Annotated in this window: 74 protein-coding genes, 1 rRNA gene, 1 pseudogene and 1 riboswitch (1 of these 77 running past the window's edge); of the genes and pseudogenes, 68 read left to right on the top strand and 8 right to left on the bottom strand. The window is 48.1% G+C overall.

Annotation, left to right across the window (positions count from 1 at the left end):
• Nucleotides 1-6: 6 nt before the first annotated feature.
• The 22 genes from rrf to AB4114_RS22575 all read left to right on the top strand — a co-directional run bounded on the left by rrf (nt 7) and on the right by AB4114_RS22575 (nt 22,850).
• Nucleotides 7-123: ribosomal RNA gene (gene rrf, locus AB4114_RS22680) — 5S ribosomal RNA — on the top strand.
• A 555-nt stretch (nt 124-678) separates the two neighbouring features.
• Entirely contained in the window at nt 679-1,272 is a 594-nt protein-coding gene (locus AB4114_RS22675; RefSeq protein WP_376769551.1) for a chromate transporter, read from the top strand.
• A complete protein-coding gene (locus AB4114_RS22670) occupies nt 1,269-1,805 on the top strand; it encodes a chromate transporter (RefSeq protein ID WP_441990491.1) in 537 nt (178 codons plus the stop codon). Before AB4114_RS22675 ends, AB4114_RS22670 begins: the two co-directional genes overlap by 4 nt.
• 265 nt (nt 1,806-2,070) lie before the next feature.
• Nucleotides 2,071-3,576 (top strand): ABC transporter ATP-binding protein, encoded by a 1,506-nt coding sequence (locus tag AB4114_RS22665; protein ID WP_441990495.1) that lies wholly within the window; start codon nt 2,071-2,073, stop codon nt 3,574-3,576.
• Nucleotides 3,573-4,694 (top strand): ABC transporter permease, encoded by a 1,122-nt coding sequence (locus AB4114_RS22660; RefSeq protein WP_441990490.1) that lies wholly within the window; start codon nt 3,573-3,575, stop codon nt 4,692-4,694. Before AB4114_RS22665 ends, AB4114_RS22660 begins: the two co-directional genes overlap by 4 nt.
• 79 nt (nt 4,695-4,773) lie before the next feature.
• On the top strand, nt 4,774-5,703 hold the full coding sequence (locus AB4114_RS22655) for an ABC transporter permease (protein WP_441990489.1): 930 nt from the start codon (nt 4,774-4,776) through the stop codon (nt 5,701-5,703).
• Between the two features lie 89 nt (nt 5,704-5,792).
• Nucleotides 5,793-6,278 (top strand): nucleoside deaminase, encoded by a 486-nt coding sequence (locus AB4114_RS22650; RefSeq protein WP_441990488.1) that lies wholly within the window; start codon nt 5,793-5,795, stop codon nt 6,276-6,278.
• A gap of 17 nt (nt 6,279-6,295) precedes the next feature.
• Entirely contained in the window at nt 6,296-6,550 is a 255-nt protein-coding gene (locus AB4114_RS22645) for a hypothetical protein (protein WP_441990487.1), read from the top strand.
• Nucleotides 6,551-6,848: 298 nt separating this feature from the next.
• Entirely contained in the window at nt 6,849-6,980 is a 132-nt protein-coding gene (locus AB4114_RS22640; protein ID WP_441990486.1) for a hypothetical protein, read from the top strand.
• A 238-nt stretch (nt 6,981-7,218) separates the two neighbouring features.
• Nucleotides 7,219-8,688 (top strand): factor-independent urate hydroxylase, encoded by a 1,470-nt coding sequence (gene pucL / locus AB4114_RS22635; protein ID WP_441990485.1) that lies wholly within the window; start codon nt 7,219-7,221, stop codon nt 8,686-8,688.
• Complete coding sequence (gene uraH, locus AB4114_RS22630; RefSeq protein ID WP_441990484.1) at nt 8,685-9,041, top strand: hydroxyisourate hydrolase; 357 nt, start codon at nt 8,685-8,687, stop codon at nt 9,039-9,041. The genes pucL and uraH overlap by 4 nt, the downstream gene beginning before the upstream one ends.
• 56 nt (nt 9,042-9,097) lie before the next feature.
• On the top strand, nt 9,098-10,489 hold the full coding sequence (locus AB4114_RS22625) for an allantoinase (protein ID WP_441990483.1): 1,392 nt from the start codon (nt 9,098-9,100) through the stop codon (nt 10,487-10,489).
• Nucleotides 10,482-11,774 (top strand): Zn-dependent hydrolase, encoded by a 1,293-nt coding sequence (locus tag AB4114_RS22620; protein WP_441990482.1) that lies wholly within the window; start codon nt 10,482-10,484, stop codon nt 11,772-11,774. The genes AB4114_RS22625 and AB4114_RS22620 overlap by 8 nt, the downstream gene beginning before the upstream one ends.
• A complete protein-coding gene (locus AB4114_RS22615; protein WP_441990481.1) occupies nt 11,761-12,996 on the top strand; it encodes a pyridoxal-phosphate-dependent aminotransferase family protein in 1,236 nt (411 codons plus the stop codon). The genes AB4114_RS22620 and AB4114_RS22615 overlap by 14 nt, the downstream gene beginning before the upstream one ends.
• A gap of 2 nt (nt 12,997-12,998) precedes the next feature.
• The gene (gene ggt / locus AB4114_RS22610) at nt 12,999-14,594 is read left to right on the top strand and encodes a gamma-glutamyltransferase (protein ID WP_441990480.1); all 1,596 of its coding nucleotides are present in this window, start codon (nt 12,999-13,001) and stop codon (nt 14,592-14,594) included.
• 327 nt (nt 14,595-14,921) lie between these two features.
• The gene (locus AB4114_RS22605) at nt 14,922-15,938 is read left to right on the top strand and encodes an XdhC family protein (protein ID WP_441990479.1); all 1,017 of its coding nucleotides are present in this window, start codon (nt 14,922-14,924) and stop codon (nt 15,936-15,938) included.
• Nucleotides 15,884-16,651, top strand: coding sequence for a nucleotidyltransferase family protein (locus tag AB4114_RS22600; protein ID WP_441990478.1), 768 nt, complete (start codon nt 15,884-15,886; stop codon nt 16,649-16,651). The genes AB4114_RS22605 and AB4114_RS22600 overlap by 55 nt, the downstream gene beginning before the upstream one ends.
• A gap of 318 nt (nt 16,652-16,969) precedes the next feature.
• The gene (locus tag AB4114_RS22595) at nt 16,970-17,959 is read left to right on the top strand and encodes an FAD binding domain-containing protein (protein WP_441990477.1); all 990 of its coding nucleotides are present in this window, start codon (nt 16,970-16,972) and stop codon (nt 17,957-17,959) included.
• The gene (pucD, locus tag AB4114_RS22590; RefSeq protein ID WP_441990476.1) at nt 17,949-20,237 is read left to right on the top strand and encodes a xanthine dehydrogenase subunit D; all 2,289 of its coding nucleotides are present in this window, start codon (nt 17,949-17,951) and stop codon (nt 20,235-20,237) included. Before AB4114_RS22595 ends, pucD begins: the two co-directional genes overlap by 11 nt.
• Nucleotides 20,230-20,715 carry a (2Fe-2S)-binding protein gene (locus tag AB4114_RS22585; RefSeq protein WP_441990475.1) on the top strand — a complete coding sequence of 162 codons (486 nt, stop codon included), beginning with the start codon at nt 20,230-20,232 and terminating at the stop codon, nt 20,713-20,715. Before pucD ends, AB4114_RS22585 begins: the two co-directional genes overlap by 8 nt.
• A gap of 7 nt (nt 20,716-20,722) precedes the next feature.
• A complete protein-coding gene (locus AB4114_RS22580) occupies nt 20,723-21,850 on the top strand; it encodes a BMP family ABC transporter substrate-binding protein (protein ID WP_441990474.1) in 1,128 nt (375 codons plus the stop codon).
• Between the two features lie 22 nt (nt 21,851-21,872).
• Nucleotides 21,873-22,850, top strand: a complete 978-nt coding sequence (locus tag AB4114_RS22575; RefSeq protein ID WP_441990473.1) for an aromatic ring-hydroxylating dioxygenase subunit alpha — start codon at nt 21,873-21,875, stop codon at nt 22,848-22,850.
• A 126-nt stretch (nt 22,851-22,976) separates the two neighbouring features.
• Here AB4114_RS22575 and AB4114_RS22570 read toward each other — a convergent pair whose 3' ends face one another.
• Entirely contained in the window at nt 22,977-23,177 is a 201-nt protein-coding gene (locus AB4114_RS22570) for a hypothetical protein (protein ID WP_056612737.1), read from the bottom strand.
• Between the two features lie 77 nt (nt 23,178-23,254).
• Between AB4114_RS22570 and AB4114_RS22565 the strand changes: the two genes are divergently transcribed.
• The 11 genes from AB4114_RS22565 (at nt 23,255) to AB4114_RS22515 (ending at nt 38,192) form a co-directional block, all read left to right on the top strand.
• Nucleotides 23,255-25,564, top strand: a complete 2,310-nt coding sequence (locus AB4114_RS22565) for an ATP-binding protein (protein ID WP_441990472.1) — start codon at nt 23,255-23,257, stop codon at nt 25,562-25,564.
• On the top strand, nt 25,561-26,193 hold the full coding sequence (locus tag AB4114_RS22560; RefSeq protein WP_441990471.1) for a response regulator: 633 nt from the start codon (nt 25,561-25,563) through the stop codon (nt 26,191-26,193). The genes AB4114_RS22565 and AB4114_RS22560 overlap by 4 nt, the downstream gene beginning before the upstream one ends.
• A 15-nt stretch (nt 26,194-26,208) precedes the next feature.
• Nucleotides 26,209-27,147: a polyprenyl synthetase family protein gene (locus tag AB4114_RS22555; protein ID WP_441990470.1), complete on the top strand. Its 939-nt coding sequence runs from the start codon at nt 26,209-26,211 to the stop codon at nt 27,145-27,147.
• A 534-nt stretch (nt 27,148-27,681) separates the two neighbouring features.
• On the top strand, nt 27,682-29,178 hold the full coding sequence (locus AB4114_RS22550; RefSeq protein ID WP_441990469.1) for a response regulator transcription factor: 1,497 nt from the start codon (nt 27,682-27,684) through the stop codon (nt 29,176-29,178).
• Between the two features lies 1 nt (nt 29,179).
• Entirely contained in the window at nt 29,180-30,931 is a 1,752-nt protein-coding gene (locus AB4114_RS22545) for a sensor histidine kinase (RefSeq protein WP_441990468.1), read from the top strand.
• 157 nt (nt 30,932-31,088) lie between these two features.
• A complete protein-coding gene (locus AB4114_RS22540) occupies nt 31,089-32,006 on the top strand; it encodes an ABC transporter permease (protein WP_441990467.1) in 918 nt (305 codons plus the stop codon).
• Nucleotides 32,007-32,031: 25 nt separating this feature from the next.
• Entirely contained in the window at nt 32,032-32,913 is an 882-nt protein-coding gene (locus AB4114_RS22535) for a carbohydrate ABC transporter permease (protein ID WP_236291709.1), read from the top strand.
• Between the two features lie 55 nt (nt 32,914-32,968).
• Nucleotides 32,969-34,597, top strand: a complete 1,629-nt coding sequence (locus AB4114_RS22530; RefSeq protein WP_441990466.1) for an extracellular solute-binding protein — start codon at nt 32,969-32,971, stop codon at nt 34,595-34,597.
• A gap of 98 nt (nt 34,598-34,695) precedes the next feature.
• Nucleotides 34,696-36,234, top strand: a complete 1,539-nt coding sequence (locus tag AB4114_RS22525) for an ABC transporter substrate-binding protein (protein WP_441990465.1) — start codon at nt 34,696-34,698, stop codon at nt 36,232-36,234.
• Entirely contained in the window at nt 36,231-37,202 is a 972-nt protein-coding gene (locus AB4114_RS22520) for a pectinesterase family protein (protein ID WP_441990464.1), read from the top strand. The genes AB4114_RS22525 and AB4114_RS22520 overlap by 4 nt, the downstream gene beginning before the upstream one ends.
• Nucleotides 37,203-37,919: 717 nt before the next feature.
• Complete coding sequence (locus AB4114_RS22515; RefSeq protein WP_441990463.1) at nt 37,920-38,192, top strand: Fur family transcriptional regulator; 273 nt, start codon at nt 37,920-37,922, stop codon at nt 38,190-38,192.
• Nucleotides 38,193-38,210: 18 nt separating this feature from the next.
• On the opposite strand, the gene AB4114_RS22510 is transcribed toward AB4114_RS22515, so the two are convergent.
• A complete protein-coding gene (locus AB4114_RS22510) occupies nt 38,211-38,771 on the bottom strand; it encodes a YdeI/OmpD-associated family protein (protein ID WP_441990462.1) in 561 nt (186 codons plus the stop codon).
• A gap of 325 nt (nt 38,772-39,096) precedes the next feature.
• Nucleotides 39,097-39,198, top strand: a riboswitch (purine riboswitch).
• A 114-nt stretch (nt 39,199-39,312) separates the two neighbouring features.
• On the opposite strand from AB4114_RS22510, the gene purE reads away from it, so the two are divergent.
• From purE to AB4114_RS22445, 13 genes are all read left to right on the top strand, one after another.
• Nucleotides 39,313-39,801, top strand: coding sequence for a 5-(carboxyamino)imidazole ribonucleotide mutase (purE, locus tag AB4114_RS22505; protein WP_441990461.1), 489 nt, complete (start codon nt 39,313-39,315; stop codon nt 39,799-39,801).
• Nucleotides 39,798-40,970, top strand: coding sequence for a 5-(carboxyamino)imidazole ribonucleotide synthase (gene purK, locus AB4114_RS22500; protein WP_441990460.1), 1,173 nt, complete (start codon nt 39,798-39,800; stop codon nt 40,968-40,970). The genes purE and purK overlap by 4 nt, the downstream gene beginning before the upstream one ends.
• 26 nt (nt 40,971-40,996) lie before the next feature.
• Entirely contained in the window at nt 40,997-42,292 is a 1,296-nt protein-coding gene (purB, locus tag AB4114_RS22495) for an adenylosuccinate lyase (RefSeq protein ID WP_441990459.1), read from the top strand.
• A gap of 65 nt (nt 42,293-42,357) precedes the next feature.
• On the top strand, nt 42,358-43,239 hold the full coding sequence (locus AB4114_RS22490) for a phosphoribosylaminoimidazolesuccinocarboxamide synthase (RefSeq protein WP_441990494.1): 882 nt from the start codon (nt 42,358-42,360) through the stop codon (nt 43,237-43,239).
• A 26-nt stretch (nt 43,240-43,265) separates the two neighbouring features.
• Complete coding sequence (purS, locus tag AB4114_RS22485; protein WP_065850552.1) at nt 43,266-43,505, top strand: phosphoribosylformylglycinamidine synthase subunit PurS; 240 nt, start codon at nt 43,266-43,268, stop codon at nt 43,503-43,505.
• An 84-nt stretch (nt 43,506-43,589) separates the two neighbouring features.
• Nucleotides 43,590-44,285: a phosphoribosylformylglycinamidine synthase subunit PurQ gene (purQ, locus tag AB4114_RS22480; protein WP_056612769.1), complete on the top strand. Its 696-nt coding sequence runs from the start codon at nt 43,590-43,592 to the stop codon at nt 44,283-44,285.
• Entirely contained in the window at nt 44,263-46,506 is a 2,244-nt protein-coding gene (purL, locus tag AB4114_RS22475) for a phosphoribosylformylglycinamidine synthase subunit PurL (protein ID WP_441990458.1), read from the top strand. The genes purQ and purL overlap by 23 nt, the downstream gene beginning before the upstream one ends.
• The gene (gene purF / locus AB4114_RS22470; protein WP_441990457.1) at nt 46,491-48,023 is read left to right on the top strand and encodes an amidophosphoribosyltransferase; all 1,533 of its coding nucleotides are present in this window, start codon (nt 46,491-46,493) and stop codon (nt 48,021-48,023) included. Before purL ends, purF begins: the two co-directional genes overlap by 16 nt.
• A gap of 102 nt (nt 48,024-48,125) precedes the next feature.
• Complete coding sequence (gene purM, locus AB4114_RS22465) at nt 48,126-49,166, top strand: phosphoribosylformylglycinamidine cyclo-ligase (RefSeq protein WP_441990456.1); 1,041 nt, start codon at nt 48,126-48,128, stop codon at nt 49,164-49,166.
• A complete protein-coding gene (purN, locus tag AB4114_RS22460; protein WP_441990455.1) occupies nt 49,166-49,777 on the top strand; it encodes a phosphoribosylglycinamide formyltransferase in 612 nt (203 codons plus the stop codon). The genes purM and purN overlap by 1 nt, the downstream gene beginning before the upstream one ends.
• A 304-nt stretch (nt 49,778-50,081) precedes the next feature.
• Complete coding sequence (purH, locus tag AB4114_RS22455) at nt 50,082-51,629, top strand: bifunctional phosphoribosylaminoimidazolecarboxamide formyltransferase/IMP cyclohydrolase (protein WP_441990454.1); 1,548 nt, start codon at nt 50,082-50,084, stop codon at nt 51,627-51,629.
• 67 nt (nt 51,630-51,696) lie between these two features.
• A complete protein-coding gene (gene purD, locus AB4114_RS22450) occupies nt 51,697-52,962 on the top strand; it encodes a phosphoribosylamine--glycine ligase (protein WP_441990453.1) in 1,266 nt (421 codons plus the stop codon).
• A gap of 531 nt (nt 52,963-53,493) precedes the next feature.
• Nucleotides 53,494-53,682, top strand: a complete 189-nt coding sequence (locus tag AB4114_RS22445) for a hypothetical protein (protein WP_441990452.1) — start codon at nt 53,494-53,496, stop codon at nt 53,680-53,682.
• Between the two features lie 129 nt (nt 53,683-53,811).
• On the opposite strand, the gene AB4114_RS22440 is transcribed toward AB4114_RS22445, so the two are convergent.
• The gene (locus AB4114_RS22440) at nt 53,812-53,940 is read right to left on the bottom strand and encodes a hypothetical protein (protein WP_441990451.1); all 129 of its coding nucleotides are present in this window, start codon (nt 53,938-53,940) and stop codon (nt 53,812-53,814) included.
• A 94-nt stretch (nt 53,941-54,034) separates the two neighbouring features.
• Here AB4114_RS22440 and AB4114_RS22435 point away from each other — a divergent pair, with 94 nt between their 5' ends.
• Both AB4114_RS22435 and AB4114_RS22430 read left to right on the top strand, forming a co-directional pair.
• Nucleotides 54,035-54,958 (top strand): N-acetylmuramoyl-L-alanine amidase, encoded by a 924-nt coding sequence (locus tag AB4114_RS22435; RefSeq protein WP_441990450.1) that lies wholly within the window; start codon nt 54,035-54,037, stop codon nt 54,956-54,958.
• Between the two features lie 92 nt (nt 54,959-55,050).
• Nucleotides 55,051-55,848 carry a DODA-type extradiol aromatic ring-opening family dioxygenase gene (locus tag AB4114_RS22430; protein ID WP_441990449.1) on the top strand — a complete coding sequence of 266 codons (798 nt, stop codon included), beginning with the start codon at nt 55,051-55,053 and terminating at the stop codon, nt 55,846-55,848.
• A gap of 72 nt (nt 55,849-55,920) precedes the next feature.
• Here AB4114_RS22430 and AB4114_RS22425 read toward each other — a convergent pair whose 3' ends face one another.
• Complete coding sequence (locus tag AB4114_RS22425) at nt 55,921-56,334, bottom strand: thiol-disulfide oxidoreductase DCC family protein (RefSeq protein WP_441990448.1); 414 nt, start codon at nt 56,332-56,334, stop codon at nt 55,921-55,923.
• 164 nt (nt 56,335-56,498) lie between these two features.
• Between AB4114_RS22425 and AB4114_RS22420 the strand changes: the two genes are divergently transcribed.
• Both AB4114_RS22420 and AB4114_RS22415 read left to right on the top strand, forming a co-directional pair.
• Entirely contained in the window at nt 56,499-56,759 is a 261-nt protein-coding gene (locus AB4114_RS22420) for a metal-sensitive transcriptional regulator (protein ID WP_056612786.1), read from the top strand.
• Nucleotides 56,760-56,783: 24 nt separating this feature from the next.
• Entirely contained in the window at nt 56,784-57,173 is a 390-nt protein-coding gene (locus AB4114_RS22415; RefSeq protein WP_441990447.1) for a rhodanese-like domain-containing protein, read from the top strand.
• A 51-nt stretch (nt 57,174-57,224) separates the two neighbouring features.
• Here the strand turns inward: AB4114_RS22415 and AB4114_RS22410 are convergent, their stop codons facing one another.
• Entirely contained in the window at nt 57,225-57,596 is a 372-nt protein-coding gene (locus AB4114_RS22410; RefSeq protein WP_441990446.1) for a DUF2512 family protein, read from the bottom strand.
• A gap of 499 nt (nt 57,597-58,095) precedes the next feature.
• Here AB4114_RS22410 and AB4114_RS22405 point away from each other — a divergent pair, with 499 nt between their 5' ends.
• The 13 genes and pseudogenes from AB4114_RS22405 to AB4114_RS22345 all read left to right on the top strand — a co-directional run bounded on the left by AB4114_RS22405 (nt 58,096) and on the right by AB4114_RS22345 (nt 72,073).
• Nucleotides 58,096-59,244, top strand: coding sequence for an MBL fold metallo-hydrolase (locus AB4114_RS22405; protein ID WP_441990445.1), 1,149 nt, complete (start codon nt 58,096-58,098; stop codon nt 59,242-59,244).
• 31 nt (nt 59,245-59,275) lie between these two features.
• Complete coding sequence (locus AB4114_RS22400; protein ID WP_441990444.1) at nt 59,276-59,584, top strand: rhodanese-like domain-containing protein; 309 nt, start codon at nt 59,276-59,278, stop codon at nt 59,582-59,584.
• Nucleotides 59,585-59,612: 28 nt separating this feature from the next.
• Nucleotides 59,613-60,185, top strand: a complete 573-nt coding sequence (locus tag AB4114_RS22395; RefSeq protein ID WP_441990443.1) for a sulfurtransferase TusA family protein — start codon at nt 59,613-59,615, stop codon at nt 60,183-60,185.
• A gap of 23 nt (nt 60,186-60,208) precedes the next feature.
• Nucleotides 60,209-60,607: a DsrE/DsrF/DrsH-like family protein gene (locus AB4114_RS22390; protein WP_056612801.1), complete on the top strand. Its 399-nt coding sequence runs from the start codon at nt 60,209-60,211 to the stop codon at nt 60,605-60,607.
• A 46-nt stretch (nt 60,608-60,653) separates the two neighbouring features.
• Complete coding sequence (locus tag AB4114_RS22385; protein ID WP_441990442.1) at nt 60,654-60,878, top strand: sulfurtransferase TusA family protein; 225 nt, start codon at nt 60,654-60,656, stop codon at nt 60,876-60,878.
• A gap of 131 nt (nt 60,879-61,009) precedes the next feature.
• Nucleotides 61,010-61,492 carry a DsrE/DsrF/DrsH-like family protein gene (locus tag AB4114_RS22380; RefSeq protein ID WP_441990441.1) on the top strand — a complete coding sequence of 161 codons (483 nt, stop codon included), beginning with the start codon at nt 61,010-61,012 and terminating at the stop codon, nt 61,490-61,492.
• Between the two features lie 37 nt (nt 61,493-61,529).
• Nucleotides 61,530-61,916 carry a rhodanese-like domain-containing protein gene (locus AB4114_RS22375; RefSeq protein ID WP_441990440.1) on the top strand — a complete coding sequence of 129 codons (387 nt, stop codon included), beginning with the start codon at nt 61,530-61,532 and terminating at the stop codon, nt 61,914-61,916.
• 15 nt (nt 61,917-61,931) lie between these two features.
• A pseudogene (locus AB4114_RS22370) lies at nt 61,932-62,171 on the top strand (thioredoxin family protein); the annotation flags it as partial.
• 12 nt (nt 62,172-62,183) lie between these two features.
• A complete protein-coding gene (locus AB4114_RS22365) occupies nt 62,184-62,966 on the top strand; it encodes a sulfite exporter TauE/SafE family protein (protein ID WP_441990439.1) in 783 nt (260 codons plus the stop codon).
• Between the two features lie 82 nt (nt 62,967-63,048).
• On the top strand, nt 63,049-63,441 hold the full coding sequence (locus AB4114_RS22360) for a DUF302 domain-containing protein (protein ID WP_436233911.1): 393 nt from the start codon (nt 63,049-63,051) through the stop codon (nt 63,439-63,441).
• 250 nt (nt 63,442-63,691) lie between these two features.
• The gene (locus AB4114_RS22355; protein WP_441990438.1) at nt 63,692-69,316 is read left to right on the top strand and encodes a fibronectin type III domain-containing protein; all 5,625 of its coding nucleotides are present in this window, start codon (nt 63,692-63,694) and stop codon (nt 69,314-69,316) included.
• A gap of 294 nt (nt 69,317-69,610) precedes the next feature.
• Nucleotides 69,611-70,564 (top strand): DUF3048 domain-containing protein, encoded by a 954-nt coding sequence (locus AB4114_RS22350; protein ID WP_441990437.1) that lies wholly within the window; start codon nt 69,611-69,613, stop codon nt 70,562-70,564.
• A 108-nt stretch (nt 70,565-70,672) separates the two neighbouring features.
• Nucleotides 70,673-72,073 (top strand): ABC transporter substrate-binding protein, encoded by a 1,401-nt coding sequence (locus tag AB4114_RS22345; protein ID WP_441990436.1) that lies wholly within the window; start codon nt 70,673-70,675, stop codon nt 72,071-72,073.
• A 1,345-nt stretch (nt 72,074-73,418) separates the two neighbouring features.
• Here AB4114_RS22345 and AB4114_RS22340 read toward each other — a convergent pair.
• A complete protein-coding gene (locus AB4114_RS22340; RefSeq protein WP_441990435.1) occupies nt 73,419-75,539 on the bottom strand; it encodes a helix-turn-helix domain-containing protein in 2,121 nt (706 codons plus the stop codon).
• A 308-nt stretch (nt 75,540-75,847) separates the two neighbouring features.
• On the opposite strand from AB4114_RS22340, the gene AB4114_RS22335 reads away from it, so the two are divergent.
• Nucleotides 75,848-77,005, top strand: a complete 1,158-nt coding sequence (locus tag AB4114_RS22335; RefSeq protein ID WP_441990434.1) for a HupE/UreJ family protein — start codon at nt 75,848-75,850, stop codon at nt 77,003-77,005.
• 46 nt (nt 77,006-77,051) lie between these two features.
• Nucleotides 77,052-82,517 carry an S-layer homology domain-containing protein gene (locus AB4114_RS22330; RefSeq protein ID WP_441990433.1) on the top strand — a complete coding sequence of 1,822 codons (5,466 nt, stop codon included), beginning with the start codon at nt 77,052-77,054 and terminating at the stop codon, nt 82,515-82,517.
• Between the two features lie 70 nt (nt 82,518-82,587).
• On the opposite strand, the gene AB4114_RS22325 is transcribed toward AB4114_RS22330, so the two are convergent.
• Nucleotides 82,588-83,217, bottom strand: coding sequence for an aminotransferase (locus AB4114_RS22325; RefSeq protein WP_441990432.1), 630 nt, complete (start codon nt 83,215-83,217; stop codon nt 82,588-82,590).
• A gap of 238 nt (nt 83,218-83,455) precedes the next feature.
• Between AB4114_RS22325 and AB4114_RS22320 the strand changes: the two genes are divergently transcribed.
• The gene (locus tag AB4114_RS22320; protein WP_056612830.1) at nt 83,456-83,746 is read left to right on the top strand and encodes a YerC/YecD family TrpR-related protein; all 291 of its coding nucleotides are present in this window, start codon (nt 83,456-83,458) and stop codon (nt 83,744-83,746) included.
• 186 nt (nt 83,747-83,932) lie between these two features.
• Here AB4114_RS22320 and AB4114_RS22315 read toward each other — a convergent pair whose 3' ends face one another.
• Nucleotides 83,933-84,019 carry a putative holin-like toxin gene (locus AB4114_RS22315; RefSeq protein WP_414813269.1) on the bottom strand — a complete coding sequence of 29 codons (87 nt, stop codon included), beginning with the start codon at nt 84,017-84,019 and terminating at the stop codon, nt 83,933-83,935.
• Between the two features lie 225 nt (nt 84,020-84,244).
• Here AB4114_RS22315 and AB4114_RS22310 point away from each other — a divergent pair, with 225 nt between their 5' ends.
• Nucleotides 84,245-85,057 carry a sirohydrochlorin chelatase gene (locus AB4114_RS22310; RefSeq protein ID WP_441990431.1) on the top strand — a complete coding sequence of 271 codons (813 nt, stop codon included), beginning with the start codon at nt 84,245-84,247 and terminating at the stop codon, nt 85,055-85,057.
• A 22-nt stretch (nt 85,058-85,079) separates the two neighbouring features.
• Nucleotides 85,080-85,309: the start of a diacylglycerol kinase gene (locus AB4114_RS22305; protein ID WP_441990493.1), read on the top strand. It continues 700 nt past the right edge of the window; only the first 230 of its 930 coding nucleotides appear in the window; its start codon is at nt 85,080-85,082; its stop codon lies off the right edge, out of view.

Raw genomic sequence — 85,309 nt, 5'->3', positions numbered from 1 at the left:
TCAACGTTTGGTGATGATGGCGGAAGGGATCCACGCGTTCCCATCTCGAACACGACCGTTAAGCCTTCCAGCGTCGATGGTACTTGAACCGCAGGGTTCTGGGAGAGTAGAACGTTGCCAAACAACTGAAAGAGTCTTACTTGGATAACTCCAGGTAAGGCTCTTTTTTGCATTTAGCCTATACTACGCCTCGTTACTTAACCATTAACTGTATTTACTACAGCTAATTTCACCGAATTACTCTGAAAAATTGATTTAGATGGAAAACCTACATCTAATAACAACGGAATTCGACACTTAAACCAGTTCAGCCGAAATTAGATGCACAAAATCCATCTATTTCGATGATTGTGGCAAATGTAGCGAAATTAACTGTACAGAATCCATTTAAGTGTGAGGAATGGAGAGAGACTTTGGGGGGACGGAGTGAGGCGGGGAGTGGAGAGTAGAGTAGAGGTCGAGTGAGTATGGGAGCTAATGGGATGCTTGTGAGTGAATAGAGTAGCTGAGAGGTAGTCAAGGGGCAGGACGATACGTCAAGCCAAGTCCCAAAATTTCAAAGAAATTTTGGTATTTTCACAAAAATATAGGGAGAATCCTAATAATGGTTTCATTTTATAATACAATAAAGCTTAGCTAACTTCTTAGGTTGGAGCAACGATGGAATGGGAGTGATACATAGTGGAAAATGCCTATGTTCAGATAGGTACGGCGATGTTCCGGACGGGGATTTTGGGATATGGCGGCGGGCCGTCGATCGTGCCATTAATTCGGTATGAAGCGGTGACGCGTTTTAAGTGGATGAAGGATGAGGAGTTCATGGAGGTACTCGCGATTGCGAATACGCTGCCGGGACCGATTGCGACGAAGCTAGCAGGTTATTTGGGGTATCGGCTCAAAGGAAGCATGGGGGCGCTGGTTGGGCTTTTGGCTCATATTTTGCCAACTTGCGTAGCGATGGTGGGTCTGTATTCGTTTATTACTTTTTTCAGTACGTCGCATGTAATTAAGGGAATGATAGCGGCGGTGGTGCCGATTGTCGCGGTCATGCTAGGCGTGATGGCATATGAGTTTGGCGAGAAGGCGATTAAAGGACTAGGCTGGCCGGCGGGGGTTACTTTTTTCATCATAGCCTTCCTGCTGCTACAACCTTTATCAGTGCACCCCGCTATCGTGATATTCATGTTCCTCCTATATGGAGCTTTCCATCACAAGCTAAAGGACAAGTGGATGAAGAGCAAGAAGACGCTTGGCAAAGGTGATGGCGTATGATGGATTGGTGGCATTTGCTCGTTAGTTTTTTTCTTGCCAATGTATTTGGCTATGGCGGCGGTCCTTCATCGATCCCGCTGATGTTCCAAGAGATCGTGACGAATCACAATTGGATGAACAGCAGTGAGTTCTCTAATATGTTGGCGCTGGGGAATGCGCTGCCAGGGCCGATTGCGACGAAAATCGCCGCGTACGTCGGCTACCAAATCGGCGGCTGGATCGGCGTACTGATTGCGGTGGCGGCAACGGTCATTCCGTCGATTATTGCATTAATTATTTTGCTGAATATGCTGCAGAAATACAAGCAATCCCCTGTGATTAAAGGCATGACACTGCTAGTACAGCCTGTTATTGCGATTATGATGGTGCTGGTCACCTGGAGCAGCTTGGTGGAATCTACGAAAGCGATCGGGTATCTACAGTTTGTCGGAATCGCTGCGGTGGCGTTTTATTTGATCCAAATGCGTAAGATACATCCTGCTTTTGTAATTCTTGCGGGGTTTGTATATGGCGGGATTTTTCTGTCCACGTAATCTAATCTCACATTTATTTGGCGCTAAGCACAAAGCTTGCGCCTCTTTTCGTTACGACACCAAACTTGGTGTCATGTTTATTGACGCTCGAGATGGGCGGACCGTATAGTGATATGAAAGGGATAGACGTAAACTGATCGATAATCTCGGAATCTTGAAACAGCAAATCCCTTGTGGGGAGATGCTGTTTTCTCATATCAGGGTTTGTCTAACGGAATAAGGAGGTCGGGAGACTGTGCGTATACAAGAGAAGGATGCTGTCGAGATGGTCCAAATCGTCAAGCAGTTCGGTTCCGTGCTGGCGAATGATGAGGTGGATTTCAGAGCGAGGTCTGGGGAGATTCATGCGCTGCTAGGTGAAAATGGTGCTGGTAAAAGCACGATGATGTGCATGCTGTCTGGCGTGTACCGCCCTACGAGCGGAGAAATTTACATACATGGCGAGAAGGTGCGCATTCGCTCACCGAAGGATGCGATGAAGCTGGGGATCGGCATGGTGTTTCAGAACTTCCGCCTCGTTCAAACCCTGACGGCTGCGGAGAATATTGTGCTTGGGGAAGCTGGCTCTTTCTGGCGCGGCCCTGGTTGGTTGTCGAAGAAATCGGAGGAGATTGAGGCGATTTCGAAGCATTTTGGGCTGCTGTTTCCCGTAGATCGGCCCATCTGGCAGCTATCTGTTGGCGAGCAGCAGCGAGTGGAAATTGTAAAGACGCTCTATCGGGGAGCGGATTTTATTATTCTAGATGAGCCAACGTCTGTGTTGACACCGGGAGAGGTTGATCAGCTTTTTGAGACGCTGGACCGCATGAAGAAGGAAGGCAAAACGGTCATTATGACGACGCATAAGCTCAAAGAGGTGATGTTCGCGGCAGATCATATCTCGGTCATGCGCAAGGGCAAGATGATTGCGACGATGGCGAAATCCGAAACGAGCGAACGTGAGCTTGCGCAGTTGATGGTGGGCGAGATGAGCTTAGTGAGCCGCGCGCAACAAAGAATGCGAGCAAAGGAGAAGCCGATGCTCACGGTCAAGGGGCTTGATGTCTATGCGGACCATGGGCGCAAGGTACTGGATGGGCTTCATTTTGAGGTAAATGAAGGTGAGATTGTCGGTATTGCAGGCGTCTCTGGAAACGGGCAGAAGGAGCTGGCAGAAGTGCTGACAGGGCTGCGTACGTGGAAGCATGGGGAAGTTCATTTTGATGGGAAAGCGCTGCGGAATGGGTCGGTTCGGGGAGCGATTGAGCTTGGGATCGGCCATGTGCCGGAGAATCGGATGCGCAGTGGTCTAGCTGGCAGCTTGGACTCGGTAGATAACCTGCTGTTCAAAACGTATCGTTCCTCGGAACGGTCAAGGTTTGGTTTGCTGCGAACAGGGAGTAATCGGCGTTGGTCTCAGCGGTTGGTCGAGATGTTCGATGTGAAAATGTCGGGAATCGATTCACCAGTTCAATTCATGTCGGGAGGGAATCAGCAGAAGCTGCTTTTTGCCAGGGAGATTGATCAAGGTCCCAAGCTTATGATTGCGGTACATCCGACGCAGGGACTCGATGTGGGTGCATCGGAAGGCGTGTATCAACTGTTGGAGGATTTGCGAAGTAAGGGGCGCTCTGTTTTGCTGATTTCGGAGGATTTGGATGAGGTGCTGCAGTTAGCTGACCGTATTCTGGTCATGTACGACGGGCGCATTGTCGGGAATATGCCGAGGGAAACGGCGAGCCGCGAGCACATCGGCATGCTGATGGCGGGATCGGAGGAGGGTGCAGGATGAGTGAACAACGAACAGCAGGCAGCATTCCGATCGAAAATAAATTGCCGAAGCGTGGAGCTGGGTTCCGAATGCCGTATCGGTTGGAAATTGATCCCGCAGGGGCGAATAGCCCTTGGTGGGTCACGATTATCGCCATCGCGTTGGCGTTGGTGGCTTGTGGGATTTTTATAGCGTTGAATGGGATGAATCCGTTCATGGTCTACGGCAAAATGGTGAAGGGAGCCTTCGGTTCCACCTTCGGATTGACGGAAACGTTAGTGAAGGCGATTCCTTTGCTGCTTTGCGGGCTGGGGGTATCGATCGCTTACCGCATCTCCGTGTGGAACATTGGGGCGGAAGGTCAGTTTGTGGCTGGGGCGATGGCGGCGACGGCGATTACGGTGTATTTTCCACATCTGCCAATGTACCTCTCGATCCCAGCTATGATGGTCGCGGGCATCGTGGCCGGCGGCTTCTGGGGATTGCTGACGGCGATACCACGGAACTATTTTCAGGTAAACGAACTCATTACCTCGTTGATGCTAAACTATGTGGCGTTGCTGGCGCTGAACTTTGTGGTTTTCGGACCGTGGAAAGATCCCAAAGGATTTAACTTCCCAGGATCTCCCATGTTCACAGTTGCGCAGTCTTTACCGACTTTTGGTACAACGCGGCTGCATTTGGGGCTGATTTTTGCCATCATCGCTGTGCTGATTTATGCCTTCGTTGTCCGGTATACGCGGTGGGGCTATGAGCTGCGGTTGATCGGTGCCAATAGTGAAGCGGCTAAAAATGCTGGCATTCGCATTTCCAGACATGTCCTGCTGGTCATGGTGATTAGCGGCGGGTTGGCGGGGCTTGCTGGCATGGGGGAAGTCTCTGGCGTAGCGCACCGTCTCATGTATGGGATTTCTCCTGGGTATGGGTACACGGCGATTATCGTGGCTTGGCTGGCGAAGCTGAATCCGATCGGGCTTGTGGTTGCTTCGGTGCTCTTCGGTGGGCTCATTGTGGGTGGTTATAGTGTGCAAATGATCGGACTTCCGTCCTCGATTTCGTCGATGATTCAAGGGGCGATCTTGTTTTTCCTCATTGCTGGGGGGATGGCTGGGAAATTCCGTATTCGTCGAAACAGCTGAGGTCGCTGACTTGGGGAGTCGGGTGAAAGTAATTTTAGTTAATGGTGTTAATGAACGGGGAGATAAAGGGGTGTAAGAGATGGATACGATCACACAAATCATTGTTTCGGCGATCTCTTCGGGTACACCGTTGCTTTTGGCCGTATTGGGTGGCATCTTGATTGAAAGATCCGGCATCATGCAGCTTGGCGCTGAAGGCTTGATGTTAATGGGTGCGGTGACTTCATGCCTCGTTTTCATACATACAGGAAGTTTAGTACTAGCCATTCTATGCGTGCTCGCGGTGAGCGGGGTACTCGGAATCCTTCATGGTTTCTTATGCGTAACGCTGCATGCGAATCAAGTTGTTTGCGGGTTGGCGATGACGATATTCGGCGCGGGTCTAAGCGCGTATTTAGGTAAGCCTGTGAGTGGTCAGCCACTTGTAGGTGCGGTGCCGAAGCTGGATATGCCGTGGCTGGAGCCAGTGCCGGTGATTGGCAAAATTTTTGCCCATATGGATTTGTTTACATGGTTAAGTTTCGTGCTCGTACTGGCTATGCACTTGTTCATCCATCGTACATCTTGGGGGCTTCATCTTCGTGCAGTTGGGGATAATCCAGCTACGGCGGATGTCATGGGGATTCCTGTGATCGCGATTCGCTACGGCTGCATTGTCGTGGGATCGATGCTGATCGGGATTGGTGGGGCAGATTTGCTGCTTGTATACACACCGACATGGAATGAGGGGATGACCTCGGGACGCGGTTGGATTGCGGTGGCGCTCATTATTTTTGCGAGGTGGAATCCGATTCGTGCCCTCGTGTGCGCGTATTTCTTCGGCGTGTTGGATAGTCTGGGGTTCCGTGTGCAGCTGATCGGCAGCCATATTCCTTCTTATTTTCTGAAAATGATTCCGTACGTCGTCACCATTCTGGTGTTGATGTTCCTCGGTTGGCGGAATAAAAATAAGCCATCTGGTGCGCCTGAGGCGCTTGGTGTGCCTTATATACGTGAGCAGAGATTTTAGTTTATGGGAAGTAGCTGGGATGAGATAGGGGGCAGGGGAAATCAGGAGGAAAACTGGAGGAATAATGAGAAAAACTAGGAGGGCAAACCATGAGTGAATTGGATGTTCATATTCCGTATTTAAAAAGATGTGTAGAGCTTTCTGTGCAGGCTAGAGAAGCTGGCAATACGCCTTTCGGTTCGTTGCTCGTTGGGCCAGATGGCGAGATTTTACTGGAGCATGGCAACGTAGAGATTACTGAATCGAATTGCACGGGGCACGCGGAAACGATGCTCATGGAGGTAGCTTCCAAGCGATACAGCAAGGAAGAGCTGTGGGCGTGTACGCTGTACACCTCGACGGAGCCGTGCGCTATGTGCGCGGGAGCGATTTATTGGGGCAACGTGGGACGCGTCATCTTCGGCATGTCGGAAGCGATGCTTGCGGGGCTGACGGGGGACAATGAGCAGAATCCGACGTTGATGCTGCCTTGTCGTGAGGTTTTTGCTAGAGGGAACAAGCCGATCCAGGTGATCGGTCCTGTTCCTGAGGTTGTGGAAGCGGCAGTCGCTGCGCATGACGGATACTGGGATTAATAAGGAAAGCCATCAGGATGTTTGTTATCCTGGTGGCTTTTTTTGCTTGGGTTGGAGGTTGTGTTGGCTTCAAGCCTGCCAAGCCTCAGGAAGGGCCTCGTGTTTCTGATCTAACTGGATTTTCTCCATCTATTTTAGCTCAATATCACGAATATGATGGATTAAATGTATTTCCTACAGTTAATTTTCAACTATTAGTCCGTTTCTTCAAAATTCCCTTAAATTACCTGCAGGTTTTACAGCTATTCTGGAAAAAGCATCAAATTCCCTGAAATTAACTGTAGTTTATACAGTTAAAGACTTTGAGAGTGACCTCGATGGTTGTTTGATAGCGATATAGGTAGGCGGGACGGAATTTGTGGGGGGAGTGGTGGTTGAGATGTGGGGGATAGAGAGGTGAGAGGCTGAAGTGATGGTGGAGTGATCGAATTGAGTTGGGGAAGGAAGAGAGATGGGAGACGACAGATGGAGGGGAAGAGAAGAGGAGATATATCGTGATGAAGAATTAGGGAATGGGGAGAAGTAGATGGCTAGAAAGCTGGAGGGCGGGGAGGTGGAGGTGGAGGTAAGGTGGAGATGGAGATGGAGATGGAGATGGAGATGGAGATGGAGATGGAAATGGAAATGGAGATGGAAATGGAATTGATGAAGGTTTTAAGTGAGGGAGAACTGTTGATGTGGCGTGATGGTGAAATGGAGTGATAGATGGTTGAAGTGAAGGGGTTGTTGGAGAAGTGGATTGCTCGAGAGATGTAGAAGTGGAGAGGTGGAGCCCCGCTGCCCGCCTATTTTAGCAAAAATACAAAAAAAGTTAACGATGTTATGAAAGATTACAAACTTCTTTCATATAAATTGACCCATAGGGATGGCGCAATTACAATGAAACAAATCTTGGAATAGAATGCATGGCATTTAAGGCAGAAATCGAGGTGTCGGGGTTATGAAGATCACACGGAAGCAAGTCAATGACATGAGTCAAGAAGCGTTCCTTGCAGCGTTTGGTCCGTTGTTTGAACACTCGCCTTGGGTGGCAGAACGGGCTGCAGAATCTCGGCCGTTCGCCGAAATCAAGGAGATGATGAGTGCCCTTGAACAAGAGGTAGAGCGAGCGAGTCGTGAAGAGCAGCTGTCACTGCTTCGGGCTCATCCCGATCTGGGTACACGCGTGCAGATGACCAATCACTCGGTCCAAGAGCAGTCAGGTGCCGGTCTCAACCAGTTAACCCCTGAAGAATACGAACAGTTTCTTTCTTTGAATAAACAGTATACGGACCGATTCGAGTTCCCTTTTATCATGGCGGTGAAGGGTCAGACCAAGGATACGATACGCGAGGCGTTACGTCATCGTATTCAAGGAACTCCAGAAGTGGAGCTGCTTACGGCACTACAAGAGGTTTGTAAGATTGGGCGATTCCGCCTGGCAGATATCGTGATGAATGAAACGGAGGAGAAAGCGATGGAACAAGCAAAAGGCGCAGAGAGAATCATGTACTACGGGAAAGGTGATGTTTGGGTCTATCGTTCTTATGCCAAGCCGCTCACGAATATCACGCTGATTCCGGAATCGGGTTTCACAGGGCGAGATAATGTGCTGTTCGGCATGAACATCAAGGTATCGGTGAGCGGCGAGAAGCTATTCACATCGTTCAGCGAGGGGGATAACACCAACGTTGTGGCGACAGATTCGATGAAGAACTTCATCCTGCGTAAAGCAGGCGAGTATGAAGGGTCTACGGCAGAAGGATTTTTGGCTTTCGTGAGCCGCCTCTTCCTAGAGAAGTATCCATGGATGACGGGGATTAAAATGAGCGCTGATCAGGTGGCATTTGAGACGTTGCCAGTACCAGGTTCAAATGGCTTCGAAGCAGGAAATCTGGTATATCGCTATTCACAAAATGAACACCCAACCGCATTTGTGGAACTTGTTCGTGTTGCAGACGATATCGTCCTCGCAGATCACTCTGCTGGCATAGCCGATCTTAAACTGGTCAAAGTCAAGGGAAGCTCGTTCGCCGGTTTCGTTCGTGATGAGTACACAACACTGCCTGAATCGTCCGATCGCCCTCTGTTTATATTCTTAGACATCGCATGGAGTTATGAATCAGCGGAAGATGCCTTCGATGCCGATCTAGGACGCTACGTTGCCGCAGAGCAAATTTATGATATTGCGCATACCGTATTCCATGAGCAGCATTCGCCATCGATCCAAAACCTCATCTATCGTATCGGGCAACGTTCGTTCCTGCGCTTCCCGCAGTTAAAAGAAATTCGCTTCGAGTCTAACAATCGGACGTGGGAAACGATTCTAGAGGAAGTTTCTGTTGGGGAAGGCAAAGTGTTTACAGAGCCTAGACCACCTTATGGTTTCCAAGGCTTTTCGATGACAAAGCGTGATTTGGAGGGCCTATGAGTGTAGGAATCACTTCGCACATACTGGATGTAAGCAGCGGCCGACCGGCTGTCGGCGTAAGGATCGACTTGTTCCGATTTGATGGAGGTGTGGCAGAACTGCTGCGTTCGGATGTTACGAATACAGATGGCAGACTGCCAGGGCCGATGCTAAGTGGGGATGATTTTACAATAGGGACGTATGAGCTTCTCTTCCATGTAGGTGACTACTTCAGAGGGAAGGGTGTGGAGCTTCCAGAGCCGGCATTTCTAGATCAAGTACCAATTCGTTTCGGTGTTGCCAATAACGCCTCCCATTATCACGTTCCCTTATTAATTGCACCGTGGGGGTATAACACGTATCGCGGGAGTTAAAGCAAAGAAGTAAGCGTTAATTGAATAGAGAGAGCTTCGAAGGAGGGTTTCGTAGGATGAATCGATTGGATCTTATCATTCGCAAAGGGACTGTGGTTCTGCAAGATGAGTGTCGACAGCTAGATATCGGGATACGGAACGGCAAAATTGCAGCATTAGGCGAAAACCTCGTTGTCTCGGAGCAAACACCTGTTTATGACGCAGAAGGCTTAACGATCCTGCCAGGCATGATTGATGCGCATGTTCATTTCAATGAACCCGCTCTTGGTCATTGGGAGGGCTTCGTTACAGGTTCTGCCTCGTTAGCTGCTGGCGGATGCACAATGTACATCGATATGCCGCTCAATGGTGTTCCACCTACCGTTCGGCTTAGTGCCTTAAAGCAGAAGTTGGACGCAGCCGAAGGGCAATCCCATGTTGATTATGCCCTGTGGGGCGGTCTCGTTCCCGGCAATATAGGCGAGCTTGAAGGGCTGGCACAAGCTGGCGTAATTGGTTTCAAAGCCTTCATGTCCTGCCCGGGCGGAGAAGGAGAAGATATTTTCACGGAAGTGGATGATGAGACGTTAGCTAACGGCATGAAGGAAATTGCACGCTTAGGTTTGGTGCTCGCTCTTCATGCTGAGAGCGAGGACATCGTCTCGAAGCTCGCTGCGGAGGCTGCTCAAGCAGGCAAGCGCAGCGCATTGGATTTCATCGCGACAAGGCCAATTGCCGCTGAAGTGGAAGCGGTGAACCGTGCATTGGGCTATGCGAAGCAGACAGGCTGTAAGCTGCATTTTGTACATATTTCTTCTGCCGAAGCCGTACAGTTGATCACGGAGGCGAAGACACAGGGATTGGATGTTACCGTGGAAACGTGCCCGCACTATTTGGCGCTAACGGACGTGGAGGTCGAGCGCCTCGGACCCCTTGCCAAATGTGCGCCACCGATCCGCACAGCGGAAGACCAAGCTCGTTTGTGGGCAGAGCTTACAGCAGGTCGGTTCGACATCATCGCATCGGATCACTCCCCTTCACCGAAGCACATGAAGCAGGGGGATTTCTTCGCAGCGTGGGGCGGCATTTCAGGGGCGCAAAGCTCGCTTGAGCTCATGTTGCACGAAGGCCATCTCCGCAGAGGAATTCCTCTACAGGAGCTCGCTCGTATGCTAGCGCTGGAGCCTGCTAAGCGCTTTGGCTTATATCCTCGCAAGGGGGAAATCGCCATAGGGACCGACGCGGATCTAGCTTTGGTGGATATGGCAGGGAGCTATACGCTGCAAGAGAGCGACTTGCACTATCGCCATAAGCAAAGTCCTTATGTGGGCAAAACGTTCGGCTGCAGCGTGAAGGCAACTTTCCTGCGGGGCGTTAAGGTGTACGAAAGAGGCGTGGGTGTTGGAGCATCGTTAGAGGGAACTTGGTTGCGTCACAGTGCATCGATCGGAGGCGGGCTAGATGGCTAAAATGAAAGGGCACCCACAGGAAGAAATGTTAGCTCAATACGGGGAGCGTATGCTGCTAGCTTTGGAGTGGTTGGCGACCTTCGGCGCCGATCCGGAAGGCGGCGTGACGCGACTCTTGTATGCGGAGCCTTGGCTTAAAGCGCAATTAGCACTAATAGACAATATGCAAAGCATGGGGCTTAAGGCAGATTTCGATGAAATCGGCAATGTGTACGGCAAATTGCAAGGAACGGATCCATCGTTAAAGCCGATGCTGACAGGTTCACATATTGATACTGTCAAAAACGGTGGGAAATACGATGGAGCCTACGGTGTCATCGCATCGATGATGGCGCTTGGTTATTTGAAGGCCGTGTACGGGGCACCGAAACGGACCTTGGAGATGGTCTCCTTTTGCGAGGAAGAGGGGAGTCGGTTTCCATTAGCTTATTGGGGCTCCGGTCATGTGACAGGGGTACTTTCCTTAGCTGAAGGCGCAGGCCTTGCTGATCCAGAAGGTGTGACGTTACTCGAAGCGATGGAGCGCGCGGGCTTTGATATCGATCAGGGTCAGCTCCATCCAGCAAAACGTAATGATATAGGCGGATATATTGAAATTCATATCGAGCAAGGCGCAGTCCTTGAGTTTAAAGAGAAGCAAATTGGCGTAGTTACAGCTATTGTTGGCCAAATTCGAATGACTGTCGTCGTTACGGGGATACCCAATCATGCGGGAACGACCCCAATGACAATGCGAAAAGATGCGCTGGCTGCCGCCGCCGAAATGGTCGCGCTGACAGAGAAGATGGCACTTGCGGAGGGCGAACCTTTAGTCGCCACTGTAGGGCGCTTAGAAGTGAAGCGTGGAACATCGAATGTCGTGCCAGGTGAGGTCGAATTTACGTTGGATATTAGGCATACTGACAAGCGAAAGATGGAGAATTTTCGTGCGGAGCTGATATCGCGGTTTGTGGAAATCGCCGTGCGAAGAGAACTTTATATAGATACAGTGGAACATCTAAATGCCTTACCAGTGGCCATGGATAGCGGGATATCGGCAGAAATTGAGGCTGCCTGCGACTTCTATGGCTACGAGCATATTCAGATGCCAAGCGGGGCGGGACATGATGCTCAGCTATTCGGACCGATCTGTCCGTCGGCCATGATTTTTGTGCCAAGCCGGGCAGGCATCAGTCATAATCCCAACGAGTTCACGAAACCGGATGATCTTATTGTCGGTTTTCAGACACTCGTTCATGTGTTATATCAATACGGCTACGGGGGAAAAGCAGATGAAAACCTATAAAGACTTATCACCATCCCTTCGAACGATCATGACCCCAGGTCCAGTCGAGGTTGACCCTAGGGTGCTGCGCGCGATGTCGTATCCCATTCTGGGGCAGTTCGATCCTGAATTTACCGAACTTATGAATGAAACGATGGAGATGCTTCGAGACGTATTTCAAACGAATAATCAATGGGCGTTTCCGATCGATGGGACGTCCCGTTCAGGTATAGAGGCGGTGCTGGTCAGCATCATTGAGCCTGGAGATAAAGTGCTCGTTCCGATCTATGGGCGATTTGGAAATTTATTGGTAGAAATTGCCGAGCGATGTGGGGCTGAAGTGGCGATTATCGAACAGGAATGGGGAGCGGTGTTCGATCCCATTGATATCATTACAGCCATCAGGCGGGAGAAGCCGACGATCGTGGCGATGGTTCACGGTGAGACGTCGACAGGCTGTATCCAAAAGTTAGATGGGATAGGGGCAGCTTGCCGAGAAGTGGATGCGCTTCTAGTCGTAGATGCTGTAGCCACCATTGGCGGAGTTCCCGTGAAAACCGACGAATGGCTGCTGGATGCGGTGATTGGCGGCACGCAAAAATGTTTATCCGTTCCATCAGGCATGTCACCGATTACGTATAACGATCGTGTTGAAGCGAAGGTTATGCGCCGTAAAACGATCGAACGGGGACTGCGGGAGAAAGGAGCTCCTATTTCCACGATTAAAGCTGTTGCGAGTAACTATTTCGATCTTGGCATGCTGCAGGATTACTGGAGTCCAAAGCGATTAAATCACCATACAGAGGCTACGACGATGTTGTATGCGCTGCGCGAGGGTTTACGCATTGTGCTGCAGGAGGGACTGGAAGAGCGATTCTTGCGCCATAAGCGTCATGAAGCGGCTTTGGTTGCCGGCTTGCAGGCGATGGGATTGACGTTATACGGTGATCCAGTGTGTAAGCTGCCAGTAGTAACCTGTGTACGTATTCCCAGCGGGGTAGATGGGGAAGCTGTTCGATCGATGCTGTTGAACAGCTTCGGTATTGAAATTGCTTCTTCCTTCGGTCCATTGAAGGGACAGATTTGGCGCATCGGTACGATGGGTTTTAGCTGTAATCAGAAAAATGTGCTTCATGTCCTCGGGGCGCTCGAAGCAACACTTCACTGGTATGGTGTGGATATATCTGTAGGGAAGGCGCTGCAAGCTGCACTAGCGGTATATGCTCTTGAACAGGAGGGATAATCATGTTAAACATCATGCCACGAGCAGAGCGAGCCATGATTGCTACGCCACATTATTTGGCTAGTTCCGTGGGGAGTGCGATTTTACAGCAAGGCGGCAATGCCTTCGATGCAGCAATTGCCATTAGCGCGACCCTAGGTGTCGTTTATCCGCATATGACGGGGCTCGGGGGAGATGCTTTTTTCCTCATGCATGAGGCGGCAACAGGTGCTTATACCGGGTTTAATGGAAGCGGGAAGTCCGCTGCGAAGGCGACGCCTGATTTTTATAGAGAGCAAGGGATGAATCAGATTCCACAGCGCGGCATTTTAAGCGCAATAACAGTTCCGGGTATGGTTGATGCTTGGTGGCAGGTGTGGGAAAAGCACGGAAAGCTCCCGTGGGCAAAATTATTGGATGCAGCCATTGGCTATGCCGAAAAAGGGTTCCCGATCTCCCGTAACTTACTGGTCTGGATGCGTAAGGATGAGCCATTCATCCGGGCTTCTGTGCAGCTTAGTGCTTTGTATATGCGAGATGGCGAGCTTATGAAGGAAGGCGATCGGCTGATTCAGCTGGACATGGCGAGGACGCTCCGACTGCTTCAACAAGAAGGAAGAGATGCGTTCTACTCGGGCCCGTTGATGCAGACCATTGTGGATAACGTGAAGCAAGATGGCGGTCTGCTGGAGGAAGAAGATTTCCGCAGCTTCGCTGGCGAATGGGTGGAACTGCTATCAACGACGTATCGTGGATACGACATTTATCAAATGCCGCCGAACTCGCAAGGGTTCACAGCGCTCATGATGATGAATATGTTAGAACATATCGATATGGCAGCTGTACCTAGAGCATCGGCGAACTTTTACCATCTGATGTCGGAAGTGATCAAGAAGGCGTTCAAAGACCGAGATCGCTATTTAACGGATCCACATTTTAGAGAGATACCACTCCAAAGATTGTTGTCGAAATCGTATGCGCAGGAGCTCTGGCGTGAGATTCAGGCGAATCCTTTGAAGGTAAGTGAGCATCTCTCGCCAGCGATCGGTCAGGACACTGCCTATGCGGCTGTTGTAGATGAAGAGGGGAATTCGGTTTCTTTTATCCAAAGTCTCTATTTCGATTTCGGGGCAGCTTACGTTCCTGGCGATACAGGCATTATTATGCAAAATCGGGGCTCCTTCTTCTCGCTTGATCCTGCCTGTGCGAACGTGTTGGAACCACGCAAAAGATCGTTCCATACGTTGATGCCCGCAATGGTAAGTAAGGCCGGGAAGCCTTATATGCTGTTCGGCACGCAAGGAGGAGAAGGGCAGCCGCAGACGCAGCTTTCGATACTCACGGGGGTATTGGATTACGGTTTATCGATTCAGGAAGCCATTTCACTGCCACGTTGGGTATATGGACGTACTTGGGGGGAAGATGGGGATGCGCTGAAGCTGGAGCATCGGCTTGAACCTGAAGTATATACAAAACTGAAGCAATGGGGACATCGCGTGGAGCCGGTGAAGTCGTGGGACGGCATTATGGGGCAGGCGCAGGGCATTGTCATTGATGAACAGGGCTTCATGAGTGGGGCGGCTGATCCACGTGGTGATGGCTTGGCGATTGGCTGGTAGCATGGGATAGAACAGGGAGACCAACAAAGGTAAACAATGCGTGAAATGAAAGCATGAAATGAAAGGGATAAGTGTCAGGCAGCATGTATATAAACATGAGATATGCAGTTCGTGGTAAATTRTGGTATTTCATGAACTAAGGTGTAGCTCAAAGGGCAACTCGTGAGAATAGCGTTATGCCATAACGTTATTCGGATATATTCTGAATGCAGCCAAGATATAGAATGATAGCATAACGTTATATATATGGGGCAGGGGTTCATCATCTAGCATTTATTTTCAACTGCATAACTCATGCGTAACATAAAAAAGAAGGAGCGATGAGCGATGGAGGCCTATGACATTTTGCAAGCTGTGGAAAATAATACGGGAGCTCGTGTATTAGCAACAGTGATTCATGTGGAAGGGCACGCTTATCGCAAGCAAGGAGCCCTCATGCTGTTAATGGCAGATGGAAGCACGTTAGGGAGTATTTCTCCAGGGTGTTTGGAAGGTGATCTCGCTGCTTACGTGCCAGGCGTGTGGGAATCGCATAAACCGCAAATGGTTGAATACGACATGAGGCCTGCCGATGACTTTGGTTGGGGGGAGACGATTGGGTGCGGCGGGTTGATCCGTATTTTGCTTGAGCCACTTGCTGGAGAGCTGTTGGTTAACCTGCTGGTTGTGAAAGACAGATTGGATCATGGTGAAGTTGTGGAGCTTATTCGCACCTATACCGATGGGTATTCGAATATTAGGTACGCGTTGCGCGGCTCTGGTGTAGAGGAGGAGGGGCTTTCTGCTACTTCAGCTGTGAGAGAGCCGTTTCGCTTAGTGACGAGTACGCTATTTATGCCAAAGCCAAGAGTCATTGTTTTCGGTGCGAACCCTGATGCGGTCCCGCTCGTGCAAATGGCTGCAAGCAGCGGCTTTCGTGTGGTGGTCACGGATTGGCGGGAATCGTTCTGCAACGCAGAGCGGTTCCCAGGGGTTGAAACGATGGTCGCTTTTCCAGAGTCGTTAGTCGAAAAGCTTGCGCTGAATGAGCGAGACTACGTCGTAATCATGAGTCATCAGTTCGAGAAGGACACCGCCTTTTTTCGGGGCATTATGGCTTATAACTTACACTATTTAGGCATTATGGGCTCCAAGGAGCGCACGGCGAAAATGCTGGAAGGTTTCGAGCGCCCAGACTGGCTGCATGCGCCAATTGGCTTAAACATCGGCTCGGAAGGCGCGTTCGAGAACGCGATTAGCATTGCGGCTGAGCTGATTGCGATCAAGCGGAGCAAATATGGAGCGGGTGTATGGTCATCATCTCTAACTCATGGACGGGATGTTCAAAGCTTCTGCTCGTGGTGAAGTCGGGGGAGAGGGTGGAGCTGATGAAGCCGGAGAAGATGGTGGAACTAGGGAAGAGGGCGAGACCGGAGAAGATGGTAAGGTCAGGGAAGAAAAAAATCGTGGGCGTTTACTTGGCTGCTGGGAGTAGTCGGCGTATGGGGAGTGCGAAGCAGTCCCTTGAGTTGGCTGTGGGCGCCAGCCTTGGAGGTATCGCCCTGCTGAAGGCGCTTGCCTGTGCGGAGTTAGAGCAGGTGATTGTCGTTGTACAGGAAGGGGATACGTTGGCATGGTTGCCGGAAGAGGCTCGTGCTCATCTCGCGAGTGGCAGATGCCGCACGGTGGTGTGCATGGATGCTGGTCTTGGAATGGCACACTCGCTTCGCACGGGTATTCAAGTGGCAGAGGAGCTGGCGGCTGATGGTGCGATGGTTATGCTGGCTGATCAGCCATTCATTGAGGAAGCTATGTTGGAGGGGCTGATTGATGCTTACGAGGCGGATGCGGACTACGATTATGTTGCTAGTGGTGATCAGGGGGTCCCGAAGCCGCCAGTCATTCTAGGGAGCGGAATGTGGCCAGCTATCGCTTCGTTGGAAGGTGATGCTGGTGCGCGAGCACTGTTTCATTTGCCAGCATTTCGCGGGCAGATTATTGAGGAAGCAGCGCTGACATTTATGGATATTGATACCGCCCAGCAATATGAAGAGGCAAAAACGATCTACAAGCCGTAAAATACGTTAGATTATATGACATATAATTAGCTATGGAGTGCATTGATACGAATGATGCGCTATTTTTTTATATAAAAAAACAAAATGATGTTATGTTAGTTGACGTTAAATTCGAATATTGTTTATAGTAGATCTAATTTATCGGAACGTCGTTCCGCAACTTTTTGAAAATGGCAGATTTCGCCGAATTAGTGGAACCAGGTTCCGTTAGATGGCACCCCACGAACACGGTCACCACGCAGCAAGCCGGCTTCACGCGGTAAACTCAGAACGCATAACGAGCACGTGGTCATTCAGAATCTCTGAGGAGGGTTGAATATGTCCGTTCCGATGCATCAGCTGCCCGAGCAGCAGCCTTCCGTATGGCAGCCGACAAGTGTAGAGGAAGCAATTCAATTGAAACATAAATGGGGTAATGATGCTGTCCTTGTTGCTGGAGGTACTTGGCTTCGCACGCGCTGGGAAAATGGGCTCTCCCCGATACCGCAGCATTTCATTAGTCTTGGACGAATTCTTGTCCTCTCGGGATTAACGGTTAATTCCCAAGGTCAAGTTCATATAGGCCCTGCCCTAAGCATTGCAGATTTGATGAAAAACGAGCTGGTTCAGCAGAAATGCGGACTTCTCGTGCAAGCCTGTTCGGAGATTGCAGCCCCGTCGATTCGGAATTTAGCCTCGATCGGAGGCAATGTGATGACACGTACAGGGGATCTAATTCCTGCACTGCTTGTGATGGATGCACAGATCATGTGTACAGATGGACAGAACGAGCGAATGATTGCGTTGAAGGATTGGCTGGCTGCTCCACATGGGGCTCCTGACGAGATCATGACGGGGATTATTGTGCAGACAACGGCGGGATTGGAAAGTAGGGACAGTACGGAGATCGCCGCCAAGAACCTTGAAGATGGTAAGCCGACGGATGGGCAGTTAGCTGCTGCGATAGAAAAGGAGTTCATCCATGAGTTCTACCTCAAGGTTGGGCGCAGAGAGGCATTCACACCATCGGTCATCACCGTCGCGGGCAGGCTTTCCCTCCACGCAGATGGGACGGTTACCGACATCGCCTTAGCGGCAGGCGGAGGCAACGCGGTTCCTGCGAGGTTCTCGGCTCTGGAAGCGGGAATGATCGGGAAACCGTTAACCAAGGCAGCTTTGCAGATACTTCACAAAGGGGTTATGGCTGATTTCAACGCTGTGGCAGATGATTATGCTGGAGTAGCTTACCGCAAACAGACGGCAGCGAATTTGATCATTTCGGAGTGTTTCAAAGCTTGGCACAAAGGGGGCGGAGCCTATGCTCCTTAATCGGAATGCGAAGAAATGGATCATTAGACCTGATGGCAAGGAGAAGGTAACAGGGGAGCTCCGGTATCTCACCGATTTAACCGCCTCAGGCATGCTGCACGGAAAAGTGCTGCGGAGTCAATACCCGCATGCTTGGATTCTTTCCATTGATACAAGCAAAGCCAAACAATTACCTGGCGTGCGCGTGGTCTTAACGGCTGACGACGTACCAGGATTGAACCTATTCGGAATTGCTTTTCCTCATCAGCCGGTGTTTTGTCAGGATCGTGTTCGATATATCGGGGATGCGCTGGCATCTGTTGCAGCAGATACAGAGGAACTAGCGGAATATGCATTAAGCCTTATTGAAGTCGTGTATGAGCCGCTTCCTCTTGTAGATAACCCAGAAACAGCGCTGGAAACGGGTACGATTATGCTGCATCCCGAAGGGAATCTGCTACATCAAACCTCTCTACAGCATGGGGACACGAACATTGAGGCAGTTTTCGCAACATGTGCACACGTCGTGGAAGAAACCTATCTAACGCCTCGACAAATGCACACGTATATGGAAACGGAAGGCGGTCTCTTTATCCCTGAGGATAATGGGAGGCTGACTGTGTACTCGCCGACCCAGCATGGCTATAAGGATCGCTTTCAGCTAGCGCGGATCCTTGGTATCCCAGAGGATCAAATCAGAGTCGTTTCCAGTCCAATCGGCGGTTCGTTTGGCGGGAAAGATGAGCTTAATGTGCAGCCTTTCGGCGCACTGATGGCACGAATGACAGGCAAGCCGATCAAAATGCACAATTCCCGCCGCGAGTCTGTGATCTCCGGCATTAAACGTCATCCGATGCGGATCACGATGAAAACAGGCACAGATGCACTCGGAAAGCTGATCGCACATCAGGTTCGCATCCTTGCAGATACAGGGGCGTACGCGACACTAGGATGTGAGGTGTTGAATTTTGCAACCGAGCATGCGATTGGTCCGTACAAGATCCCGCATGTCGATGTAGAAGGCAAGAGCGTCTACACGAATAACGGTGTATCCGGTGAGTTTCGGGGATTTGGCGGCAATCAGGTGATTTTTGCGGTGGAGAGCCAAATCGAGCGCCTCGCCGAGAAGCTCGGCATGGACGCGTGGGCGCTGCGCAAGCTCAACTTGCGCCAGCCAACCGATCCTGGCCCGATGGGCCAACAGATCGTGGCCACCGAAGGCGCCGCCCAGGTGTGGGCGAAGGCGCAGGAGTCGCCGCTCTGGGCGAAGCGCGCCAGCAGCGCGCGCCATCCAGAGCAAGAGCCGTGGCTGCGCCGAGGCGTCGGCGCTGCGCTGGTGATGCACGGTGCCGGGCTAGGCCTCGGTATCCCCGATCACTCCGGCGGCCGCATCGAGCTCACGCCGGAGGGCAAGATCCAGGCCTCCTTCGGCTTCGAGGAGTTCGGCCAAGGGCTCTATGCAGCACTCACGTTGATACTGCAGGACTGCTTCGGCTGCGCCGCCGATGACATCAGCATCGTCATCGGCGATACCGACCGCGTGCCGAGCAGCGGTTCGAGCACGGCCTCACGCGCCACCACGATGATGTGGCGCGCGCTCCAGCGGCTTAAGCCAGCCTTCGTGCTGGCGCTGCTGGAGCAGGCTTCGCTGCTCTGCGGCGTTCCGGCCGCAGAGCTCGCAACCGGCGCAGGCGGGATTCATCACAAGGGTGATGAATCGGGGGAGCCGGTTGTCACGTATGCGGAGGCCGCTGCGGCAGCAGTGAAGCCGATCCTCGCGCATACGGAGTTCGACTACCCGACGACGCCCGAAGGGCGGGTCGGGGCGCACTACCTGTACTCTTACGCGGCCGCTATCGTAGAGGTAGAAGTCAATATGCTGACCGGACGGGTCAAGGTGCTCCAGACGGATCATGTCATCGCCGCAGGACCAGTGATTAATCCGATGGGCTTTCTGGGACAAATTGAGGGCGGCAGTGTAATGGCATTGGGTTACACATTGACTGAGGATGCAGTGATGAAGGAAGGTCGTTATCTCAGGCATAATCTCGATACGTACCTCGTTCCCACGTTCAGCGACAGCCCACTTCGTATTCAAGTTGAAGCGATTGAAGAGCTGCCGGAGGGAGATACATTTGGCCCTCGTGGCGTTGGAGAAATCGGTTCTGTCGGCTTGGCTCCTGCCATTACGGCGGCAGTACGGCAAGCGACAGGCATTTGGGTAAATAAGTTGCCCATATCACCAGAAGACATCGTGCAATCCATCGATTGGTTAGAAGGGGTGGAGGCCAGTGATTAATACATCTTTTGTGCTTGATTGCACCATTAACGGGAAAGTAGTTTCGATCCCAGTACCTGCGTCCAAAAGGATGTCAGCGATTTTGCGGGATGATCTGCTAATGACCGGTACCAAGGTTTCTTGTGAAATTGGGCGCTGCGGCGCATGCATGATTCTGCTCGATGGTCAACCTGTGAATTCCTGTTTACTGATGGCGTATCAAGCATCGGGCAAGGAACTGACAACCATTGAGGGAATCTCGGCAGGCGAAGAGCTGCATCCGATTCAGCAAGCCATGTTAGAGGAGGGGGGATTGCAGTGCGGCTACTGTACGGCCGGCATGGTTGTAACCTTAACGGCGTTGTGGGAATCAAACCCTGCTCCAACGAGGGCTGAGGCTGAGAAAGCACTGTGCGGGAACATATGCCGGTGCACAGGGTATGAGGGGATTTTCAGAGCAGTAGAGAAATGCGGATTGTCCATCAAAAGAGAGGGGTAGAAGCGATATGAGAAAAACCATGCTGTCTATTACTGCTATTATGCTAGTGATCTTAAGTGCCTGCTCCACGAGCACGACAACAAGTTCTACAACAGCACCTGCTTCCACCACGGCTGCTTCTACTGCAGCAACAACAGAGAAGAAGTTGCCAAGAGTTGCTTTTGTGTATATCGGTGTGCCGGGGGATGGCGGATGGACGTTCGAGCATGACCAAGGTCGTCTGATGATGGAGAAAGAACTAGGGATTAAAGCGACGACGGTTGAAAATATTCCAGAAGGCCCTGACGCTGAGCGTGTATTTGAGGAGTTGGCTCAGAAAAATGATATTATTTTCGGAACCTCCTTCGGGTACATGGACCCCATGGTAGCGGTGGCGGCGAAGCATCCGAATGTGAAATTCCTGCACGCCACTGGCTACAAAACAGCGCCGAACCTAGGCACGTACATGGGACGTGAATATCAAAGTGCTTACCTGGTTGGTATGGCTGCAGGGAAAATGACGAAAAACAACCATTTGGGCTATGTCGGCGCGTTCCCGATTCCAGAGGTTATTTATACGATTAATGCGTTCACGTTAGGTGCGCAAAGTGTGAATCCGAATATTGATGTCTCTGTAGTGTGGAGTAACACATGGTTTGATCCCGCTACAGAGAAGCAAGCGGCTATTTCCTTGTTGGATAAAGGAGTAGACGTGTTGGCGGCGTACCAAGATTCACCGGCAAGCATTCAAGCGGCTGCTGAACGCAAAGTATGGGGCATCGGGAAYGATTCCGATATGGGCAGATTCGCACCGGATACGTACATATCGAACCCGAAATGGAACTGGGGCCCTTACTACGTGAAAACGGTGAAAAGTATCATGGATGGTACGTGGAAAGCAGATAGCTACTTCGGCAGTATGAAAGAGGGCATCACAGACATCGCGCCGCTTGGCAAAAATGTGCCAGGGGATGTTAAAGCGCTCGTAGAGAAGAAAAAAGCGGAAATTCTGAACGGTACGTTCGAAGTATTCCAAGGGCCTATCGTGGATCAAGATGGCAAAACACGCCTCGAATCCGGGAAGAAGATGACGGACGAAGAAATCCTTGGCACGACTTGGTTTGTTAAGGGGATTAAAGGTGTCATACCTAAATAAAGGACGAAGGATGTGACTGGCGATGACAATACAAGATATCGCATTAATTCACGAGTGGCACCCGGTGTTGTTGTCGTCAGCACTGACGGATAAGCCGGAGGCTGTTGTAGTACTAGGGGAGAAAGTAGCGGTATTCCGCACCACGCAAGGCGTCCACGCTTTCAAAGACTTATGTATTCATCGCGGTGTGCCGCTCTCACTGGGGAAAGTAAGCGGCGATGAGTTGGTTTGCGCGTACCATGGCTGGTCTTACAATGGCTGTGGTACGTGTACCAAGATTCCTTCCTTACCGAAGGAACAGGCCATTCCTTCGAAGGCTAAGGCCTTCGTTTACTCTTGCGTAGAAGCACATGGACTAATCTGGGTGTGCCTAGGGACACCTGCAGGACCTCTGCCTAAAGTGAGTGCCTATGTGCCCGAGGGCTTCAAGGAAGTATTCATGGGGCCTTACACCCTGCAAGCAGCAGGTCCTCGCATTATTGAGAATTTCCTCGATGTATCCCACCTTATGTTCGTGCATGAGGGACTGCTGGGCGATAGTGAGTTCGCTGAAATCAATGATTATCACGTATTGGAAGAGGACGGCGTTCTGCGTTCTGAAGAAATCATCGTGTATCAGCCGGATGCGGATGGGACAGGGCGCGGTGTAAATAGCCGTTATGTATATGAGGTGTTCGGTCCTTTATGTGTAGCTTTTACGAAGAGAGATGACGTATCCGATCATATCTTTCGGTTGTTTCTGATGGTGTTGCCGGTTACGGAGCAGACTAGCGTGGCTTACATGCTGAAGCAAAGAAACTATGCGTATGACGAGCGCGATGAGGTATTCATCCAATTCCAAGACAGGCTCATTGAGCAGGATCGGATCATGGTTGAGAACCAGAAGCCGGAGCTGCTGCCGCTAGATTTGCAAGCTGAGCTGCATCTGAAGTGTGATCGTTTGAGCATCGCTTACCGCAAACGCCTTCGCGAGTTAGGTGTCACCTTCGGGACGGCCTAGCGAGATTTGTCGGATTAGGGAAGAGTAGTGCGAATGACATGCATACGAAATAAAAAAAGGATTGTATAATTAGCATGTGGCTAATATGCAATCCTTTTTTATATTTGGTAAAATAAGACTACTAGATTACCACCAATAGTTAGAAGGCTCATTGGCATTTTGTTTTCTTGTGTCTGAAGGCGTTGTAAATGTTTTGATAAGTGCAGCTGTTTCTTCAGCAGATAAAGGTTGAGCCACCATAAAGGAATCTGCTTGCTTGCGCAGTTCTGCGCGTTTCACTGCTTGTACGGAACGTTGCAATTCTGGGTTCAATTGAATAATCGCCATTGGTTTAGCTCCCTCTTTTTTAAGAATAGGTTACAAGAGTGATTATAGCAAAATAATGGAATTTAGGGGAGAGGTAATTGAAAATAGTAGTGAAAATTTCTGTGAGTATGTATATGGTGCTCTTCATTGCCTTGCAAATCTGGTGCTCGTTTGTAACCTTCCATTTTCCCTATAATGGTATCTACTTGGACACAGCTCGTACAGATGAGTGGATTGTCAGTAAACTTGAGGCGAATAGCACGAATGATAAGATTCATATCGGCGATAAAGTCATTGCGATTGATGGTAAACCACCAGGTGAATGGTCAACCGTCAAGCGATGGAATGTGGTTGAGAAGGCGAACACGGTTGTGATTGGGCGAGATGGCGTCGTAGATTCTATCGATTTGAGGACAAGCCGACCAGCCCTGTTCGATATCATTTCGCTCGCCGAGGAATTCGTCTGTCTATTCATGTGCGTACTCTTATTAGTAAGGGAAAGTCGTTCGCCTTCGGCACGCTTGCTCGCTTTCTCGTTCCTTAGCGCTGCCCTCATCTTCATGAGCTTAGGCGCATCCATGCGGGGAGATTTAATAGGCAAGTTGATGATTGCTAGTTCGATGATGGTGCTGCCTATTGTCTTTCTACATTTCCTTGTGGTGTTCTTCAAAGAAAAGGGAGACATGGAGCTGCCCAAGGGTCATTTTAAATATTTGTACGGGATTGCCTTCCTAGCTTTTGTTTTGAGAGGTCTATACTTATTTCCTTCGATGGCGTTCGTGTATCGGTATGACGGATCGGTCACGATGGGATTCTTCATCATTGTTATTTCCTTAAATATTTCCCTATTGGCAACGTTGTTTGTAAAGATTAGGAAAGCGCAGACGCCGCTGGCTGGTATTATCAAAAGTGTGTTCTACTCCTTGCTCATTTCGTTTCTACCTATTATCTGTCTCTCGTTCCTCCCGCAGCTCATTATCGGAGATTGGATATTCGATCCTATTTATACAAGTTGGCTATTATTAATATTTCCCATCACGTTCTCTTATTTAATCGCTTCCGATCAGTTATACGATATTGGTCTTGTCGTACGGCGTGTTTTATTTGCTTGTCTGATGGCCGTAGTACCTGTCAGCTTGTTTACTGGCGCTTTTGCTATTATTTTTCATGGGGAAACCAACGGAAAGCAAATTTTATTCGTATTCCTAGGCTCGATCTTCCTTCTTTCTGCCATGTTGTATGCAGCCGAATATTGGACGACGAGATTAGAGCCCTATTTATTCCCGAGGAAGTATGTATTGAAGTCAGCGCTAAAAAAGATTTCCAAAAATCTGGGAACTATCTCCAGCTTTCGTGATCTTAAGGATATCATCCTAGTGGATATTGTGGGCACGCTGCAAGTGACAGGTGGTGCGATTGTTTTTCGGCATAAAAACGATATGGAGATTTTCTGTGAAGGTGAAGTCGATACGGCAGAAATCCAGCGTTTGGTGAATTCATCTGCCATGCTCGATCATCCATACTTCACGTTCATGGAAATGAACTGCCATGAGGAATACACCAGCTATCTCATCGTAACTCGGAAGAAGACGAACACACGGATATCGAAGGAGGAGCTGCAGTGGCTGCAGTTAATCACTTCCTACTTGGAAGTAAGTATGGAAAATGTGTATCTGATTCGTAAGTTAACGGGCAGACTTCAGCAAATGGTTTCCCATCTTCCGCAGGAAGAACATCTCTGGTTACGGAAGGTGATGTTCGAGCTGCAGGAGGAGGAACGTGTTCGAATTGCCACGGATCTTCATGATACGACGATGCAGGATTTATTTTTCCTCAAGCGAAGATTAACCTCATTGGCCGAGAAACCTTCGATGCGTCAAGAGGATCGTGAACAGCTGAACAGCATGAACAACTTCGTGGAAATGATCAATGCCAGCTTGCGTCAGAGCTGCTTCGAATTGAATCCTCATCTGTTGAAAGAGGTAGGGTTGAAGCAAACCTTGAAGACGTTCGTTGAGAAGGAATCGTATACGACGCCGTTCGAGATTTCCTTCCGAGCCGAGCAAATTTCCGAAATCGAAGGCAAGGATTTACCGGCCAAACGGCATATCTTCCGGATTGTACAAGAATTACTTAACAACGCGAAGAAACATTCGCAGGCGGCTAATGTCAGCTTTCATTTGTGGGAAGAAGATCATTTCTTTTATTTAAGTTATCGGGATGATGGCGTAGGGTTTCATGTGAAGGAAGAGGTCGCCGTTGAAATCGCCGCATCGGGTGGTATGGGGCTTGCTTATATGAGAAGCCGTGTGCTGCATGTAGGCGGGAGCTTTGAACTGGAGACCGCTGAGGGGGAAGGGACCCATATTTTGATCACAATACCAACTGAGGAAGTGATGTCAGCATGAGCGAAATCGTCAAAACATTAGTGGTCGATGACCATCCCTTATTTGCAAGAGCGACGAAGACGTTGCTTGATGAGATAGATCGTATCGAGGTAGTTGGCGTTGTTAGTAATGCGAAGGAATGCTTGGAGTATGTAAAGTTGCATCAGCCTGGACTCATATTTCTAGACTATCAGCTTCCCGATCAGACGGGCACAGAAGTTGCCGCACAGCTGAAGCAGCTATATCCGCACATCCATATTATCATTTTCACTGGTATTGAGTTGGCAGGTATTTACAATAAATTGATTGAAATGAAAGTAAGCGGTGTCCTATCGAAAGAGTCGACGGAGCGGACGATCAAGAATATGGTGTATTGTATTTTGGATGGATATACGATGATTCCGCTGTCCGTTTTCAACCAGATGCAATTAAATGAGGCCGATGCAGGCGAAGAATGTGAACTGCAAGAGGAAGAAGTGCTCATGATGAACATGCTGGTTAAAGGGGCTACACACGAACAAATTGCTGAACGAATTTTCATGAGCAAACGTACGGTTGATAATTATTTGCGTAAAATTTATGATAAATGGGGCGCGAAATCAAGGACAGAGGCTTTGGAGAAGTTTATCAAAAGTAAATATTACACCTGAAAGTAGGCGCTTCGCATGCAGGACATTCAGCAGCACATGGCACGGATGATGGATGATTATATGTTTGATGAGGATTTGAAAATGCTGCTGAGATCATGTATGTCAGATAACGAGACCTCGAGTCTGTCTTGGTCCAAAGTCACGTTGTGCACACACGCTATGTTTGGTGGGGGTTCGCCTGATATCTATCGACGAGCGGCTTTGACGGAGCTAGTTGTTCTTATCCTGGATATCGTCGATGATCTGCAGGATCAGGACAGCGAAAGTAAGCCTTGGATGCGCGTGGACACGGCGAGTGCGTTGAATGCTGTATTGGCGCTTCTGATGGGTGTGATAGGTGAATTGGGCAGGATAAATGCCAGCGGAACGATGCTGGTTGAAATTAGCAAAATCATTGCTAGATCGATTAATGGCCAGCATAAAGATGTGATTAATGCGGTTTCCACTGTCGATGAATATTTATGGATGACCCAAGAGAAGTCGGGTTCGTTATTCCGTCTTGCTTGCTTCCTAGGCTATTCGGATACAGCCTGTGCAGAAGGAACAATAGAGCAGCTGCATCAGATCGCCGATTGTGTGGGACTTCTCCACCAGATACAGAATGATGTGCGGGATCTCGTTCGCTATGATGAGAAAAGTGACCTCATGGCGAAGAAGCGAACGCTGCCCATCCTGTATCTCCTCTCCATCGAAGATGAAGAGTTCTCACCTGTGAAGGCCTATTTCAGGGGCGAGATCACGGCTGAACGTTTTGCAGAAAAGGAAGACGAAGTGAAACAGTTGATTCAGGACTCGGGCTGCTTGGAATATGCACGCATCGTGCAATCGGTGTGCACGCAGAAAGCGGAGGAGTTATGGGCAGAGCTGCCGGCGTTGTCGCCATGGAAGGAAGAGTTCCGGACGCTCACATGGGGCGATTTCATCAAGCTGGGTGTAGAAGTGGAGCAGGCATAGCGCCTGCTCTTTAATATCTCCTGAGCCCCAGGAAATAAATGGATTTTATGTAGTTAAATATTTGGATTCTCCAGTCAAACGCAGATTAGATGGAAAATATACAGTTAATTTTATACATTTTTACGGATATAAACGAAAGAAGTGATTTTAACTACATATTTTACAGTTAATCGAGTTTTCGAGGAGATTTCTCGTAAATAGCTGTACATTTTCCAGTTCATACAAACCTCTAGCCTCTCAAAACCAACAAACTCCCCCCCAACCCCCATCAACGCCCGAGCGCAGAGATCTCGAGTATGCATGTGAGAACTATATAGGTGCGATATATCCTAAGTATTACAAAGGCATTCGTGGATACAAGTACACCATAAAAAAATGATATGGAACGCAAAAATGTTGAATTTTAATCGGAAGCGGTCTTCTGATAGAATTTAGATGGAGTTGGTTTCGTATTATAGGAGCGTGCCTGTGCGAAGAGATGATCCGAAAGGATGTGTTCCGTTCATACGGGTGAGCTTGGAATGGAGGAAGCGCATGTTTCAGATCCTCATCGTGGATGACGAGCATATTGAAAGAGAAGGGATTAAGCGATTAATCCATAAATATAAATTGCCCTTAGCTGTGTTGGAAGCTGAGAATGGTGAAGAAGCCTTAGAGATGCTAACTTCGCATCCCATCGATATTGTTTTAACCGACATCAAGATGCCATTTATGGATGGCCTTACGTTGTGTGAGCGGGCACGGGCGCAGTTCCCGGAGTTGAAAATTATTATTTTCAGCGCATATGGGGAGTTTGAGTATGCACAACGGGCGATTCACTATCAAATTTCCTCGTATCTGCTCAAGCCGATCGATGTGAGTGATTTCCAAAGAGCCTTTCATGAGGTCATTGCCCTCTGTCATAAGGATCAGGAACAAGAGAAGGAAGAACTGTTCTTAGAGATCCTTCATGCTGCACAAGCTTCTTCATCGCTCTCTCGCAAGTTAGAGCTCATTGGGCTTCATTTTAGTCAGATGTCCGTTCAATTGATTCTAATAGACTACAGTTCATCGGTCTTTGATGTAGAGCACGACTTGCTTCCAGAGAGGCTTCAGGCCGTCATTCGTGCGCCATTCGATTATGTGAATTTGAATGAAAGTCAGAGCTTGGTTTGTGTGCGCTGGGATCACACGGTGCGTAAGGAAGATCTGGAGTCGCTAGGCAGCAAGTTGAAAGCAAGCATTGCGGACATCTACAACGAAACCTTTACAATGGTCATTTCCAGGCTAATCAATAAGGGAGATGAGTTGGCACCCGAGTTTAAGCTCATGGAGAATGTGCTGGACTATAAATTCTTCTTTCATGAAAGCACAGTGCTCTATACAGATGAGAGCCAAGGGCAAGAAGAAATAGCGAGCACCATCCCTAAGCTGATGGAAACTCTCTATTGGCACTTGGAAGTCAAGGATGAGTTCGGCCTACGCCAAGGTGTTGAGCTATTCTTTAAGACGATTGACGGGAGCGGGCAGCATTCCGCGATTTACGTGAAGTACATGTGTACGGAGCTGGCTAAGAAAATAGGGGAAAAGGCAGGTAAAACGGACGTCCACGCTTTTAAGTCGATTGTTGAGGCCATATTCGGGTGTAGGTCCTTAGCCGAGCTGAAAGCGCAAATTCAAACTGTTCTGGGTTTGCTGGACGGCAATACGGATGTTCATAATCCGGAATTCAGTAAGAAAGTGATCAAGGATATCCGGAAACTGATTGAAGATAACTACACATCGGATATCAGCTTGCAATGGATTGCGGAGAAGGTGTTCCTTACACAGACCTATGTGAGCTACCTGTTTAAGCGGGAAGTAGGGCAAACGTTTGTTAAATATCTAACAACCATTCGGATGCATAAGGCGGAGGAGCTGCTGCGGGATACACATCTAACGATTGCGGACATTAGTCAACAAGTTGGCTATATGAATACGTCGTATTTCTGCAAAACATTTAAACAAGTTCATGGGCAAAGTCCAGCCAAATTCCGAGAAGGAACGAGCTGATATGAGAACTTTCCTAGCTTATTTCCAAAACTTAAGATTTAAGCAGAAGCTTTTTATCTCTTATATGGTCGTTTCCATTATTCCGGTTGTCGTATTGGGGATGTTTTCCTATCACCAAGCCAGCTCTTTCCTGCTTCAACAGGCGAAACAGAATTTGGATGGTTCGATTAGTCAAATCGCCGAGACGATTAACTATCGCGCGAAGCAGCATGAAGCGATCATTAATTCGATCACACAGAATGTTGTATTTAAGCGCATTTTTATTAGTAATGACGGTGATTTTCCTGTTTTGTATCGGGATTATGTGGATCCGTTCTTCAGTAATATTCTTGATTTTAATCATGATATCTTACAAATATCGGTGTTTACCGAGAATCAGTCTATTCTGCGTGGCGAATATATTCTGCCGCTGGAATTGACATCAGATCTGAAGTGGGCGAATCAGCAGACGCATTCGAAAGAAACACAATGGAACATTAAGAATGGTAAACTCTTCGCTACAAGACCGTTCGTAAGTGAAGAGGGCGTGCAGGTAGGGAAGACACCCGCGGTGTTGTTCCTGAGCATCGATGCCGATAGTTTGTTTCAAGGTTTGGATGATATCAAAACGAATGCCTATGGAATTTTGATTTTAGATAAAGAGGGTAAGCAAATTCTATCTAAAAACATGAAGATGAGTGCAGAGCTGCCAATCTCCTCACTGCCGTCCTCCCAGTTGATGGAGCGAATCGGTTCATTTTCGATGCAGGCAACGGATTACATGTACATCACAGCAGATATGGCAGAGCCGGGCTGGAAACTCGTTTATTTTACACCTAAAAGCGGAATTTCAGTGGATGCAAGGAGCATTGTTAGTGCGACAGCCTTGATTGTCTTGGTTTGTTTGGCTGGACTGCTGCTCATCATCTGGATGTTCTCCAACACCTTCGTCAAACGTATTATTAAGCTCAATAAGAAGATGATGATCGTCGAAAACGGGAACCTGAAGATTGACGTATCCAGTCAGTCTAGGGATGAAATTGGTCAATTGACGAATCGATTCGGCAATATGCTTGTGAATATTAACACCTTGATCGAAGAAGTGTATCAAAGTAAAATCACGCAGAAAGAAGCGGAGCTCAAGGCGCTGCAGACGCAGATCAATCCACACTTTCTATATAACACCTTGTCGATTATTAATTGGAAGGCTTTAGAGATTGATGCGATGGAAATTAGTCAGATCACGAATACTGTTTCACGCTTCTATCGAACGGTTCTCAATAAGGGGAGAGATTTCATCCCTGTTCGAAATGAATTGGAGAATGCCAAGGATTATATGCATATCCAAAGTATCATGCACAATTATCGCTTTGATTTCATTTGTGAAGTAGATGAAGCGTTATTGCGATATGACATGATTAATCTTATTTTTCAACCGATTTTGGAAAATGCGCTAGAGCACGGAATTGATAAGCTCCGTAAGGGGAGTGGGCGCGGCTGTATCACCCTGCGAGGGTATAGGTCGGGAGATGATCTGGCGTTCTGCATCGCAGATAACGGACCAGGGATGAGTAAGGAGCTTGCCGAAGAGGTTATTCAATTGAGCTCGATCGGGTACGGGTTGAAAAATGTGCATGATCGCATCCAGATTCGCTTTGGTCAGAGCTATGGCTTGCGAATTGAAAGTGAACTGGGGCACGGCACCAGCGTATTTCTGAACTTTCCCGCCTATACGGCGGAGGGGTATTCCAGGGAAGATGATAGTACTAGATGAGGAAACACCTATGAAGTCGGCGTGAAGACGTCCGGGCTGAATGGGTGTTTTTTTACGTAAAAAAGTGTTACATATCGCAAAAATGTTGGATATTTGCAAAGTCAGTCATGCGCTAAAATTACCTTATTGGATGATTGATTGAAAGGAGTTGGAGTTATTGGGGGATAAGAAACCGCTGCTCATCAAGCTGATACGCAGAGATAAACTGCTGCTGCTGATGTTTTTACCGGTGTTTCTGTATTATTTCATATTTTGTTACTTGCCGATGCCGGGGATCCTCATTGCATTCAAAAACTTTACACCAGGACATGGTGTTTTTGGAGGCGATTGGGTAGGGCTTAAGTGGCTGGACCAGTTCGTTCATTCTCGTTATTTCTGGCGACTGCTGAGGAACACCTTCCTGCTTGCATTCTATCCGCTACTCATCGGATTCTCGATCCCGATCCTTTTTGCCATATGCGTAGTTGAAATTAAGAATGGTCTCTTCAAGCGTTTTGCCCAAACGGTGACCTACCTGCCGCACTTTATCTCAACGGTTGTCATCGCTGGGATGATCATTAATTTTCTGTCTCCGACAGACGGTATTGTGAATACGTTCTTGGCTTCGATGGGCATGGCCAAAATTAATTTCATGATGGCGCCCGAATGGTTCCGATCTATTTTCACGACGTCAGGAATCTGGCAAAGCTTCGGTTTTAGCTCCATTATCTACATCGCGGCTATTATGGGGATCGATCAGGAAATGTACGACTCTGGCAAAATTGATGGCGTTAACAAATTTCAAGAAGTATGGCATCTCACACTGCCAAGCTTGAAGCCAACGATTGTGATTCTGTTTCTACTCTCCATCGGCGGCATTATGAGTGTGAATTTCGAGAAGGTATATCTGCTCTACAACGGTGCCACGTACGAAACGGCTGATGTGATCTCGACCTATGTATATAGGCAAGGGATTGAGTCACAGAACTTTGGCTTTGCTACAGCAGTGGGGTTATTCAATTCAATTATCAGTTTCATCTTAGTATATACGGCCAACCAAGCGAGTCGTCGTGTGAACGATATGTCTTTGTGGTAGCAGCGCCTCAAGAAAGGAGGCCTTCATGGTTAAATCATGGACGGACCGGAGTTTTTATGTAATCGTTTACAGTCTTGTTGCACTTGCGATTGTTGTGACCTTATATCCATTTATTTATGTGGTGAGCATCTCCATGAGCTCGGTAGAAGCCATAGACAATAAGTTAGTCACGTTCTTACCTGTTGATCTGAATTTCGATGGGTACAAAATGGTGCTGGGTTACTCCGAATTATGGAAGTCGTACTACAACACGATTTGGTACACCGTTGTGGGTACGATCTTCAATCTAGTAGCCACGTGCTTAGCGGCCTATCCACTTTCGAGAAAGACGTTCTTTCTTCGAAGAAAGCTTAACTTCTACATCGCCTTCACGATGTATTTCTCTGGCGGGTTGATTCCTCTTTATATGGTAATTACGGAATTAGGACTCTATAACACCAGGTGGGCGATGATTCTGCCTGTTCTAGTAAGTACCTTTAACGTCATGATCTTGCGATCAGCCTTCGAGGCGATTCCGAATGAAATATTTGAGAGCGCTAGCATGGATGGGGCCAAGGATTTCACCTTGCTGTTTCGCATCGCGATCCCACTTACCAAGCCAACCTTAGCGGTGCTGACTTTGTACTATGCCGTTGCCCATTGGAATGATTTCTTCAATGCGCTGCTGTATCTCGGGAAGTCGGAACTGCAGCCCTTGCAGATCTTCCTCCGAAGGGTACTCATTATGGCTTCCCCTGAAATTATGCAGAAAATGGGCGGCGAGACAGCGGCCAAAGCACTGGCTGTTTCGACACTGCAAGTTCGTTATGTTTCGATTGTAGTCAGCATTTTACCGATTATTACGATTTATCCGTTCATTCAAAAGTATTTCGTACGTGGTATCACGCTAGGTGCAGTCAAAGGGTAGCGATACTCTTGCTGATAGATAAGTGGGCTTTATACATTGAGGGAGGGTTTCGTATATGAAAAAAACACTCAAAACAACAGCAAGTCTGTCTCTGATTACGGCTTTATTCGCGATGGTAGCTGCAGGTTGTACAAGTGAAGGGAGCTCAGAACCTACGGCTAGTTCAGGAGCGGCGACGGTAAAACCAGATGCGAGTGCTGCGGCAGCGCCAGCGGGCTTCAATTACACAGGCACAGGGCCAATCACCGATAAAGCGGGATCGCTCAAAATTTTAGCCACGAACGCATGGACGAACAATGTTGATTTAAACCAAGCTCCGATCGTCCAAGAGTTGAGTAAACGGGCAGGTATTACGGTCAATTGGGAACTGCTTCCACCATCGACCTATCAAGATGCGATTAGCCCGCGACTTGCGGCTGGGGCCGATCTCCCCGATGTGATCTATCAGCTGGATCAGGATCAGACGATGAAAAACATTCAAGGCGGCTTGTTCAAACCTCTGAACGATTATATCGATAAATATGGCGTAAACATCAAGAAGTTGTTCGAGAAATACCCTGCGCTGAAAGCAAGCTTAACGACGCCAGACGGGAAGATTTACTATCTGCCGCAGCTGGCTGTAACGAAGAACTATATGCCTACTTTTATGGTTAACCAGAGATGGTTAGATAAGCTGGGATTACAGGATCCAAAGACGCTGGATGAATTCACGGATATGCTTCGTAAGTTCAAAGCGAATGACCCGAATGGCAATGGCAAGCAGGATGAAATCCCATTCTCGGTAGCGCCTAATCAACTAGCGAATGCCTTTGGACCGGTATTCGGCTTGGATTTAGCCAATAACTTCTATGCAGACAAGGACGGCAAGGTGCATTATTCGTACTACGAACCGAACTATAAGGAATATTTAACCTACTTAAATAGTCTATACAAAGAGGGATTATTAGAATCCGATTTCGCCAGCGTCACCGCGGATCAGATTACCTCGAAATTCTCGCAAAACATAACAGGCGCTACGTTTAACTTTAGTTGGTATACCTCCATGGTGTACAGCAAGCTGTTCAAGGATTATGATCCAACAAAACCGTTGATTAAAGGGATTGCCCCATTCAAAGGGCCACATGGTGATCAATTCTATATTGGACGGAACCCGATTACAGGTATTTTCGGCGTTTCCAAGAATGCCAAGGATCCTGAGCTGGCGTTCAAATTTTTGGATTATGCGAGCAGTGAAGAATCCAAAGAGATGTATGTGTGGGGACTAAAAGGACAAACGTATGATGTGGTTGACGGTAAGAAACAATTTACGGAGAAAGGCAAGGATAATGATTTCATTCAGAAATTCGGTATCAATCCAACGAATTTGCCGATTGAGCAATCCGTCGATGCAACGGATGTACTGGTAGCACCGTGGCATGCTAAGATTGATAAAGAGATGGAGAAATATATCAAAGCACCATTCCCTTTCGTATATGCGCTGAAAGCTGAGGCTGACAAAGAGAATACGGTGATGCCGGATATCACGACGTACGTGAATGAAATGAATATTAAGTTTATTACCGGCAAGGAAAGCCTAGATAAATTCGATAGCTATATCAAATCGTTGAAAAGTATGGGTGTTGAGGATGTTATTAAAGGTAGACAAGCGCAATATGACCGTTATCTCGCAGCCAGTAAGAAATAAATAACGATTTGTCGTTCGGGTAACCAACACAGCAGCCGCGGAAATGGCTGCTGTGTTTATCCATTTGCGGCGACGAATCCAAAAAGGGCGGTTTCAGGATGAAAAGATCCACCTATATGCTGCTGTTCATCGTGATTTGTACGTCGATTGTTGTGCTCATGATTGTTGGCAAGGGAGGAGATTCTGGTCTGACACCAGCAACGTCACACACGAACAAGGCGGGGCAAGGCCTAGCGCCAACCACCTTACATCTCTTATTTCCTTTGGAGAAGCCAGCCGCCCAAGATGAAGTTATCCAAGCCGTTGAGAACAAGCTGGCCAAGGATGGCTTGCCGATCAAACTCCAATTTACGTATATTCCTTATGATCAGTACTGGAATAAGCTGTGGCTAAATGCGGCAAGCGGGGAGCCTTATGATATTGCTTTATCGGCGTATTCGAATATCGCAGATTTAGTTTCGAAGAAAGTACTGGCGCCCTTGGATGATGCGCTTCGCGATTATGGTCATAGTATAGTTGTTAATACACCTGATTACGCTTTTCAAGGTGTAACGATTAACGGGCATATCTATGGGATTCCTCGCGTGATGCCGATTGCTGAGTTTCAGAGCTTCGTGCAGATTAGAGGCGATCTGCGAAAGAAATACGGTTTACCGGAAATTAAGACGGTGGCCGATATGGATACGTACTTGGAGACGATTCATCAAAAAGAACCGACGATTACGCCCTATTTTTACGATACAGGCCGTTTCTTGCTTCGAGAATATGGGGATGTCGCTTTTTTTGCGGGAGGTTACTTGAATGCTCCTGTGTATATTGACCCGGCGGATCCACAGCTGAAGGTCAGAGATACCTATGAGTCAGATTTTTTCTATCATATTATGGGGAAGATGCATGAATGGCAAGAGAAGGGCTACATTCCCTATGGGCCGTCGGACACCTCGAAGTATCCAGATCCAGAGCTTGCTTTTAACTCAGGTAAAGTGGCGGCAACATGGAGCGTTGTTATGAAGCAAACTGAGCGCATTGATGCGTTCAAAGCCATGCTTCCAGCGGGAGAGCTGGAGAATGTGTATTTGCATCCAGAGAAGCCGAAGTATTTATACACCGGTGCTGATAATATTCTTTCGGTATTTTCGACAAGTCAGCATGTGAATGAGTCTGTTGCTTTCCTGAATTGGCTGAGAAGCAGCCAGGAGAACTACGATCTCTTCACGTATGGGATCAAGGATGTGAATTACAAGCTGAAGGACGAGGCCATCGTTTATGACGGGATCGCGCCCGAGCATCAGTATAACCCGATCAGCTGGACCTGGAATGATATTCGGTTTGCTCGGTTTAGTACCTATATCTCACCTGCCTATAGAAAAGAGCTGCGGGACTGGGATAAGGAAGCAATCGTGTCCCCAACGCTCGGCTTTGTGCCTGATCTGGCGCCAATTAAATCGGAGATTGCCCAGCTGAATGTCATCATTACGGAGTATTTACCGATTCTGTATGATGCGAAAGTGGATTGGACACCTACAATGGCTAGCTTCAGAGCCAAATTAAAAGATGCTGGTATGAATCATGTTATATCGGAAATTCAACGTCAATTTGATGCTTACCACGCTAGTAGAAAGGGTGAAAGACGATGATTACAGTTACCGTTGCAGCAGATGGGAGCGGCGACTTCATTCGCATACAAGAGGCAGTTGATCGTATTCCCGCAGGGAGAAGAGAGCCGACAACCATCCATATCAAAAGTGGTGTTTATAAAGAGAAGTTATATATCGATAAGCCTTGGATAACGCTGGTTGGCGAAGGGGCGGAAACGACCGTTATCTCCTATGATGATTATGCGAAAAAGGTATTTCCAGGCGGAGAACCTTATCACACGTTTCATTCTTACACGGCTTACATAGGCGGGGATCATATTACGGTGGAGGGTATCACCTTCGAGAATACAGCGGGGAGCGGGGACATCGTGGGGCAAGCCTTGGCTGCTTATGTCGATGGGGACTGCGTTGTCTTTCGCGATTGCCGATTCCTCGGGCATCAGGACACGCTGTTCACAGGGCCGTTGCCACCGAAACCGCGAGATCGAGGCACCTTTGGAGGTCCAAGGGAAGATGCGCCGAAACGACCGGTGAGGCAGTATTACGAACGCTGCTATGTGGAGGGGGATGTTGATTTTATCTTTGGCTCGGCGACAGCTGTGTTTCAGGAGTGTGAGGTTGTCTCCTTGGGACGCGGCTGGATCACAGCTGCCTCTACCCCTGAGGAGGTTCCATATGGCTATGTATTTCTGAGGTGTAAGCTAACGGGTGATGCGCCTGAGCAGTCTGTTGGTCTAGGGAGGCCGTGGCGGAATTATGCGAAGACGGCGTTCGTCGATTGCTGGGTAGGACCGCATATTAAGGCCGCGGGCTGGGATCGATGGAATGAACAGGAACCAATAGATGAAGTAAGGTACATAGAGTTTGGGAGCGTAGGCCCTGGAGCCGTAACTAGCGGACGCGCGGAGTGGGCACGGAAGTTGACGGCAAGTGAGGCAGGGGAGCTGACAGCTCGGCGAGTTCTTGCAGGTGATGATGGATGGGATCCAACGCGAATAGGTGAATAAAGCTTGTGGCCGTCAGGAGGATATCTCCTGGCGGTTTTTCTTTGTAAGCGTGCAGAGGGGCGAAGTATCGATGAAAAACACGCTTACAGTGTGGAAAGAGTGCGGCGCTCTGCCGACCTCATGCGCAGTAGTGATGAAAACACGCTTACAGCGTGGAAAAGAGTGTGCCAAGCCGACCTTACCGCACTGTAGTGATGAAAACACGCTTACAGCGTGGAAAAGAGTGCGCCAAGCCGACCTTACCGCACTGTAGTGATGAAAAACACGCTTAGTGCGTCCGAAATCCCCGTTCCACCGCTCACCTCCGACTGTAACCCTGAAATAGATGCTCAAAGATGCAAAAGTACACTTATTTTCGGGGGAATGGGCTATAAAATGGTAAATTGATGCGAAAAGGCAACCTTTTGGGCCGAATATTGACCGAAATGAGGAGGGAGGTCGAAATAGTTGCACTTTTGCACTTATTTCATTAGGGCAGATGACTTCGCCAATAAAGGTTGCACTTTTGCATTTTTCATACTCGATAGCTGTACGCCTGCGCCGAATAATGTGATTGATGGAATGTTGATCTTGACGTTGTTGACAATCATTATCAATAAAATTATAATTAATATTATATTATAATAATTATAAATAGTAGATGTGGATTCTTCGAGTTAATTACAGCATTTGAAAAGTAAGCCATAGTCCCCACCAATGAAAGAGGAGGTTACCCTAATGGTCAAACATGATCTGAATCAAGCTTTACAGCGGATGCGGGCAAGGAATATCACGTTAACCCCGCAGCGGCAAGCGTTACTAACGTATCTATATGCGCAGGAAAGTTACGTGGCGGTGAAAGACATATGCGAGGCAATGGTCGGTGAGTATCCGCATCTGAATGCAATGACAGTCAACAGCACTCTGCACGTTTTTAAACTGCTGGGATTAGTGAATGAGTTGACGGTTGGCGGAACTTCTTTACGATATGAAGCGGCTATTTGCTCGTAAGTGAATTCCCGTATGGATTTAGTACGCAATCAGTCGGCCGTTATCATGCCATTGTCCATATAAGGTATTCAAACGGGTCTGTTCAATAAACTTGGTTAATCGATTCTGATACAACGTTTCATCGTGGCGTACAGACTGAATATTGTCGATTTTGACTCTAACATAGAGCTCTGGCAAGGATTGAAAATGGCGATATAGCACATCGTCCTGACGTAATTGCGCTAAGATATCTTCATGTATGGTGAAAGATGYGGTGTTCATATCTGGCAATTCACGATAACCGGCTTCTGTCATGAGGCCTAGTTTATCTAACCTTCTGACGCGTTCCTTATTGAGCTCTGTCCAGTTACTCTTTTTTTTCCGTGGCGAATATCGGTGCGCTGTTTGTGTGTCATCTAATTTCTTAATGGTGCTATCAATCCAGCCGAAACATAAGGCTTCTTCAACAGAATCTAAGTAACTTTCGGAATGTCGACCTGTAGGAACTAACCAACAATATTCTTCCGTGCTGTGATTCTCACTTAGCCAGTTTCGCCAATCTTGTCTTGTGTGTACGTTCACGATTTTATCTATGATCATAAATTTCAAGTCACCTCTGATTATCATTATAACCAAACGCACTGACAGCTGTATGTCAGTGTGTTTGTTATTTTTCCATAAGAATGAAGCCATGTCGAAAAATATGTATGTTCGTCATACAAGTGATTTTGAAATGAAAGAATAACGGATATCTCCTATACCGATGTTGAGAAACGCATCTTTCCTCATGATCAGGTAATAGCTAGAAAATGTGCCTAAAAAGCGAACTATTTAAAAGAAATAAGAGAAAATCGTTCGTTTTTTCAAATTGACATGGCACGTTAGTTGGTAGTAAACTAGGAAAGCGGGAAATGAAGCCGCACTAATTGAAAATGTCGAATCAACTCGTATAAAATCAGGGATAAGGCCTGGAAGTATCTACCCAAAAACCATGAATTTTTGGACTACGAGGAAGCGAATGAGGGGAACCATAGGAAATGATGGTCTTTTTGCATTCGGTTCTTTTGCTGTCCAGCGTATAGAATCGTGAATTCTAGCTCTGGGCATTTTTTATTATAAAGGTGACGAAAGTGGGTTTAAGATGACGACGGTACGTGTTGGTGTAATTATGGGAAGCCAGTCGGATTGGGAAAYGATGAAGCATGCTTGTGATATGTTGGACGAACTTGGTGTGGCGTATGAGAAGAAGGTTGTCTCCGCGCATAGAACGCCGGATCTGATGTTCGAATATGCAGCATCGGCTATCGAACGTGGGCTACAAGTCATTATTGCCGGAGCAGGCGGTGCGGCGCATTTACCAGGAATGGTAGCAGCCAAAACTGAGCTTCCGGTTATTGGTGTTCCAGTCAAAACGTCCACGTTGAATGGTATGGACTCTTTGCTCTCTATTGTGCAAATGCCAGGCGGCATTCCAGTTGCTACAGTGGCTATCGGCCATGCTGGTGCAACGAATGCAGGCTTGCTCGCTGCGCAGATTCTGGGTGCTTTTGATCCAGAGATCCAAGCGAGAGTGAAAGCACGCCGCGCGCGTATCACGCAAACGGTGCTAGAAAGCAGTGACAACCTATGAGTGACACTTCCAGCGGTAAGGTGATCCAGCCAGGAGGCACAATCGGCATCCTTGGCGGCGGGCAATTAGGACGCATGCTTACGCTAGCCGGACGCAACATGGGGTATCGCTTCGTAACGCTTGATCCGACAGAGGACGCGCCTTGCGGCCAAGTCGCGGATCAGATTCAAGCGAATTTCGACGACGTGGAGGCAGCTAGAAGGCTTGCCGCACGATCGGACGTGATCACGTACGAATTCGAAAACGTTGACGCACACGTCACCAACATCTTGATGGAAGAGTCCTATGTTCCACAAGGCAGTCATCTTTTATACACGACCCAGCACCGTCTTCGCGAAAAAAGAGCGATTGAAGCGGCAGGTGTTCCAGTAGCGCCATATGCGGAGATCACAAGCGAGGCGGAGCTGCGGGAAGCAGCTGAGCGATTCGGTACGCCATGCGTACTCAAAACCGCTACCGGCGGTTATGACGGCAAAGGGCAGTGGGTGCTTCGCTCTTTAGATGAAGTCGCCGAAGCTTATGAAACGTTAAGCCGCGCCAAAACCGAGCTGGTTCTCGAACAATTCATTCATTTTGACAAGGAATTATCCGTTATTGCAGCTAGAAGTCCACGCGGCGAGGTAAAGGCATTTCCTGCTGCTGAAAATATACATGTACATAATATTCTGCACGAATCCATCGTGCCGGCACGTATTCCTGTGCCCGTGCAGAAGGCAGCCGAAGAACTCGCGATTCGCATCGCAGAGTCGCTCGGTGTCATCGGGCTCATCGCGGTTGAGTTATTCCTAACGAAGGATGGTGGGCTCTATGTGAATGAGCTTGCGCCACGCCCGCATAATTCCGGGCATTACACGATGGAAGCTTGCCGGACCTCACAGTTCGAGCAACACGTACGCGCGATTTGCAACTTGCCTCTTGGTTCAACGGAATTGATAACACCTGTGGTCATGGTCAATTTGCTCGGTGAGCACATAGCTCCCCTGCATGATCAGCTTGCTGAGCCTGGCTTCTTGGAGAATGAACAACTAGGCGTCTCTGCCAAGCTTCATTTGTACGGCAAGAAGGAAGCGAAAGAGAAACGCAAGATGGGTCATATCAACCTTTTAACAGATGATGTTGAGAAAGCTTTGACTTGGATAGAACAGACTGGCATTTGGAAAAGTAAGTAAATGAAACTCATTGGAGGAACGGAAATATGATTGAACGTTATACACGCCCCGAAATGGCACGCATTTGGACAGAAGAAAATAAATTTAACGCTTGGCTGGAAGTTGAAATTCTTTCTTGCGAAGCTTGGTCAGAACTAGGTGTCATTCCGAAAGAAGATGTTAAGGTATTGCGCGAGAAAGCAAGCTTCAACATCGATCGTATTTATGAAATCGAGCAAGAGACGCGCCATGACGTGATTGCCTTCACAAGAGCAGTTTCCGAGACATTAGGGCCTGAGCGCAAATGGGTTCACTACGGCTTAACGTCCACAGACGTTGTGGATACAGCACTTGGTTACTTGCTGCGCCAAGCGAACGAAATTTTGGACAAAGACATCCAGAACTTCATCGAAATCCTTCGCAATAAAGCGATCGAACATAGAGATACAGCGATGATGGGCAGAACGCATGGTGTTCACGCAGAGCCAACGACGTTTGGTTTGAAAATGGCGCTATGGTACGAGGAAATGAAGCGTAACCTGGAGCGTTTCCGCTTTGCCGCTGATGGCGTGCAATTCGGTAAAATCTCTGGCGCAGTAGGCACGTATGCGAACATTGATCCATTCGTAGAAGAGTATGTTTGCGGCAAGTTGGGTACGAAAGCAGCACCAATCTCCACACAAACATTGCAACGTGACCGTCACGCTGAATACATGGCTACATTAGCATTGGTAGCAACATCCCTAGACAAATTCGCTACGGAAATTCGTGCACTTCAGAAGAGTGAGTTCCGCGAAGTTGAAGAGCCGTTTGCTAAAGGTCAAAAAGGTTCCTCCGCAATGCCGCACAAACGTAACCCAATCGGTTGCGAGAGCATTTCCGGTCTATCCCGCGTGATTCGTGGGCACATGGTTTCTGCTTACGAGAACGTAACACTTTGGCATGAGCGCGACATTTCGCATTCCTCTGTTGAACGTATTATTTTGCCAGATGCGACGCAATTGTTGAACTACATGTTGAACCGTCTTGGCAACATCATCAAGTACCTAACGGTGTTCCCAGAGAACATGAAACGCAACATGCGCAGCACGTACGATGTTCCTTTCTCCGGCCGCGTGATGACGAAACTGATCGACAAAGGCTTTGCTCGTGAGCAAGCGTACGATACGGTACAGCCGAGAGCGATGCAAGCATGGGAAGAGCAACGCTCCTTCCGCGAAATCGTTGAGAATGCATCGGTGATCACAGAAGTATTAAGCCCAGAAGAAATCGCAGATTGCTTCGATCCGAGCTGGCATTTGAAACATGTAAGCACGATCTTTGATCGTCTTGGTTTGAACTAGAAGATAGTGAACGAATAGATAGATTGTGAAGGGGAAAGGGTGTGGAATTCGTGGCAAACGCAAGCGTGATCGTAGATACAGCTGAGGAAATGATTAATGCACCTCTGGTGCACAAAGGCAAAGTACGTGAGTTGTATGATCTTGGCGATAGCTTTTTGATCGTGGTAACGGATCGGATTTCGGCTTTTGATTACATCTTGAAGCCTGGCGTTCCAGATAAAGGGTATGTGCTCAATGCTTTGAGCAAGTACTGGTTCGGCATTACTAGCGGATATATGAACAATCACATCATTCACACGGATGTTGAGAAGCTTCATGCGATTATTCCTAGTGCTGCGGATCGTGAGCTTTTGAAAGAGCGTATTATCGTGGCGAAAAAGGCAGAGCGCATCTCCATCGAGTGCGTGGTACGTGGCTACATTACGGGGAATGGCTGGAGACAGTACGCAAGTACTGGCGAAATCAATGGCCGCAAATTGCCTGAAGGCTTGCGCAAGAACGAGCGTTTGAACGATCCGATTTTCACACCTGCGGCGAAAAATGATGTGGGTCACGATGAGGACATTTCCATTGAACAAATGATCGAGCTTGTTGGCGAAGACCTGACGTATGCTTTGCAAGAGCGCAGCATCATGCTGTACACACTGGCGCATAGCATGTGCGAGCAAAAAGGCATTATTTTGGCTGATACGAAGTTTGAATTCGGTTTTTATGCAGGTGAACTTATTATTATTGATGAGATCTTTACACCGGATTCTTCCCGTTATTGGTCACAAGAGAAATATGCCTTGGATATCGAGATCGATTCCATGGACAAAGAGCCTGTTCGCACGTATTTAGCGGGATCAGGTTGGGATAAAAACAGTGAACCGGACGAGCTTCCAGCCCCTGTTGTGGAAGAGACTTCGAACCGATATAAAGAAATTTTGTACCGCTTGGTTGACTAATATTAATGCTGAGGAGCGATTTCACGATGAAAGCAACAGTATATGTAACGATCAAACAGAACGTATTGGACGTACAAGGAACGGCAGTACAAGGAGCGCTTCACTCCATGGGCTTCGAAGAAGTTGGCAAAGTGCGCATCGGTAAATATTTGGAGCTTGAGCTTGGTACAACAGACAGAGCTGAAGCAGAAACACGCGTTAAAGCAATGTGCGAGAAGCTGCTAGCAAACACAGTTATCGAAGACTACCGCTACGAATTGGTTTAATAGACACAAGTAAATCAAAAGCAAAACCTAGCCCACGCTTACGAAGATAGTTTTACTAGAGTAAAACTTTTAGGAGGAAAAACCATGAATTTTGCGGTTCTTGTGTTCCCGGGATCGAATTGCGATATCGACTTGTACAAAGCGATTGAAGACACGATTGGTCAACCTGTTGACTATGTATGGCATACGGACGGCGACTTGTCCAAATACGATTGTATCCTAGTACCAGGAGGATTCTCTTACGGGGATTACCTGCGTTGTGGAGCGATTGCTCAGTTTACGAACGTAATGAAAGCTGTCGTGAAGGCTGCGGAAGAAGGCAAATATATTCTAGGTATTTGTAACGGATTCCAAGTGTTGACGGAAGCTCGTTTGCTGCCAGGCGCATTACTGCGCAATAACGGCATGAAATTCCGCTGTCACCAAGCGGTTCTGAAAGTTGAGAACAACACAACGGCGTTCACACGTGATTATGCTGAAGGTGAATTAATCAACATTCCAATCGCACATGGTGAAGGCAACTACTACTGTGACGATGCTACACTCAAAGAATTGCAAGAAAACAACCAAATCGTGTTCCGTTATGAAGCGGGCAACAACCCGAACGGATCACTTGATGATATCGCTGGAATCAGCAACAAAGCAGGGAACGTAGTGGGTATGATGCCCCATCCAGAGCGCGCCATTCATGAGATTCTAGGCTCCGCAGACGGTAAGAAAATGTTCACATCTATTCTAAGTGCTTGGAGGGAAAAACATGACGCAGCAGCTATCCGCTAAGGAACCATCTCCGGAACAAATCGCGGAACAGAAGATTTACAAGCAAATGGGTGTAACCGACGAGGAGTTTGCTAAGATTTGTGGTTTCCTTGGACGTACTCCGAACTATGTAGAAATCGGCGTATTCAGCGTAATGTGGTCCGAGCATTGTTCTTACAAAAATTCCAAACCTGTTCTTCGCAAATTCCCAGTGACAGGACCTCGCGTTCTTATGGGACCTGGCGAAGGTGCAGGGATTGTAGATATCGGGGACAACCAAGCGGTTGTTTTCAAAATTGAAAGTCATAACCACCCTTCCGCAATCGAGCCTTACCAAGGCGCGGCGACAGGTGTGGGCGGTATTATTCGTGATATTTTCTCCATGGGCGCACGCCCAGTTGCTCTACTTAACTCCTTGCGTTTCGGTAAATTGGAAAATGATCGCGTGAAGTACTTGTTCGAGCACGTTGTCTCCGGTATCGCTGGCTACGGTAACTGTATCGGGATCCCGACAGTTGGCGGCGAAGTGATGTTTGACGAGAGCTACGAGGGGAACCCGCTCGTTAATGCAATGTGCGTGGGCCTCATCGACCACGACATGATCCAACGCGGTGTTGCCAAAGGTGTAGGCAACCCAGTCTTCTACGTCGGCCCAGCAACAGGCCGCGATGGTATCCACGGTGCGACATTCGCATCCGAGGAATTAACAGCTGAATCCGAAGCGAAGCGCCCAGCGGTACAAGTTGGCGATCCGTTCATGGAAAAGCTAGTTCTAGAAGCTTGCTTAGAGTTAATCGATTCCGGCATCGTGCTTGGAATTCAAGATATGGGCGCAGCGGGACTAACATGTTCCAGCGCTGAGATGGCTAGTAAAGCAGGTAACGGCATGGAGCTGTACCTGGATGAAGTTCCACAACGCGAAGAAGGCATGACAGCATATGAAATGATGTTGTCGGAGTCCCAAGAGCGTATGCTTTTCGTTGTTGAGCCGAAGGATGAAGCGCAAGCGAAAGGCATCTTCGAACGTTGGGGCTTGCACTGCGCGAAAGTCGGTAAGGTTACTGACGACGGTTTCCTTAAGCTTATTCACCACGGTGAAGTCGTGGCGAACATGCCTGTTGGCGCACTCGTTGACGAGTGCCCGGTTTACAATAAGCCAAGCAAAGTGCCGGCTTATTACGAAGCAAGCGCAGCGATCGATACAACACGTTACCCAGAGGTAACGAAGTTGACGGAAGCGCTGAAATCCGTACTCGCGTCCCCGACGGTAGCGAGCAAAGAGTGGGTTTATAACCAGTATGACTACATGGTTCGTACAGAAACAGCTGTGCGTCCAGGTTCAGACGCAGCAGTAGTAACAATCCGCGGCACGCGCAAAGGTCTTGCGATGACAACGGATTGTAACGGACGCTACGTGTACCTGGATCCAGAAGTGGGCGGACGTATCGCGGTTTCCGAAGCAGCACGTAACGTAGTTTGTTCCGGTGCTGAGCCGCTTGCTGTGACGGACAACCTGAACTTTGGTTCCCCTGACAAGCCGGAAATCTTCTGGCAGTTGGAGAAATCCACGGATGGTATGGCAGAAGCTTGCCGCTTCTTGGATACGCCGGTTATCGGCGGTAACGTCTCGCTTTACAACGAGAACTCCAAAGGCGCAATCTACCCAACTCCGGTTATCGGAATGGTTGGTCTTGTTCATGACATCGACCACATCACGACACAAAACTTCAAAAACGAAGGCGACATCATTATCCTGCTAGGCGAGACGAAAGCTGAGCTCGGCGGCAGCGAATTCCAATATGTGATTCACGGTGTAACAGAAGGCCGTCCTCCTGAGTTGGACTTGGCTACTGAGAAACGCCTGCAAAACGCAGTACTCAAAGCGATTCAAGAAGGTCTAGTTGCATCCGCACATGACTTGTCTGAAGGCGGCTTGGCTGTAGCACTAGCAGAAAGCTGTATCAGCGGGAATATCGGCGCAGAGGTTAATGTAGCGTCGGATCTTCGTCCAGATTTCGCATTGTTCAGTGAAACACAATCTCGTATCGTACTTAGCGCTACACCAGAAAAAGCCGATGCGCTTAAGCATTGGATCGCTTCTCAAGGTGTACCATATCAAGAAATCGGAAAAGTAACAGGTTCTTACCTCACTGTGAAAATCAATGACGAACAGCGTCTCCAGTCTCCTGTAAACGAGCTGGCGAAAGTCTGGAAGGATGCGATTCCATGTCTAATGGCGTGAAACAATCCAAGGCCCTAAAGCTTCCTGTAGCACCATTTGAACAACTTGAGAATGGGCAGCATGAGCTTTGGACAGGCGACTATTACAACGAAGGTATTGGCGGCCAAGGCGGATTGTTCGACAAGCTGAATGAAGAGTGCGGGGTGTTCGGGGTGTACGGTCATCCCGACGCTTCCTCCCTATGCTATTATGGGCTGCACGCCCTTCAGCATCGTGGACAGGAAAGTGCGGGCATCTGTACAGTCGATGAAGGCAAATTCAACTATTACCGTGGGATGGGACTTGCAAAGGAAGTTTTTACAAATGATAATTTGCATCCACTTACAGGTTCTACAGCTATCGCGCATGTTCGCTATTCAACAGCAGGTGAAAGCAAACTGGCGAATGCGCAACCGCTCGTGTTCAAATACCGCGAGGGCGATCTAGCGATTGCGACGAACGGAAACCTTGATAATGCCAACATTATCAAGCGTGAGCTGGAGCGGAAGGGTTCCATTTTCCAAACAACAAGTGATACTGAGGTTATGGCGCATCTGATTGCTCGCTCGGAGCATGATGATATCGTTGATGCTGTGAAAGATGCAATGAATCAAGTCATCGGCGGCTTTGCCTTCCTTATTATTACGAAAGATAAATTGATTGCTGCGCTTGATCCGAACGGCTTACGTCCGTTCATTATCGGTCGTCTTGGTGATTCCTATTTGTTCGCGTCGGAAACATGTGCATTTGATGCGGTTGGAGCAACCTATTTCCGTGATGTACAGCCTGGCGAGATCATTGTGATTGATCGTGATGGCTTCCGTTCGGAACGTTTTGCAGAGAGCGGCAAGCGTGCAATTTGTGCGATGGAGTACATTTACTTCGCTCGTCCAGACAGCGACATTGACACAGTCAATATTCACTCCGCTCGTAAACGGATGGGTAAACGACTAGCGATGGAAGCTTTCGTGGATGCGGATATTGTTACTGGCGTGCCGGATTCAAGTATTTCAGCTGCCATTGGTTTTGCGGAACAAAYGGGGATTCCTTATGAGCTGGGTCTGATCAAGAACCGCTACACAGGCCGTACGTTCATCATTCCAAGCCAAGAGCTTCGTGAGCAAGGTGTCAAAATGAAGCTGAGCGCCGTTCGCAAGGTGGTCGAAGGCAAGCGTGTCGTCATGATCGATGACTCCATCGTTCGTGGGACAACGTCCTTACGCATCGTCAACCTGCTTCGTGAAGCAGGAGCAACGGAAGTTCATGTGCGGATTTCTTCGCCGCCTTTTATGAACCCTTGTTACTACGGAATTGATACACCGGACCGCAAAGAGCTTATCGCGGCGATGAATTCGATCGAAGAGATTCGCAAGGCGATCAACGCGGATTCGCTTCATTTTCTGACGAAGGATGGCTTGTTGGATTCAATCGGTCAAGGTTCCGCAGGCAAAGAAAGCGGATATTGTACAGCTTGTTTCGATAACAGCTATCCGACGGAAATCGTTGATGTGACGAAGGTTGGCTGTGCGTGTGACTAAAAACTGATTTCGTGGCAGCGTTGGGCCGCGGTCAGGTAAAAGAGAGAAAACGGGGGTCTAGCGACCTCCCCCATATATAGACAAACTAAGGAGTGTTGGTCAGTGTCGGATGCTTATAAAAAGGCTGGCGTCGATATCGCGGCGGGGAACGAAGCAGTAGAACGGATGAAAAAGCACGTTAAACGGACATTCCGTCCTGAAGTGTTAACAGATCTCGGTGGCTTCGGCGGGCTGTTCAGCTTGAACAAAGACAAGTATGAGGAGCCTGTACTCGTATCGGGTACGGACGGCGTGGGCACGAAGCTGAAGATCGCTTTTGCCATGGATAAGCATGATACGATTGGGATTGACGCGGTTGCGATGTGTGTGAATGATATTATCGTTCAAGGCGCAGAGCCATTGTTCTTCCTAGACTATCTCGCTTGTGACAAAGTCATTCCAGAGAAAATTGAAGCGATTATTAAAGGGATCGCCGACGGTTGTGCGCAATCTGGTTGCTCACTAATCGGTGGTGAAACGGCGGAAATGCCGGGCATGTATGCACAAGGGGAGTATGACATTGCCGGCTTTACGGTTGGAATCGTCGACAAGAAAAAGATCATCGACGGAACAACGATCCGTCCTGGAGATGTCGTGCTAGGACTAGCTTCAAGCGGTGTGCACAGTAACGGGTTCTCGCTTGTGCGTAAGCTTTTGCTAGAAGATAACGGATATACCCTTCAAGGGCATGTGGAAGAGCTTGGCGACAAGCTTGGTAACGTGTTGCTTGAGCCAACGAAGCTGTATGTGAAGCCAGTTCTAGCTATGTTGGAAGACGTAGCGATCAAAGGTATGGCGCATATCACAGGCGGCGGTTTCATAGAAAATATTCCGCGGGTTCTGCCTGATGGCGTGAACGTGGATATCCAATACGGCTCATGGCCGATCCTTCCGATTTTCTCTTTGATGCAGCGTGTAGGTAACATCACAAACAATGATATGTTCCGTACGTTCAACATGGGAATCGGGATGGTTGTCATCGTAGCAGCTGACGATGCAGAGAAAGCGATTGCTGCTGCAGAAGCACAAGGCGAGAAAGCTTACCGTTTAGGTGTTGTTTCTGAAGGCGAGCGTGTAGTTACGTTCCAAGGAGCTGACGTGTAATGCAGCCTTATCGCATCGCGGTTATGGCTTCAGGCAGCGGTTCGAACTTCCAGGCTATTGTGGATCAGGTACAGAAGGGGAAGCTTGATGTTAGCATCGAGCTTCTTGTCTGTGACCGCCCAAAAGCATTCGTTGTTGAGCGTGCCAAGGAAGCGAAAGTGCCTGTTTTTGCCTTCAATCCGAAGGAATACGAAAGCCGTGAGGCGTATGAGACGCTGATCTTGAAAGAGCTGCAGGATCGCGAGGTCGATCTGGTGGTGATGGCGGGGTACATGCGGATTATTACGAATGTGCTGGTTGAGCCTTACTTCGGACGAATGATTAACATTCATCCATCTCTGTTGCCTTCGTTCCCCGGCGTGCGCGCTGTGGAACAGGCTGTGGAGTATGGCGTGAAGCAGACAGGCGTCACGGTGCATTTCGTTGATGGCGGGCTGGATTCCGGCCCGATCATTGCCCAGCGTGCCGTGGAAATCCACGAGCACGAGACGGCTGATTCGCTCACGGAGCGAATCCATGCGGCTGAGCACGTGCTGCTGCCGCAGGTTGTGCGGTGGCTGCGCGAGGGCCGCGTGAGCTTGGACGGCCGCAGGGTTAGCGTGCGGAAGTAGGTTAGAGATTAACACGCGCTTGCGTGCGTGTGTGGCACTTATTTATTTTATTCAGATTTGGGGCTTGTCGCACTGTAGTGATGTTTTTCATCATTATATGAGGCGTGGAGCGAGAAAAAGCTGCTTTAGTGATGATTTATAACGTTACGGAGCCGATTATGCCCCGAAAGTTGGCGTAACAGGTGCGTTAGTGATGATAATCATCACTACGCATGGCTTCCCGCGAAATATATTCGCAGTAGTGATGTTTAACATCACTAAGTACTCATTCACATACAATTCCATTCCCTAAGGAGGAAGCATAGTGGCAATCAAAAGAGCACTGATTTCCGTTTTCGATAAAACGGGCATCGTAGAATTCGCGAGCGAGCTGTCGAAGCTGGGCGTTGAAATCATTTCCACAGGTGGTACGCTTAGTTTGTTAAAGGATAAAGGGGTACCGGTGATCGGTATTTCCGAGGTTACAGGGTTCCCAGAAATCATGGACGGCCGCGTGAAGACACTTCACCCGAACGTGCATGGCGGACTTCTAGCTGTTCGTGACAACGAAGAGCACCAAGCAAGCATGAAAGAGCTTGGCCTAGAGTACATTGATCTCGTTGTCGTGAATTTGTATCCTTTTGCAGAAACGATTGCAAAGCCTGACGTGACTTACGAAGATGCGATCGAGAACATCGATATCGGTGGACCTACCATGCTTCGTTCCGCAGCGAAAAACCATGCTTTCGTATCCGTTATCGTCGACACGACTGACTATGCGAAAGTGTTGGAAGAAGTGCAAGAGACGGGCGACACGACACTAGCAACACGTAAACGTTTGGCGGCAAAAGTGTTCCGCCACACAGGCGCTTACGATGCTTTGATTGGTGACTATTTGACTGGCCTCCAAGGCGAGCCTTACCCAGAGCGTTACACAGTAACGTATGAAAAAATGCAAGAGCTTCGCTACGGCGAGAACCCGCACCAAAGCGCAGCGTTCTACCGCACGCCGAATGCAGCTGCTGGCAACATCACAACGGCTGAACAATTACACGGTAAGGAATTATCGTACAACAATATTAATGACGCGAATACAGCTCTTCAAATCGTAAAAGAGTTCAGCGAGCCTGCAGTTGTTGCCGTTAAGCACATGAACCCTTGCGGCGTGGGGATCGGTACGAACGTACTTGAAGCTTACACGAAAGCGTACAATGCAGATCCAACGTCCATCTTCGGTGGTATCGTGGCTGCGAACCGTGCGATCGACGAAGCGACTGCACAATTGCTGCATGAGATCTTCTTGGAGATCGTCATTGCGCCAGATTTTACACCAGAAGCACTTGAGATTCTGGCTAAAAAGAAAAACATCCGCCTACTCAAAGTAGCCGGTTTGGATACCATTGCTGGTCGCGAGTCCCAGCCAGTAATTACAACAGTTGAAGGTGGCATGCTGGTACAAGCGAGCGACGCTTACCAACTGACAGAAGCAGATCTGAAAGTCGTTTCCGAGCGTCAACCGACAGCGGAAGAGATGAAGCAATTGCTTTTCGCATGGAAAGTAGTTAAGCACGTTAAATCTAACGCCATCGTACTTGTGGCTGACGATATGACAGTTGGCGTAGGCGCTGGTCAAATGAACCGTGTCGGCGCAGCGAAAATCGCAATCGAGCAAGCTGGCGACAAATCGAAAGGCTCCGTACTTTCGTCCGACGCATTCTTCCCGATGGGCGATACACTTGAAATGGCAGCAAAAGCAGGCATCACTGCGGTGATTCAGCCAGGCGGCTCCATCAAAGACGAAGAATCCATTCGCGTTGCGAACGAAAATGGCATTGCGATGGTTATGACAGGCGTTCGTCACTTTAAACACTAAAACAATTGAGAATGCTCACGATTCGTAAGTGGACCGTGGGCATTCCCCATGAGAGGGGTTCCAGCAAATGCGTGTATTAGTTATTGGACGTGGCGGACGTGAGCATGCCATTGTATGGGCACTGAGCAAAAGCCCGAAAATCAGCAAACTGTTCTGCGCACCAGGAAACGGCGGGATTGCCGGCTTAGCGGAATGTGTGCCGATTACGGAGCTTCAGTTTGAAGAGATCAGCACATTTGCCAAGGAGCAAGCGATTGACCTGGTTATGGTTGCGCCTGATGATCCGTTAGCGGCAGGATTGGTTGATCATTTGGAGTCAAAAGGGATCGCAGCATTCGGCCCTCGTGCTAACGCAGCAATCATTGAAGGCAGCAAAGTGTTCATGAAGCAGCTGCTCAAAAAATACAGCATCCCTACGGCGGCTTACGAGTCTTTTGATGCGTATGAGCCAGCACTTGCTTACTTGCGCTCGCAAACAGCGCCAATCGTTATCAAAGCAGACGGCTTAGCCGCTGGTAAAGGCGTTACGGTTGCGCAAACGATGGAAGAAGCGGAAGCAGCGCTGAAAGACATCATGGTGGGTCAAGTCTTTGGGGCATCGGCAGGCGCGAGCGTCGTGATTGAGGAGTTCTTGACAGGACAAGAAATGTCCTTATTGGCCTTCGTTGATGGTTCGACAGTGCGTTTGATGGTGCCTTCGCAGGATCATAAGCCGGTTTTTGATAACGATAAAGGACCGAATACAGGCGGAATGGGGACGTACTCCCCACTTCCACATATTCCCGAGTCCATCGTGCAAGAAGCACTTGTGAACATCGTTCAGCCTACGGCAGATGCAATGGTTGCAGAAGGCCGTCCGTTCAAAGGCGTGCTGTATGCGGGTCTGATTTTGACGCCTAACGGTGTGAAAACGATTGAGTTCAACGCGCGCTTCGGTGATCCGGAGACGCAGGTGATTTTGCCGCGATTGAAAACGGATTTGCTGGATATTTTCCTCGCGATCAACAACGGAACGTTGGCTGAGCAGCCGATCGAGTGGAGCGATCAAGCCGCAGTATGCGTAATCGTGGCTTCGCCAGGATACCCTGGACCGTATCCGAAAGGATTGCCGATTACTGGCTTAGATCAAGTGCAGGAGTCACTCGTGTTCCACGCGGGTACGGCAGTTGATGAGAACGGACAAATCGTCACGAACGGTGGACGTGTGCTAGGTATCACAGGCCTTGGCAAAGATATCATTGAAGCTCGTCAGAAGGCTTATGCGGATGCGGATCGGATCCATTTTGAGGGTAAGCATTACCGGACGGATATTGCGATGAAGGCATTGAAATAGATGGAGAGAAACGCAGCCTCTTGGGTGAGGGGCTGTGTTTTTTTGTTGAGGTTTGGGGGAGGCGGAGGGGACGCCTGATTAATGTTCGTATCACAGGTGCTAAAAATACAAAAAGGCGTCTTTTTCAAAGGAATTCACTTCAACATTTTAAATAAATGCAAAAAGGCATCTTTTTGGGTCGAAAATGTCTAAACAAAGGAGAAAATGCTAAAATTGATGCCTATTTGCATCAATTTTAGCTGAAATCGTGTATTTGATTGAGAAAGGTTGCTCTATTGCATTTCTCAGCAGAAGGAGAGGTAGCTGGTGGTGATTGCCCTCTCATCAAAGCTAATTAGGGTAAAAACGAGTTACCACTCGTTGCAGACGGAAGTTATCCCGATGCGTATCTTCACTTTTTTTTTGTTTTTCCTCTAAGGACTTCGTCAGAAGGGTTTTTAACTGCTTAGCTAATAGTCTTAGCTGTCGAGATTGCTTCAGGTCGTAGTGTGATATAATGGCAAGAGAGTTAATCATAGGTGGTGGTTCGGGATGAAGACAGAAAAGGAATTAAATGAAATCTTCAAGAAAATTGAACAATCCGTACAGGACAAGGCAAGAAAAACTGGTGCTCCTATTTTTTATATTGAAAATGGCAAGCGCATCCGGCAAGAGCCAACAGGGGAGCGCTATATCCAAGTTATAGATTCTGATGGCAATCTGACCGATTATAAACTGTAAAGAGGTGGCCAGAATGCCTGAAATGACGGTTTTTGCGGGTTGTAATGGCGCAGGAAATCGACGTTGATTGAAGTGATAAACTCGTTCCATCACTGGTTAACAGCCGATGAAGGAGCGAGTTTTTTTGGATTACTTTTTATCCCAGCCGCGAATGTATTTACTTCTGTTCTTGTAGACGAAATAGCACGCCAATAAGGCAAGAACAATTAATGAAATGGACAGCCAGTGATCAGTGAAATAATGCCAAAGTGCCTGCATAGCGGAACCTCCCAAATGTGGAGAAGCATGGTAAGGTTAGTTTCGCGAATGGAGGCTGTTTTTATACAGAGCTAGAGAAGAAGGGGAATTGCCGATGTTTGATAAAAGAATGCTTATACTCTCCGCGATTATATCGCTTGTTGGTGTGATGGCTGGTTGTGGAGATAAGCATCCAGTACCCGTGGCGTTGCCTACGACGGAGGCTGTACAGAGTGCTTCGCCGCTGGCCACAGTAGCGCAGGCAACGGCTAAGCCGCCAGTTGTGCAGGCCGCAGCTACAATTACGCCTGCCTCAACAGCGGCTCCGACGCCTGTCGCAACGCCAGAAACGAAGCCAACACCAACGAAGACGGCTGCTCCAACCACGCTGCCGAGTGTTCCTAAGAGCAATAAGCTTGTTATGATCGATCCTGGACATCAACGGGTTGGTAATAATGCACCTGAGCAGGTCGGGCCAGATACGCGGGAAACGAAGCCCAAGGTTAGCTCCGGTACGGTAGGTGTACGCACGAAGAAACCAGAGTATATGCTCAATCTGGAAGTATCCTTACTGCTCAAAGCGGAGCTAGTTCGACGGGGGATCAACGTTACGATGACACGGGAGACGCATGACGTGGATATTAGCAACAAGCAGCGTGCAGATATGGCGAATGAGGCGGGAGCGGCACTAGTTGTACGGATCCATGCAGATGGTGACGCTTCGGTAAGCACGAAGGGATTTTCGGTTCTGTACCCGTCAGCGACGCAGCCAGCTGTTAAGCCCATCGCAGAGGAAAGTAAGCAGGCCGCTGGTTTGCTCCTAGCTGGCATGCAGCAAGCAACGGGTCAGAAGGGACGTGGCCTATCGGCGCGAGACGATCTGAGCGGCTTCAACTGGTCGAAGGTACCCGTCGCGCTCGTAGAGATCGGGTTCATGACGAATCCCGAAGAGGACGAGCTCATGTCGGAAGCGGCGTATCAGCAGAAGCTTGCGATAGGCATTGCAGATGGGATTGAGCAGTTTGTGAACGGTAAGTGAGGAGGGACGGATCGCAACATGGTTTTATTTTCACAGATTCGTGAATAATGTAGATAATTGGCACTGATTTGGTTGTGGGAGGGGGTGTTGCTGTGCTGCCGGCATTTTTTATTGCGCATGGCTCACCGAGTTTGGCGATTGAGCAGCATGCGTATACAGAGTTTCTGCAAAGGCTTGCGATGTCGCTTCCAAAGCCGAAAGCCATCGTTGTGTTTAGTGCACATTGGGAAAGCGCGGTTCAGAAAATCAGCACGGCTGTCGAGCCGGAGATGATGTACGATTTCTCAGGCTTCCCGGAAGAACTTTATGACATTAACTATCCGGCCAAAGGGGATCTGACCTTAAGCCTCCATATTCAGCAGCTATTCCAACAGGAGGGTATACGCTGTGAGTTGAATGACAGGAGAGGTTTGGATCACGGAGCTTGGGCGCCGCTCTCCATTATGTACCCCCATGCACAGATCCCTGTTGTGACACTTTCGGTTAACCCGCGATTAACACCCGAGGAGCATTACCGAATTGGTGCCGCTTTAGGCTCTTTGCGGGATGAGCAGGTGCTGATTATTGGCAGTGGCGGAACGGTTCACAATCTACGAAAGCTGGATTATAACAATCCGGTGCCGCAGCTTTGGGCCGTGGAATTCGATGAGTGGCTAGAGGAGCAGCTCGAAACGTGGAATTTGGAGGCGCTGATTCGCTACGACGAGCGAGCGCCGCATGCGCGGGAGGCTGTGCCGACGCCGGAGCATTTTGCGCCATTGCTCATCGCGATGGGAGCAGGTGATGCTACACGGAACGCGAAGCTGTTGCATCATAGCTTCCAGATGGGCACCCTGAGCCTATGCTGTTGGATGTTCGGCAGTCTACGTATACGTAAGCAAGAGACATAGGTCCGTTGTTGTTCAAAGGCCTGCGAATGCTGCAGGTTTTTTTGTCGTAATGGTTGATGGCATGAGGCCAGCTCAATCCAGAAACCGCCCCTTATGCTCCGGATTCGGCAGCATGCAATGCTCGGTCTTGCCGAACCAGCGATAGCGGTTGCGTGCGATGAAGCTGTATCCGAGATTGCGGATCGGAGCTGGGATCACGATCGCCGCGTAGGCGAGCGGCCATGCACCGCGCAAGCGCCTCGCAATGCGCAAAGCAGCTGAGCTGCGCGTATAAGCGCGGTTGCCTTCGATCAGCACAATGGTGCTGAGTCGATTTAGCGGCAGCTTATGCTCGGCGAGCAGTCGTTGTCCTGTCTCCGACTGCAGAGAAGCGAAGCGAAACACGCCTTTCGGGTCGTTTCGCAGGATGAATTGCACCGCGCTGCTGCAGAGCAGGCAAACCCCGTCGAACAAGATAACGGATGGATGATCAATATGAGTTGACATGGGTGTCTCCTTTGGTCCACACATTTGTTGGAGGAAGCTACTCCTAATTATACGTTGGTTGCACGACATAGCAACATGGGGACTTTCTCAAAGATTTCATATTGTCTTTATGCGCAACATGGACAATAATATACCTATACAGGTATAGGGGAGGAAGGCTGTCTATGAAATACGATGATGATGTGAAGAAACGTTTAAAACGGATGGAAGGCCAGATTCGTGGGATTTTACGGATGATGGAAGAAGAACAGGATTGTAAAGATGTCGTAAGCCAAATCTCTGCTGTTCGCAGTGCTGCTGATAAAACGATTGCCACCGTTGTTGCTGTCAATTTGGAGAATTGCATTATGGAGGAAAAAGAAGCGGGTAGAGACACAAGTAAGCTGGTCAAGCAGGCTGTAGAATTGTTAGTTAAAAGCCGTTAATGTGTTTAAGAAAAGAGGCAGGTCATGGATAGTAATATGATTTTCAATCTCGTGGCGCTAGGTTTTATTATTTGGTTCTTCTACTCACGTTTTGCAGGAGTCAAAGGGCTGCGCAATCTTTCATCCGAACAATTTCAAGAGGCTATGGCTGCTGACAAGGACAAGTCTGTTCTCATCGATGTGCGTGAGCCTGGGGAAATGAAGCAAGGGTACATCCCAGGGGCGGTGAATATCCCTTTGTCCTCAATGGGTAAGAGATTGAGCGAGATACCTAAGGATCGTCAGATCTACCTATACTGTCGGAGTGGCATGAGGAGTAAACAAGCTGCGAGAATGCTACGGAAAAATGGCTTTAGCGAGCTGTCCCATCTGAAGGGCGGCATCATGTCCTGGCGGGGTAAGCAAACGCAATAAGGTCCACAAAACGAAAAAGTCATTAACCATGGGGTTAATGACTTTTTGTCGTTATTCATGGAAGCTAGTCCGCCCGATTCGACCTTTGTCTTTTTGAAAATAAATATGCAGAAAGAACTCCATTACACCATAAAATACAGCTACGATCGTCATATCCGTAAAAGTTAGGGACCAATCGTAGAAGTGCCTTTCCACGAGCCAGAAGTAGGCATAAGTTAATAACATATCCGCTAGTACAGCGGAAATATTATTCGTGAGTCTTAAAAACAGTTGATCAACAACGACGTAGGTAAGGAGCGAAAACGTATAAGTAGCACTAAGTGCTCCCATAAATGTAGCATCCGTAAGGTACATCAAGATGGGAACAATGATGATGCCATTTATCAAAAGTTTTAAGAATAACTTCCCTAACATGGCCAACATGGTCTCGCCTTCTTTCATTCAAGGTATGCAGTACTGATCTTAATATGGCTTCTGCATGCTTGAACTATGCTTGTTCTACCGATTCAAAGTAAACAAATAATTATATTTGCTTGCATGCTTGAGCTCATCGAGGATAACCCCATAGAAATCATGACCAGTCATCTCTCGATACATGCTGCGAAACATGGCGTTATGACTGCGTCGAATATGTCCAATACATATAGGCTCCTCCATTGACTAGGCTTTAGCTCAGCATATGTGTGAGAGGCTAAAGGGGTTCAAAAGGTATATTCAGAGAAAGGTGTTGACGAAAAGAAAAAGTTTTACTATAGTATACATATACCCCAACGGGTATATGTATATAGTTTCAAAGGAGATCATGAACTGATGGTCTAATACATGGAGGTAATGGCCATTTTTTTTGCTTGAATTTATACCCCATAGGGTATATGAGTGCTTGGTTTTGGATTTCAATCTCATTCTAGGGAGGAAATAAACAATGGAAAATGGAGTTCAATTGCAAGGAATGAGCGCGGCTGAATTAGCAAGAAAGATTTTAAACAACGACCCGATTTTCATCCTAGACGTGCGTAACGACAGCGATTTTAAAGATTGGAAAATCGAAGGTCATCATGTTCATATCCTAAACACACCCTATTTTGATTTGATCGATGGGGTGGAAACTATTGTAGATCAACTTCCAGATGATAAGGAAATTTTGGTCGTGTGTGCCAAAGAAGGCTCTTCGAAATTTGTTGGGGAACAATTGGTCGAGCAAGGGAAACAACATGTTTCTTACTTGGTGGGAGGTATGAAATCCTGGAGTGAACATCTTGAGCCGGTTAAAGTTGGTGATTTGCAAGATGGCGGAGAAATATTTCAATTTATCCGCATTGGTAAAGGCTGCTTGTCCTACATGGTCATCTCAAACGGTGAAGCGGCCATCATTGATGGTGTTCGAATGACAGAGGTTTTTGAAAACTTTGCCCAAGAAAAAAACGTAACCATTAAACATACGATTGATACGCATCTTCATGCAGACCACATCTCTGGTGGACGACAATTAGCTGAACAAACAGGAGGCACGTATTGGTTGCCGCCTAAAGATGCAGAAGAAGTTGTGTTTAACTACGCGCAGCTTGAGGAAGGAAACCGTATTGTGGTTGGTGATACTGAAATTCAGATACAACCTATTTATTCGCCTGGACATACGATCGGAAGCACCTCGTTAATCGTTGACAATCAATTCTTGCTTTCGGGAGACATTTTATTCGTGAAATCAATTGGTCGTCCTGATCTCGCGGGTAAAGCAGAGGATTGGGTAACCGACCTTAGAACAACGTTGTATGAGCGTTATAAGCAGTTATCCCATGACTTAATCGTTCTTCCTGCCCATTTTGGCAAATTTACGGAGCTGGGAGAAGGGGGTCAAGTCTCTGCCCGCCTTGGAGATTTATATAAGGAAAATCCAGGGTTGAATATTGGAGAGGAAACAGCCTTCCGTCGTATAGTTACTGAGAATTTACCACCGCAGCCGAATGCTTACCAAGAAATACGTCAGACGAATATGGGAAAGATTACACCAACGGTCGGGGAACAACGAGAGATGGAGATTGGACCTAATCGTTGTGCAGTTCATGATGCTTAAACCACTACACCATAGATAGGAGGAAACGACGATGTATAAGGAGCAAATGCCAGATGAAGTTTTGGGTCGGATCAATAGGAAGGAAAATGTAGTTATTCTTGATGTGAGGGAACAGGATGAGTGGGAGTCCGGTCACATTCCAGGTGCCAGACATATTCCGCTAGGGCAAATCGCAAGAGCACTCAATGAAATGGATCAACAGCAAGAAACAATCGTCGTCTGTCGCAGCGGAAACCGAAGTGGGCAAGCATGTGATTTTCTCTCTTCAATGGGTTATTACGTGCTCAACATGCCAGGCGGCATGTCGAAGTGGACTGGGGAAATAGCTTACGGTAAATAAGTATTTTAAATAAATGGAGGTAATGTTCATGTCAACACTTCAAGTGAATCGAGTAATCGAATGTGAAGGTCTTGCGTGTCCGCTGCCAGTCGTTCGCACCAAAAAGGCGATGGATGAAATGAATGCAGGTGAAGTATTGGAAATACGTGCAACAGATAAAGGCTCKGTAGCCGACCTGAAGAGTTGGTCCAGCCGTACAGGACATCAGTACCTGGGCATAAAAGAAGAAAACGGAGTTTTTCATCACTTTATTCGCAAAGCCGAGCCGGTGGACACTAAAGCAGAGAAAAAATATCCCCATATAGCTACAAATGATGAGGTCCAAACCAAGATTTCTTCAGGGGAAGCGACACATATTATCGATGTTCGGGAACCCGCTGAATATGCATTTGGACGTATTCCGGGTGCCATCTCGATCCCTCTAGGTGAATTGGAAGAAAAAATAACGGAGCTTGATCCAAGCCAAGCCTACTATGTAGTTTGCCGTACTGGAACTMGAAGTGATATGGCCTGTCAAATCCTATACGATAAGGGGTTCCATCATGTTCGGAATGTAACGCCTGGCATGACGGAATGGACCTATGATCAAGAACAAGACTAATTATAAAAAGGAGACGAATTAACATGACAACTAAAAAAGTAGCTCTTATTGCATCATCAGGTGGTCTGGAGACAGCCTATAAAGTATTGAACATCGCAACAGCGGCGGCAGCATTGGATGCGGAGGTAGCCATTTTCTTTACTTTCGAAGGCTTGTCCATTATTCATAAGGAGTCGGAACACATGCTGCAGCTGAAGCCAGGTAATGAAGGAATGGTAGAAGGCTTTAAGAAAGCAAATGTGCCATCCGTGAAAGAGCTTATGGATATCGCCAAAGAATCTGGGGTACGTCTGATCGGTTGTCAGATGACAATCGACGTCATGGGTCTGGATAAAGAACATTTCATCGAAGGCATTGAACTTGGGGGCGCCGCGACATTCCTAGACTTTGCTTTTGATGCACAAGTGAGCTTGAACTTCTAAGAGAAATTAGCACTTACATTTTAAATAATAAGGAGAGATTATCATAATGGCAAACTTAGTTGTAGATGCAAAAGGACTTGCTTGTCCAATGCCGATTGTTAAAGCAAAAAAAGGGATGGATTCTCTGGAATCTGGACAGATTATGGAGCTTCAAACAACCGATAAAGGTTCTATGAAGGACTTTCAAGCGTGGGTAAACCAAACGAAGCATGAACTCCTTGAATCCAAAGAAGACAACGGTGTATTCACCTTTATTGTTAAGAAGGGGTAAGGAAAGTTGAAGAGGGCTATCACTTCATGCAGTGGTAGCCCTCTTAAAGTCCTTAATAGGAGAAAGCAGTATTTTTTTTGCCTTATTAAATACCCGTATGGGTATGCATGAATAAAAGGGGGATGATTTTAATGATAGAAAATAAGGAAAAATCGACGATTGTACTTTTTAGCGGCGAATTAGATAAGGCTATAGCAGCATTTATTATTGCCAACGGTGCAGCTGCTTATGACCACGAAGTTACGATGTTCTTTACCTTTTGGGGACTTAATGCACTGCGTAAGGATGAATCCGTTCTGATCAAAAAAGGATGGCTGGAATCCATGTTCGGCAAAATGATGCCGCGCGGTGCGAACAAGTTAGGGTTATCCAAAATGAATTTCGGAGGACTAGGTCCCAAGATGATTAAGCATGTGATGAAAAAGCATAATGCGCTGGCATTGCCGCAGCTCATTGAATTAGCACAAGAGCAAGGTGTTAAGCTAGTGGCTTGTACAATGACAATGGATCTGCTTGGATTGCAAAAGGAAGAACTTCTTGATGGTATTGAGTATGCAGGGGTAGCAGCTTATTTAGGTGACGCGGCAGATGCCAAAGTGAACTTATTTATTTAAGAGTAAAAGATAAGAACTTAGAAATGAGGTTTTAAATATGTCTACTAATGCCATCATTAATATCGTGATAGGGATTCTTCTCGTCTGGTTTGTGTATACCCGACTCGCTGGAATCAAGGGACTTAGGAGTTTAACGTCCGTGCAATTTCAAGATGAATTGAAGCTAAACCTTAACAGAGTATTAATTGATGTCCGTGAACCTAGTGAAGTAAAACAAGGATATATTGCGGGAGCGAAAAATATTCCCTTATCTCAAATGAAACAACGACTCGGGGAGATCCCCATAGATAAAAGTGTGTTTTTGTATTGTCGCAGCGGAATGAGAAGCAAACAAGGGGCTCGAATTCTACACAAGCATGGTTTCCGAGATCTAGCACACTTGCAAGGGGGCATCATGTCTTGGAGAGGGAAAATAACCAAATAATTTTGGTGTGGACCCTGCCGACTAGTCGCCCCCATGCTGCAGGAATTGAGCGAGGAACTACATGATCGTGCGGTGATTGTAAAAGTAAATGTGGATGATAATCCAATGACAGCAAGCGAGCAGCATATCATGAGTATTCCGACAATGAAGCTTTTTAAAGATGGCAAGATGGCAGCCATGATGATTGGATTGCAGCCCAAAAATGAACTTACAAAAATGATTCATGATCTCATGCAGGATGGAGATCACAGATAGGAGGAGTAAGCTATGGATTATGGGTGGATTATTCTATTGTTCGGTATTGGTTTTATTGGATCCCTAATCTCTGGTATGGTTGGAATTGGAGGTTCCATCATCAAGTATCCGATGCTCTTGTATATTCCGCCAGCCTTGGGTTTTGCAGCATTGACGGCCCATGAAGTATCGGCAATCAGCGCGGTTCAAGTCTTTTTTGCGACACTTTCAGGCATGTTAGCCTTTCGAAAAGGAGGGTATATCAATAAATCCCTTGTATTCATCATGGGGGGAACCATCGTTATTGGCAGCTTTATCGGGGGGTATGGTTCCAAGTTTCTATCCGACTCCTTCATTAATATCACCTATGCAGTTCTGGCTCTGATCGCAGCGATTATGATGTTTCTTCCCAAAAAAGGACAGGAAGACATGGACTTTGACAAGCTGAAGTTTAATAAACCAGTTGCTGCGATCTTCGCGGCTATTATCGGAGTTGTTTCAGGTATTGTTGGAGCGGCTGGCGCATTTATTACCGTACCTGTCATGCTGGTCATTCTGAAAATTCCGACACGTGTAGCTATTGCTTCTTCCCTAGCCATTACATTTATCTCTTCGATAGGCTCAACTGCTGGAAAAGTAGCGGGAGGACATATACTTCTTGTTCCGTCGGTTGTTATGGTTATTGCAAGTATCATCGCAGCTCCAATTGGAGCTAAAATCAGCAAGAAATTGAACGCCAAGCTGCTTCAATGGATTTTGGCTGCACTCATTGTGGCAACAACGGTTAAAATATGGATGGATATTTTAAGCAAATAGAGACCCCTGTTTTTTTTCTACTCTTTGGATACCCTAGTACTTATGGGTTAGAATACTAGGCTAAACAAGGAGGATGAAGGAGATGTTCCATTATACCATTGAAACGGATAAGTCCGTGGATGAAGTGATCGAGGCGTTGACAACCAATTTATATAAAGAGCATTTCGGTATACTGTGGAAATTTAACATCCAAGAAAAGCTCCAAGAGAAAGGCCTCGAGTTTGATGAGCCATATATTATTTTGGAGGTTTGCAATCCTTTCGAAGCAAAACGCGTATTAAGCGAACATGCAGTAGCGGGTTACTTTTTGCCTTGTAAAATTGCTGTATATGTGGAAAAGGGTACAACTAAAATCGGAATGCCTCGGCCAACGAACTTGATCGGGATGGTTGAAATGGATGCTTATGACCAGCTGTTGGAGATTGCTCAAGATGTGGAAAAACGTCTTATCAACTGTCTGGATAGGAGTATATAAGCTAGTAGTTTGACGCAGCAAAGCAGCGGTGGGGCTTAAAAAGAATAGCGTAGGGTAAAGCTGGCAGCGATCATCTCGTTGTCGGCTTTTTTTTGTCAAAATAGATAAAATCGGATAACGATGTATAAATCGTCTCCTATCTTTGACCACCGGATTCGTCCTATATTTATCCTTGTAATCCATCAAGTAAGGGAAGTGAGTAACGGGAAGCGTAGTTGTTAGGCGAAATGAAATCGAGGAGGATTTATTTATGAGGAAAACCGTTATATGGTTGTTACTTTGCACAATGTTGGTTGCACTGTTTCCATCGATGTCAGCACGCGTTCAGGCAGCTAGTTTTATTCATGTGCTCAATCCTGGGTTCGAGGAAACAACGATGAGTCAAACGAAACTGTTACCGACCAACTGGACGACATCCTTATGGAGCAGAACGACGCCGGTAGATACGAGCGTAACGACAGCCGTGTACAACAGCGGGGCAAAATCACTAGCGATCAGTGCAACGGATGTGGGGGCTGCTGGCTGGACGTCCAAAGCGATACCGGTGGATACGAGTCCCCAAACGATTAAAACTACGGTGAAAGTGAAGAAGTCGGGGGATTATGCCGGCAATAATCCTTGGGTTTTCATCAGTTATGGAAATAGCGGTAGTTTCCTGGGGATAAGCTCATCCAATATGACCACGGTAAGCAGCTCGGAGTGGACAGAGATCACGTTAACCGTCAACAGCAGTCAGTTTCCAGCGGGAACGAATATGCTCTGGTTGAACTTGGCGACATCGAAAGCAGGCAGCGGAAGCAGCGCCGGGACACTCTATTATGACGATGTTACGATGGAACTGCTGGATACGGAGACGCCAACAGCTCCGACGAATCTTGCCATTGCTAGCCAGACAGCAACCAATGTTAACCTTACATGGAATGCCTCAACGGATAACGTTGGCGTGCTAGGGTACGATGTTTACAATGGAACAACGTTGATTGGAACCACGACAGGATTAACTTATTCCGTAAGCGCTCTCAATGCGGGTGCCAGTTATACGTTTACTGTAAAAGCGAAGGATGCGGCGGGCAATCTATCTGCGGCCAGTAATGCTGTAAGTCTGACCACGCCAAATATATTGAGCATCACCAATCCTGGGTTTGAGATCACGACATCCAGTGGAAGCAAGCTTGTTCCGGTCAATTGGAATTCTGCCCTATGGTCGCGAACGACACCGGTTGATACGGGGGTCACGACAATTGAGGCCAATAGCGGAACCAATGCCCTATATATTAGCGCAGTGGATGCAGGAGCCGCAGGTTGGGTTTCTAAGACGATGCAAATCGATAATAACATGCAAATCAAAGCGACGGTGAAGGTCAAGAAGTCGGCTGATTATGTCGGCAATGACGCGTGGGTTTTCTTTAGTTATGCGAAAAATGGTTCCTTTCTCGGCACTGTAGTTGCGCCAAGTGTTGCGCTGAGCAGCAGTGAATGGAGAGAGATTTCCGTCACTGTTAATACGGCTAACCTGCCGGCCGGCACGAATAACTTGCAGTTGAATTTGGCGACACTCCGTGGAGGTAGTAGTAGCCAGCAAGGAACACTGTACTATGATGATGCTACGATCGAATTGATTCCGGATACGGTGGCGCCAAGCGCGCCATCGAATCTCCACGCCCTAGGACAGACGGCAGGCAGTGTTGATTTGGCTTGGAATGCCTCGACCGATAATATCGGGGTGACGGGATACAATGTTTATAAAGATGCCGTGTTGGTAGGGACTGTGACAGGTTTAACCTTTACAGCAAGCGGTCTGATCGCAACTCAAAGCTATACCTTTACCGTGAAAGCCGTCGATGCGGCGGGAAATGTATCCCCAGCAAGCCAGGCATATGTGACCAACGACACACAAGCGCCTTCAACACCAACAAACTTAGCCGCATCCGACATTAAGATGAAAAGTGTCACCCTCACCTGGGACCCGTCAACCGACAATGGGGGCGTAACTGGCTATGAGATTAACGATGGTACGAAGCTAGTAGCGACAGTCACCGGGGTGACCTATACGGTAACAGGTCTTGAAGCATACAGCGGATATGCATTTACAGTGAAAGCGAGAGATGGTTCGGGTAATCTATCCCCTGCGAGCAATCCTGTCGATGTGCTTACTTCGAGCTATTATGATGTAGCGAACCCTGGTTTCGAGGAAACGAAGTCAAGTGGAATGAAACTTGTTCCTGTTAGTTGGAATTCTTCTTTATGGAGCGGGGCAAGCGGAGTCGATATGGGCAGTACTTCAGCAACGGTCAATAGCGGCACGAATGCGGTATATATCAACTCGACAAGTACCGGAGCCGCAGGGTTTTCATCCAAAATGATCCCGATTGACAGCGGAATGCAAACCATTAAGATTTCGGTAAAAGCCAAGAAATCGGCTGATTACGCAGGGAATGGCTCTTGGGTGTTCATCAGCTACTTTAAGGATGGTACCTTCCTGGGCACGGCTGAGGCTAATACGCCAACTTTGAGCAGCACGGTGTGGACGGATATTTCATTTACGATTGATAATAGTCAGTTTCCAGCAGGAACGAATCAAGTTCAGTTGAATGTAGCGACAACGAAATTACAGAGCGTCCCGAATACAGGAACAATTTATTACGACGACGCCAGCATGCAGTCCGTTGAATATTTCCCGCTGAAGGCAGACGTCTTTGCAAACTGGTGGAAGATCGGACAGAATGTGGTGTTCAAGGCGGTCGTAGATCAGTTGCCTCTTTCCGTGCAAACGTTGACGGGGACGGTTTATGATACGGATAATCAGGTTGTTGGGCAAGTTACGGTAGATCGGTCAACGTTACTGACATCGGGTTGGAGTTGGACACCTAGTCACGAAGGTTACTACGAAATCGCTTTTGACTATACGAAACAAGGGATTGCGGGAACGCTTCCGCTCCAACAATCGTACCGGATCTTTTCTAATCCGAAGAAAACAGCAGCAGAATTTGTACGTAATCGAACGTCCGTGGCTGTCGTAGAAAGTCAGTCCATAAGCAAAGCGGATCGTAATCCGCTATTTGGTTTTAGTAATGGTTTCAGTGATTTAAGAGCGATAGAACTCGCAGATTTAATTGGTTTTGACTTTGCGAGAATTCATACGATCCCATGGGGAGGACAATTCGGCGATACGAACATGGCTATTGAAAAGAGTCGTGGTGTGTTTAATTGGGCAGGACTTGATGAACATGTCAACAAATTGCAAAGCTATGGCATGGACATCATCGGAAATATTGTATTTACACCGCTATGGGCGTCTTCGCACCCGGAAGATACAACTATTTATATCGGCGTTCCTGGTTATGCTGCTTATGCCCCAACCGACCTGAATGATTTTGCTAATTTCCTGCGGGCGCTTGTCGCGCGGTATGGCGATCGGATTACCAAATGGGAGATATGGAATGAACCTCATTTGAAAGGCGGAAGTATTTTTTGGAATGATACACCAGAGAAGTTCGTGGAATTGCTGCGTACCGGCTATGAGACGATTAAAAGTGTTCAGCCGAATTCTGAAATTTGGATTGGAGGCATGGGCGGTCATCGATATTTGCCTTTTTATAATGAGCTGCTGCGTCTTGGCGGAGCGAACTACTATGATAAGTTGGCGCTTCATGGGAAGTTACCCGATCCCAAAGAGTATCAAGCTTATGATCAAAGGTATAATGTACCATCAAAGCCGTGGGTGAGTTCGGAAAGTCATGCTGGTCTTGTGAATGCTTCAGAATCATCATCTATCCAATCAGAACCCGTGATTGCAAGAAAGATGCTGTACGATTATATGTACCAGATGAAGAATGGGGTCGAACAAATCGCCTATTTTGACATGGTTAATAATACGGAAATCGAAGCCATCCCATTCGCCCATGCCGAAGGTTGGTTTACGGAATCTTCTGGATTATTCCGCAAGAAACCGCAGCTTGAACCGAGATTAGGTTCTGTGGTCATGCATCGATTTATCGAGACACTGGGGAATGATATTGTCTACAAAGGTGAGTATGCGCTAAGCGGAAATCAGAAAGCTGTCTATTTCGAAAGTGACGGATCACCGATTCTCGTCGTATGGTCCGAGGATGCGAATGCGGATACAATCGCTCCAGCACTTGCCAATGCTTTTACAAGTAACACCGTAGTTCGGGATTGGACCGGCGGTACAGAGGCAGCAGCTCCTACGCTGCAAGTGAAACCGAACAAAATGTATTACATCAGCCATGTAAATGCCGCTTATCTAGCTGGACTGACTTCCACGCAGGATGTCCTCTTGTCCGACTATGAGAAAGCCGTACAAAATACGAACATTCCTGTCGCCGCAGGGAGTAAGAGCAACTTGTTTGACCGTATGACAGGAGCTTTGAGCACGGATATTCATTGGATAACCAATAATTGGAATTTAATAAACTTGACCTCCGAGCAGCCTGCAGGGTTTGCGGCTCGAGCTGCAGTGGGGGCGGCGACGGATGGATTCGATCTAGTCATCGAGGTATCGGACGCCAGCTTCGTGCAAAACGAGACCAAAGGTAACTATTATATCGGTGACAGTATTCAATTTGGCTTGGATACATCAGGCGTCGGCATGGTCGGGGCACAAGTGGAATTCCAAGCCGCACTGACTGCTAACGGTCCTGTACTCTACAAGGGGACTGCGCCGTATATTGGAGGAGATCTGCCATCCAACTGGACACCTGCCGGCCAATTCGTTCAAAACGGAAGTATGCTCGTCGACAGTTCCCAAAGCGGAAAGAAAATATATAAGATTCACGTTGCTTGGTCAGAACTATATCCTTACATGCTAGATACGACGAAACCTATCTTTGTATCGCTGCTTGTTAATAATAACAATGGCAACGGTCGTCTTGGATATTTGGAATGGGCCAGCGGGATTGGTGGAGCGAAAAACGTAAGTCAATACGGTAAAATCTTGTTGCAGGATCCGGCCCCAGTGGCTGATGAGGTAAGCGTTCAGTTGAAAGACAGCAGCGGAAATGCCATCAGTGGTGGCGTCGTATCCTACTATGACGGGGGATGGAAAGATTTCGGCGTCACGAATGCTTCTGGAACTGTAAGCAAGTCTTTGCCGGATAAAGCGTATACGTTTGCCATGACCTACGAAGGTACGTATACGGAGAAAGTGCAAAACACAGGAACGGACCCGACGGTCGTGTTCCAGACGGTTAACGTCAATGTGCAGTTGAAGGATAGTCAGGGCAATCCGCTTAATGGAGGTGCCGTGAGTTATTATGCAGGGAATTGGCGGACTTTCGGCAATGCAGTTGGCGGCGAGATTCATAAGGAATTGCTGCCTGGCTCTTATACCTTTTCCATGACTTATGAAGGAGGGATTAAGGAAAAGCTGCAAAATATCGGGACGGACCCGATGGTCGTCTTCCAGACGGTCAACGTGAACGTGCAGTTGAAGGATAGTCAGGGCAATACACTTGATGGAGGCGCCGTAAGTTATTATGCCGGGAATTGGCGGACTTTCGTCAATGCGGTTGGCGGCGAGATTCACAAGGAATTGCTGCCGGGCTCTTATACCTTTTCCATGAGTTATGAGGGAGGGATCAAGGAAAAGCTGCAAAATATCGGAACGGACCCGACGGTCGTCTTCCAGACGGTCAACGTGAACGTGCAGTTGAAGGATAGTCTAGGTAATCCGCTTGATGGCGGTGCCGTTAGTTATTACGCAGGAAGTTGGCGGGCTCTCGGGAGTACGGTTAGCGGCGAGATTCATAAGGAATTGCTGCCTGGCGTCTATACGTTCGGTTTGTCTTATGGTGGTGTGTATAAGGAGATTTTAGGGAACACCTCGTTGAACTTGGCGGTAAATTTTCAAATGTAATAAGGGGAAACTGGACCACGCTGAGGCGTAGGTTCAGTTTTTGTTTGGATGGGTAATTTTACATATAGACGATCGAGTAACCCTGCTAACTTCTATTCCCCAACCTTCTAGCATATACTTCTGAGAGATCGATAGTCCACGAGAAGAAGAGGTGCAGCCCTTTTGATAACATTGCCTTTAATCCGTAAAAGAACTCTGAGCACATGGCTCATACTTGGATGCTCTGTCCTGACCCTTGCTGGTTGTAGTGATGCGACTTCCGTTATATCAACCGCCACTCCGGAAACCGTCCCTGTGACGACTACGGTCAGCCCGACACCTGCGACGCAGCAGCCTGCAACGCCAACAGTCGAAGCGCAGCTCCCATTCAAATTCCCGTTAACTGGTTTGCCAGCCGATCACGAGGTGAAGACTCGTCCCTATATGGTTATGGTCGAAAATGCGCCGCAAGCCCGGCCCCAAACCGGCCTCGATCAGGCGGACATCGTCTATGAAATCCTTGCCGAGGGCGAGATTACTAGATTCGTCTCGGTGTTCCAGAGTCAAGCAGCTAGCGTGATTGGTCCGGTGCGCAGCATTCGGCCTTATTTTGTGGAGATCGGCGATGCGTTGGATGCGATTATTGTACATGCTGGTTGGAGCCAGGATGCGATGGATATGATGGCAGGCCGCAATCTGGCCCATCTCGATGAAGTGTATGGCGATGGCGCCTACTATTGGCGCTCCACCGACCGGAAGGCACCGCACAATCTCTATACCTCTGTGGATAAAATGAAAAAAGGTGCCGAGGCGCGCAAGTTCCGCACCGAGTGGAATGGGCCTTTGCTCACGTTCACCAAAGCAGGGCAGGGCAAACTCACGGGCGCAGCTGTTCATTATATTCAAATTCCCTATCTCATGGGGTATTTCGCTTCGTATGATTATGATGCTGCTGGCGGCGTGTACAAGCGCTCTATGGAAGGGAAGCCGCATCTCGACAAGGAAACAGGCAAGCAGCTGCAGACCAAGAATTTGCTTGTCCTAGAGAGCAAGCATCAGATCATTGACAAAGAGGGGCGCCGAATTGTCGACGTATTCGGGCCGAACAAGGGCATGATCTTCCAAGAGGGCATGTCCCAAGCGATCACGTGGGAACGCAAGAACGGCATGCTCCGCGCCTATGCCAGCGATGGCCAGGAAGTACCGCTGCTGCCGGGCAACACGTGGGTGCAGATCGTGCCGGAGGGGACGAAGTTGAAGGTGGAGTAGGAGTAGGTCATGTTTAATCATAATTAACATGTTTAACAATCCCTTTACATTCCCTTAATCACAGGCAAACATTGAGATCCTATGATTACAAGTCATAGGAGGGATAAGATGAAGGCATTGCAACGTAAAATTTCGATACCCGCTTATTTCATCATCATTGTGCTGGTGTTCGGCCTATTGGGCGTTTATTCGGTATGGGGGCAAGATGATATGGTGAAAGGCACGGAGGCAGGGAATGCTGCTGAAGCTGCTGAAATTGCTGATCCATTGGTTAATGGCGTTAAGAAAGTAGTCTGGTGGCACTCCATGAGCGGCGAGAACGGGCAAGTGGTGGACAGGCTCGTAACCAACTTCAATGCTGCACATAAGGATATTAAAGTGGAGGCTGTATTTCAGGGCTCCTACTTCGATAGTTTGACCAAGTTGAAAGCATCTATCGGTTCCAATTTAGGACCAACCATGGTTCAGGTGTACGATATCGGCACACGATTCATGATTGATTCTAAGGCGATCACACCGATTCAGAACTTCGTGGATCAGGACAAGTATGATGTGTCCCAAATGGATGAAGCTATTTTCAATTACTATAGGGTGGAAAATACATTGTATTCGATGCCCTTTAACGCATCTAACCCTATTCTGTATTACAACAAGGATCTGTTCAAAGCGGCAGGATTAAACCCCGAGAAACCACCGGTTCTCTATGCGGATATCACCCAAGCAGCGAAAAAGTTAACAACAGACAGTGTGGATGGTGCCTACTTCGGCACACACAGTTGGTATATGGAACAGCTTATTGCCAATCAGGGCGCTGAGATGGTCAACTCTGGCAACGGGCGCGATGGCTTAGCCACAGAATGGCAGTTGAATGGTGAAGCGGGCGTTAAGGCGCTTACTTGGTGGAAGGGGTTAGTTGACAGCAAGGCTGCCATTCACTCAGCGGGTAAGGGCGATGAATCCAAGAAGATGTTCGCCGAAGGGAAGGTCGCTATGATCTTCGATACGACGGCAGCGCTGCGCGATATCCTCGATTCTGTTGATGGTAAGTTCGAAGTTGGGACGGGCTTCTTCCCTAAGTCATCCGAAGTAAGCAGCGGCGGTGTCGTTGTAGGCGGGGCTAGCAACTGGATCATGAATAGCAAGCCGGATGCGGAGCAGCAAGCGGCATGGGCATTCATGAAGTATTTGTCTGAACCGKAGCAGCAGGCGTTCTTCCATGTCAACACAGGCTACTTCCCCATTACGGAGAAGGCTTATGAGCTGCCGATTGTACAAGACAATATGAAACAGTTTCCACAGTTCAAGACAGCCATTGATCAGCATAACGCTGCCAAGCAGAATCAAGCGACACAAGGCGGTGTTCTGGGAGTCTATCCAGAAGCGAGAAAGCTGACGGAGAATGCCATCGGGCAAGCGCTCAGCGGGCAGAAATCGCCGCAGGAAGCACTCGATGCAGCTGCCTTAGAAATTAACGCCAAAATTGATGCGTATAATAGGACGTTGAAGTAAAGTAATGGAAGCTGGGTAAATTCGGCTCCAGTGGGGGCCTCCCACCCTTGCTACAGTGCGCTACACAAAAGAACCTGAGGCAGAGCCTCGGGTTCTTTCTCACTATATTAGAAAGTATAAGTTTCCGGGCACCATAACCTGCTTTCATATTGGTGATAAAACCTAAGCTACCTCCGTCGTCGGACGGACGCTAGCGCACAAATATTGTGCGCAAGGGAAGTACCTCCGCCGTCGGACGTATGCTAGCGCACAAATATTGTGCGCAAGTGGGGTACCTCCGTCGTCCGTCGGACGCTAGCGCACAAATATTGTGCGCAAGGGAAGTACCTCCGTCGTCCGTCGGACGCTAGCGCACAAATATTGTGCGCAAGGGAAGTGCCTCCGTCGTCCGTCGGACGCTAGCGCACAAATATTGTGCGCAAGTGGGGTACCTCCGTCGTCCGTCGGACGCTAGCGCACAAATATTGTGCGCAAGGGAAGTACCTCCGCCGTCGGACGGACGCTAGCGCACAAATATTGTGCGCAAGGGGGTACCTCCGTCGTCCGTCGACGCTAGCGCACAAATATTGTGCGCAAGGGAAGTACTTCCGTCGTCCGACGGACGCTAGCGCACAAATATTGTGCGCAAGGGAAGTACCTCCGCCGTCCGTCGGAAGCTAGCGCACAAATATTGTGCGCAAGGGGCGCAAGGGAAGTACCTCCGTCGTCCGTCGGACGCTAGCGCACAAATATTGTGCGCAAGGGAAGTACCTCCGCCGTCGGACGGACGCTAGCGCACAAATATTGTGCGCAAGGGAAGTACCTCCGTCGTCGGACGGACGCTAGCGCACAAATATTGTGCGCAAGGGAAGTACCTCCGTCGTCCGTCGGACGCTAGCGCACAAATATTGTGCGCAAGGGAAGTACCTCCGTCGTCCGTCGGAAGCTAGCGCACAAATATTGTGCGCAAGGGAAGTACTTCCGTCGTCCGACGGACGCTAGCGCACAAATATTGTGCGCAAGGGAAGTACCTCCGTCGTCCATCGGACGCTAGCACACAAATATTGTGCGCTAGGGAAGTACCTCCGCCGTCGGACGGACGCTAGCACACAAATATTGTGCGCAAGTGGGGTACCTCCGTCGTCCGTCGGACGCTAGCGCACAAATATTGTGCGCAAGGGGGTACCTCCGTCGTCCGACGGACGCTAGCGCACAAATATTGTGCGCAAGGGAAGTACCTCCGTCGTCCGACGGACGCTAGCGCACAAATATTGTGCGCAAGTGGGGTACCTCCGTCGTCCATCGGATGCTAGCGCACAAATGTACGCAACACAAAAGAACCTGAGGCTCTGCCTCAGGTTCTTTCTCATGCTCTTTTATCCAGCAGATGTGTTCTACGGTACTCGCCGGGGGAAGAGCCTGTGCGGTTTTTGAACATGCGATTAAAGGAAGAGATGTTGCGGTAGCCGACTTGGATGCCAATGTCTTGAATGTTGGAGTCGGTATGGACCAGCAGCTCTTGCGCGTAACCCACGCGGCGATCATGCAAATGTTCCATGAAGTTGGCTCCAGTTTTCTCTTTGATATACGTAGAGAGGTAGGAACTGCTCAGCGTTAGTTGATCAGCGAGAACATCAAGTGAAAGATCCTCAGCATACTGATCCTTAATGACGTTAAGCACATAATCAATGATGGGATCATTCGTTTCTTTCTTCTCACGGATGAGCTGCGTGACGATATGGAAATAAGAGGCGAAGCTTTGTTTATACTCGTCCAACGTACAGCATTCCTCTAATTGAAGCAGGATGGACCGCAGCTGCAACGTATCGTCAGCTTGAACTTTGTAATGGTCGAGCACCATTTTGGCCTTATCGGTTACAGCAAGCACCATATGCTTAAACATATTCACAGACGCTTCCTTCAGGTCAAGCTCGTCCAGCCAAGGAAGGAAGAGGTCTAGCGTTTCCTGCTCTTTGCCTGATTTGAGCGCTGCGGTCAGTTCTTGCTCCTGTGTGAGAGTAAGGAAGTACGTAGACCGATCTGAACGATATTCAACGACAATTTGCGTTTCTTCCAGTAAGCGGGCATGCGCAGCTAATTCATTCACCTGTCGGTAGGCATGACCGAACTGCAGAGAATGCTCGAACGCCGAGCTGATGGCGGCCGTCACCAGACAGTAGCGAAGGTCATCGTCTAGAACCAGTTTCAACTCTTTGACCATAAGCAGGATACGCTCCCGCTCATTGCCAGGGAACACCGTTAGAAACTGATGGTGTTCCATTTGCAGCGTATGGGAATCAGGAAACCACTGATAGGTCATTCGTTTGATATGCTCGCCAATCGTTTGCGAAATGTGTTCTCTGCTCATCGGGACATCAATGAAAGCGGGTGAGCGGAACCGAAGCTCGTACAGCACGATGGTGTAGGTCCCCTCGGTGCCTTGAATATGCTGCCAATCATCGGGATCAGGATGGATATTTTTCAGCTTATTCATGAAATGATAGTTGATTAACTCCGATTGTTGATCCTGCAGCTCCTGCTGAATCTCGCCTTTTTCTTGGATCAGTTGTCGGACCGGTTTATGGAGTCGTTTGCTGAAAAATAAAGAGACGAGGAAGGCGATGGCAATAGAGACGCCTAACAGAATCATCATGAGATTGTCCAAACGAAGGATTCTAGATGAAAATTCAGGACTCGTCATCTTCATGACGTAACGCAAACCATCTTCATCTTGATAGTCAATCTCAACCGGCTCTCGAAGCTGGCGGGAATCCTTATTTGTCTCATAGATGACCGTTTGATTCGGTCCTAGTATCGTGATATTCAGATCGGGATTTTCCTTCAGAACTGCGTCACGCAAGCGGTTGCCGTCGATCATCGCARTCATCATATTGTCAGCCAGTGCAGGCTTAATGGAATAAGGAATTAACATTCTTCCTGTTGATTCTCCTGATGGTGAGGGGCTGCCGAATAAAGTCGCCGGATGAAGCACGTAATTGTCACTGCGATCAAATTGCGATTGCCAGTAAGAGAACGGATATTGTGTGCTTTGGTAGATGCTGCTGAACAAATCGACCGTCGTTCCAGGACCTAGTTTACTCAGAGTCAGATTCGTAGATCGGAACATCAGGATCAAATTGTCCACATACAGTTCCGAATCGCTCGCGATGCTTTGCATGTTCAGCACAATAGGACGGGTAGAAAGTGACTCCGGATCCTTCTTTAAAATCACTTGATTGTTAAGTGTAATGACACTCTTATCGGTAAATTGCTTATACAAAGCTTCTCGCACTTTATCCAATTGAAATTGATAGCGCTCCGCCACTTTCTGCAGAGTTAGACGATGCTGTGCCATCATCTCGCTGCGGAGGTGGTTTTTGACGAGCCAGAAAATCAAGAGATTAAAGGAACAGAAGATGAGAATCAAGATCATAAAGCTGGCTAGGATGTTTCGAAATAGGGATCTCTGATTGGAGAAAAGTTTCATAAGTCGCAGGCTCCTTCTGATTGCTCCGCTGCCATGCTTCCGGCGAGTTATATACCTCAATTGTAGATGAAATCTGAAGTGAAGGGTATGGGCTTTTTATTGGAAGTTGGGCGCTTTTATGCTATTTCCCGCTTTATAAAAGCTTAAAAGAAGAATCGTAACAATCGCTCAGGAACGCAAATCATGTGTATAGGCAAGGCGTGGAGGGCTGGATATGATGGGCATGTATCAACGAAGTCGAAGGAAAGGAGACGTCAGCCAAATTTCAAAATGCGTATGTGCAAATGAATGATGAGGGGAATAGGCATGTGTTGAACATTAGAAAAAGCATCGTCGCGTTAGCTTTACTAGTTATCGTATCCCTGACCGCAGCAAGCTCAGTTGGGGCTCATTTCTCTTCGAGTGGTTATTCCGATATCCAAATAGGTTCAAATACGATGGCGTATCATCTATCTCTATTGGAACATGATCTTCTACAAATCTTCCCCGACAAAGCAGATGGGGGCGACAAGATCAGTGATAAGCAATTGGCCAGTTCCTTGGAAGCCATCGGCAAGCTGGTCGATGATGGGATCATCGTTACCGGCGATGGCAAGGTTGGCACAGGTGTCATTGTTAGTGCCAAACATGAGAAGCGGGCCAGTATGGATATGATCGGCATCGATATCCACTATACATTTGCGTCCCCCGTGAAACGATATCTCATGCAGTACAATTTCTTCTGGTACAGCGGGGTTGATCCGAATCATAGCAATTATGCGACCATTCAGGTCGGCGGGCAGACCATTGAGCAGGTCCTTGGCAGTCAGAATTATATTGTACAGATTCAAGGGCCAGGAGCGGTAGCGGGGAATCCGACCCAATCAACAACAGCAGCAAAGCCAGCAGACGATACGTCTTCCACTCCTACTGGATCTTGGCAAAGCACACTTCAGACCTATATTCTCATGGGGATGAAACATATCTGGTCAGGGCTGGATCACATGCTGTTTCTATTTGGACTATTGCTTGCAGCCGAACAAAGAGTTTGGAAAATAGTTAAGCTGATAACGGCATTCACAGTGGGACACTGCATAACCCTTGTTTTGTCTTCCTTACAAGTCGCGTATCTCTCACCTAGCATCGTTGAACCTTTAATCGCGCTTAGTATTCTCTATGTTGCTGCTGAAAATATATGGAAGAGGAAAGAGAGTGCCAGAGTCGTCGTCACGATGTTGTTTGGACTGGTGCACGGCTTTGGGTTCGCCGAGGTGCTAAGAGGGACGCTGTCTGGACATATGGCGCTGCCCTTATTCTCTTTCAATTTAGGTGTGGAGATTGGACAGCTTGTCGTGGTTGGCGTTCTGATTCCGCTACTCGTATTGATACGCCGCGTACCGCTGAAGATCAATTGGAACTTATATGCCTCGGGCATCGTTGGCGTGTTCGGGTTGTACTGGTTCATAGAGCGCATTCTTACTCAATAGATAGCAGTAGAAAATTTGCACCATTTTATAATGAGAGGGCGTTACCATGTTGGTTAAAAAGAGTTTAAAACAATTGATTTCAGGGGTCACCGTAGCTGGCATGATGTTCAGCATGCTGACACCTATGGCTAGTGCCGTTGGCAATGACGTACAGGTTAACGCTGTAGATTATTCGAAAGTACCGAAGCTATTGATAACGGAGCTTGTTCCAGATACCGCTAATGTGGGCGGCGCGGATGCTTATGAGTTTATAGAGGTGTATAACAATACGAACAAGGAGATTGAATTTAAAGATTATAACTTGGTCTATCGCAATGCAGGTGTGGATACCGTTTGGCCAGGCATGCATGATACAACCCCCTATGCCACGATGAAAATTCCTGCGCAATCCACGATTACCTTATGGGTAACGAATGCGCAAAATGGAGCTAAAACGGTAGCCGATTTCAATACGAACTTCAATACGAATCTGCAAGAATATGTGAACCTTTTCCGTGTGGATGGCGGTGGAGGCATGGCAAATACGAGTCCAAGAGCCCTCGTCATTCAAGAGAAATCTGGCAGTGATATCTCGATCGCAAGCTACCAAACTAGCGCCGTAAACGGGGTTTCGAAACCGGATAAAGGTATCCTATATCGCTATCCGTCAGACAGTACGAAGAATATGACGATGTATTCTGTCGGGGAAAATGCTGCAACGCCAGGGATTGTCGATCCCGCACAAGTTCCTCCCGTACCGCTGAACTTCTCGGAGCCTCCGGTCGTCAGCCATACACCAGTTACGCAAGCAGATCAGAAGAACGATCTCCTCCTGCAAGCGCAAATTGCCAACACAGAGCAGAACGAAACGGTATCCGCAGCGGTGTATTATCAAATGGGGGCACAGACGACCTATGATTCGGTCCCGATGACCGTAACAGGCAGTAACCAGTATCAAGCTGCTATTCCGAAGGCCAAGCTAACCGAGAGCCAACTGACTTATTATGTGCAGGCGGACGATGGTTTTAATACGGTGAGATCGGACGTTTACCGTGTTGATGTGGCACTCGATCATTTTGACTATACGAAGGTACCACCACTTCTTGTAACGGAGGTTGTACCTGATTCTACGAATATAGGCACACCGGATGGTTATGAGTTTATTGAGGTGTACAACAATTCGGATCAACCGATTAATTTCAAAGACTATCAATTGATCTATCGTTATACCGATACGGGACCAGATGCGGATGTTATTTGGCCTGCTGACAAGGAAGACATGGTCATCCCGTCTAAGGGAACGCTCGTCTTCTGGGTTATCAATGCGGGGAACGAGAATGCGACCGAGGCTGACTTCAATGCGAACTACAATTCCCATGTGGTTGAAGGCACCAATATGGTCCGTATTCACAATGATGGTATGGCTAATGGATCCAATAGAGGGATTCTCGTTGCTACAAACACAGGCATCGAAGTGTCATCCGCTTATTACGTAACTGGTGATGCCAAGGCGAATAAAGGGATCCTATATAAGTATCCACAAGACGGCGGTAAGACGATGGTTAAATACAGTGCCGGTCTAGTGGCGGCAACGCCGGGAATTGTGGAGCCAGCTCAAGCACCTGATCACACGATCATTGTGACACCAGATACCATCAAGCCTGTCATAACCGATTTGACCAAAGTGACCAGCATTGCACAATCGAACGATCTCGAAATGATCAGTGATGTCAAAGATGAAACAGCGGTAAAAACGGCAGCACTCTACTATAAGACTGAGAAGCAGTCCACGTTTAACAGAAAGTTTTTGAAAGAGAGTTTCGCGGATACGTTATACCATTACACCATTTTCTCGCCAGAACTCATTGGTAATGCGTATGTAGATTACTACTTTGTTTCTTCCGATGGTCAAAATGAGACGACAACAGCCACCAAGCGGATTGCCATAAATGGTGGTTCAGATCACTCGGCTCTGCGCCTCAATTTCAAGGACGGTGACATTGTTGCCGGGTCCAAAGTGATTAAAGGGACAGGTGAAGGACTTAGCGCAGATGACCTGAAGCTTGCCATCGATGGGAACGAGCTAACAGCTTCTACCTTTCATGCGGTTGAGCATAATGCGTACTTTGCTTTTGAAGTGACAGGCGTGAATTACTATTTCAAAAATGCCGTTACCCAGGGGCAAGATATTCTCTATACGTTTCAAGATACAGTGAATAGCTACACAACGTTGTCGACGCCGATTCAAGCAGACCGTTTGAAGGAAGGCAGCAATCTATTCGCCATTAGAGCGGGTTCGAAAGCTTCGCCTTTCGACGAGAATCCGTTGGAGAATAAAGATAATTTCGATGTGAAGAATGTACGTCTCGTTTTTGACGATGGTACCGTTATTTATGATCCCAAATATAACAATCCGGCCAAAGTGATTAAAATGGGAGATTCGTCCGGGAAACCTCCGGTTGTGGATTTCGATTTCGTTATTCCAGCAGGACTGCTGGCTTCTAAGGCTTATGTCTGGAACACACCAACGATGAATGATGGTGACCATCAGATCACAGTCAGCAATACGAGTGCAGGTACCGTTACCTCGCATGTCATCGTGGATAACTCCGCTCCAAGCATTCAACCGTCTATCGAAGAGGGCAAAATGTACCGAGGTCCCTTCACGCTGGATGCAGAAGTAACCGACCTACTTGCTGGTGTGGACAAGGTTGAGGCAACGCTTGACGAGCAACCGATCACGTTGCCGCTTGCAACGTCATCTGCACAGCTTCAAGGCGGCAAGCATGTATTCAGCCTGAAAGCGACGGATAAAGTCGGAAATGTCTCGACTCAGACGATTAACTTCGAGGTGCCAAATGAAATTCCGGATACACCTGCGCTAGTTGCGCCAACGCAAGGTGCGGCGGGCTTGAATAGCGATACGACACTAACCGTGAAAGTCTCCGATCCGATGAATGACGACTTGAACGTATCCTTCTACGGGGGATTTAAGTACGACGCCAGTACTCCAGGCCAGTTCAAGGGATACCGCAATGCTTCTGATACGGAGCCTCCGAAACAGGAGAAGCCTGATGGAGAGACTGCTTTTACCCAAGAAGATTATGAGAAAGTGAGTAAGCTCGATGGGAATTATCTAATTGATGATTCCGATGAGAAATTCCCTTACCAACGGTTTGAAGTTTCACTAGATCCAACTATCAAAAGTTCGGACAAAGTGGAAATTAACTGGAAAGGGAAATCGCTCGAAGGTCGTAAAGTGACCTTGTATGCCTGGAGTCCAAGCGGGCAATCTTGGAGTCCACTGAAGACGGTTATCGCCGGTACGGAGGATTTTGAGTTGAAGGCTGTGGTTACAGCTGGTGATTATGCAAATAAAGGCAAGATTCAGGTGATGGTACAGGATCAGATAGCCGTCGTTCAAAATAATCAGCCGGTAGAGACATCTGACTACGATTTCTCCTTTGTATGGATGTCCGATACGCAGTATTATTCCAAAAGCTACCCGCACATCTATCAACAAATCGTCAAGTGGATCGCGGATCACAAAGAAGATAATAAGATTAAGTATGTCATCCACACCGGTGACATCGTTGATAACGCGGATCAAGAGTACCAATGGATCGAAGCGGATAAAGACATGAAAGTCTTKGAAGATGCCAACATTCCTTATGGGGTACTGGCGGGTAACCATGACGTAGGTCATCAAGACAACGATTATAGCTACTATGCGAAGTGGTTTGGGGAAGATCGATTCAAGAATCAGCCAACGTACGGCGAATCCTATGATAACAATCGGGGACATTATGACCTCGTTTCCTCGAACGGTAATGATTTTATCATTATTTATATGGGTTGGGGCTATGGGGATAAAGAGATTGATTGGATTAATGGGGTTTTAAAAGAATTCCCGAATCGGAAGGCGATCTTGAACTTCCATGAATTCATGCTCGTTTCCAATAACCGCGCGCCGATGGCGGAGAAAGTGTTCGAACGTGTCATCAAACCGAATAAGAACGTTATCGCTGCTCTTTCCGGCCACTATCATGATGCGCAATTGAAAATTGATGCCATTGATGACGATGGGGACAACCAACCAGACCGCAAAGTCTATCAAATGCTAGCGGACTACCAAGGCGCTCCTGAAGGTGGACTGGGTTATATCAGACTGATGCAGTTCGATATGGCACATGGCAAAATCAACATGAAGACTTATTCACCGTATCTAGATGATTACAATTTCTATGATCCGACCGAACATCCTGGTAAAGATGAGTTCACCATTGACTTGAATCTGCAGCCAGTAACGAAACGAGTGGCTACCGACTATATTGGAGTCAACGTGTATACAGATAAGAAGATTGGAAGCGTTGAGAATGTGTTGAGCGGACAACAAGCATCTGTCGTTTGGCGCGGCCTTGCACGGAATACAGGTTACCAATGGTATGCAGTTGCCGAAGATATGTTCGGAGGCAGGGCGCAGTCGGATATCTGGAAATTCACGACTCTACCGGGAGACACCGATTCTGGTGATAGCGGTAATGGAGGCAGTGGAGGTACAGGTGATCCAGCGAATAACACGGAAACGACCATTCCAACGAATGGCGGAACAGCGACCTTGGGTGGCGTGCAACTTGTTATTCCAAATGGCGCTGTAACGAGTGCTATCAAAGTAACTGTGAATAAACTGCCAGAAGCATCATCTCTACCGATTGAACCAGCATCCAAGCTAGTCAGTGATGTGTATGAGATCAAGAAAGATACAGCTGGTGAGTTCAGCAAAGCGATCCAAATTACCTTACCTTTTGACATAACCAAAGTAGATCTAGATCAATCAGCAGTTAGTCTATACTGGTTTAATGAAACAACGCGCAAGTGGGTGCAACTAGAGAACATTGTGGTGGATAAGGTGAAGGGGACTGTGACGGGATCCGTTACTCACTTCACGAAATTTGCTGTCATGGCTACACCGAAAGATAAGCCTGTAACTGGAAATCCTGGATCAGATGGAGCCAATCTGGCTGATATTAAGGGACATTGGGCAGAGGCTAACATTCGTGAATTGATTGGACAGGGAGCGATCAATGGCTATCCGGATGGAACTTTTAAACCCGAAGGTCGCATTACAAGAGCAGAATTCGTCTCTATCGTGGTCAAATTCTTGAAGCTCAGCGATCAGGGCGGAAGAACATTCAATGATACTACGAACCATTGGGCTAAGAATGCGATTGCTACAGCGGCAGCCAATGGGATCATCTCAGGATACACAGATACGACATTCGGTCCGGATGATACGATTACCCGCGAGCAAATGGCTGTCATAATTGTACGGGCAGCACATATGAATGATAAAGGCGCAGAAGGCATGGAATTCACCGACAACGCATCTATTTCGGAATGGGCACAGGCGGCAGTAGCGGTCTTGACTTCGAAAGAGTTATTGAATGGTTACCAAGACGGCACCTTGAAACCGCAAGGGATATCAACGCGTGCGGAAGCTTCAGCCATCATCTTACGATCATTGAAAAAATAGCAACAAGTAAAGAGGCTCCTCCGTCTATGAAGACGGGGAGCCTTTTACGAATGAGTGGGAGTAGATGAGACTATCTGCGCTTGCGCTTAGCCGTGCCAGATGTGGAGCGGCCTTTGCGTCTTTTACCCGTGCCGGATTTCTTACGGCGTTTGCGTTTCGGACGGAAGACTTCCGTTACCTCGTCAGATGCAACCTTGCCTTTGCCGATAGAGCCAAGGAGTGTTTTCACCATCGGTGCCATTTGCTGAAATGTCGACATGAACTTCTGAACCTTGCCCATCGTGCCGATGATGCCGTCAATACCACCCATCCGCTCAACGAAGCCGGAGATTTGTTTAATATTTAAGCCGCTTAATGGGTTTGAAGAACCTCCAGCGGAACCACCGCCACCGCCAAGGAGATTGCTCAGGAAGTTACCKCCGCCACCGCCACCACCGGTATTGCCTCCGCCACCGCCAAATAAACCACCGCCTGCATTACCGCCGCCACCGCCGCCAAAAAATCCACCACCAGCATTACCACCTGCTGGAGGGCCGCCGAAGAAGCCACCTCCGCCTTCAAAGCCGCCACCACCGAAGGGATTGCCACTGCCTAAGCCTGGGTATTGACCGAAGCCTTCACCTGGAAGGGTTAAGCTCCTTGTTTCCACTTCAGGACGATTTCCGCCATTACCAATAATTTGTTGTCTTGGGTTGCTCACTGGGATTCACGATCCTTTTTATCAGATTTGTCTCCTACAGGATATGTCACTTGCCTACCTTTGGTATGGACGAATGTCACGGGTCATGGGGATTTGTTGCTTTTTAGCCAATTAACGCATAGAAATTTTAACGTTCTGCAATCCTAAAGGAAGGAATTGCTTAGGACGTGTCGAATGATACACAGGAGCTTAGAGAACCATGAAGCCAACATGCTTTTTGACCGGGAGTTGACAGCAGATGCAATTAAAAAAATTAAATGATAAAGCCATAGACCAGCTTTTCGAAGCTGTACTAACGTTGAAGGATATTGAAGAGTGTTACGTCTTTTTTGATGACTTGTGTACGGTGAATGAGATTCAGTCGCTGTCGCAGCGCCTTGAAGTGGCTCGTATGCTGCGCAAAGGGTGTACGTATAACCAGATCGAAGCGGAAACAGGGGCTTCTACAGCAACTATTTCGCGGGTCAAAAGGTGCCTGAACTACGGGAACGACGGTTATGTACTGACGTTGGATCGTTTGAATCGTTAAATAATTGTGGGCTTGCAAGTAGTAAAAAATCTTATAGACAATTGCACGTATATTGTGGATATGTTACAGTAAACATAATAAAAGAGAGGTGCGCTAACACCTCTCCCATACAATAGATTACCTCAATGGTGATCGGCCGCAGTTGAATGATAATAGACCTCCAAAGCCGCGAAGCTCAAGGGAGGTCTATTTCCGTTTGTTAGTAAGTATTAACACAACCAAAGTCGCAAATGTAATCATGAGCGATAATGCTTGGTATACCTCCACGGGCATCACCTCCTTAAAGAGGCTAGCCGACCAACCTTGAAACCGATTCTATTGTCGAAATTGATTATAGCATATTTTGGGATAAATGGTTGATATTTAATCGGAGCTAAAGTCTTCTAAAAGGATATTCAGAGTTAGTTGAACAGTAGAGATATCTTCAAATTGACATAGGTGACCACTTTCGTTAGCATAGGAAGATAGGCTTAGTTTGTACGGGTGGGGGAAGTTAGAATGAGGTTGTATGGTGTGCTGGTCATAAGCCATGGATCCCGTGATGAGGGTTGGGTTCAACTGGTGGAAGATGCCGTGAATGCGGTGCGAATGCCTGATGGTAAGCCCATTTATGCGTCATATTTGGAGCTCGTGGAGGGTAGATTGATACAAGATGGGATTTATAGACTAGAGGCGCAAGGCGTGACCGATATCATCGTCGTTCCGCTGTTCGTGTCCTCTGGGAGTACACATATAGATGAGATTAGCTACGCATTAGGGGTCATTGCCGAGCCCGTGCTCGAAACCGACATGGAGCGCTTAGACATACGCGCGCGAATTCACTTCACGTCGCCGATTGATGATCATCCCGATATTGCAGCTATTCTTTATGGCAAAATCGCAGAGCTTTCCGAATCGCCCCAGGAAGAGATCCTGCTATTGGTGGGGCATGGGAGTAAAGAAGATGGCTTCCACCAGAAGTGGCGCCAAGGACTTACCCAGCTCGCGGAGCGGGTTAGAACGCTAGGCGGTTTCGCCGAGGCGGATATTGCTATGCTTTTGCCGGATCAACTAGCAGAGAAGATGGCTTGGTGGGCTCGTGAGAAACCAACGTATAAGGTGATAGTAGCACCGCTTTTTCTGAGTGAAGGGTATTTTACACAGAAAGTGATTCCTTCCCGATTGGAAGGGGTCGCCTTTAAGTATCATGGACGGGCCTTGTTGCCGAGTCCGCAAATTTCCAAATGGATTGAGGGGCAGATTGCCTCCGTATTCCCATACGATGAACAGGGGATGACATTGAGTGGTCAAACGAGCACGATTGATCTATAATCCGACTTCAGGCCGGGAAGAAATGAAGAAACGATTGCCCGAAATCCTCCAGCGCCTAGAGCGCGGCGGGTTCGAGACCTCCGCTCACGCGACCATCGGTGAAGGAGATGCCACACTCGCAGCGGCCGAGGCCGTGAGTCGAGGGTTCGATCTGATCATCGCAGCAGGCGGTGATGGCACGATTTGCGAAGTCGTCAACGGCATGGCCGAAAGAGAAGGCAGACCGCCGCTGGGCATTTTGCCGCTCGGGAC

The sequence above is a fragment of the Paenibacillus sp. 2RAB27 genome (genome assembly GCF_052115445.1).
In the GTDB taxonomy this organism is placed as follows: domain Bacteria; phylum Bacillota; class Bacilli; order Paenibacillales; family NBRC-103111; genus Paenibacillus_E.
Note: the sequence above shows the minus strand (reverse complement) of the source record. Positions and strands in the feature narration are given on the sequence as shown.

Excerpts from the sequence above, each read along its gene's own strand:
- AB4114_RS22440 (WP_441990451.1), bottom strand. The coding sequence starts at position 53,940 with ATGCAGGCACTTTGGCATTATTTCACTGATCACTGGCTGTCCATTTCA.
- AB4114_RS22655 (WP_441990489.1), top strand. The coding sequence starts at position 4,774 with ATGGATACGATCACACAAATCATTGTTTCGGCGATCTCTTCGGGTACA.
- AB4114_RS22595 (WP_441990477.1), top strand. The coding sequence starts at position 16,970 with ATGTCCGTTCCGATGCATCAGCTGCCCGAGCAGCAGCCTTCCGTATGG.
- purS (WP_065850552.1), top strand. The coding sequence starts at position 43,266 with ATGAAAGCAACAGTATATGTAACGATCAAACAGAACGTATTGGACGTA.
- AB4114_RS22400 (WP_441990444.1), top strand. The coding sequence starts at position 59,276 with ATGTATAAGGAGCAAATGCCAGATGAAGTTTTGGGTCGGATCAATAGG.
- AB4114_RS22315 (WP_414813269.1), bottom strand. The coding sequence starts at position 84,019 with ATGCCCGTGGAGGTATACCAAGCATTATCGCTCATGATTACATTTGCG.
- purL (WP_441990458.1), top strand. The coding sequence starts at position 44,263 with ATGACGCAGCAGCTATCCGCTAAGGAACCATCTCCGGAACAAATCGCG.
- AB4114_RS22320 (WP_056612830.1), top strand. The coding sequence starts at position 83,456 with ATGCAATTAAAAAAATTAAATGATAAAGCCATAGACCAGCTTTTCGAA.
- AB4114_RS22600 (WP_441990478.1), top strand. The coding sequence starts at position 15,884 with ATGGTCATCATCTCTAACTCATGGACGGGATGTTCAAAGCTTCTGCTC.
- purN (WP_441990455.1), top strand. The coding sequence starts at position 49,166 with ATGCAGCCTTATCGCATCGCGGTTATGGCTTCAGGCAGCGGTTCGAAC.
- AB4114_RS22545 (WP_441990468.1), top strand. The coding sequence starts at position 29,180 with ATGAGAACTTTCCTAGCTTATTTCCAAAACTTAAGATTTAAGCAGAAG.
- AB4114_RS22375 (WP_441990440.1), top strand. The coding sequence starts at position 61,530 with ATGTCTACTAATGCCATCATTAATATCGTGATAGGGATTCTTCTCGTC.
- AB4114_RS22665 (WP_441990495.1), top strand. The coding sequence starts at position 2,071 with ATGGTCCAAATCGTCAAGCAGTTCGGTTCCGTGCTGGCGAATGATGAG.
- AB4114_RS22660 (WP_441990490.1), top strand. The coding sequence starts at position 3,573 with ATGAGTGAACAACGAACAGCAGGCAGCATTCCGATCGAAAATAAATTG.
- AB4114_RS22525 (WP_441990465.1), top strand. The coding sequence starts at position 34,696 with ATGAAAAGATCCACCTATATGCTGCTGTTCATCGTGATTTGTACGTCG.
- AB4114_RS22390 (WP_056612801.1), top strand. The coding sequence starts at position 60,209 with ATGACAACTAAAAAAGTAGCTCTTATTGCATCATCAGGTGGTCTGGAG.
- AB4114_RS22575 (WP_441990473.1), top strand. The coding sequence starts at position 21,873 with ATGACAATACAAGATATCGCATTAATTCACGAGTGGCACCCGGTGTTG.
- AB4114_RS22405 (WP_441990445.1), top strand. The coding sequence starts at position 58,096 with ATGGAAAATGGAGTTCAATTGCAAGGAATGAGCGCGGCTGAATTAGCA.
- AB4114_RS22360 (WP_436233911.1), top strand. The coding sequence starts at position 63,049 with ATGTTCCATTATACCATTGAAACGGATAAGTCCGTGGATGAAGTGATC.
- AB4114_RS22555 (WP_441990470.1), top strand. The coding sequence starts at position 26,209 with ATGCAGGACATTCAGCAGCACATGGCACGGATGATGGATGATTATATG.
- purK (WP_441990460.1), top strand. The coding sequence starts at position 39,798 with ATGAGTGACACTTCCAGCGGTAAGGTGATCCAGCCAGGAGGCACAATC.
- AB4114_RS22560 (WP_441990471.1), top strand. The coding sequence starts at position 25,561 with ATGAGCGAAATCGTCAAAACATTAGTGGTCGATGACCATCCCTTATTT.
- AB4114_RS22535 (WP_236291709.1), top strand. The coding sequence starts at position 32,032 with ATGGTTAAATCATGGACGGACCGGAGTTTTTATGTAATCGTTTACAGT.
- AB4114_RS22605 (WP_441990479.1), top strand. The coding sequence starts at position 14,922 with ATGGAGGCCTATGACATTTTGCAAGCTGTGGAAAATAATACGGGAGCT.
- AB4114_RS22650 (WP_441990488.1), top strand. The coding sequence starts at position 5,793 with ATGAGTGAATTGGATGTTCATATTCCGTATTTAAAAAGATGTGTAGAG.
- AB4114_RS22435 (WP_441990450.1), top strand. The coding sequence starts at position 54,035 with ATGTTTGATAAAAGAATGCTTATACTCTCCGCGATTATATCGCTTGTT.
- AB4114_RS22420 (WP_056612786.1), top strand. The coding sequence starts at position 56,499 with ATGAAATACGATGATGATGTGAAGAAACGTTTAAAACGGATGGAAGGC.
- purB (WP_441990459.1), top strand. The coding sequence starts at position 40,997 with ATGATTGAACGTTATACACGCCCCGAAATGGCACGCATTTGGACAGAA.
- AB4114_RS22415 (WP_441990447.1), top strand. The coding sequence starts at position 56,784 with ATGGATAGTAATATGATTTTCAATCTCGTGGCGCTAGGTTTTATTATT.
- ggt (WP_441990480.1), top strand. The coding sequence starts at position 12,999 with ATGTTAAACATCATGCCACGAGCAGAGCGAGCCATGATTGCTACGCCA.
- AB4114_RS22620 (WP_441990482.1), top strand. The coding sequence starts at position 10,482 with ATGGCTAAAATGAAAGGGCACCCACAGGAAGAAATGTTAGCTCAATAC.
- AB4114_RS22520 (WP_441990464.1), top strand. The coding sequence starts at position 36,231 with ATGATTACAGTTACCGTTGCAGCAGATGGGAGCGGCGACTTCATTCGC.
- AB4114_RS22385 (WP_441990442.1), top strand. The coding sequence starts at position 60,654 with ATGGCAAACTTAGTTGTAGATGCAAAAGGACTTGCTTGTCCAATGCCG.
- AB4114_RS22670 (WP_441990491.1), top strand. The coding sequence starts at position 1,269 with ATGATGGATTGGTGGCATTTGCTCGTTAGTTTTTTTCTTGCCAATGTA.
- AB4114_RS22445 (WP_441990452.1), top strand. The coding sequence starts at position 53,494 with ATGAAGACAGAAAAGGAATTAAATGAAATCTTCAAGAAAATTGAACAA.
- AB4114_RS22515 (WP_441990463.1), top strand. The coding sequence starts at position 37,920 with ATGGTCAAACATGATCTGAATCAAGCTTTACAGCGGATGCGGGCAAGG.
- AB4114_RS22645 (WP_441990487.1), top strand. The coding sequence starts at position 6,296 with ATGTTTGTTATCCTGGTGGCTTTTTTTGCTTGGGTTGGAGGTTGTGTT.
- AB4114_RS22550 (WP_441990469.1), top strand. The coding sequence starts at position 27,682 with ATGTTTCAGATCCTCATCGTGGATGACGAGCATATTGAAAGAGAAGGG.
- AB4114_RS22625 (WP_441990483.1), top strand. The coding sequence starts at position 9,098 with ATGAATCGATTGGATCTTATCATTCGCAAAGGGACTGTGGTTCTGCAA.
- purQ (WP_056612769.1), top strand. The coding sequence starts at position 43,590 with ATGAATTTTGCGGTTCTTGTGTTCCCGGGATCGAATTGCGATATCGAC.
- AB4114_RS22410 (WP_441990446.1), bottom strand. The coding sequence starts at position 57,596 with ATGTTGGCCATGTTAGGGAAGTTATTCTTAAAACTTTTGATAAATGGC.
- AB4114_RS22365 (WP_441990439.1), top strand. The coding sequence starts at position 62,184 with ATGGATTATGGGTGGATTATTCTATTGTTCGGTATTGGTTTTATTGGA.
- AB4114_RS22355 (WP_441990438.1), top strand. The coding sequence starts at position 63,692 with ATGAGGAAAACCGTTATATGGTTGTTACTTTGCACAATGTTGGTTGCA.
- pucD (WP_441990476.1), top strand. The coding sequence starts at position 17,949 with ATGCTCCTTAATCGGAATGCGAAGAAATGGATCATTAGACCTGATGGC.
- AB4114_RS22530 (WP_441990466.1), top strand. The coding sequence starts at position 32,969 with ATGAAAAAAACACTCAAAACAACAGCAAGTCTGTCTCTGATTACGGCT.
- uraH (WP_441990484.1), top strand. The coding sequence starts at position 8,685 with ATGAGTGTAGGAATCACTTCGCACATACTGGATGTAAGCAGCGGCCGA.
- AB4114_RS22310 (WP_441990431.1), top strand. The coding sequence starts at position 84,245 with ATGAGGTTGTATGGTGTGCTGGTCATAAGCCATGGATCCCGTGATGAG.
- AB4114_RS22380 (WP_441990441.1), top strand. The coding sequence starts at position 61,010 with ATGATAGAAAATAAGGAAAAATCGACGATTGTACTTTTTAGCGGCGAA.
- AB4114_RS22615 (WP_441990481.1), top strand. The coding sequence starts at position 11,761 with ATGAAAACCTATAAAGACTTATCACCATCCCTTCGAACGATCATGACC.
- purD (WP_441990453.1), top strand. The coding sequence starts at position 51,697 with ATGCGTGTATTAGTTATTGGACGTGGCGGACGTGAGCATGCCATTGTA.
- AB4114_RS22570 (WP_056612737.1), bottom strand. The coding sequence starts at position 23,177 with ATGGCGATTATTCAATTGAACCCAGAATTGCAACGTTCCGTACAAGCA.
- pucL (WP_441990485.1), top strand. The coding sequence starts at position 7,219 with ATGAAGATCACACGGAAGCAAGTCAATGACATGAGTCAAGAAGCGTTC.
- AB4114_RS22425 (WP_441990448.1), bottom strand. The coding sequence starts at position 56,334 with ATGTCAACTCATATTGATCATCCATCCGTTATCTTGTTCGACGGGGTT.